Raw genomic sequence first — 115,343 nt, forward strand, 5'->3', positions numbered from 1 at the left:
CTGAGAACTCAGAAGCTTCCGATTTGGGGCAAGGATCACCGACTGGTCGCTCGCGTTCGCGAGCTCAATAAAAGTACTCCAACTCCTACTTACGAGACATTCCAGAAAGCTATAGAGCATGAGAGTCCTGAAATCGTAGCTAATTCTATGATTACGTTAATCAAGATTTGTACTTATTTGCTTAACCAGCAAATAAAGCAATTAGAGATTGCTTTTGTAAAAGAAGGAGGATTGAGAGAGCGGATGACCCGAACGAGAATTGAAGAGAGAAAGAAAAAGCCTTAATATAAATTGGGACATATGAGACTCTTGCGACGATGTCCCACCTGTCCCAAATTGTCCCAAAAAAACACCAATCCATGAACGAATCCGAAACCCGTGCAGAACTGATTGACCCAAAGCTCAAGGAAGCAGGCTGGGGAATTGTGGAAGGATCAAAAGTCTTACGTGAGTATCATATTACCGCGGGTAAGATTCAAGTCGGCGGGCGAGGAAAAAAGCAAATCGCTGATTACGTTCTAGTTTATAAAGGCACTAAACTAGCAATCATCGAAGCCAAAAGTGCTAACCAAAGTGTCGGCGAAGGTGTAATGCAAGCCAAGCAATATGCCGAGAAATTAAAGCTCGCTACTACCTACTCCACTAATGGAAATCATATCTACCAAATCTGTATGGAATCAGGTTTGGAAGGATTGGTGGATGATTTTTTAAGTCCTGATGAGTTATGGGAAAAGACTTTCCCAACAACTCAATCAGATCCAAATGAGGATTTTTCAGGAGAATGGAGAGAACAGTTTGCTGCTGTTCCTTTTGAAGATAAGTCAGGAACTTGGGAACTTCGATATTATCAGGAAATAGCAGTTGCTAGAACTTTAGAAACCATAGCCAAACAAAAGGATCGCGCTTTATTGACTCTTGCGACAGGAACGGGAAAGACTGCCATCTCTTTTCAGATTGCTTGGAAGCTATTTCAAACAAGATGGAATCTAAATGATCGAGCCAAGCATCCTGATGAAGCAAGTCGTAGACCAAGAATTTTGTTTTTGGCGGATCGGAATATTCTGGCCAATCAAGCCTTTAATTCATTTTCTGCTTTTCCTGATGATGCCCTGGTTCGCATCAAACCATCAGAAATAAAGAAAAGTGGCAAAGTGCCCACCAATGGATCTTTGTTCTTTACCATCTTCCAGACGTTTATGTCAGGAACTGATGAACACGGAAAACCAGCCCCTTATTTTGGGGAATATCCAAAAGACTACTTTGATTTAATTATCATAGACGAGTGTCATAGAGGTGGTGCAAATGATGAAAGTAATTGGCGGGCGATTCTGGAGTACTTCTCTCCTGCTGTCCAATTGGGTTTGACTGCTACACCCAAGCGAAAGGATAACGTTGATACCTACCGCTATTTCGGCGAACCGATTTATGTGTATTCGCTGAAGGAAGGAATCAATGATGGTTTCTTAACTCCTTTCAAAGTAAAACGAGTTCAGACCACACTGGATGATTATATCTATACTTCTGATGATGAAGTTCTAGAGGGAGAAATCGAAGATGGGAAAAGATATGAGGAAAAGGATTTTAACCGAACTATAGAGATAGAAGAACGAGAGCGCAAACGAGTGCAAATCTTTCTGGCAGATTGTAATCAAAAAGATAAAGCAATTGTCTTTTGTGCAAATCAGGCACATGCAGCACTAATTCGAGATCTAATCAATCAGGAAAGTAATAGCAAAGACCCTTTTTATTGTGTTCGTGTGACCGCTAACGATGGAGCGGAAGGCGAATCGCAGCTGAAAAAATTTCAGGATAACGAAAATTCTATCCCTACCATCCTGACTACTTCCCAGAAACTATCAACCGGTGTGGATGCCAGGAATGTCAGGAATATTGTTTTGTTACGGCCTGTTAATTCCATGATAGAATTTAAACAGATTGTAGGTAGGGGAACACGGGTTTTCGATGGAAAAGAATTTTTCACCATTTACGATTATGTAAATGCAAATCATCATTTCGCTGATCCAGAATGGGATGGAGAACCCGCAGAGCCAGAAGTAGTACTTGGTGATCCCCCAATGGATACGCCATGTAAAGATTGTGGGAAGTTGATATGTGTTTGTGTTAAAGAACCACCTGCGCCTTGCCTTGTCTGTGGTGAATCGCCTTGCGTTTGTGAAAAAAGGCCTAAAAAGGTTAAAGTCAGATTAGCCAGAGGAAAAGACCGGACGATCCAGCACATGATGTCTACCTCTTTTTGGAGTGCAGAGGGGAAGCCGATTTCTTCAGAGGAATTTATGGCCGAACTATTTGGAGAACTTCCTAAGCTATTTAAAGATGAAGAAGAGTTGAGAGCTATATGGGGAAATCCAGTAACAAGACGAACATTTTTGGAAAGTTTGGATGAAATGGGTTTTCCCAAAGATGACCTCCTTACACTTCAGAAGCTGGTAAATATGGAGAAGAGTGATCTTTTCGATGTTTTGGAATATGTTTTCAATGGAGACTTTATCGCTAAGTCTAGAGCCGAACGTGCTCAATTGGCCAAGCAAGCTGTAGTTCCATTATTGAATACAAACCAGCGAGAATTTATTGATTTTGTTCTTGAAAAATATGTGGAAGTTGGAATTGAAGAACTTGATGATTCCAAACTGAAATCCTTAATCGAAAACAAATACCAAAGCTTACCCGATGGACTAAGTGTATTAGGAAATGCCGGAGAGGTAAGGAAGATGTTTATCGAGTTTCAGCAGTATTTGTATAAAGATAATATGGCTTCTTAATTTTCAAAGGTAGAGATAAATCAATGAATTTGATTTGCCACTCCTGCAAATTGAATATTTTAAATAAAGTTGTTTAATGAATTTAAACTGCCAAACTGGCAGGATTTTTTTTCTGGCCTAAAAATTGAAATTTAGTTAACGCTTCAGGGTATCTTAAAACTTTTTAAGAAGGCCTGTTGGTGAAAGGTTTAAGTTAACATGTTTCCTGACAATCCCCAAGAAGGATGCCAGAGCTGACATGATTGCTGTCAGGTTGTCTGCTGATACTCCTCCGATAAGCAGGAGTAAGCAAGGTAGCAAGTTGATTATTAGCAAGATTGACTTCATACACTTTCGTTTGTTCAATTTTCCCCTTAACCCTTGCGTTAGTGAGGATTTAACACCGCGAATGTAAATTCGGGTCAGGTTGTTGGAAGCGGAAACGCTGAGTTGCGATCTGGAATGCGGCATAGAATTATGATCCGCTAAGGGATGGAGATAGGGTCCTTGAGAGGTGAAATTCCTCAGTGGATTGGGGGACGTGTTAAAATACGCGGTATCGGATTACCGATATGTCCATGGCCCAAGCTCCCATTGAAATATGCTTACGCAAATGAAAACAATTTTTACAAAGGAATTGTGGGATGCCTACGTTCAAAAAGTTGAGAAAGACTTTAAATTAAAAACTTATCCACAACTCGATCCTTATTTCAACTTTAAGAAAGACAAAGTCATTCTCTTCGACTTACTTTCTGATCCTTCTTTGAAACGGATGAAAAACCACAATTTCACACCGTTGATTAAAATCCTTCAAAAAACTCCTAGATACAAATGGCAAGAAGACAAGGAGCTTTCAGCTGGAGGTAAGTATAATTTGGAAACCAAAATCCGCCCTATATCTTTTGCTTCTCATTTTGACACTTATATTTATGGGTTTTATTCCTTTGCTCTAAATATAAAATATCAAGACTATATTCATAAAAATGGATTTCAAGAAGTTGTTCTTGCTTATAGAAGTGATTTGGAAGGGAAATGTAATATTCAATTTGCAAAAGAAGCATTTGATCAAATCAAAAAATCCTTCAAAGAAGAGGGTGAATGTTCAGTTATTGCCCTAGATATAAAGGGCTATTTTGACCACATAGATCATTCTATTTTGAAAAAAATGTGGTGTAAAATTATCGATGAAGATGATTTACCACTTGACCAATACAAAGTATATCGTTCTCTTACGAAATACAGCTATGTAAACTATGGCAGCTTTCTGAAGCATTTCAATATTAATCTTAAAAAGCTCGAAAAAGAGCAAAAAAAGAAACACAAGGGTAAGAAGAATGTTCCAAAAGGCTATCAATCTCTTTTTGATCTAATTCCAAATGACATTAATGGTTCGACATTTCATGATAAAATGGAACTTCTTCGTAAACGAAAATTAGTTGCCATAAACCGAACCAAGGACCGATCATATAGTAAAAATGGAATCCCTCAAGGGTCTGCCTTGAGTGCTTTGCTTTCAAACATTTACCTAGCGGAATTTGACAAAAACATTTTTGAAAAAGGTCAGAACGAAGGCTTTGTTTATCGAAGGTATTGTGATGACCTGCTCATAATTTGTAAACCGGAGCAAGTTAATCCATTGAAAAATTATATAATTGATTTAATCAATAATGATTATAAGTTAATTATTCAAAATCGTAAAACTGATGTAATAGATTTTATGCCATCTCAAAATGGACAAATAAGGTCATTCAGACGAGAATTTGACACCAAAAAAGAAATTTTTAATTCATTACCTAATGAGGAAATTAATTTTAAGAATTTACAATATTTAGGTTTCGAATTCAATGGTAAGAGTATTTATGTGCGACCTGGAAGCCTTTCACGCTATTTTCGAAAGATGAAGGCCCGTGTTGCAAAGTCAATCTCAATGGCATACAGTGAAAATGCAAAGTCAGATATTATTTTTAAGCAACAGATATACTCCCGATATTCTCACCTTGGTAAAAAAAACTTCTTATCCTATGTTAAGAATGCATCAAAAAGATATTACTCAAATTCGGCGGGGGAAAAAAAAGATGGAATGAACTCTCCTAGTATCAAACGTCAAGTTGCTGCACATATGAGAATTTTAAAACAAGAAATAGAAAAAACTAGTAGACAAAGAGCAAAACAGAAGGGTGTTGATATTATAAAAAAATAGAATCTCCTTAATTGGATTTGCCTACATCTTGCTATTTAAATTTTGTTAACACATGTCCTTTTTTCAGATATAAATATAATATACCGTAATAGAAGGTTTTAGACTTTAAAATGGAAAACCAGATCGAAATATATCAGGGGACTGACGGCCAGACTCAAATTGAGGTGAAGTTTGAGGGAGATACCTTTTGGTTACCCTTGCAACAAATTTCAGAATTATTTCAAAGGGACAAGTCGGTTATTTCTAGGCACATAAGAAATATTTATAAGGAAGGCGAATTGGACAGAATGTCAACTGTTGCAAAAAATGCAACAGTTCAAATGGAGGGTCAAAGAAAAGTTGAAAGGGAAGTTGAATTTTACAATCTAGATCTCATTCTGTCTGTTGGTTATAGAGTAAACTCCAAACAAGGTACCCAATTCAGAATCTGGGCAACCAAACGTTTAAAAGACTACCTTATACAAGGTTATGCAATCAATGAAAATAGACTAGCGCAGAAACAGCAGGAAGTTCAAACTCTTAAAGATGGTATTCGAATTTTAAGCAGAGCAATTCAACAAAAAGAAGAAGACCGAAACTTGGATTTTGAATGGCTGAATCACTTTGCAAAAGGATTGGAATTGCTCGATGATTATGATCATGAAAACCTGGACAAAAAGGGATTAAGCAAAAGAAAAGCAACCTACCCTGAATTATCAGAATATCAAGAGGTAATCAAATCCATGAGATCAGATTTTGAATCTGGTGTATTTGGAAAAGAAAAAGATGGAAGCTTTGAAAGTGCAATCGCACAAATCAGTAAAGGCTTCGGGGAAAAGGACTTCTATCCTACCCTGGAAGAAAAAGCAGCCACCCTACTCTATCTCATTGTCAAAAATCATGGTTTCGTAGATGGTAATAAACGGATTGCAGCAGCTTGCTTTCTTCTCTTTTTGAAGTCAAATGATCTTTTGAAAAACAGTGAAGGAATTTCAATCATTAGCAATGATGCTCTGGCCAGCTTGACCTTATTTATTGCATCCAGCAAACCGGAAGAAATGGAAACTGTGAAAAAATTGGTGATAAGTGTGTTGAATAGGAACCGAGACGAGAGGCACTGAAGCTGTAATCTGTTTTTATCCCATATCACATAGAAAAATACTAATCTAAATATTGGATAAACTTTGTGCACACACTGTATGCAAAATGCAGTGAAATTTGGCCAGTCCGATCTCTGCCAAATCCATTCTATAAGCGATTAAACTGATTTCTATAGTTCAATAAAGCCAGATAAATGAGCTATAGATCGACTTTCTATCCCTCACTGAGGGAGAATTTGTTTAAAACTATATCTAAATGCATATAAAAATCATTCAGATTAATTTTTTATACGCAAAAACATATAATTCAAATACTTTTCATACATTTATATGCAAATACATATAGAATGAATCAAATAGCCGAATTTGTAAAAACCAGACGAAAGCAATTGGGGATGACTCAAGAAGAATTTGCCGATAAAGCCGGGGTTGCGCTTACCGTAATCCGAAAAATCGAGCAGGGAAAGGAAAATTTGAGCCTTTCTAAAGTAAACCAAGTTCTAAGCATGTTTGGACACATATTAACTCCAATTCACGAAAAAGATGCGAACAGGAATAATCAAGTATAACAATGAGTTGGCTGGCACCTTGACAGAAGTAGATTCTGGTGAATATGTTTTTGAGTACGATGAATCTTATGTGCAAAAACACCCCAATCAATTCATCACGTTTCAAATGCCGGTGACCACTCGGCCCTATCGAAGCACACGCCTGTTTCCTTTTTTTGATGGCTTGATTCCCGAAGGTTGGCTATTGAATATCGCGGCAGAAAGCTGGAAAATCAATAAAAATGACCGAATGGGGCTACTTTTGGCTTGTTGCCAAAATGCCATTGGAGCAGTGAGTGTTCACCCTCTAAACCCAGAAGGAAATGAATAGATGTTTGTACTGTTATGAACCACTGAACGCAAGTCAAACAGGAGATTATCATCCCAAATGTGTTAAAGACTTCTTTGGAACTACACATGCCCCAGAGCTTCCCTACCAACTGTCAGAAATGGAAGTCTTGGCAAAACAGGCAGCTGAAAGTTCCATAACGGTTCCTGGAGTTCAACCAAAATTGTCATTAGGATGGATAAAGACCGAACTGGAGAATGGACATCAAGGAAGACTTACGATCCTAGATGCGCTGGAGGGTATGTATATTCTGAAGCCACAAAATATCCAATACCCTGAGATGCCGGAAAATGAGCATCTCTCCATGAGGTTGGCAGAATTATTTAACATTGAAGTAGTGCCTTCAACTTTGATTCGATTGGCTTCAGGCGAATTGTCCTATCTCACCAAGCGTATAGATCGCAAAGAGGATCATTCTAAAATCCACATGATTGATTTCTTGCAGATCCTGGAACTGGAAGACAAATACAAAGGGAATATGGAAACCTTGGGAAAAGCCATTGGTGAACTTTCAACCAATACTTTACTTGATAAAATGCGATTCTTCGAACTTGCTGTTTTTAACTACGTCATCGGCAATAATGACATGCACTTGAAAAATTTCTCAATGTGGCAAACTGATCAAGGTTGGGCTTTATCTCCTGCTTATGATTTACTCAATGTTAAAATCATCCTTCCGAAAGACAAGGAAGATACAGCACTATTGCTTGGAGGAAAAAAAATGAATTTCAACAAAGGATATTTCGATAGATTAGGAGTGGTTTTAAAATTGAATGAGAAACAAGTCAATGGAGTCTATAAACGACTTAAAAAATGGCTGCCAAAGGCTAACCAATTAATTGAAAAGTCTTTTCTCGGCAATGACCTTAAAACTGAATATAAAGAAAGGGTAAATTTGGGTGCCCAAAAATTTATTGAGGAATAAGGAGGGATAAATTCAGCACCATTTTTATATAAAAAAAATCTAACCAAAATTAGAATAATCCTAAAAAACCACTACCTCTAGAATTTCTTGTACCGGATTTGTACCGATTTTATATTATATAATTGTTTTTCAAACAGTTACACATTCTGTATCGGCAAGTAAGATTTCACTATTCGATTAAAACAGCTATTTAGAGCAAGGTCATTTTTCAGCCCTATAAAACACATCCATCAAGGCAGTTCGGATATTCAAGCTATACAGCTTTTGATGTTCTCTGGATGGATAAACGCGATTGGATAGGAAAATGTAAGTGATCTTTTTGACAGGGTCTGCCCAAACAAAAGTTCCTGTAAAACCGGAATGTCCAAAGCTTTCCGGACTCGCCAAAGGAGAAGGATACGCATCAATCAAAGGAAGTTCAGCATTACCAAAATAGGGTTTGTCAAAACCCAAGCCCCTTCGATTCTCGTTTTCTGGAAATTGCACTTCAGTAAATTCTCTGACAGTTTCTGCAGAAATCAATTGTTGACCATTAACATTACCAAAGTTTTGATAAAGAAGCATCAACTTAGCTAAGTCATCAGCAGTACCAAACAAACCCGCATTTCCAGAAACTCCCCCCTTTAGCGAAGCATTTTCGTCATGTACCCACCCTTTCACAAGAGTTTTCCGAAAAAGTGAGTCTACTTCGGTAGGTACGATGGCATTATCAAAATTCTTCAGAGAGGGAAGAAAGCCCAACGCCTCACATCCAAGAGGCTTATAAAAATTCTCATTCAAATACGTTTGATAATCAGTCCCAGTGAGTTGCTCAATTAAGCTTGGAAAAATCAAAAATGTTAGTCCTGAGTATAGGTATTTCTTTTCCTCGGAAACTTCAGACCTGTCGATGATCCGATTCATCTTCCTCTCAAAACGACGGTTGATATAGATGCCATCATAGACTTGTGCTTGATAGCGATTACTAGGCAACTCATGAACAAAACGCTTTTTGACCTTTCCATTTTTCTTCATCACTTCATTTAAAAACACAACATATGGAATCAATCCTGCCTGATGAGCTAAAATCTCACGAAGCGTAAGATCTTTTTTATCTTTTCGCTTTCTCCAAGGTTTCCAATAAGTACTGAATGGTTTATCTAAATCAATTTTGCCTTCGTCCACTAACTTCATCAAGGCTGGCAGCGGACCTGTAATTTTGGTTACCGAAGCCAAATCATATAAATCGTCTAGCGCCACCGCCTGAATTTCATCATAGGTATGATAGCCATAGGCTTTATGAAAAATTACCGTGTCATTCTTTGCAATCAACAATTGTGCTCCAGGGAAAGCTAGACTATCGATTCCCATTTGCATGATTGAATCTACTTTCTGTTTGATGAAATCTTCATCAAAGCCCAACTTTGACGGAGTGGATCGAACTAGCTCATGCTGAGCAAATCCGAGCTGAACAACTACTATGAATACAAAAAGTAAGGACAGTGATTTTTTCATTCTTCCGATGTAACTAATATTCAATGCTAAATAGCCTTCGCCACTCATAGCTCCAAGCCTGACCAATCTTTTTCCTTAATCGGTAAAAAAATCAAGATTAGAGAAGGAAATGAAGCTTGACAGTTGAGGAAAAATAAAAGTGTATTATAACAACATAGAGGGCTATCCTTAACACACTTAGAAGAAACAATAAATCAGAAACTCAAAACTGATCTATTGTTTTCAACGAAGTAACAATTTATTCAAAAATGCTTCCAACCTTGAGCTTTCAAAGGTACAGCTGTTCCACTTTTGGTCACCAGGAATTTTCCTTCTTCAGGTTTAGTCATATGACCGATAAAGTGGATGTCAGGATGTTTTTCAAGTTTGGCGAAATCCTTTTGATCAATTGTAAACAGCAATTCATAATCCTCTCCCCCGTTTAATACACAGGTGATGGGATCCATATTCAATTCTACAGCTGTATCAAAAGTTTGTTTATCTATCGGAAGTTTATCTTCATAGATTGTGGCTCCAACATTGGAGGCTTTGCAAATATGGAAGATTTCTGAAGCCAATCCATCGGAAATATCCATCATGGAAGTAGGCACAATACCAGCTTCTTTCAACTCATGAATGATATCCATCCTTGCATCCGGTCTCAACTGTCTCCCTGTCACCACCGGATATTTATCCAAATCTGGTTTCATGTCAGGATTAGCAAGGAACACCTGCTTTTCTCTTTCCAAAATCTGAAGTCCAACCAAAGCCGCTCCCAAATCACCGGTAGCGCAAAGAATGTCATTCACTTTTGCTCCATTTCTATAACTGACCTGTTCTTTTTTGGCTTCGCCAATTGCAGTAACAGATATCACCAACCCACTCCTGGAAGCAGTGGTATCTCCTCCAATCAAGTCTACTCCATAATGCTCGCATGCTGCACGGATTCCAGAATATAGGGCATCCACCGCCTCAACAGAGAAACGATTAGAAAGGGCGATTGAAACTGTAATCTGCTTCGGTATTGCATTCATGGCTGCCACGTCTGAAACATTGACCGCCACGGCTTTGAAACCCACATGAGGCAGAGGAGCATAGGACAAATCAAAATGAACACCTTCCAGCAAAAGGTCTGTAGTCACTACCTTCACATGATCTCCTGCCTCAATGACAGCAGCATCATCGCCAATTCCTCTCAAAGAAGATGGATTCTTTACCTCTATTTTCTCACTTAGGTGATCGATCAAACCAAACTCACCCAAATCACCTATTTCTGTTCTTTTTTCTGACATATTAATTGTACAATGTACCAAGTCCAAAGTACCCAGTACTCAAAACTTAAACTTTTTACTGTTTACTACTTACTGTTCACCGAAACCTCCTGACAGAGTTCCACCAAAACACCATTTGTGCTTCTGGGATGCAAAAATACGACTAATTTATTGTCTGCACCCAGTTTGGGAGTTTCATTCAATATTTCAAAACCTTCACCTTTTAAGCGTTCCACTTCAGCTTCGATATTTTCCACATCGAAAGCGATATGATGAACTCCAGGTTTCTTTTTCTCTAAATATTTGGCAATGGCACTATTCGGGTTGGTAGCCTGAAGCAATTCCACTTTGGTCTCACCTACTAGAAAAAAGGAAGTTTCCACTGCCTCTCCTTCTACCAATTCTGTTTTAAAATGGGCTTTACCCAAAAGCTTTGCAAATAAAGCATTGGACTCCTCTAAATCCTGCACGGCAATTCCAATATGCTCGATTTTCCTCATTTTTATTCTTTTTTCATTTTTAAAAACAAAAGTCTAGATTCTTAAATTCAGCCAAAAAGATCCGAGTTTGGCTACTTCCGACATCGGTCATCGGGCTTCCAGCCCTCAATCAAAGGGAAAATGGGTAATAGTACAATTGCTGCTATTTAGAATTTGTATATTTGCAATTGAATCATTTCAGAAGAGCTTCTGTTTGGATTCTAGTTACATTTGAAGATATAAAATTATAAAATATGATCATCGTCTCAGATAAAGCCAAAGAGCGAATTTTGGAGCTAAGACAAGAGGAAGGACGTGGCGAAAACGAAAACATCCGTGTTTCAGTAAAAGGCGGGGGATGTTCTGGTTTGATGTATGACTTGGGCTTTGATGCCGAAACCGTAGATACAGACCATGTATTTGAAGATAAAGGAATTAAAATCATCGTGGACCGGAAGAGTTTACTCTATTTGGCAGGAACGACTCTGGAGTTCTCCGATGGATTAAATGGCAAAGGCTTCCAATTTATCAACCCGAATGCTAGCAGAACCTGTGGTTGCGGAGAGAGCTTCTCCATTTAATTTAACTTTTCTATAAGAAACAATCTAAAAGGCAACCTATCCGGTTGCCTTTCTTTTTACCCAAATTCCTAAGTCAATTTAGCCTTCATTCCTTACCTTTGCCCCCACTAAAACCGAACCCAAATCATGGAAGAACAAATCAAAAAAATCCAACTCAATGATCTTCATACTGCTTTAGGAGGCAAAATGGTCCCTTTTGCAGGATACAATATGCCTGTAAGATATAGCTCTGATAAAGAAGAGCATCACTGTGTCAGACAGGGAGTTGGGGTATTTGATGTGTCCCACATGGGAGAGTTTATGGTGGAAGGCCCAGAAGCTTTGAATTTGATTCAAAAAGTCACTTCAAATGATGCTTCCAAATTGGTCAACGGCCAAGCTCAATATTCTTGTTTCCCTAATGAAACGGGAGGAATTGTGGACGATTTGATCGTTTACAAATTCGAAGACGAAAAATACATGTTGGTAGTCAATGCTTCCAATATTGATAAAGACTGGGCTTGGGTCAACAAGTTCAACACAATGGGTGCAAAACTGACCAATATTTCTGACGAGGTTTCTCTTTTTGCTGTCCAAGGACCAAAGGCGATAGAAGCTGTTCAGTCATTGACTCCCGTAAACCTTTCTGAGGTCAAATTTTACCATTTCACTGTGGGTGAATTTGCAGGTGTTCAGGATGTGATCATTTCTGGAACTGGCTATACAGGAGCAGGAGGATTTGAAATCTACGTGAAAAACGAAGATGCTGAGAAAGTTTGGAAGGCAATCTTTGAAGCTGGCAAAGACTTCGGTATCCAGCCAATCGGGCTAGGAGCTAGAGATACTCTTCGTCTGGAAATGGGATATTGCCTATATGGCAATGATATCACCGATGAGACTTCCCCTATCGAAGCAGGTTTGGGATGGATCACCAAATTCACCAAGGATTTCACCAATTCTGAAGCTTTAAAAGCTCAAAAAGAAGCAGGTGTAGAAAGAAAATTGGTTGGTTTTGTGATGCAGGAAAGAGGAATACCAAGAGGTCACTACCCTATCGTGGATGCTGATGGAAATGTAATTGGTGAAGTTACTTCAGGTACTCAGTCCCCATCTATGGAAGTAGGTATTGGCTTGGGTTATGTGAAAACAGAATTTGCGAAAGCCGGAACAGAGATTTTTATCCAAATCAGAAATAAAAACCTGAAAGCTCAGGTAGAAAAACTCCCTCTTTACAAAGGATGAGACAGATTGAAGTTTGCTTCAGCCCTGAGCTGATTCACTTACATGAATTACAAGGTAAAATCGTGGTTGTCGTGGATATCTTCCGTGCGACGACCACGATGATTACTGCCCTTGCCAATGGGATCGAAGAGATCAAAACTTTTGCTGACAAAGATTCCTGCCGACAAATGCAAAGCCAAGGCTACTTGGTTGCCGGAGAAAGGAACGGTCAAACCATTGAAGGTTTCGATTTGGGAAATTCTCCTGTGGCATTTTTGAAAAAGGATTATTCTGGAAATAAATTGGCCATGACCACCACCAACGGTACTTTGGCCATATCCAAATCCCAAGAAGCAGACGAAATCCTAGTTGGTTCATTTCCAAATATTTCCGCCACAATCAACTATATCCAGCAGCATGACAAGGATGTTTTGATTCACTGTGCAGGCTGGAAGGGGAAATTCAATCTGGAAGATTCACTCTATGCAGGAGCTTTGGTGAAATCTCTCGAATCCACTCACCTTTCCGAAGATGACGGTGCGATGGCGATGAAGTCACTTTTTGAAAAAGAGGGACATCAAATGAAGCAATTCCTTTCTCAGGCTTCTCATGCCAAAAGACTGCAAAACCATGGAATCGAGCATGACATTGATATCTGTTTGACATTGGATCTTTTTGATATTGTGGGAAAAGTTGAAGACGAAGTAGTTAGAGCTATTGCAATCTAAAAACCTGCTTAAAGTTTCATTTCAGCTTAAATAGGTCTATTTTAAAGTGACCTAAACGATCGGATCCAGACTCAATGGATCTATTGGAAATGAAAACCTTTAATTACAAAAATCGAAAACTAAGCTCTGGTCCCCACTTATTGGGGATACTCCTTATTTTTACGGGCATATTTGCAATTCTTAGTCCTACCTTCATAGAAAGTGGCAGCTCCCTTCAAAAGGTATTGGCAGTTGGAGTTGGTTCTTTTTTACTTGGTTGTATTATTATTTTCTCCTACTCAGGAACACTCCTAGATTTCAATAGAAATAAATACAAAAAATACTTTTCTCTCTGTGGCTTCAAATTTGGACAGTGGGACGACTTACTATCCATTGAAACAATCCAGCTTTCTTCCCATACTTTCGTAAGCAGTAATTTACCCAACGGAATCAGTCCAACTCTCTCCGGCAAAGTGACTGACTTTAAAGTCACACTTCTTTCCACTTCGCAAGCCCCCCTTCTCACTTTTTTTTATGAGAAAAGGAAAAAAGCTATTCAAGATGCCAAGCTTTTGGCCGAAAAATCAAAGGCTATTTTAAGTATAAAAATCCCTGATTATGAATGAAATAGTCTTAAATTAAGAGTCATTTTAATTGGCAACACCAGAATGCTCGAATCATAATTATCCTTATTTCTTATGCTGGACTTACTTTGGAGTATTTTTGATCTAGTGACCATAATTCTTTTCGTCTATTTCTTTTTGAAAATCATGAAGTTGGGCTTGTCTCAAATCAAACCCAAATGGAGATTGGTCGCAGTTCCTGTCTTGTTGGTAGGAATTATTTCCTTTCTCAGTAATCAAAAGAAAATAGAAAGTGAATCCAAAATCATCGAAGTGGAATATTCGGTTGACTATTACACTGTTCCGGTATCGCTGATCAATGATCTAAGTGTACAAGTGGTCCGTAAGAAATCCGATGGATCCATTAACCCATTCCTTTCAGATTCATTTTATATGGGCTTTGTCCTTGGGAGAGAATGGAGCCAAACAACAGTCAACGAAACTCCATCTGGAATCGAAATCGAAGGAAAGGTAAAGTATTATTTGATTGGATGGAATTTCATGAGTTTCCCACGAAGCATCCTGATCAAACCAGATTCTCCCGACAATCCAGTAAAATTGGATTGGAAGCATTCTATTTAACCCATTTTTTCTCCAATCAACCCAAAGCCAATTGATTTCCGGCTTTTTGCTGGTATTTTTCTGATTCAATAAAAACCACCAGCTTAATGAAAACCTATTTATCTCTTTTTGCTCTTCTGTTGTTTTTCTCAGCATGCAAGGAGCAGAATGAAACCGCAAAACTCCCCCGAGTTGCTATCGCAGGCTTGGCGATCGAGTCCAGTACTTTTTCCCCAGCCCGCTCTACTGCCGAGTCATTTCGCGTTCGGGTTGGAGAGGAGATTTTCAATTATTACCCATTTCTAGCCGACAGTGCGGATGATCGTGGCCGCGCAGAATGGTTTCCCACACTAAGAGGTCACGCGATTCCAGGCGGCATGGTAACACGGGAAGCCTATGACTCTTTGGTAAATGTGACATTGGAAATGCTGAAAGAAAATCTTCCCTACGATGGCTTATTTTTCGACATCCACGGGGCCATGAGTGTCGAAGGTCTCGATGATCCTGAAGGAGACTTCATCATCAAAGTCCGGGAAGTCGTAGGTTCCGAAACGTTGATTTCCACCTCTATGGATTTGCATGGAAACGTCTCTGAAAGATTGGCAGAAAACTCCGATTTGATCACTTGCTATCGCATGGCTCCTCACGAAGATGCGTTGGAGTCCAAGCAGAGAGCAGTAGAAAACATGTTGGACAGATTGGAATCTGGCAAAGGCAACCCAGCTTTCAAAGCTTGGATTCCAGTACCAATTTTGCTTCCAGGGGAAAAAACCTCTACCCGAATTGACCCAGGAAAGACACTTTACTCCAAAGTAGATCCTGAAACCAAAAAAGAAGGTGTGATTGATGCAGCCATTTGGATAGGATATGCTTGGGCGGACGAACCAAGAAACCATGCTGTAGTCATGGTCACTGGAGACGATGAGACACAGGTCAAAGAAAGTGCAGAATATTTGGCACAAAGCTTTTGGGATGTGAGAAATGAATTTGAGTTTGTGGCTCCAGTTGCCTACTTGGATGAAAGTTTGGAGATGGCTCTAAAAAGTGAAGAAAAGCCATTTGTGATTTCCGACATGGGAGACAATCCAACTGCCGGAGGAGCCGGAGATGTCACTTGGACCTTGACAGAACTACTCAAAAGACCTGAATTCAAATCTGAAAATGGTCCAGAATTGATCTATGCTTCTATTCCAGGTCCGGAATTGATAGCCAAAGCGAAGGAAGCAGGAATAGGAGCTCAAGTGGAAGCTCATGTAGGTGCGGCTGTAGATGATCGATTTGCCCCGCCTGTGTTGTTGAAAGGAAAAATCCTTGCCATCAAAGAGGGTGACAGAGACGCAAATACTGAAGTAGTCGTTCAGGTAGGTTCCATCAAAGTAATCGTGACTGATAAAAGAAAGCCTTATCACAATGAATCCGACTTTACTGAGCTTCAACTTGATCCAAGAAACTCAGATATCTTAGTGGTGAAAATCGGGTACTTGGTTCCAGAGCTTTACAATATGCGTGGCGACTGGATTATGGCTTTGACTCCGGGAGGTGTAGATCAAGATTTAGAGCGCTTAGGCTACCAGAGAATCAAAAGACCTATGTTCCCATTAGATAAAGACATGGCTGATCCGGACTTATCTGTCAGATGGATCAAAGCTTCTGATCAATAGATCAACCTGTATTTATCCAATTATAAAAATTGCTTCTTCGATCCTTTGAAGAAGCAATTTTTATTTAAAATCAATTCATTGGAAGAGAAAGGAATATTTCCCCCATCATGGCTCATTTCAGTTTTTCATTGTTCCGATGGCGATCCAGATCCCGGACATTCTTTTTTTCAAAATTCTTCTTCATAGCTTCTGTCAGGTCCACTCCTGTCTGATTGGCTAGACAGATCAAAACCCAAAGCACATCTGCCATCTCATCACCCAAATCTTTTCCCTTGTCCGATTCCTTGAAGGACTGTTCTCCATAGGTTCTAGACATGATTCGCGCCAACTCCCCTACCTCTTCCATCAGAATTGTCATATTGGTCAGTTCATTGAAATATCGAACTCCGACAGTTTGGATCCACTGATCAACCAATTTTTGAGCTTCTGAGATAGTGATTTCTTTTTTCATTTGAGCATTCGTTTAGATTTTAGCAATTTAGGGAACCTGCTTGGCGGATGTCCTACCTTTGGCAAAAAAGGCACATCGTCCCAGCTTCATTTTCATCAAAATTTCATCTTTTGAACAGCGAATTAATCACCTTTAGCCTATCTGTCTTCACCGGTTTTTTTGCGATCATGAACCCCATTGCAAATATTCCCATTTTCTCCTCCTTAGTAGAAGATGTCGATCGGCAGACCAAAAAAGAAATCAGCAAAAAAGCTACTACTGTAGCTTTTATGATCGTTTTTATCTTTGTTCTTCTCGGAAAATTCATTTTTGAATTATTCGGAATTACGATTCCTGCCTTCAAAATTACAGGCGGAATTTTGATATTCTTTGTGGGTTTTGAAATGCTTCAATCCAAAAAATCAACCGTCAAGCATATCAAAGAACCTGTGATGGAAGAAAATATCGCCATCTCTCCACTCGCTATCCCGATTTTAGCCGGACCGGGTACCATCGTCACAGCTATGAACTTTGCTGTAGGCACCTATACGCAAATTGCCATAGTCATAGCAACTTTTGGATTGATGTGTATCCTGACTCATTGGGCATTTCGCCTCAGTGACAGAGTGATCGAGCGCTTGGGTAAAAATGTGATCACCGTCACCGGAAAAATCATGGGTTTAATCATTGCCATTATCGGGACTACCATGGTCATCGAAGGAATCAAATTAGCCTTTGATCTCATCCCAAACTCCAACCAATAGCCTCCTAAAACCCATCATCATGAACCCAAAACCCTCATCTATCGAAGAATATTTCAGCTGGTTTTCGCCTGAGACCCAAGCTAAACTGAAGCAAATTCGGGCCATCCTCAAAGCTGCTCTTCCAGAAGCCAAAGAAGTGATCAGCTACCATATGCCGGCTTATAAAACTACCGAGGTTTTGGTCTATTTCGCGGCTATGAAAAATCATCTAGGTTTTTATCCTACCAACTCTGGTGTCAGTGAGTTCAAAGATGAACTGAAAAACTATCAGACTAGTAAAGGTGCTATTCAATTTCCCTATGATCAGCCATTACCTGAAAAATTGATCCGGGACATTGCGCTTTTTCGTCAAGAAGAAGCGAAAGATCGGGCTACTAAAAAACAATCAAAGAAAGCTCCTTGACCTTAGCAATCAGCCTATCCAATTCATCTTTTGAATTATAAATATGGGTCGAAATCCGTACCGCGTTCAACCCAGCTTCATAGATCCCTCTGGTTCGGAAACCCGCCCCCAGTAATTCTACCTGAACGTCCTGGTAATCCAAACTGTCCAATCGAAAGGTAAGAATTGAAATCCTGGATTCAGGCTCTTGAGGAGTGAGGATTTCCACACCCTCAATTTGCTGAAGACCCTCATAGAGATAAGTTGAGAGCTCGCGGACTCTTTGTTCTATCCGATCCTTTCCAATAGCCTCATGAAAGTCAACAGCAGCTCCCATCCCTGCTCGCTGTGGGGTACTCTGAGTGCCATAGTCGTAGCGATGTGCAGTAGGCACAAGATTCTCCAGATGTTGATAATTAGGCTCTAAAGTCCATCCATCACTGGAATGAGCCCCTATCTGAATAGCCTTCAACTCATCTATCCTGTTTTCCCTGACGTATAGAAAACCTGTTCCGGCAGGCCCCAGCATCCATTTGTGAAAGCAACCGGCATAGAAATCACATCCCAATTCATGAAGGTTCAGGTTGAAAGTACCAGCACCGTGAGCACCATCGATGGCAGTAATGATGTCCTTTGATTTAGCAAAGGCAGAAATTTCCCGAATAGGGAAAACCTGTCCAGTCGTACAAGAAATATGAGGTATGGCAATGACTTTGGTTCGATCACTGACCAAAGATTGAATCAATTTTAGATTTTCTTTTGCCGTTGGCAAAGGTTCAAAAATAACTAGTTTGATTTTGTCAAGTTCCGCACGACGAAGCCAAGGAAAGGCACTTCCAGCATGCTCATGGCTGGTGAGGATCACTTCATCTTCTGCCTGAAGATCAAGTCCCCAAGCCATGATATTGATCCCTTCGCTAGTATTGTGAGTCAGGCATAACTCCGTCTCTTGGATACCAAAAAACTCAGCAATTTTTGGCCTCACAGCATCATAATTACCATATTCTCCACTAGTGCAGGTTTCTTGATAGGATATCGCTATCGCATCAATAACCATTTGAGGACAGGGACCAAAAGTCCCATTATTCATGTAGACTCGATCTTGAGTGAGAGGGAAAAGCTTCCTGATTTCATCCCAAGATTTATCTGCCAATGAGTTAGGAACTGGAAAGACAGGAGCAGCTGAGGAATCAATCGTCGGAAGAGTCGTACCAAGCACACCGACACCTAGTTTTTGAAGAAAAGACCTTCTAGATTTCATGGTTTTCAAAAATTTAGAGACAACCAATCCCAATATATCAAAAGCACAGTTTAGGTCTTAGTTTTATCCAAATCAAATTGAAATGTGACGGCATCAGGTACATCCTGATCATAGTGACTGACATAAAGCAAAGACAGTGGACTATTTTCGCATATCTTCTGAATAGTATCCTTGAATAGACCCCGTTGTTGCTCATCCATCCCCTGAGAAGCTTCATCAAGAATTAAAAACTGCGGTTGTTTGATCAGCGCTCGTGCCAACAGTGTCCAGCGTTGCTTTTCGAGGGCTACTCTTGTGATCATTTGATCAGCCTCCCGCTCCAGTTCAAAAAGTGATATCCATTGGTTTGCAAGTTTCTCTTGTTCGGGAGAAACCTTTTTAAACAATCCCATCGTATCAAATAGCCCGGAGAGAATTACCTTTCGGCAGGTTTGATTTGATGGAAAAAACCGTGCTAGCTCAGGAGCTACAAATCCAGTAGGTCGCTTGATATCCCAAATGCTTTCGCCAGTCCCTCTTTTTCTCCCAAACAACTGGAAATTCTGAGAATAAGCTTGCGGATTTTCACCTATCAGAAGAGAAATCAACGTAGATTTTCCAGAACCATTTCTCCCCTTTAGCTGCCACCTTTCTCCTGCCTTGATCTCCCAGTTTATCTTGTCCAAAATAGCCTTTCCATCATAATGGATTGACACATTCTTCAACATCACAGGAGATTCCTGTGTTACAGAATTAGTGGGAAGCAACTGGCTCAAAAGCGTCCAATTCCATTCTTTCTTGTTCCAAGTAGTTTTTTGAGCGGCATAATTTTCTATCGAAAGCTGATTGGCCACGCCCCCAGAATCCAATGTTGCCACATGTGTGATGCCCGCAGGCACTTCATTTTCAGCACATGTCAAGAGAACTCTGACACCTGATTTGGTAATTGTTTTCAAAACATTTCCAAAATTCTCTCTGCTGGCAATATCCAAACCTGTGGTGGGATGATCCATCAAAAATAGCTTTGGCTGCCTCAAAAGCCCAGCTGCTATGGCGAGTCTCCTGGTTTCTCCGTTGGAAAGTTTCAGTAAGGATTCTTCTTCCAATGGATTCAAAGCTAGCAGCTCCATGACATTTTCTAGTGTCCAAGGGCCCTCCAGTTTGGAATTGATGGACTTGAGGTAATCTTTTACCGTGAGTGTTTCTTCGGATTCAGAAGAATTGAAGCGCTGCTGAAAGTAAAAGTTTTGCTGGTTGAATTTATTCCTAAACTCATAGCGCTGTGACACATAAGCGAGTAAATCCCGGAAGCTGTGCACTTCTTTATCGGCTGTTTTCTCCCGGATATATTCTCGGGCAAAAAATCTCGATACAGATCCTGAAGGAATGACCGTATTACCTCGCAAGGTTTCCAAAAAAGCAGTTTGAAGCCATCCTGACTCGGCTACGACTGCCCAGTTTTCTCCTTCATTCCAGATAAAATTCAAATTTTCAAAAGCATGATTTCCTTTGAATAGAACTTTTGCTTCCTGAATAGCTAATAGGTTTTTCGACATCGGGTAAAGGTAGTCTGAAATCAAGAAGCGCGGAAAACCAAATCCATCAATGGCTAAAAAAGTATCTCCGTCACCAAGTCATTTTGATTCAATTTAGTTAACTTATTCACACACAGCACATTTCAATCCTTTTTCAATTTAAACCACTTTAAGTATGATTTTATCTCTCAAAAAAATCTGTTCCGGAGACACTTTTTTGTCCCCAATCCAAATCAAAAAGGTAGGTTTCAGAATCCTCCCTTCGTTTGTAATTATCATCTTATTTCTGATTTCATCTTGCTCACAGATGGAGGAACAGCCAGACCAAGCAATAGCCCCGAAAGAACAGGCCGAAACATGGACTATCCCTCAGGCCACAGATGAGCCACAATTCATCACTGTCACAAAATCCGATCAAAAATTGGCCGAGGAAAATGCCCGAAATGGTGCCGGCTCAGCCAAAAATAGGTTCGATATTTCATTTGTGTTCTTGACACCTGTCACAGCTGAGCAGCAGCAGATATTCACAGATGCCGCAGCCAGATGGGAAAGAACAATCATCAAAGATCTACCAGAAATTCCTGGTCCTATTCCTTCTGCCTTGGGTCAATTTTTCATTGTGCCTGAAGGAGAGGTAGTGGATGACTTGATCATTGAAGTAGTACTGGCTCCGATTGATGGTCCTGGTAATATTTTGGGAGCCGCTTCTCCGGCTTATGTCAGACTTTCTGATAACCTTCCTTTATCCGGATATATGTTTTTCGATGTAGAGGATTTGGCAGTATTGGACCAATTTGATCTTTTTGAAGAAGTAATCCTCCATGAAATGGGGCATGTGCTGGGTATCGGGACCCTGTGGGATTTCGAAAGAGACCTCAACCAAGGCACTATAGAAGATCCTTATTTTGTCGGGAAATATGCGGGAATCCACTGGAATGCAGCTGGAGGATCAGGACTGTTACCGATAGAAAATATCGGCGGACCAGGTACAGCAAACTCCCATTGGAGAGAGACTGTCTTGGAGAATGAACTCATGACAGGCTTTCTCAATCTTGGTATCAATCCTCTCAGCAGAATCACAGCAGGTTCACTTAGGGATTTGGGATATGGTGTGGCGATGGTCGGTGAACCTTATTCAGTCAGTGAGCAAGTTGCTGCCAGACTCAACAGCCAAACTGGACAGGGAATAGACCTTGCAAAGGGAGAAATCCTAAACAGACCAATTGGATATGTGGAAATAGAATAAAAAGTAGAAGCACGCAATTCTTGATCGAACTGCGTGCTTTTATACCTTATTTTTTGAATCAATCACTATAGTCACTGGACCATCATTCACCAGAGAAACTTTCATATCGGCTCCAAATTCACCGGTACCTATTGGCTTCCCCAATTCATCTTCGAGACTAGAGATCATCTGCTCATAGAGCGGGATAGCCGTTTCCGGTCTAGCCGCTTTGATATAAGAAGGCCTGTTTCCTTTTTTAGTGCTGGCATGGAGTGTAAACTGAGAAATCAGCAAAATCTCGCCCTTTGCATCCAAAAGACTTTTGTTCATTACTCCTGCTTGATCGGGAAAAATCCGAAGATTGGTGATTTTTCTCGTCAGCCATTCGATATCGTCTGATCCATCTGCCTCCTCTATTCCCAAGAGGATCATCAGCCCTACTCCTATTTCAGATTTTATTTTTCCTTCGATCTTGACCGATGCTTCTGAAACGCGCTGTATGACTACTATCATTTGCTTAAATCTTGCATTTCTCCAGAAGTGACTATCTCTATACCTTTCCTTGCTGGATCTCCAGCAACGTGAACCATAGCTTTAGCCACTTGATAATCATAAATAGGACGAACGTTTTTCAAAATTTTCAGCCAAACCAAAGGCTTCATCACAATACTTGCAAGTTGCTCTCCAAGGCGAAACTCTTGTCTATTCCCCAAAAGCAGAGAAGGTCTAAACAAAGCCAGATGTTCAAACTGCAGGCCCTGAAGGTCTTCTTCAGTTTTACCTTTCACTTGATTGTAAAAAATAGAAGAGGTAGAATCTGCTCCCATCGCTGAGACATAATAGAAACCAGTTGCACCCAATTTCTTGGCCCATTGAGCAAAACCTACTACTAAATCATGATCGATTGCGAAAAAACCTTCCTTGGAACCAGCCTGCTTGATCGTCGTACCCAAGCTGGAATAGGCATGAATCAGCGCATTTCCCTTTAATCCCTCAATAAGAGAGAAATATTCGCCCCCCAAAGCTTGCGAAGCGATCATATCTTCCCAATCCCAAAATTCAAGCTGGGAAAGATCTCCTGAAAGTTGAACTAGTTTTTGGTGTTTGAGCGCCAACTGTCTCCGACCCACACTGATGACATAATCGTATCGATCAGCCTGTAATGTTTTGTCCAGCAGTTGCATGCCTACTAAACCGGATGTACCAGAGAGCAGTGCGATTTTCACAGATCAAAAGCTGTTTTAAATTTCTGAATCAATTCTTTCTCCATGGATTGATGTTTGTCCTTAGCGTACCACAAATGTGTCCCTTCCGAAAATTCTTTGGAGCTGACGCCTTTCGGATCATTTTTATACTCCAACAGTCGCTGCATCAAAAATTCCGGTCTTGGTCCCCACACAAAATACTCCTCTTGAAGATCTGGTGAAAAGGAAATCATCATCGGTATGGAACGGGCTCCATTTGTCAAGTATCGATCCATGATTTGAGGATATTCATCTCTCAAAATCAATTTGAGCTGAATTGATGGATTAAGTTCCGCTAATTTTTGAATGTACGGAACACTCTGTCCAGCATCACCACACCAAGCCTCTGTAATCACTAGCCATACTTGGGAAGGAAGACTCCTTGTCAAAGACTCCATCTCTGGAGATATCTTGATAGTCTTGCCCCAACGTGTCATCCGACGGAGAGACATCCGGGTATATTCCAAATATGATTCTGATTGATTTGGTCCGGTAGTTTTATTCTCAGCTACCAGTTGCTCTATCATCTGCAGATAGTCAGGATAGCTATGCGCTCTATCCAATATCTCTTCGTTGAGAGCAGATTTAAGTAATTCTTGCATTTTTTGGCTTTTTCGGGAAACAGCAATCAACCCATACGGGTTCGCTCCCAGTCCAAAAATTCTTCAATTTCATCTTTGACTTTGGCATAGACGGCCATAATCACAGAGAGATCGTCAGCAAAACCCAGAAAGCCCAAGAAGTCCGGAATAAAGTCTACCGGAGAAAGAAAATAGACCAATGCCAAAAGTACCAGCCCCAAAGTAGTGGTGGACATTTTGTGAGTTCCAGAGAAATGCGCTTTGACCATCCTGATGAAAACCGAAACTGGCTCAATCAGTTTCTGAATCCGTGAATTGGTCTTAAGACTGGAGAGTTTATGGATCACACCCTGAAGCAATTCCTTAATTTTGCTTTCCTGTCTGGCCATGGCTTCTACTTTCTCGCCATAGAGTTCTTTGGCTCTTTCTAAAATCTTACTGCCTTTTGACTTATCTTTTCCCATGGCCCTAGAAGTAAATTTGAATTTCTGACTTGACTTTTTTCAACGCAAAAGCAATGGCATCGTTCTTTCGCTCAAGAGACATACTGAAAATAGCTTTGGCTAGATCCATCCCAGAAGCTTCCTGATCCAAGTTTTGACGGCTGAGATTGACGATGGTCGTGACCTCCTCAACAGCCCGCTTGACCGCCTCCCATGTTTCTTCGGAGAAATATACTTGCTGGGAAAAATTATGACTAAACTCCTCTCTCACTTCCTGAAGCAAGACTGAGTGGAGTTCAGATGCCGAAAGACCTCCGGGGTTTGATCTCCTCACCAAATTATTGGGAGATATCCGCTCCAAGAGCAAACTCAACCGCTCGGCTGCCTGCAATCGAATCGGTAAAATTGTCTGGGAATTTTGTGTTTTGAGCTCTACAAGCATCTTTTCTCTTTCCTTAGAGATAAAAGAGACCACCACCAAATACATCCCATACAATACCGCCGCAGCAGGTAATACAATCTTTAATAAATCAACTAGATAATCCATAGAAACTAAATAAAGCCGAATATCCAAAATTAATTCGTCCTTGAAAACCGAAGAAGCTGTAAATTTGAAATTGAAACGAACCAATTTCCTGCCAAATTCATTCGGATTGCATGCTGATACCAATTACCATCACAGAAAAAGCAGAAACTGAGATCAAAAACATCATGACTCACAAAAATATTCCTTCAGACTACTCCCTCCGGGTCGGTGTCAAAGGAGGTGGCTGTGGGGGCATGTCTTATGCTTTAGGATTTGACAAAGCCAAAGAAGGCGATCAAGAATTTGTGTTGCAGGATATTCCGGTTTTGATCGAAAAAAGACATGTCATGTTTTTGATGGGGATGCAGATAGACTTTTTTGAAGGGGATGAAGCAAGAGGATTTACTTTTGTGAATCCTGATCTACCTAAAAGACACGATTTGTGATATTTTAGTAGCTTGTAGTAAAATCCACAGGCTATGAAAAAGTTTCTATCGCTGATCACACTCGTCTTTCTTTGTTTCGCTGCATTAGCTCAGGAAGTAAAAACGCTCAAAGAGGGTGAAAAACCAGCTAATGGGAATATCCAAGATCTAGGATGGGTCGTCGGGTACTGGGCAGGACCAGGATTAGGTGGTGAATGCGAAGAAGTATGGCTACCGGCCAAAGACGGCCAGATGATGGGAACTTTTCGATTTTGGAACGAAGGAAAGTTACTTTTTTCAGAGTTTTTTCATCTCATCCAAGACGGTGAAAGTCTTACCCTCAAACTCAAACACTTCGGAGCTGATCTTTCCGGATGGGAAGAGAAGGAAGAATGGGTCGAATTCAAACTCATAGAAATGGGCGAAAATGTACTTTATCTCGATGGATTGACGATGGAAAGAAAAGGCGATCAAATGAATGTCTGGGTGAGTATGGGTTCAAAAGATGGCCAGACAAGTATTGGTGAATTTACGTACACGAAAAAGAATTTTTAGAAGAGTCCAAATGTCCGGCACTTTTACCAAACAGATTTTGCATATCACTTTTTCTACAAGGGCCAGAGAAAATCTAATCTTGCAGGAATTTGAGGAACCGCTTTTCTCCTATATCTCAGGAATTTGCAAGCAGCAAAACTGTGTTCCAATTGCCGTTGGAGGCTATTTGAATCATGTTCACATTCTCTGTCATTTATCAAAAAATATAGCATTGGCTACTTTGATGGAGCATATAAAAACTCACTCTTCAAAGTTCATGAAGACTCTGTCTCCGAATCTGAACAATTTTTATTGGCAAAATGGCTATGGAGCATTTTCGGTCAATCCTAGGGATATTGACAAGGTGATAAGCTATATCAAGAATCAAAGGAAGCACCACCAATCCAAGACTTTTCAAGAAGAGTACCTGGCTTTTTTGAAAGCCTATCAAATTGAGTTTGATGAAAAATACCTTTGGAATTAGTCTCGCTCCTTTGGAGCTATTGGAGAATTTGAAACCTCTTTTCTAAGGATTCTAGCCCCTTCAGGGCTTTAATAGAATAACATCGAGTTTCCGGTTTTATGCGAAAGTAACTAGGCCTGAAAGGCCTCAATTCCTTAGAAACAATTCCTGGATGGTATAAAAAGCCCTGAAAGGGCGGAATTCAAAATTCCTAAAGATCCTCAAAACCTGGCTTGACCAAATCCCAAAATTCATCCAAGGCAATGATCCTGGGTTTGAGAAAAGCAATCATCTCAGGCCAATCTTTTTCATCCATGACATTGAGTCCATCGACTCTTTTCTCAATTTTAGATACAGTCTGCCCCACTTCGTTGCTATGATGCAATGTCCAGCTCCATTCTTCTTGAGTACAGGAAAAAAGAATTTTTTTCAACTGTAGAAAGTGCTCGAAAATCAACTCCTGCATCTCTACGTCAGCATGACACACCTCGATTCCGATGGAGACAAATCCCCGCTCGGCTTTCATCCGAAAATAAATATCCTTGATCCCAGTCTTATAGTTGGGCCAATTGATCCGCATTCCCTGTGCATTAGGAACAGGTTTCATATATTTTCCGAAGGAAATCCAAAACTCCTTCCGAATTCTGGAAGTTTCAGCTCTAGAATACATACTTACTTATTGGTAATCTTCTGGATATTGGATCTGGACAGCCGAAAATTTGACTAAGCCACCCAGCGCTGGACCATGCTTCTTGAGCGTCAGTCGTATCTGTTTGGTTTCGGGGTACACTTCGAGGATATCTGAAACAATCATGTGGCCCAAATGCTCCAGCAATTTCACTTTCACATCCATTCTGGATTTGATCAATTGATACAGCTTGGAATAATCTACAGTGGCGCTAAGATCATCTTCCAGCATGGCCTTTTTGAAATCTGTCTCGAGTTCTAGATCTAAGGTAAATCTATTACCCAAAACCGTTTCTTCTGGATAAGCTCCATGATAAGCGTGAAACTCAATTCCTTCAAGTGCTACTTTCCCCATCAGTCAAATTGGTCAAAAAAGGAACCAGATTGCTTTTTGGGATCTTCCTCATCCTTTATTCGAGGAGTTTCAGTGGGCACACTTTGCTCAGCCATCTTCTCCTCTTCTAGCTCCTGTTTCTTTTCAAGTTCTACGACTTCATCCTTCACCGGTTCGGCTTCACTTACTTCAGGCTCCTCATTTTGAATTGATTCCGGCTCAGTCTCTATATCCGGAGTAGAGGCATGAGCCTCCAGTTCCAGTTGCTCTTCGATGACCTCCATCTCATCCATAGGACCTTCAGTCTGATTTTCCGGAGCGAATTCACTTTCTACTTCAGCTTCGACATGAGCCGTGACGACCTCGGTCAAAGCTTCCAAATTGGCAAACGTGAATTTCTGAGAACGGCTAAGCTCTTCGATTGCTCTCTGGTGTGCTTTGGCATCGATGCGCGAAAAATGAGCATCAGAAAGATCGATTTGATTGAGGCTATCTTGAGAGATTCTTCTCAAGCTCTTGACCAAAGCTTCTCTTTGCTCCACCAGTCCCTCATAGGATCTTACCAGACCTTGCATACTTTCCCTCAGTTCAACGATGGTCTCTTTGGCTTTGGCTTCTGCAGCACCTATAATGACAGCCGCCTGGGATTCTGCTTTTTGTTTGGCTTCCTGTAGCAGCTGATTGGCATGGGCTGTGGCGTGCTCCGCGGTATGGTTGGCCTCAGAGATGATCTGGTCAGCAGCTTCATTGGCTTCTTCGATGATGCTCGCTCCTGTGTCTTCTGCCGTTTTGAGTGTCCTGAAGAGTGAATCTTCCACATCCTTCAGTCTTTTGGCTTCTGATTCCACCTGTTGCAGCTTACTTTTTAGCTCCAGATTTTCTTGGTTCAATGCCTCCACGACTTGACTGACTTCATCCAAAAATGCCGAAACATCTTTCTTTTCAAATCCTCTAAAAGCAGTCTCAAAAGACTGAGAGCGGATAGCTGCTGGTGTGATTTTCATATATGTTGGGGTTCTATGATATTCCAAATTGAAATGGTACGATCGTCGGAGACAGATATTACATCCTGATTATAGCTACTCCACACGACCTTATTAATACTTGTGCCATGACCGGCATTTCTGGCCTTATCGATGACTTTAAGAAGTTTTCGGGATTCAATATCCCAGACTTTGATGGATTTATCCATGGAACAGCTGACCAATAATTTGCCATTTTCCTTGAATGAAATATAATTGATCGCATACATATGCGCCACGATATCCTCACTCAATTCATAGCTGGCACTATCCCAAAACTTCAAATGAGCATCCCGTGATCCACTGACCAAGACTTGCTCATCAGGCGAATAGGCCAAAGCAAAAACTGAATTACTATGTCCTATTAGATTGGCAATCGGCTGAAAATCTTGATTAAGATCCAAAACTTTAATACTATGATCCGAAAGCCCAATGGCCAGATGCATTTTTTCCAAGGCAATATCCATGACGCGGATACTTTTGGATGAAAGCTTGATGTGCTTTTGAATAGACTGGCTCGGAAGGTCCACTACGATCAGCACGCCGTCTCCGGTGCCTACCAGTGCTTTGTCACCGATCACCTTGATGTCAAAAATCGCCTGATCAGTCATTTTAAGAGACCAAATCTCTTTGTTTTCCTGCAGGTCTATCACATGAATCCCTTCAAAATTATGCCCAATGAGCAACAAATTTCGCTGTGAATCCACCTCCAAGGCATACACGGAATGTGGCAGTTTCGCGATCAATTTCCCATCTTTGGGATGATCCAGATCCCACTCGACCACCATGCCATCTCCTGCTCCGGTATAAAAAAATCTGGGATCAGGTCCCTCCGTCAATGCATAAATGCAATCGTTGTGTCCGGTCAGCGTGTGTGATTTATTAACTTGGATTTTTAACATATATTGGCTGTAGCTAAGGATCGCCCTTTTGGCCTATGCAAACAAAAATAGAAAAAATTGATACTTCCTCGGCCTTGGCCATTAAGATTATTGAAGACCGGTCGGGTATAGATTTGGATTTCCTCAGTTTTCGTGAAAAACTCTCCCTTGCCAACATATCTCATGAGCAAAAAAAACAGGAATGGATCACTGCCAGACTAGCCATCAAAGAAGCACTCGACCTGATGGCAATCCCCTATCCTGGTTTTTTCAAAGATGAGCACGGCAAGTCGCACTCGATGAGTGGCGGAGGATATGTATCACTCAGCCATACGATGGGTCTCGCAGGAGCCATTTATCACCGAGATAGTCCTGTAGGTATTGATATGGATTTTGTTCGTGAAAAAATTCTCAGAATAGGCACTAGATTTTTGGATCCCAAAGAGATTGATTTTCTTCATCATGATCCTGTTCATTATACATTGGCTTGGTCTGCGAAAGAGAGTATTTTCAAGTGTCAGGGAAAAAGAGGTGTTTCATTTAGGGATAATATCCTCTTGGAGCCATTTACTCCGACAGACACGATCATTCACGGCAAAATCAGAGGCACTGACTATGCAGATCATCACTATCAAATCGAAGCTAAAATCCTGGGTGATGTCGTCCTCACCTATACTATCTGGTAATATGAAAAGATTAACCCTTCTACTTTTATTTCTTCTGCTTACCCAAGCTATTCGAGCACAAGGCTTCCAATCGATCGAGCGTATCGACGCAGTCACGGGGAAACAAATGCAGGTAGAAAGCCTCATGAGAGACAAAGCATTGATTCTGATATTTCACAGTCTCAAATGTCCCTTTGCAAAAATGTATGAAGAGCGGATCATTCAGCTTCGAAATAGCTATAGCAACAAAGGAATAAACTTTGTACTCGTAAATCCAGAGTCTGGGGATAGTCCTGATGATCAGAAGGTGCTCAGAGAATATGTCGATGCATCCGACATCAACATGAGCTATCTGATCGATTCTGATTTACAACTGGTCAAGCAACTCGGCATCACCAAAATCCCGGAAATCATCATCCTGACTCCAGGTGAAAATCAAGCGCAAATAGCCTATAAAGGGGCAATCGACAACAATCCGCAAGCAGAAGCTTCTGTATCAGAAAAAACGCTAGAGAGAGCCATCAATCAGGTCCTGCGAGGAGAAACTCCCAGTCCGGCGCAAGTCAGAGCTACAGGGTGTAATGTAAAGGCATTTTAAGAATCCAGAATCGCAATTAACTCTTTGATCTCTTGGACTTTTTCAGGTTCACCTAATTTATCAAAAGAGTGCACAAGATTTCGAAAACTTCGCAGGATTATTTGTAAATGATCCGTCGGCTCAAAGTATTTAGTCTTCGGTTCTATCTTTAAATGATTAAGATAATTAGACACATCTTTTTTATTGAAAATCAACCCCTTATTAAAAGCATTGATATAAAAGGTACTGTCTTGGGATTTGTAAGTCAGAACAAACAAATTGGGTAGATTGACTCCATAAACTGGCAAACCCAGCTTCTGAGCCACCAGCATGTAAATGGCACATAGAGTAATTGGGTTTCCCTTTTTTGTATCCAACACATTCGAAAGCATGCTGTTCCCCGGCGAATGAAAATTTTTGGTATTGGCAGAAAATCTCAATGTATTGAAAAGCACATTATTGATAATCCTAATCTGGTCTGAGGGAGGTAAGTCATTTTTGAATGCTGTCCAAACCTCAAAATAAATCTGATGCATCTCAGCGTTGAGCTTTTCAAATTCCAAATCTGGATACTGGTAGGTATTGATGATCCAGAGGCCCGTCAGCAAGTCTTTGTTTTCAGAGTTCTTCCAATCTAAAAGCCGGCTTTTCAGCAAGGCAAACTGAAGGTCGTGAACCAAGATCTCGATTTCCTTTTGAATTTCCGGGTTAAAGCTATGCTCCCATTTTTCTTCCAAAAAAGGTATAATCCCTACTCCCAAGGAGGTAATCCGGTCTCTCACATGCGTTCTCACTTCCATATCTCCATCATCTAGGAGAGAAACCAAGGCATGCAGTTCACTTTCGGTAAGTTCAGACATTCAGATGTTTTTGATTATTGAATATAACCAATTTTCAGCAACAGGAATTCAAATTGGACTACCCTCCTACTCTTCAAGCTGATACCATTTGATACCGGAAAGATTGGCTCTTCTCCCTTCCTGAGTCGGGGCATAGTTTTTTGAAAGATATTGGACGATCGTCTCTTCATTTTCACCCAAGTCCCAAAGGCCTTGAGTAGTTTGCATCCATACAATCAGTCCTTTCCAATAATCCTCCGTACCCCTGTTTTGCTTGATAAGATCTGCGGAGTGGCAGCCTGTACAATTAGCCAATACCATCTGATATCCCTCATCAGCAATCAAGCCAGAGGCTACGTGGATACTATCTACGACTTCATCAGAATCTACTTCAATGGGAGCAGTGGGCATACTATCCAATTCTTCAATTTGTTCATCAGACTGAAAATAATCCGGGTTTTCGCTCCACCACCAAATGCCCACTAGGAGTCCAATTACTGCTAGGACAATTACCAAAATCAAACTTGTGATCAATCGTAGAGATTTTTTGAAATCTTCCATCAGCTCACTTTGATTGCAATGCGGTGACAGGCATTATTCAGATATCCCTTTGGATTCCAGCCCGGAACCAACATAGGTTGGGAGATTCCATTCTGATCCGTAGCCTTTGCCCAAACTTCGTAATATCCCTTTTGAGGAAAATCAATCGTAGCCTGAAAATGCTGCCAAGCCAGACGATTGACAGGTCTGTCCAGTTTGGCTTTCTTCCAAGTCGCACCGAAATCAATAGATATCTCCAGACTAGCTACCTCCAACTCACCCGCCCAAGCATGTCCTCTTACTTCCAGTTTTCTTCCTTGATTGATCATAGCCCCAGATTTGGGATAGGTGATCAGCGATTTGACAGGCATGGATTCGATGATACACATCTGATCTTCTGCCACCTCCTCTCCTGGTGCTACAGGCTGACAGGGAACTCTGTAGGATGGTGATTCCATTTTGGATCCATCATGGACACGATCTCTCACAGAAATCCGATTGAGCCACTTGCCTGAAGCAGAGGCTGGATATCCTCCTGCTACCAATCTCAAGGGATAACCATGAGCCAAAGGAATGTCTTCATCATTCATTGCAAAAGCCAGCAAGGTCTCATCCTGCAGGGCTTTGGCAAGTGGCACTCCTCTTGAAATCGGCTCTTTGGCGGGATCACCGGACAGATGCTTGTCTGCAGCATGATAGCCTATATACACCGCATTACTATTGATCCCTACATCTTCCAGCACATCTTTGAGTCGAATTCCGGTCCATTTAGCACAGGAAACAGCACCCACTTTCCATTGATTTCCACTTGCCGGAGGATAAAACTCACTCCTACCGTTACCGCCACACTCCAAAGTCAGCTGATAAGTGTATTGTTTGAATTTTGATTTGAGCTCTTGAAGCGTATAGCTTTTGGGACTTTTTACGGCCTCTCCATCTATGGTCAGAGTCCAAGAATTAACATCAATGTTTTCAGGAATCAGACCATTGTTTCTCACAAACATCTTCGAAGACGGTGTAACCGCGTCATCCAAAAGATGCGCAGGTGCTTCCATATTCCAGGGTTTATTATTTAGTACGATCAATTCCTTATTCTTTTTGAATAAAGCGAAAGGATCTGCGTCCTGAAAAGCCAGAGGTATGTAATCTTTGGGGATGTTTTTTGAAAAAACCAGATCAATCCCAAACAGCGTACAGAGACTTGCAAGGGATGTCTTCTTGATGAACTCTCTTCGATTTTTTGGATTCAGTAGGTCTGCACTTGGGTTTTTCATGAATTGACAGAAGTGTAATTTTAAGACTTGGGAAAATGCATCCCAATGGGAAAATTAAGAAAACATTAGGTTTGAATCACTCCAACATTGAATTTTTCACTAATCGGTGCATGGTCTGCCGCTTCTATTCCCATGGAAATTACTTTTCTTGTTTCTGACGGATCTATGACTCCATCCACCCAAAGTCTGGCAGCGGCGTAATAAGGGCTCAGTTCTTCGTTGTATTTGGAGGTGATCTCCTCAAGCAAGGACTTCTCTTCTTCGGGGGTGAATTCTTTTCCAGCCTTTTTGAGAGAAGAAACCTTAATCTGAAGCAAGGTGTTGGCAGCCGATGCACCAGACATCACAGCCATTTGGGCAGTCGGCCAGGAATAGATGAGGCGGGGATCATAAGCCTTCCCACACATCGCGTAATTTCCCGCTCCGTAGGAATTGCCTAATATGAGTGTGAATTTCGGCACAACCGAATTAGCCATTGCATTGACCATTTTGGCTCCGTCCTTGATGATTCCTCCATGCTCTGCTTTGCTCCCAACCATAAAACCACTGACATCCTGTACAAATACCAACGGTATTTTGCGCTGATTGCAGTTCATGATAAACCTCGCTGCTTTGTCTGCTGAATCGGAGTAGATCACGCCCCCCATTTGCATTTCACCAGAGGAGTTTTTTACGATTTTACGTTGATTTGCTATAATTCCTACTGCCCAGCCATCAATACGCGCATGGGCGCAGACCAGTGTTTTACCATAATCGGGTTTGTATTCTTCCAGCTCTCCCCCATCTACCAAGCCTTTCAACACCTCCTTCATATCGTAGGGTTTCACTCTTTCTGCTGGGAAGATTTCGAGTAGCTTTTCTACTGAGTATTCAGGCTCCTGAGGGCTCTTCCGATCAAACCCAGCAGATTCTGATTTTCCTATTTTATCAAAAATTGATTTGATCGCATCAAGGCAAGCCTCATCCGATTCATACTTATTGTCAGTGACGCCGGAGATCTCACAGTGTGTGGTGGCACCTCCCAGCGTCTCATTATCTACCACCTCTCCTATAGCTGCTTTGACTAGATAAGAGCCTGCCAAAAAAATGGATCCGGTCTTGTCTACTATCATCGCTTCATCAGACATGATGGGCAAATAGGCCCCTCCTGCTACACAGGACCCCATGATAGCGGCTATTTGAACGATCCCCATGGATGACATTTTAGCATTGTTGCGAAATTGCCTTCCAAAATGCTCCTTATCGGGAAAGATTTCATTTTGCATTGGCAGGTATACTCCTGCACTGTCAACAAGATATATAATGGGGAGTCTGTTTTCCATCGCTACCTCCTGAGCCCTTAGGTTTTTTTTGGCAGTCATGGGAAACCAAGCTCCAGCCTTCACAGTAGCATCATTGGCTACGATCACGCACATCCTTCCACTTACATAACCTATCCCTGTGACCACTCCAGCAGATGGACAGCCTCCCTCTTCGAGATACATCCCATCAGCTGCAAAGGCTCCTATCTCTAAAAATTCTGTATCCTGATCTCGAAGGTAATCTATCCTTTCACGAGCAGTGAGTTTTCCTTTGTCGTGCTCCCGTTGGTTCCTTTTGACTCCGCCGCCAAGCTTGACCTGATCCAGTTTGTGCTGTAGTGTCTCTAGTAGCTGATGAATGCCTGATGTACTCATAGTATACCGGTGATTTGGGTTTAGAAATGATCTATTCCCAATCTACAGGAAGATATTTGGTATTCTGAATTTAGGATTGGAAAATTAGTATGATGATCGAAAAAATTGATTATTTGAGGGAATCGAAATAAAAACCATGATTTGAAATCCTACCAAAATGACAAGGATTTGAGGTGCACAACCAACAAAAGTATCTCAAGCTTTACTCTCATGAGCTCTTTAAATCTCAATCAAAAGGCAGTATGACTTAGGAAGCAAAAAAAAACTGGAGAACAGAGAATGTATATACTATTCCTCTGCTCTTCAGTCTTCTTACTGATTGAATCCTACGATTTTCTTATTGTTTAATTCTTTCCTTCTATTTCCAATTTGTAATCTCTGATAGATCTGTAGATCGCGGAGGCCATGTATTCCTGACCTTCTTTGCTCATCAAGAAGCGCTCCTCATTACTATTGGAAAGAAAGCCTAACTCTACCAATACAGAAGGCATGGATGGAGTCCAAAGCACGTAGAACGGCCCTTGCTTGACCCCTCTACTTTTTCTTCCTACTCTATCTCTAAATTGAGTTTCGATCTGATCAGCCAAACTCACAGAATTATCAAAAAATGCCTTGGACATCAGGTTAAACATGATGTACGATTCCGGGGAGGATGGATCAAAGCCTTCGTATTTTTCTTTGTAATCCTCTTCGAGCATCATCACAGAGTTTTCTCTTTTGACGATATCAAAGTTTCCTTCAAAGTGCTTCATCCCCATCACGAACGTTTCGGTGCCGTAGGCAGACCTATTGGCCGCTGAATTGGAGTGAATGGACACAAAAAGATCTGCTTTGTTATTGTTGGCGATCTGGGGACGTTCTTGAAGCGTCGGGAAGCTATCATCTTTTCTGGTGTAGATCACTTCTACATCCGGAAGATTTTCTTCGATATATTTCCCCACCAGCAGCGTCACAGCTAGGTTGATATTCTTTTCTCTGGACTTAGAACCCAGATTTCCAGGATCTTTTCCACCATGTCCTGCATCTAAAACGATTTTTTTCATCCGAAAAGCAGGCATCATCGTTTCATTGGGAATAAACCCTCCAAACACAAATGGAATTAATAAAATCAGACTTAGAAGAATTTTTTTGTTTTTGGACCGTCTCATGAGGGCAATAAAATTAACTTTACGCGAAATTTCACTCAAATTAAATAAAGCGCAAGCAGCTGTGCAGGGAATCAAGCTCCTTTTTTTAAGTATTTTCTTTCTTTTGATCTTGCCTATCCTGGCGAGTGCCCAGCGTCCTGTCAGGATGCAGGAGAGAAGGCTTTCTGTTCCAGATACTTTGCAGCTTCCACCCGAGGTCAACCTGGACAGTCTGACCACTACCGCAGACACACTTGCTATTCAGGATACGACAAATATTGTGCCTCCTAGTCAGATTACTACAGAAATCAACTACTACGCTGAGGATAGTATTGTGACAGACTTCACTACTAATAAAGTCTATCTCTACAATCAGGCGTGGTTTGAATACGGTCAGATGCGACTCGATGCGGATAGGATCATCATAGACTGGGAAAACAATGAACTTTATGCCTCTGGCGTGACAGATAGTACAGGTACGATCTCAGGCAATCCTTTTTTCAAAGATGGAGACGCAGTCTATGAAATCCGGAAGGAGATGCGCTACAATTTCAAAACCCAAAAAGCCATCATCAAGGATGTAGTGACTGAGCAGCAAGATGGAATCTTGCGGGGCGAAACTATCAAGAAAACTGATGATGGAAGCATCTATCTCGACCATGGCTACTACACTACTTGTAAATTGACAGAGCCACACTGGCATATCTCTTCCAACAAGCTTAAGTCAATCGAAGGTAAACAGGTGGTTTCTGGACCTTTTAATCTCTATTTCAATGGAATTCCTACTCCATTGGGTTTGCCATTTGGGATCATCCCTAATACGCCTGAGGAAAAAGCCTCCGGGATTATTTTCCCAAGCTATGGTCAAGAGCAAGTTCGTGGATTATTTCTGAGGGATTTCGGATACTACTTTGCAATCAACGACTTCATCCATACCCGAGTCACTGGTGATATTTATTCCAAAGGTGGCTGGGGAGCCAAGGCCCAATCAGTTTATAAAAAGAGGTACCGCTTCAGTGGGGGCTTCAATATGGACTTTCAAAAATTCAAGTCTCCGGAAACAGAACTCAATCCAGCTGATTACAATTCTTTCCGCCTCACATGGAATCATACTCCCGAAACAAGGGGAACTGGCAGATTTTCAGCATCAGTCAATGTGGGTAGTACCAGCTATTTTAATACAGTTATTAGCAATAACTTCCAGAACAATATTCAATCTGACCTTCAGTCAAGTGTCAATTATACGAAGCAATTTGCTGGAACACCATTTTCCCTATCGGCATCAGCACAGCATTCCCAGTCTATTTCCACAGGGGAAGTACAGTTGAGACTACCTAACCTCAATGTGAGTATGAACAGGCAAAAGCCTTTTCAAAACCTTTCACGAGTAGAGCTTCTTCGTAATTTCAATGTGGCTTGGACTTTTGATTTCCGAAACTCCATCACCAATAAAATCACTAGTACCACCCCGATCGACGAGGAACTTGGAGGCACTACTCAGACAGAATTAGTCCCTTTCAATCTGGAGAATTTCAACTACCTCCTTCAAAATGCGAACCTGGGAGCACAGCATAGAATTCCGATCAGTTCCAATTTCACCCTATTCAAATATTTCACCGGGACAGGTTCATTCAATGTATCAGAGACTTGGTATTTGCAGAAGCTCAACTACTTCTATAATCCTGTGTCTGAGCGAGTAGATCAGATCGTAGAGGATGGCTTCAATAGGATCACTACCTATACAAGCTCATTCAATATGACTACCAATATCTACGGCTTTTTCAATTTCAAAAAGGGAAAAATAGAGACCATTCGGCAGCATATCAACCCCTCTGTTGGCTTTAGCTATACGCCTGATTTTACAGATCCATCTTTTGGCTACTACCAAAATGTGCAGACGAATGCGGAAGGTGACACTAGATTATATAATAGACATTCAGGGTTTATTTACGGAGGTGCGCCAGCCGGCGAGTCACGGTCTATGACGATGAGTTTAAGGACGGTTTTGGAAGCCAAAGTAAAAAACTCCCAAGACAGTACTGGAGAAAATCCAACCAAGAAAATTCCTTTGTTGGAAAACCTGGATATGAGTTCCAGCTACAATTTTGCCGCTGACTCGTTTAATCTTGCTCCCATTCGAATTTCGGCACGTACGAGTTTTTTCCAGAGAAAACTCTCTGTCAATATGAGTACTACTTTGGACCCTTATGCCACGACTAGCTATACCAACTCATCAGGCGCAGTCTTGGAAAGAAGAGTTAATGAATTTGCCTGGAAAAACAATCAGGGGCTCGGTACCATCAGAAATGCTTCCCTCAACCTTAATGCCTCCATCAATCCGAGCAGCAACACACAAAATCCCAATGAAGTACGGGATGAGTTGACCAATCAATTTCTACAGCAAGGAGGTATTTTGGATGATTTTGTAGAAAGTCAAATCAATCAGATCGTGAATGATCCCAGTCAATACATCGACTGGAATATACCTTGGAACCTTTCCTTTGGGTATAATTTTGCCTACAACAAATCCACCACGGGAACCACGAATATCACTCAAGCGCTGCAACTCTCTGGGGATGTTTCTCTCTCCGAAAAGTGGAAAATCAACTTCAATACAGGAATTGACTTACAGGCAAAATCCATCACTCAGTCTATGATAGGAATAGCAAGAGATCTTCACTGCTGGCAGATGAATGTCAACTGGGTTCCTTTTGGACGATTCACATCCTACAATATCGACATCCGTGTCAAATCCAGTATCCTTCAGGATCTCAAGGTATCCAGAAGAAGAAGTTTCTTTGATCTCTAATTTGATTTACAAAAAATTATAGCCCTCGGCTGATAAAGTAATTTCTGGCATTTTCCAGATCTGCCTTAGTGTCTATAGCGATTGCTCGGTGCTCAGTAGGCACCATCCGAATAGCTATTCCTTTTTCTAATAATCTCAATTGCTCCAGCATTTCGACCTGCTCCAGCTTTCCTTTTTCCCAAAAAGGAAACACCTCCAGTATCTCTCTACGGTAACCATAGACTCCGATGTGTTTTTTGTATTCTAAATCAGTCAGCTTTTCTCGGTTGTATGGAATTGGTGATCTGGAAAAATAAAGGGCATTGGATCCTGCATCCAGTACCACTTTAACCGCATTGGGATTTTGTGCCTCTTCTTCCCGGATCAAACAATATAGAGAAGCTACTTTCACACTTTCATCTTCAAATGAAGCCGTCAAATCTTCCAGAGATTGCTTATCCTGAAATGGCTCATCGCCTTGCACATTGATGATCACATCAGCATCGACCAAAGCCAATGCTTCTGCTATCCGGTCCGAACCACTATGGTGATCCTTCTGAGACCGAAACACTCTCCCACCGATAGATTCGATCTGACTCTGGATCAGTTCGTGATCCGTCACCACCCATACCTCATCAAAAAGCCCCGTATCCACCGTGCTTTGATAAGTTCGCTGTATCACTGATTTACCGTGAAGGTCTTGAACCAACTTCTCAGGCAATCTGGTAGAAGCGAATCGGGCGGGGATTAATGCGGCTGTTTTCATGGGGGTAAAATTACCTGAATTTATAAGTTGAAAAAACTACCACCTTCAATTCTGTCCTCCTCGCCTGGATTGACATGAAAAAAGGCTAGGATTTCACAATCCCAGCCTTTTTAACATTGTACATTCAGTTCCTTACCATGGACTTGTGGTTCCTTGGTAGAGCCAAGACTTAGACCACTGGCTATCTTTTCCAAAACCACCAGAATACTCCGTCAACTCCAAACGATCCAAAGCTCCATTGATATTGGTTCCATTGTTATTGTACTCATCATTTCCATATTGGAATCTCAAAGCAACTTTTGGCTGAGGAGATTGAGGTCCGGTAGTCAGCATAGGATATCCTGTTCTCTTGTAATCAGCAAAAGCCTCTGCAGCAGATGTCCAGCTAGCCACCCACTTCTGTACCATCACCTGCTCAAGTGTATTGTCAAATGCAACACCTTCTTCTGCAATAAACGCATCGTAGTCATCCGACACCTCCCATGTTTCAAGAGATTTTTGGATTCCGGCATAGTAATGATCTTGTGCCGAACCTACATTCCATCCTTTGATAGCTGCTTCAGCAAAAATGAAGCTGACTTCAGCTGAGGAAAGCATTCTGGCTTGCAAAATATCACCTGCTGATCCTGAGCTTTGGTAGATATCAGCCAATGTAGATACGTGCTGATTGTGAGTTCCTTGCCCAGGAGAAGGGTTGCCATTGTAAGACTCAGGCACCATCAGTGATGGTGGCAGCCCCACATACATCGCATCATTTAGGCTGATCAGACTAGGGTTGTACTTTCTAGTAAATTCATCATCTGGATACATCTCTACAAAATCATCAAATGGAAGCGTGGCTACAGTCAAAGGCTCACCATTCATGTAGATGATATCATCAGTGGCGGTCTCCAGTGATTCGTCTGCTACCCATTGAACGCGTACCGGTGCAAACCAAACCGAAAGCCTGGGATCTTGACTTCCCATCAATTGGTCAATAAAAGTCTGGCAAGCCTGGTAGCGTGTAAAATCATCCGGGTTCAATCTCACGTGCTGAGTAATCCAGATGTCACTCGCTCCTCCGGTGTAGTCCAATACCGCATCTTGACCAGGAGTCATCAGGTAGTCACCAGAGGCATAGATTGCTTCCACTCCAGCTTGCGCTTCAGCAGGCATTTTGACAGAAATTCTCATGTAATAGCGTAAAAGCAGTGAGTTTGCAAAGCGCTTCCATAGGTCTACATTTCCTCCGAAAAACAAATCATTGGCAGGTACTACACCTATATTGTCTGCATTTTCAAACATCGCCACAGCAGCTTGAAGATCAGCGATGACTCCCTGATAAATTACTTCTTGACTATCATATTTTGGAAATTGATATTCAGTTTCACTCTCATTGCCTTTCAATGCATCTGAAAAAGGAGCATCTCCCCACAAATCCGTGATATTGCCAAAGGCAAAAGACTTCATAGTCAGCGCTACTCCTTGGAAAAACTCATGATCCATCTCTACAGCACGGGTGTAGAGCAGGTCATTGTTTCTTAGAATATTGTACCAACCAGCCCAGCTGACATCTTCCCAGGCATAGTTATTATGCCCTCCATACCAGCCATTTTTTTGCGTATGCTGCACTGCTCCTGCGAGGTCATTGACACCAAGATTAGCATAGCTTTGCGCAGATGCAGCTAAGATTGTAGGCATTAGCAAGTTGGGGTTTACCTCGGCCGGATCGATGCCGTAAGGATTGACATTCATGTCATCCAGCTTGTCATCACAGGCGGTCATTCCAAGCCAGCAAATCAAAGCGATCAAAAGACCTTTTGTATAGTTTGAATTGATTTTCATGATTCCTTGATTTGAAATTATAGGTTAAAATTCAATTTGAAGCCTATTGGAAAGCTCCATGGCATCACATTTTGTCGTTCTATTCCCTGACGGAATTGGGATGAAGTATTCCCTTGTGTACCGGAGTTGGCCCAGAAAGCTCTCTCAGGATCGATTCCAATATCGGCTTTGGTCCAGAGCATCAGATTCCTCGTGTAGATGGAAAAAGTTGCATTTCGAAGCTTGCCCAAAGTCGGGAATCTATAACCTACGCTGAGTTCTCTTAGCTTAATAAATGAAGCATCAAATGTCACTTGCTCATTGTAATCCCACGGATACGTATTGGTGATCGGATAGACATTCGTTCCTTCACCACCTAGATGCTCCACATACACGTCATCGCTGTAGTCATCCGGTGTATCTCCACCAGAGACTAAGATCACGCCCGGTACAAATGCCCCATCATTTCCGTTTTCATCAACTGGAAAACCACCTGTTTCGGCTGTGTGACCACCTACTCTTGGGAAATTTCCAGGACCCGGGATGATGTATTTTCCAGGATTGGATTTCAGCATGGCGATCAGTTCATCAGCAGAATACAGACCTCCAGGGATCAAATTGTCCAATTGTCGCTGGGATTTCCAGTCAGACTCTCCATAGCGATAGGTGAAAGACATGAATTCTCCGCCCTGTCTCCAGTCTAGACTTGCTCCGATCACAAATCGTTTGATATTGAATGTAGTCTGAAGCCCCATTTGGAAGTCAGGGTTGAAATTCCCGACTTTTCGTAGGCTTTCAGTGTCCGACAGCTCCTGCCATTCGCCTGCGTTGGATAGTATCGGCCACTGATAGTAAGGAGAGTTAGGATCTTCTACCTGAGCAAATCCACTGCTGTACATATTTCCAATTTCTTCCCCGACAAAAGTGATGGCACCGCCACCATTTTCAGACCATAAGGTGATCCTGTCAAGACCATCCGCCAACTCGACAACTGTAGTTCTATTTCTACTCCAGTTAAGATCTACATCCCAAGTAAAGCCCTGCTTGCTGATGACCGTACCGCCCAAAGAGAGTTCTATCCCCTTGCTTCGGATCAGACCCGCATTGATCAATCTGCCTGAGTAGCCGGAGGAAGAAGGTAGATTGACTGAGAAAATCTGATTTCTATTGTCTATCTGGTATAGCGTTCCTGTGAATCTCAAGCGGTTGTTGAACATATTCAAGTCAATCCCTCCTTCGTAGGATGTTGCCTGCTCTGGCTTCAAGCTAGGGTTTAAGAGTCCAGACGGCATACTGGCCGTATTGATATTATTATAGACTCCTGTGGAAAGATTTGGTAGCAAGTTGTATGGGTCGGTATCATTCCCCACCTGAGCATACCCAAATCTCAATTTGAACATGTCGATGGTTTCAGGCATTCCCAAGGTATAATTGGCAAGCCAGCTCAAAGAAGCCGAGGGATAGAAATATGATCTATTGTCTCTAGGAAGTGTGGATGACCAGTCATTTCTTGCAGTCAAATCAAGATACAGTTGGTCAGCATATCCAAAAGAGGCCAAACCATAAATAGAGTAGATTCCTCTTTCATAGTATGAATTGCTCATGGATCGATTGTCCGCAGGAATGTTTTGAACATTGTAAATCCCCGGGATCACCAAGCCATTATTTCTATCTCCTCCTACTCCTACATTGGTACTTCTACCAAAACGGTTCATAATGTTTCCACCCACAGAGGCATTGATATCCAATTTCCCAAGGTCTTTATTCCAAGAAGCCAAAAAGTCTGCATTGGATTCTTGAGTCGTAATATCGGAAACGTAATAGCCACCTTTAGCCATACGGCTATAGCTATAAGGGATTTTGGTTTCTAGATTTTCATCAGCCCTATCCAAGGAATAGCGAACCCGGATATTGAATGATTCTGAAAACTGATAATCCAAGGCCACATTTCCATAGATTCGGTCTCTGACGAAAGCATTTTCGATTCCATAAGCGATAAAGTAAGGATTGTCTCCAGCAGAAGTCCTGATTTGCTGGACTCCTTCCTGACCTGGCATCCAGATATCACGCATCTGTTCATAGTCTACATAGGAGGACGCGTAGATTGCTTCCAGTGGATTGGCTCTTCGATCTCCCGTACTTGGTCGATCATTGGATTTGCTATTGGTATAGTTAAGATTGGATGTGAAAGTCAACTTGTCCAGAATCTTATATGTCAATGAGGTAGAATAGCTATTTCGAAACAAATCAGAATTTGGGATCATCCCCTGATGCAGCATGTTGGAATAGGATACTCTGTAAGTAGCACGATCATTTCCACCGTCTACAGCCAAATTATTGGTGGAAGTCACTCCAGTTTGCATGAAATCTTTCATCGCATTCGGATATGCCATAAGCTCTGTGGCGATAGGATTGCCATTTTCATCCGTGGGACTATTCCATTGGATAGCTGTATTTCCAGCATTCAGTTGTGGGCCTCCCCAGTAGGCAGATCCTTCGTTGAATACACCTTCTCTGTTTCCATTTGCATATTGATAGTGAAAATCCAAGAGTCTGGTAGGTTTCTCGAAAACATTACTAGTGGAAAAGGAGACTCCCATATTTTTACCTGAACCTCCAGATTTGGTCGTGATGATCACGACCCCATTACCTGCTCTGGTACCGTATAGTGCCGCTGCACTGGGACCTTTGAGGACAGAGATGCTTTCAATATCATCCGGATTGATATCTGAAATGGCATTACCATAATCAATCTGATTCCCGTCACCATTTTGACGGATGTTATTTAGTGAGTTGGACATAGGAACACCGTCCACTACGAATAGTGGCTGATTGTCTGTAGTCAGAGATGTAGCACCACGGATCACCATACTCATGGACGAACCTGGACCACTTGTCTGATTGATCGTCACGCCTGGCATTCTTCCGGATAGAGAACTCAATACGTTCTCTTGTGATACCTGAGTCAATTCCTCTCCTTTCACATTGGAGACATCGTAGCCCAAAGACCGCTGATCTCTTTTGATCCCCAGGGCAGTCACGACCACTTCCGACATATCAGTTGCAGCCTCTTCCATAGAGATATCAATTACAGATTGATTTCCAACTGTTATTTCTTGAGCATTGTAGCCTACATAGGAAAATATCAACACAGAAGTGGGACCTGCCACTTCTAGAGAGTAAGTTCCGTCTATCTCAGTGACAGTTCCATTGGTAGTACCTTTCTCTAAAATCGTCACTCCTGGAAGCGGTAGTCCATCTACTTCAGATGTGATTTTGCCACTGATACGCTGAGCCAGAGTCGATGCTTCCAAGTCCGAGTCAGGCACGATCTCGGCCTCTGCCCTGGCCAAAGGCAGGGCCATGATACCCACTACCGCCAGCGCCTGCCAGAGTATTTTGGGTTTTACTAGTTTGGAAAAATGTTTCATAAGCTTATTGGTTAGGATATTTACTGGTTGTCTTCTTTTTTGTCTTCAGTCCCATTTGAAACAATCTGATCAAACAGTTCTCTGAATGCCTCATCCACTTCTTCAGTTTGTGAGTCTTTTTCTATTTTTTGGAGAAAATGGATAAACTCCTCCTTGGAGATATTCCCCTGAGAGAGCTTCTTTACTAATTCTCTGATAGTGGGATTTTTCATAGGCTTTCTATTCAACTAGACTACCGCGAAAGGAAAAAAATAGACTACTCAGCCCTTTGTTATCAATATGTTAAGGAAATAAGATGAAAAAATGAGTTATTCATTTTGAGAAGATATATATGAACCTCGTTTTTATTAAATTAAAAAAAATCAACTCAATAAATCCTGATATGAACCGTCTTCCAATTTTTTTTCTACTCGTATTTGGGCTGGGATTAGTTAGCTGTCAGGACGAGTCTACACCACCGGTCATGAGTGTGGAGCGCTATGTCAACCTTCTCAAAGCAGGCAAATATGACCATGCCGAATTACCAACATTTACCTCCCAGGATATTCCAGCACTTTTGTCCTATGCTGGAGAAATGCAAAAAATCACCAACTTCCCCACGAATCCAATCTCATCAGCTTGGTATCTCGAATGCAGTCTAGGCATGTACGTCCTTTGGACTGTCGAGTCCATCCGCATTCGGTCATTTGACCCACAACTTGCGCTGAACAGTTTTCCTTCACAAAATCCAACGGTCGAAGACAAATTGACTTTTGAGTACATCGAGCAGAGTCCTGAGGTTCAAGAAGAGGTCGCAGACTATTACCTCCAATGGTGGAATACCATTCGGGATCAGGAGTTTGTCACAATTCATCACATAGATCCTTTGGAAAAATCAAGCTTGCGTTGGCATTGAGAGCAAGAGTTTCTTTTTAAACTAGCCGATTGAAAATTCAAAGTACGAGAACGGACAATTCCTAAAAACATCATTCATAGCTCAATTTTTGGACTTCAAAGGCTGATTAATGAACATCATATTGTATTTGAGAAAATTTCAAAATATTATTTTGATTTGATTTGCAAACAGACTAGTTTTCAGTGTTTTATAAGCGAACTTGGAAAGAAATATCTTTCCTTTCACCCACTAGTTTCACTCAAAACTATCCCAGTTATGAAAATTGGAATTCTAGGAGAATCCTCCTTGGCCAAATCATTAGGTAAAAAATTAATCGACGCCGGAGTACAGGTGGTATTTGGAGTGCGTCCTGATTTTGATACCGAAGAAATAGAATGGAAGATGATGAACCGTGTCTATCACCGCATCTGCCCTTATGAATCGGCCATTATCCAGTCCGACTTTGTCTTGATCTGTGCAGAAAACGGTTACCTGCCGGAGATTTGGGTAGCACTGAAAAATACCGACACTGAAGACAAAATCATCATCGACTGTACAAATGCCGGCTTTGAGAAGAAACTCAGAACAAGTAATACCCAGTTGATCAAAAAAGCTGCTCCAAAGGCTTTTACTTTCAAGGCATTTAACAATTTGGGCTTGGACTATCCCAAAAATGACACCTTTGGCGTGATCAAAGAGACATACTTTTGTGGAGAAGATGTCCCCGAAAGACTCCGAGTCAAGCGCTTGATCGAATTGGCAGGATTCAATGCCATCGATGCAGGTGAAATGAGCAATGCCACCCTACTGGAAGCATTCTACCATCTACGCACTAAAATTTCTTGGAATCAAAACGAAGCCCAGAATTATCATTTCAAATTAGTTTCTATTTGAATTCAATTTGGCAACGCTGATTTCTTCTGATTTAAGGCAAAAAGCGACAGGCTTTTTGCCTTAATTTTTTTAGTTTCGAATCTGTATTTCTATTTTACTACTGCATCAGTCCTTTTTGTGACTACTTTCCAATTCGGATGAAAGAATTCAACAAGAAAATCCTCGTAATAGATATTGGAGGTTCCAATGTGAAAATATTGGCTACCGGTCAACCAGAACGAATCAAGATACCATCTGGTATCGATTTTTCTCCAGACCAAATGCTCCCCCTCATTAAAGAATATGCTGCAGACTGGGAATATGACGTGGTCACGATGGGCTTTCCAGGGGTCGTCAAAAACAATAAAATAGTCAATGAGCCTGTCAATATGGGCAATGGCTGGACTAAGTTTGATTTTCAAAAAGCTTTTAACTGCCCTATCAAGATCATCAATGATGCAGCTATGCAGGCTCTTGGAAGTTATGAAGGAAAAAAGCTGCTTTTTCTCGGTCTAGGGACAGGCTTGGGCACTTCCATGGTCATGAATAAGACTATTTTTCCGATCGAAGGAGGCCACCTACCTTATAAAAAATCAACCTTCGAAAACTACGTAGGAAAACCGTACCTATTCCGAAACGGACAAGAAAAGTGGGAGAAGCATGTGTTCAAAGCAGTCAGTGTGTTGTCAGACGCTTTCCAGCCAGACGATATCGTACTGGGTGGCGGCAATTCCAAAATTCTGACTTCAGTACCTGAAGGCTGCCGTCTAGGTACGAATCAAAATGCTTTCAAAGGAGGCTTCCGCTTGTGGGAAGAAGATTTCTGGATCTAATCAATTTCACCAATAAAAGGATATAAAAAAGCCCGATAGCTTTGATCAACTCAAGTCTATCGGGCTTTTATTTTGTATTTACTTAAGAAACTAGTCTTCTCAGGTATACACCATAGCCACTTTTCCCCAATTTTTCAGCAGCTTCCAGTAGCTTTTCTTTACCTATAAAACCACTTCGATAGGCCACCTCTTCGATACATCCGATCTTCAACCCTTGTCTTTCTTCGATGACTTCTACAAACTGGGCCGCTTGAAGCAAAGACTGGTGAGTGCCGGTATCTAGCCATGCAGTACCTCTATTAAGAATAGCTACCTGCAATTCACCCATTTTGAGATATTCATTGTTGATGTCGGTGATTTCAAGTTCTCCTCTTGGACTTGGTTTGATATTTTTGGCGATTTCGACCACTTTATTGTCATAAAAATACAAGCCCGGCACCGCAAAGTTGGACTTGGGTTTTGTTGGCTTTTCTTCGATACTGATGGCTTTTTGCTCTTCGTCAAATTCTACCACCCCGTATCTTTCAGGATCATTGACATGATAGGCAAAAACCACTCCTCCAGTCGGATCAGTATTTTCAATTAAAGTCTTATGCAACCCTGAACCATAAAAAATATTATCTCCAAGGATCAAAGCGACCTTGTCATCACCGATGAATTCCTCTCCGATAATAAATGCCTGAGCCAATCCATCCGGCGAAGGCTGCACGGCATACTCAAAGCGACATCCTACCTGGGAACCATCACCGAGCAATTTCTGAAATGCTTCTGAATCATCCGGAGTAGTAATGATCAAAATCTCCTGAATGCCTGCCATCATCAATACTGATAATGGATAGTAAATCATCGGCTTGTCATAGACTGGCATTAGCTGCTTGCTGACAGAGATGGTCAAAGGATAAAGTCGTGTACCAGAGCCTCCGGCCAAAATAATTCCTTTCATAAATTGATATAGAATAGATAGAAAACCCAAACAGAGTGGATTTCTGAAAAACAAAAACTAGATTCAGGCTTAAAGCTACGACGAGCATCCTTCAAAGAAAAATTTCTATGAAAATCCTGCTTATTTCTTTGGGTACGAGAGGTGATATAGAGCCATTCTTGGCTCAGGCTGAAATACTCTCGGCGAAAGGTCATGAAATCACCTGTCTTTTTCCAGCTCAATTTGAAAGCTTGGTCAAAAGTTTAGGCTATCAATTCAGGGCTTTCGACAAGCGGTTTTTGATGCTTCTCGAAAGTCAAAGCGGAAAAAAAGTAATGGGAGGAGGTAGCGGATGGGGACAGTTCAAAGGTTACCTCCAATTGGTGAGGGATTCTTTCTCACTACAAGGCCTGATCATCGAGCAGCAGCGATCCGCAATTCTCGAAATCAAACCAGACCGAACCATCTTTCATACCAAAGCCATGTATTGCTATCTGGCAGCCATGATGCAGCCGGATAAATTTCTCCTCCTTTCCCCTATTCCATGCATCGGTCATCCTTGCTACGATTACCCGCATATCGGATTGGCAAAATGGACTTTTTCTAAAAAATGGAACTTCAAAAGTTACTCCCTGATCAATGGCATCCGTAGAAGAATCATGAAAAGGTACTGGAAAAAATACCAAGAGGACTTCAAAAAACCAGGAGTGAAAATTCAGGATCTCAAGGCCTTCGAAACCCAGCAATTGCAAACCTTATATACAATTTCTCCCCATCTTTTTCCCAAACCCAGTACATGGCCTTCTGCAGCTCACTTAACCGGCTTTTACCAACGAAATCAGCAAAAGGATTATACAGCTGCCCCTGATTTATTGGACTGGATAAAGACGCATGCTAAACCCATTTTAGTCACTTTTGGCTCTATGAGTAATCCAAAGCCTTTGGAGCATACTCAATTGATTATAGACTGTCTAGTAAAACATAAGATTCCAGCCATCATCAATCTTTCTTGGGGAGGACTCAGCCGGATCGAGACTGCAGCCGAGTCTATTTATTTTGTAGATCAGATACCCTATGACTGGGTGCTACCACAGATGCATGGCATGATCCACCATGGAGGATCTGGTACTACACACTTAGGAGCTGTATCTGGCTGTAGTCAGTTGGTGATACCACATATTATTGATCAGTATTTTTGGAATCGTCTCGTGGCCGATCGTGGCCTGGGACCACTAGGAATCTCAATTCATCGCTTAAACGCCGCTGATTTTGAAAAGCTACTTCTCGACTTCTACGCAAATGTGGTCTATAAAAAGAACGCATTGGAAATGGCTGAGAAGATAAAATATGAAAGCAATCCCTCAGAAATAGTACAACTGATTGAGGGGTAGTTTCGGCCTGGTAGCAAAGTTCAGAACACTTCAAATTTCTATAGGTTGACATCTTAGTTGAAACCGAAAAAGAATGCAGTATTCTGAAGAAGATAGCTTCAAAAACTCTTTTCATTGAAAATGAAATATATAATCCTTTCTTAATCAATAGGATACAATTCTCCCATCATCTGTTCTGGCACTTTTTTTGGTTTGTAGAAATCACTAGTTAAAAAATATTATTTAGGCATCTTTCCTAATTTTCTTTTCGTAGACCTAGTCAGGTCAAAAGAAAATCTATCTAAAAACTGTTCTACTGCCATTTAATTTCGATACTATGAACCCACATTTTACTATTCTCAAAAAAGCAGCCGAGGTCTTTCACTCCTACGGCATCAGTCTATCTGGTGCACGTAAGAATGACAACTTTATCCAAGAACTCGACATGGATCCCATTTTTATCAACGGACTTATTTTTGAATTAGAATTTCAGCTCCAACTTTTTATACAAGAGGAAAAGCTCAAAAATGTACAAACTCCCAAAGACCTGATCGCTCTATTTTTGGAGATTCCCCAAGACAATTAAGATTTATCGTTCCTGATTATACTAAGCTGGAGTTCTCAACGTCCAATAAGTAAGATTCTATCCTCTTGTTGATGAAAAAACTCAGTTTCGTAGCATTCCTATTCTTTCTTTCTACTTCCCTCCTATTTTCACAAAACTGGCAATCCACAGACTATACCAAGCATACTTGGAAAACATTCAACCAGCTCCAAATCATCCATGAAAAACTGGATCCCAGCGATATAGATTATTCATTGCTCCATGCGGCGGTGTTTTATGTCACAAATGAATACAGGGTTCAAAATCAACTCAAACCCTTTCAATATGCCACTAAAATGGAATTGGTAGCAGCTGGACATGCTGCTGATATGGTTAAGTACAATTTTTACGGGCATCAAAGCAAAATCAGAAACAAAAGAAAGTTGCGGGACCGATTTCAGATTCAGGGACTCAATCCGGTCATGATAGGAGAAAACATCAGCTCCACGGCTGCCCTTCAATATGAATACGGCCGAAAAGTAGAAAGACCCCAGAGCCCGGGAGTATTTGTCTACCAAACTTCCAAAAGTGAAATTGTTCCCATGCACAGCTATATCTCCTATGCACGGGAAATTGTGAGACTGTGGATGGAGTCACCTGGCCATCGCGCCAATATCTTGAATCCTTCTTTTACGTATCTGGGAACTGGCTCAGCGGTGTATGGAGAAAAAAGCTTTTATAACATGCCCTATTTTATGAATGTGCAGTGTTTTGGAAGTGATTAAGGCACATATACGACATTTGCCGTATTGAATGGCGGAGAGAATTGATGGAGCTTTGACTATCATTTAAATTTCTCAACCCATGAAATCAAAATTCTTTTCACTCATCCTTTTAGTAGTTTTTGGAGCTGTCATCTTTTCGTCCTGTAGTGGTGATGGAGATGAAGATCCTATGGAAACTACCCAGTCCAATCCCGTCCCGTCACCAGGTGATGCAGATGGAGTCATGGCCGCGATCAAAGCAAAATCCAATCTACCAGAAGGCACACCTCAAGTACCGGGAATGCCTGATATCCTTTTGGATGTAGCCTCAGCCAATTTCTATTCTTCTACCAATGGAGGCTCTCTGGTCAATGTAGGCACTGTTTCCCTGAATGATTTCCAATTACAAACTGTAGGTGGTAATTCTTACATCAACAACTTTACAGACATTACCTTGGATATCAACTCAGGCCAAGCGAATGATTGGACTGTTGCAGGCTCTAATGGCTTTGATGGATTTTCTCACACTACTGCGAAAAAAATGCCTGGTGTCGTCCGCTTCGCTTCTTCAGTATCGGAGACGATCAGCGCTTCAGCGGCAGTTACCCTCTCAGTCGAGAGCGTTCCTTCCAATGTAGACAATTTGCTTTGGGTTATTTCTGACGGCAGCAATACCGTTACCAAAGAAAGTAAAACTACTTCTGTGACTTTTTCGGCATCTGAATTGGGTGATTTAAGAGCTACAGAAACCGGTATCGTACAGGTAGCAGCCTACAATAGCGAAAGCCAAACTTTTGGTGGCAAAAAAATCTACTTTATCAATGAGACGGTAGACAGCAAATTTGTGACTATTAACTAATAAAACTGACCCCATCAAAAATGCCGGGCTCGTTCAAGTCCGGCATTTTTTTTTCATAACCAAGTAATATCTAAGCTCTAAAGGTTGTCCCATTGCAATCAATAGAAATCCTAAACAGCCACTCTTTTCCATTTCCCTCTTTTGAAAAAGTAAAGTGAAACCAGGGCATGAAAAGAGTGAGCGAAAGCAATGGCGATAAAGATTCCCAACACTTCCAAACCTACTGGAAAGGCTAAAATCCAAGCTAATGGAACCTCTACAAACCAAAGAACTCCAATATTGATCCAAGCCGGAGTTTTGGTATCTCCAGCTCCATTAAATGCCTGTGTCAGTACCATCCCTATTGCAAAAAAAACATAACCCAGCGCAATCACCCAGAGCCCCTGAGACGCGATTCCCTGTACCTCATCGATATCAGTAAATACTCCTGCGAGCTGATTGGAAAATAAAATGTAAATACCAGTCACTGAAGCCATAAATATGACATTGTACCGAGTGGTCAACCATACGGCCTTTTCTGCTCTGGCAATCTCATTGGCTCCAAGATTCTGACCGACCAGCGTTGCGGCAGCTCCAGAAAGCCCCCATGCTGGCAAAATGGTGAAAATCAAGACCCGCATCGCAATCGTATATCCCGCCAAAGCAGCCGAGCCAAACTCCGCATTCATCCGAGTCAAAGCAAGCCATGATACCGAATCTATCAGAAACTGTCCCATCCCTCCTGCTGCGATATCGACGATTTTGCGAACCGTCTTCCATCGAATCTTAATATTCTGAGCCAGAATACGAAGCTTATGTTTCCCATTGAAAAGATGGTAAAGCTGATAGAGCACCCCCAAGCCTCGACCCAAAGTAGTCGCTATTGCTGCTCCATCCAGACCTAAACCATCCCAAGAGCCCAACCCAAAAATAAATATGGGATCCAACACGATATTGAAGCCATTGGCTATCCACAGAGAACGCATCGCGTGATGAGCCTGTCCAGCACCTCGGAATGCTCCGTTGATGAGGAAGAGAAGCATGATGGCGCTATTTCCCAAGAATATAATGCGCGCATAGCTCACGCCTATTTCTAGCACATCCTGTTCTGCCCCCATCAGACTCAGTACCTCTTCGGCAAAAAACCAGCCTAAAGCTCCTAGTAAAATGGAGATTGCCCCTCCTACCAATAAGAGTTGGAAGGCTACATCACCTGCTTTTTCATAGTCTTTCTCACCAAATCGCCTACTGATCAATGCCGTTGCTGCCATGCTGATCCCAAAGCCTACGGCATACACCAGCACGATCACCGACTCCGTCAATCCGACAGAAGCAATAGCACTTTCTCCAAGTTTGGCTACGAAAAAGATATCTACCACTGCAAATGCAGACTCCATCATCATCTCCAAAATCATAGGTATGGCCAGCACCAAAATGGCTGTTTTCAAGGAGAGAACAGTGAAATCCTGTTCCTTGCCTAGAATTGCATCTTTGATCAGTTGAAAATTCATGATGGGGAATTAAGAGAAATAGAAAATATGGAAGGCAAAAATAGATGAATGTTTGGTTTCTAATTCTTTGATTCTGATTAATCTAAAGAAAAAGACAGGATTTGTCACTTGGAGTGATTTTGAAGAATTTCCCTCGTACCTTTGAAGGAATTGAACTAGATCGATTCCGATTCAGTTGGATCTTTTGTAATCAAATGGACCTTGAATCCATTAATGAATGCAGCTATGAACAAAAAACCTAGAGTGGTAGTAGGACTTTCCGGTGGAGTGGATAGTTCGGTCGCCGCACATCTCCTATTAGAGCAAGGATACGAAGTCATCGGGATGTTTATGAAAAACTGGCACGATGAATCCGTCACTATTTCCAATGAATGTCCGTGGATGGAAGATTCCACAGATGCCATGCTCGTCGCCGAAAAACTCGGCATTCCCTTTCAAGCCATCGATCTCAGTGAAGAATACCGGGAGCGGATCGTAGACTACATGTTTTCGGAATATGAAGCCGGCCGCACACCCAATCCTGATATTCTTTGTAATAGAGAAATCAAATTTGATATCTTTCTAAAGGCAGCACAGAAACTGAAAGCGGATTTTGTAGCTACGGGACACTACTGTCAAAAAGGAAGTATTTCTAAGGAGGATTCTACCGTATACCAACTTTTGGCTGGAGCAGACACCAATAAAGACCAGAGCTATTTTCTCTGTCAGCTATCTCAGGAGCAGCTGGAGAAAGCCTTGTTTCCAATTGGCCATCTTCAGAAATCAGAAGTCCGTGCCATTGCCAAAAAATTAGATTTAATCACTGCAGAGAAAAAAGACTCCCAGGGCTTGTGTTTCATAGGCAAAGTGCGCCTACCTGAGTTTTTGCAGCAACAGCTGAAGCCCAAAAAAGGTCGAATTATCCAGATTCCAGAAGAGCTAAGTGTATTTGACCGGTATCAGGTTCCGGCAGGAGTATCTTTAGATGAATTGGATGATGCGACTTTGGACGGGATTGCATTTCCGATCCACTATAGCCAAAGTCAAGGCAAAACCATCGGAGAACACAATGGAGCACATTATTTCACTGTCGGTCAAAGGAAAGGCCTGCACGTGGGAGGCACAGGCAAACCCCTCTTTGTCATAGCCACAGATACCCGAGAAAATATCATCTATACCGGACTGGGCGAAGAACATCCCGGTCTCTTGCGCAATGCCCTTTTTGTCAAAAATGACCAAATCCACTGGATCAGAGAAGATCTCAAACTGGAAATAGGGCAAACAGCACGCTATGAAGCGCGTATCAGATATCGTCAGCCATTGGTCGGTGCGACACTGATACAGCGTGAAAATGGTTTGTACGTCTTGTTTGACTCTCCTCAGAAAGGCATTGCTTCTGGTCAATTTGTGGCTTGGTATCAAGGTGCAGAATGTATCGGTTCAGGGACTATCTTCTAATATTTCCCGCCGGTACATTCCGGCTTTTCTATGCAGTTGGAGATTATTTACCAAGATTCATCCCTCATCGCCATCAATAAACCTTCAGGGCTGTTGGTTCATCGGACTAAGTTGGCGGCAGAAGAAAAGACGGAGTTTGCCGTTCAGATTCTTCGGGATCAGATCGGGCAACGAGTCTATCCAGTACATCGATTGGATAGACCTACGAGTGGGGTGTTGTTGTTTGCACTGGACGAGACGCTTCTTCCTGAGCTTAAGAGGCAATTTGCTGATCGAGAAGTTTCCAAGACCTATTGGGCTATCGTGAGAGGGATCCCAAGAGATGATAACTTCCTCATTGACCAAGGTTTAAAAAACGAAAGATCAGGTAAAATTCAGGAAGCAATCACTGATTTTCGGCTGATTCAATCTTGCGAAATTCCATTTGATACCACCGGAAGGTATCCCACCAGTCGCTATTCCCTTTTAGAAGCTTGTCCTAAAACTGGCCGTACGCATCAGATCAGAAGGCATTTGGCTCATGCGAGGCATTACATCGTAGGGGACAAAAAACATGGAAACAATAAGCAAAACCACTTTTTTCAAGCTCAATATGGGCTCGATCATCTTTTGCTTCATGGTCAAAAACTGGAGATATTCCATCCAGTTCTTCAGAAGAAACTGGTTTTGGAAGCTGAGATCCCTGTACATTTCCGTACGATTTTGGATCAATTGGGAATGAATGCTTAAGAATTTGGTCAGTGGCGGATTCGATTCCCGTTATTTCGTTTAATTTGACCTGAATAATTAATACCCTATGAATAAATACCAACTGGGATTGGGCCTTTTGTTGATGATGGCCAATCCATTATTTGCCCAAAAGAAAAAAGTAGAGAAGACTTTCAAGGAAAAAGAGGCTATTGGACACTTTACCTACCTAGCCTCGGATGAACTGATGGGGCGTGATCCTATTCGACCTGAAATGGAACTCGCCTATACTTATATCGCAGACGAACTCATGAAAGCCGGAGCAAAACCCTTGGCGACTGCGGATGGCTATTATCAGAATATTCCATTTCGGATGTCTTCCCCTCCTACTCAAGGCTCTATCCAGCTAGGAAAAACCAGCTACGAGCAAGGAGTGGATCTTTTGGTATTGGATGGAAAATCCATCTCTGGCAGCTACGAGTTGGTCGATATTGGTTTTGGTACAGCAGCAGAATTGGAAGGAAAAGATCTCAAAGGTAAAATTGCAATTTCCAATGTAGGCGCACCTGATAGATTGGGACCTGCGGATTTGTTTGCTTTAGGAAGAGAAAAAACCCAAAAAGTACAGGAAATGGGAGCTATCGCTCTGATAGAAAAGTTCAACGTCCCATCAGTACCATGGCAAATGATCAGCAACTATCTCAATAGAACCACACTCGGGGTCGATCAAGGTGAAAGTTCTGAACTTCCATATATCTGGGTAAAAGATCTAGACAATACCATCAGAGCTGCGATGGCTGAGGACAATCTCTCAGAAGCAGCTTTGAAAATCGAAGGAAAAACCACCAAAACTGTGGAAGGGAAAAATGTGGTAGCCTATATCGAAGGTACCGACCCAGCGCTGAAAGACGAGTACATCATGCTTTCAGCACACTATGACCACGTGGGAGTAGGCAAACCAGATGCGGAAGGTGACTCTATCTATAATGGTGCCCGTGACAATGCTGTGGGAACCGTTGCAGTCATGAATGCCGCTAAATACTTTGCGAAAAATCCTCCCAAAAGATCCGTACTACTCGCACTTTGGACAGCCGAGGAAAAAGGACTTTTAGGGTCTGGATATTTTGCAAACAATCCATTGGTCCCACTGGATCAAATCATATTCAACCTCAACATCGATAATGGGGGCTACAATGATACTTCTGTGGTCACAGTGATTGGCTTGGGCAGAACATCCGGAGATGCTCATATCTCTGAAGCAGTAAAAGAATTTGGTTTGGAGGCGATTGCAGATCCTTCTCCTGAGCAGGGACTTTATGACAGATCTGACAATGTGAATTTTGCAAGAAAGGGCATTCCTGCCCCTACATTTTCCCTTGGTTTTCAGGCCTTTGATGATGAAATCCAAAAGTATTACCACAAGCCTGGAGATCATGTAGAGAATTTTGACTTGGACTATGCCGTCAAGTATTGGAAATCTTACATCTTAGCTGCAGAACTCATCGCCAATGATCCAAATCAGCCTATCTGGGTAGCAGGAGATAAGTATGAAGAGGCCGGCAAGAGCCTTTATGGGTTAGATTGATTTCTAAAAATTTAGATTTTAAAAAAGGTTGGAATTGCAAAATCCCAGCCTTTTCTATTTTCTAGTTCTCCACTTCCTTTTGAAGCTCTTCGATCGCCTTTTCAAGCTGTTGATCTATTCCTTGATCGATCTGCCCCGGCATATTTTTGATTTCAAATTGTGGTTTGGTTTCGTTGTTTTCCAACCATTCACCGGCTTTATTCTTGGCAGATATTGGCACAGCTCCCCATCTCACATTATTTGGCAATCCCTCCCATCCTGCAAATGAGCAGGTACCAGGTGTAGGCATTCCAACTGTCTTCCCGATATTCAGATCAGTGTAGCCACAGGCAAAACAATGCCCATCTGAATAATTGGCTTCATTAAACATCGCCAAGGTAGGTTTGGTCCATCTTGCTGTAGGCTCGTACCCAACTTCTTTGGATTCCGTAGCATAGGTCAGGAACTTCTCTCCTGTAAAAAACATAGCCAAATCAGCTACCAAATCTCCACCTCCATTGAAACGGGTATCGACAATGACAGCCTCTGTATCATGGTATTTGCCCATCATCTCCTCGTAAATGTTTCTGTAAGGACCGTCACTCATCCCAGGAATATGAACATACCCCAACTTTCCACCACTCTTTTCGGCTACTTCTTCTTGATTCTTTTTAACCCATCTCTTATAAAGCAATCTGCTCTCTTCTCCCAAACTGATCGGCTTGATAGTCAACTGCTGGACATTGGCTCCAGCTGCATCGGAGATCTCTACTAGTGTGAATTTTCCAGATTTTCTATTCAGCAATTTTGCATAGTCTACAGAGGGACTGATCTCTTCTCCGTCGATTTTTTGGATAATCATTCCCTCTTCGATGGTAAATTCAGATTTGTCCAAAGGTCCTCCCTCGATCACCTCCGTGATTTTCAATCCATTTCCACTATGCTCATAATCCCAAAATACTCCCAATGCGGCTGTTTCGTCTGCCATAGGAATAGATCTGGAAAAGCGTGCTCCAGCATGTGACACGTTGAGTTCGCCGATCATTTCTGAAAGCATCTCAGCAAATTCATAGTTGTTTCCAATGTGTGGAAGATACTTTTGGTAATCTACCTTTGCCTGCTCCCAGTCCACGCCATGCATGTCAGGTGTATAGAAAATCCCTTTTGTTCTCAACCAGACATGCTCAAATAAATGAGCCATTTCAGCCTCTGTATCCATGGTCATCTCCCCGCTGATTTTGATAGACTCACGTTTCATGGATTCAGGATTGATTTTGGATATACTTCCATCACTCAGTAGGTACAGATTCTTTTGCTCCTTGTCCCACACAAGACTTCCATAGCCAGCATTGAGCGAAATCTCCTGCTTGGTTTCTTTGGTTCTCAGATTGGTACTCCAGAGATTCATTCCCTTTTCAAAACGCGTCAGATAGAGCAGTTTTTCTCCGTCTTTTGTCAAAACAGCATCTCCCAATTGACTGGAGTGAATCGTCAATTTGGTTTTTCTATCCTCTATTCCATTCCAGTCAAACTCCAAATCCTCTACTTTCTTTTCAGTCTCTTTCTTGGAGTCATCCTTTTTATCAGATTCTTCTTTCTTCCCTGCTTTGGCGATTTCTTGTTTCAGCTTATACTCTTCTTCGGAAAGGTTAAATTCATCCCATGCTCCCTGATCAAAGAAAAGCATATAGGCATCATCCTCACTTCTACCTGAGGTAGCGTAGCTTCTGAGACCATCCCGATTGGAGAACCACAGCATCTGCTTTCCTTTGTTGACCCAGGTGGCCCCATGATCGCTATAGCCGCTCCGGGTTATATTTCGCATATCTTCTTTGCCGCTGGCATCCAAAAGCACTACCTCCTGATTGACCATGGTAGGACTATACGTAGCCAGCAGCCATTTACTATCAGGACTCCATGTATAATATTGATCCCCATCTCTCATATGAAACAACTGCTCTGGAGTCATCAAAATCACCTCTTCATTACTGTCCAGGTCTTTGACGACCAAGGTTCTTCTACCTTTGACATAAGCAAGTTTTTTCCCATCCGGAGACATTTTGGATAGATAAGCATCCTCATCGGCGGAGACTATGACTTCCTCTTTCAGCAAGGTCGAGGCAAAAAAGAATGGTTCTTCAGTCCGTACCTTGGAACTTTTGTATATCTGCCACTTTCCATCTCTTTCGGAAGAATATAAAACTGATTTGCCATCTGAAGAAAACTCAACGAAGCGCTCCTGTTCTGGCGTATCGGTCAGTCTTTTGGTAAGCGAACCATCTACTGAAGTCACAAACACTTCTCCACGGGCGATGAAGGCAATCTCCTTCCCATCCGGAGATATACTCATTTCTCTAACACCTCCATTGATAGCTATATATTGATCCGAATTGGAAATACTTTGAGTCATCAGACTCACCGACAGCTTCTTAGGACTTTCTCCTTTTCGCATCGTGTAAAGCTCTCCATCATAGCCAAAACTCATCAATCCATCATCCGAAATACTCAGAAAGCGGATCGGGAAATTGTTAAAATCCGTGAGTGCCTCACCTTGTGATGGACTCGATAGATTCATGGCAAACACATTGAAGCTTCCATTTTGCTCACTGAGGTAATAGATTTCAGATTCATCTGGAGAAAAAACCGGATTTCTATCCTCTCCATAGAATTGGGTCAGCATCTGATGCGAATTGTCAGAAGCATCATAGATCCAAATATCTCTGGCTATCCCTGATTGATGATGTTTTCTCCATTCATTTTCTCCACCCTTCTTATCATGGTAGATGATTTTGGTGCCTGATTTATTGGTTTGCACGTATTCAGCTGGCAGTGTCCATACCTGGTCTACTCGGCCACCTGTACTGGGAACTTGATAAAGCTCAGGTTGCGAACCCGTCGGATATTGTCTATGTGACGCGATGTCCATTCGAGTAGCTCCAAACAACACGGACTTACCATCTGCCGCAAAATCAAAGGGCAATTCATCATTGGAGTGAAAAGTTAGCCGACTAGCAGGACCACCACTCGCCTGCATGATAAAAACATCAAAATTACCATAGCGATCAGAGGCAAAGGCCAATTGAGTACCATCAGGACTCCAAACAGCTTTGTAATCATGTGCTTCATGAAATGTAATCTGATTGGCTTTGCCTCCTGTGCTGGCTACAGTATAAAGATCTCCCTTGTATGTGAATGCAATCGTTTTTCCATCAGGCGAAATAGCCGGATAGCGCATCCATTGGGGGGATTCTTGTGCAAAAGCCGAAAATGACAGGCTAAATAAGAGAGCCCCAAGAATTTTCGTATATCTCATAAGTTAAATTTTAATCCCATGAAAGTAAGTATTTTTCAAAAGATCAAATAGCGCAAATCAACTCCCCTCAAAATGATTTTCAAGGTCAGAGCCAATCCTTTGGGACTTTTTTTCCTTCCTTCATCAGACAAGCCTATATTTGCGGCTCGAAAATTTTATCAAAATGAATCCATTTATAGAAGAACTGCGCTGGAGAGGAATGCTCCAGGATATGACACCCGAAATAGAAGAGCACCTCAATAAAGGAATGGCTTCGGCCTATCTCGGATTTGACCCGACAGCGGATTCGCTTCATATTGGACATTTGGTAGGAGTCATGACACTACTCCATTTTCAAAGAGCCGGACACAAACCATTCGCATTAGTAGGCGGAGCTACTGGAATGATCGGTGACCCTTCTTTCAAATCTGCCGAAAGAAACCTCCTGGACAAGGCTACCTTGGATCACAATGTCGCTTCTATCCAGCAGCAACTCGCCAAATTCTTGGATTTCGGCACAGATTCTGCCAATAAAGCAGAATTGGTCAACAACTACGACTGGATGTCTCAGTTCTCATTTTTGGAATTCATCCGGGACGTAGGAAAACATATCACTGTCAACTACATGATGGCGAAAGACTCCGTCAAAAGAAGGCTAGAAGATGGCAATGGTCTTTCATTCACTGAGTTCTCCTACCAATTAATCCAAGGCTATGACTTTTTTCACCTTTGGAAAAATAAAAACTGCAGCATCCAATTAGGAGGATCGGATCAGTGGGGAAATATCGTCACCGGCACAGAACTCATCCGAAGAATGGGTGGTGGGAGCGCATATGCACTGACAGTTCCTTTGATCACCAAAGCGGACGGCACGAAGTTCGGTAAAACTGAAGGTGGTTCAGTATGGCTAGATCCAGAAAAAACCTCTCCCTACGCATTCTACCAGTTTTGGCTCAACGTCTCCGATGAGGACGCATCCAAATACATCCGCATTTTCACCACGTTGGATCAGGAAACAATCGTCCAATTGGAAACTGCACATGCCGAAGCCCCTCATCAAAGGGCGCTACAAAAAGAAATAGCGAAGCAAGTCACAATTCTTGTTCACAGTGAAGCCGACTATGAAATGGCAGTGAAAGCGTCTGAAATTCTCTTCGGGAAATCTTCCACAGAGGATTTGGCTAGTTTGGATGAGAGAACATTCCTACAAGTCTTTGACGGTGTGCCTCAGGTGAAAATCAGCAAAAATGAGTATCAGGAACTGACTTCTACCTTGGATCTTTTTGGAGATTTGACTCAAGGTGTCATCTTCTCCTCAAAAGGCGAAGCTCGTAAAATGATACAGGGAGGTGGAGTCAGTGTCAACAAAAACAAATTGACTGATCCCAATGCACCAGTGCAATTTGAACTCCTTCAAGACAAATACCTACTCGTACAAAAAGGCAAGAAAAATTACTTCATAGTGGAAGTAGCCTAAGTCGGTGATACACAACAAAAAAGGCCTTTGATCTTATTCAGAGGCCTTTTTTTTAGTTAATTATTTGTTTTTTGACCTACATTTAATTCCATTATTGACCGAGGTTTAATATCTTTGGAGAGCATTTTTGATCAAATAAAACCCAATATGGCAGGCGAGAAAAACAAAGAGAAACTGATACTGGATTCGGCTATTGCATTATTTACAAGCAAGGGATATCAGGCGACACGCATGGAAGATGTAGCCAAAGGAGCAGGAATCAGTAAAGGTCTCAGCTATTTTTATTTCAAAAACAAAGAGGATCTTTTCATGGCTTTAACCAAAAAAGCCTTTGATCAGCTTAAAGATGAATTCCGAGAAGTGTATAGAACCAAGAGCAAATCAGGATTGGACCTCTTGGCAGACTTAGTTTTAAGAATTTCGGCTTTTGCCAAAAACAACCAGATCCTATACGATTCCATTATTGGTTTCTTGGACTTGATGAAAAAGTACAATACACCGGAAGGCCGCGCGTCCATCAATCCATTAATCCTGGAAAGCGTCCATTTTCAAAAGTTGCTTGAGATCCATCACGATCCCGCCAAAATCGGGATTGCCCTGGTAAGTCAGGGAATCAAAGACGGGAGCATTCGTCCCCAACTCCAGCCAGAAATCACCTTTTATACGATCTGGAGTATGATCATCGGTTTTGAGAAAATGCGTGGACCAATCGAATACGAAGAAAGAGAGGTCAAACTGACTTCTGAAAACTGGGAGCCAGGTTTTATCAAATTGATGCAAGACATGCTCAAAGGAACCATTCAAGCCAGTAAACCCACTACTGTACAAACTAGCCTCTTCTAATGAAGCATACTTTACTTGCAGGCATAGCGCTGAGCCTTTGGTCATGCCAGGCTCAGGAGCAACCCATCGACCTTAAAATCAGCAATGTCACTGTCATAGACATCCAGAATGACCAGCTGATCCCATCACAGACGGTTTTGATCTCCCAAGATCAAATTTTAGACGTCGTGGACACTGATGAAACTAACGTCAAAGCAATACAAGAAGTAGACGGTACCGGTCTCTTCATCATGCCAGGACTTTGGGATAATCATGTGCACTTCGGTGGCGCCGAATATGTGGATGAAAATGAACAGTTGCTTCCACTCTATCTCAGTATGGGAGTCACTTCAGTGAGAGATGCCGCTGGAGATATCAGCATGGATGTACTCCAGTGGAGAGATGAAATCAAAGAGGGCGAGCGGATTGGCCCGCACATTTACACTTCCGGCCCCAAGCTGGAAGGAAAAGGGTCCATTTGGCCAGGAGATTTAGAAATAGCATCTGAGGAAGAACTGAAAGTAGCCTTGGATTCGTTGGAAAAACTACAAGTGGATTTCATCAAAATTACTGATAATGCACTCGAGCCAACGCTATTTTTAGAAGCAGTCAAGCAGGCTTCAGCACGTGGATGGAGTGTTTCTGCTCACATCCCAAGTGCTTTGGATCTGATGGACTTGGCTGAGTCAGGTCTGACTACTATCGAACACCTGGGGTATATCACCCGGATCGAAGGCGAAAACGAAGCAGAAACTATCGAAAACCTAAAGCAGCTCCGTGATTTAGGAACAGGAATAGTCCCTACCCTTTTGATCAGTGACAATATCGCTTATTGGGAACCTGGAAAATTTGAGTCAGATACTATTTTGCAATATTTGGGTCCTAAGTTGAAAGAAAGCTATACCTGGAGAATCGATCGTCTCAAAAATGATACTGAAGAGGCGAGAGAAAACCGCCAAAGAAATTTTGAGAAAGTCACTACTTTCCTCCCACTCATCCAACAGTCCGGAATGAAAATCTATGCCGGCACAGATGCAGGCTATCTCAATTCATACGACTATCCGGGCTTGGCAATACATCTTGAGCTGCAAAAAATGGTGGAGTTTGGACTCAGTCCACAAGAGGCACTGACAGCTTCCGTCATTCATGGGCCTGATTATTTTGGATTAAATGAATTTGGTGCTGTAGCCAAAGGCAAAAAGGCAGATTTGATTTTGCTTAGGGCGAATCCTCTAGAGCAAATTCAAAATACCCAACAGTTGGAAATGGTGATTTTCGAAGGAAAAGTATTTGACCGACAGCAACTCAATCAAATGCAACAGGAAATCAAAACGTGGGTGAGCAACAAAGAAAAAGCTATCAACGCAGCTAAAGAATAATAGCTGTCATAAAAAAAGGCTGTCTTTCCATGATCTAGCATCATATCGAGACAGCCTTTATTCTATATTAAGGGAACTTAATGAACGTTACCCATCAATTTTTTAATAAACGGAGAAGCCAAAAGAACCAATACTCCCGCACCAAGCGAGTACTTGGCAATCAGGAGAAATCCATCTGTATAGATAGTCAGTGTCTCAAACCCACCTACATTTTTGTCTGTACTCTCCACAGCAAGTTGTTTTCCAATGAAACCGACTACCTGAAAAGCAAAGGCGGAAGAAAGGAACCAAACTCCCATCATAAATGCCACAATTCTTTTCGGTGATAGATCTGTAATCTTGGATAAACCTACAGGAGACATGAACAACTCCCCGATCGAAAGCAAGAAATACATCAACAGCAAATATGTAAAAGGCACCATTCCGGATTCATTTGCAGTATTGCCACTGATAGCCAACACGTAAAAGCTGATTCCCGCCAGGAGCAATCCCATACCAAATTTGTAGGGAGTTCTCGGGTTCAAATTATTCTTCGACAGTCTTGTCCAAAGCATAGACACAGGAATCGCCAAAATGATGATCCACATGGAATTCAGCGAGTTGGTCTGGGAAGCTGACATGATACCATCCAAGTCCACATTTCGGGAAGCGAAAAGCGTAATCACACTACCTGAAAGCTCGTGAAAACCCCAGAAAATAGTCATGAATACAGTGATCAGCACAGCTACGAATAGCTTTTTACGTTCGTCTGCATTTGCCTGAAACATTATATATCCCAAGTAGGCCAAGATAGCTACCCCCACCAATTTGAAGATGATGTTGACGATATTTTGATCTCCGAAAAACGTTCCTTCTGTACCGAGCGCTTTATAGGATGAAAGCAAAAAGGCAATTGCCGGAACAGCCAAGACTGATAGAATCGGGATCATGACCTTATTTTTCACTCCCAAAAATGGCTGGTCAATCGAGCCATTGGCAGGTGGCAAACCACGATCTCCAAACACTCCGTTTTTGATCCCACTCCAAAAGAAGATCAAGCCAGAAAGCATCCCGATCCCAGCCAATCCAAAACCATAATGCCAGCCATAAGTCGCTGCCAACCAGCCGCAAAGAAGAGGTGCTACCCACCCTCCTATATTGATACCCATATAGAAAATGGTGAATCCGGAGTCTTTTCTGGTATCTCCATCAGGATAAAGTGTCCCTACAAATGTGGAGATATTGGGTTTGAAATAACCGTTGCCGACAATGATAAAAGAAAGGGCCAGAAAAAAGGCCATGTTGTTTTCTATTGCTAAAACAAAATGGCCTATTGACATCAGAATCCCTCCCAGGAAAATGGAATTTCTCATCCCCAGAATCTTATCGGAAATCCTCCCTCCTACGACTGTGGAGGCATACACTAGTGAGCCATAAGAAGCATATACCGCAGCCGTGGCATAGTCCCGATCCACCAATGCTTCAAAGATGACATCCACCATATATAAGGTGAGCAATGCCCGCATGCCATAGAAGCTGAAGCGCTCCCACAATTCGGCAAAGAACAAATAAAATAATCCCTTAGGATGTCCAAACAGCGTAGGTTCTTCCTTCAGAGCTGGGTTGACTGTATTTTCCAATTAATCTCAGTTTTAGGTAAATAAATTTCACAATGATAAAATAAAATGACAGGTTCTTCAAAAAGCAACCTCTCAAAAAGCCTTTTTTATTCTACATCAAATAAAGAAATCCTACCCAAAAGACTAAGCTATAACACTTCTATTTTTTCCTACCAAATAATTATTTGTTTTTTCTTCGTAATCGATTGAATGGCTAAATTTTAAACATTTTTCGTTTTCTATTGGAAGCTTTTATCTACTTTTGGGAAGACAATTTTCAGTTTGTAAACCCAAATAATTATGCAGGATCTTGTAATGGATACGCAGACCTCTCCACTGAATTTTCTAGAGCGAAAACCCAGTGGAGAAATTCACTTCAACCTATCGCCAGCCGAACTGATCGAGCATGCACTGGCAAAAAAAGAAGGTGTTCTCACGGCAACAGGAGCATTGATGGCTGACACCGGGAAATTTACCGGGCGCTCACCAAAAGATCGCTTTATCGTCAAAGATGATCAAACTGCGGACTCAGTCTGGTGGGGAGATATCAATATCCCGATGGAAGCCGATAAGTTTGATCAGCTACTGGAGAAAATGACCTACTACCTCTCTGACAAAGACCTCTATGTAAGAGACGCTTATGCAGGTGCAGATCCAGAGCATCGCCTAAATATCAGGGTGATCAATACGCAAGCATGGCACAATCTCTTCTGTCATAACATGTTCCTGAGGCCCACATCGGAAGAGTTGCTGGACTTCAACCATGATTTTACAATCATTTGCGCCCCGGAATTCCAAGCTGATCCGGAGGTAGACGGGACTCGAGATACCAACTTTGCCATTCTCAATCTTAGCAAACGCATGATCCTCATCGGAGGCACGGGCTATGCGGGAGAAATGAAAAAAGGGATTTTCTCTGTTTTGAACTATCTCCTACCCTTAGAAAAAAAGATCCTCTCCATGCATTGTTCAGCAAATGTGGGAGCCACAGGTGATACTGCTGTATTTTTTGGGCTATCAGGGACCGGTAAGACTACCCTATCCACTGATCCACAAAGACAACTTATCGGGGATGATGAGCATGGCTGGACGGAAAAAGGTGTTTTCAACTTTGAGGGGGGCTGCTACGCCAAGGTGATAGACCTGAAAAAAGAGAAAGAACCGGAAATCTGGGATGCAATACGGTTTGGAGCCATCGTAGAAAATACAAGATTTCACCCCGGAACGCGTGAAATCAACTATGAAGACAAATCTGTCACTGAAAATACCCGTACAGCTTATCCGATTCACTTCATCCCCAATGCACTCAACCCTTCCAAAGCCGGAATTCCGAAAAACATCTTTTTCCTGACTGCAGATGCATTTGGAGTGATTCCTCCTATTTCCAAATTGAATAAAAGTCAGGCGATGTACCACTTTATTTCGGGATACACTGCCAAGGTAGCAGGTACCGAAATGGGCATTACTGAGCCTAAATTGACTTTTTCAGCCTGCTTTGGAGCAGCTTTTCTTCCACTACACCCCACTGCCTATGCAGATCTATTTGGTGAAAAAATGGAAAAATATGACACCAATGTTTGGCTGATCAATACCGGATGGACAGGAGGAACATATGGAGTTGGCTCTAGAATGAAACTCTCCTACACGAGAGCCATGATTCATGCTGCTCTGGAGGGAAAATTGGAAGAAAGCGAGTTTGAAACTCATCAGATTTTCGGTGTGCAAGTTCCCAAATCCTGTCCTGAAATTCCGGCGCAGATTCTTAATCCAAGATCCACTTGGGAAAATCCCGATGCTTACGATCATCAAGCACAGGAATTGGCGAAGGCTTTTATTGACAATTTCAAAAAATACGAATCCTATGCTTCACCAGAAATCATGGCAGGAGCACCCACAGTATAACATATATAAACCCAAATAGCCGCAGGAGGCTGTCGCAAGAGACAGCCTCCTTTTATTTTAGTATAAGAACATTCATGTCTTCAAAATAGAATCAGGCTCTATTCATTCAATTGGACATGTTTTTGTTGATAAAATTGCAGCCTGATAAGATTCGAGGACAATAATCTTCTAGGAAAACCTATTTTTGCAAACACAAGTCAACAAACTCAAATTAATAGCGCATGAAAACTGCTGAAATCATCACAGAGAAGGGAACCATGAAAGTGGAGTTTTTTGAAAAAGATGCCCCTAAAACTGTTGAAAATTTTATAGACCTCTCCAAAAAGGGATTTTACGATGGACTTACTTTCCACCGAGTGATCCCCAACTTTGTGATTCAGGGAGGCTGTCCCAATGGCACCGGTACGGGAGGCCCTGGATACAAAATCGATTGTGAATTGACTGGAGAAAACCAATATCATGACCGAGGAGTACTTTCAATGGCACATGCAGGTAGAAATACCGGAGGATCTCAGTTTTTCATCTGCCACAGCAGAGACAATACTGCTCACTTGGACAGAAATCACACCTGCTTTGGAAAAGTAGTAGAAGGCCTAGACGTCATCGACGCTATCCGTGCTGGTGACAAAATTGAAAAGATCACTATCGAAGAGGCCTAATTCAACCCCACTTCTGATTGACATGTCCCCGAGAGTTGTATTTCTCTCGGGGACATTTTTTTTGTACTTGGAATAGTTCTTGTGAATTGGCCACTTCCCTATTCATTCCAATTATGAAAAAATTCTACTTTCTGTTCATATTACTCCCACTTTTCCCCAATCTGGGGAAAGGACAGCATTATGGTAATTCGCTAGGATTACGGCTTGGCAATAATGATTTGGGAAGAACTGTCGGCGTGACTTTCCAGCAAAAAATTACCAAAAGAGGAACCTTGGAAGGAATTTTCCAATCAGATTTTTCCACTAATACCACCGCACATTTGCTCTATGAATTTCACAGGCCACTTATATCCAAGCGCCTCAATTATTATTACGGCGCAGGTGTTTCATTTGGGAATGAAGAAAGTTTTGTCAAAGACGATAGTCGAAAGGAAATCATCCATACCTACGGCAACTCTACAATGGGTGCTGATATGATTTTGGGGTTGGAACTGACTCTACTTCGTACTGTGATCGCTTTTGACTATAAGCCTAATTTCAACATTGCAGGGAGAGAAGAGTTTTTCAGAGGGCAGGCTGGCGTCTCAGTTCGAATGGTTCTTCAGACTCATAAAGAACTGAAAAAGAAGCAGAGACAACGCAGGAGAACCCAAAGACAACAAGATCAGGTCCCATTTGATGAAAAGCTAAAAAACCTCTTTCAGAAAGACTGATTATTTCTTCAAAGAATCCCGATACATTTTTTCATGAAGTTTGGATCGTTTGACTACCTGCCGGTACCATTTCAAGCGCAATTTCTGCTTGTCCTCCTCGGATAGATAGTAGTTGTGAGGCAATCTTTCTTTAGCCTTTCTGACCAAATCATATAAAAATATAGAAGCAGATACGGAAATATTAAAGCTTTCTGTAAATCCCAACATGGGAATATAAACTGTTCCATCTGCTTGATTTTGAACCTCTTCACTCACTCCTTCATGCTCATTGCCAAAGACAAGCGCTGTCTTCTTAGATGGGTCCAAATCATGAATGGAAAGTGCCCCAGGACTGGGACTCGTAGCCAAAACCCGATACCCTTCGGACTTAAGACTACCAAAACAGTCTTTCACAGCAGATCCCTGTGGGGAATAATACTTATAGATATCGACCCACTCTGAAGCTCCCCTGGTCACATAGGGATTGACTTTGTATTGATTGGTCTTCTCGATCACATGGATATCCTGCAGGCCAAAACAATCACACGTTCTCAATACAGCACTGGCATTGTGAGGCTTATAGATATCCTCAAGAACGACGGTAAAGTGTCGTGTACGCTCCTCGAGCACCCTGTCCATGACAGACTTTTTATGATCAGTGATATACTGTCCCAAATAGTCCAATAAACCTTGATCTACAGGGCCGTCCTCGTGTTCCATTAGTATAGATTCGGGACTCTCAAAAGAGTCCCAATTGCTCTTCATCATCTTCTTTCTTGGGCGAAAGGTCGATGGTACTACCTACCTCCAGATCATCCTCATCAGCAGTCGTCCCATCCTCCTTTTCTTTGATTGGTGGTTTGACGGGTTCGATCAGACTTACCTCTTTGACTTCATAGGTACTGAGTTTGTTGCCCATGGCTTTCCAGCCCTTCACGTCAATCAGCATGTCAAGATCGTACTCAATAGTTTCTTCGACTTTCCCTTTCAAAATCTTTGCCACTACTTGAGGTTGCTTTTCAGATGAAATGACCTTCAAATAAGAAGACCGGTGATCTGTGATGAAATTAAATTTCTTATTCAGAGTCGTGGTCTCCACCATAAATCGCTTGACATAGTAGGTTTTGCTACCACCGTCAAAGTAAATAGCCGATAGTACCTTTTCAGGAACAAACTTCTCAATCAATAAAACCTCAGAAGGCTCATATCGATTAGTCAGCTCAAAACTGTTGAGCTCATACTCTCCAGACTTATAGCAAACCAAAATCCTGTCATCCCCCAAGAAATTCCCGATCAATTCACCTCTTTGGTCGGTGTTCAGTCGTCCGATAATTGGGTCATAATAGATATCCAATCCTCCTAGAGTAGAAACCCCTTCCATCTTGAGTTGAATCTTACGAATCGGATATCGTGTCAAAATATTTCCACCGGCTCCTCGACCTTTGATATCGATGCTGGCAAATTCAAAATCAAATACCTTCACTCTGGCTTTGGCACCTTGTGTCAAGTAGGCCGTGACGATCTCAGCTTCTCCATTGGGATTGGCAGTCAGGTAGATGGTCTTAGAACCTTTTGTTCCCTTCGTCAAATCATACTCCTTGTCGCGTGTGACTCCCCCTGGTTGGAATCGCTTGACCATGGCTCTCCCTGAAGATCCATCTAAATATATCATATTGAAAGTCAGTCTATCATCTGTCTTTCTATAAATTCCAACATGAAGTATATCTTTCCCCATGAAGTTCTTGTCTTGGATCTTGGAGACCATCATTTTGCCATCTCTTCGAATCACTATGATATCGTCCAGATCAGAGCAGTCACAGACAAACTCTTCCTTCTTCAAGCCAGACCCTACAAAACCATCCTTTCTGTTGACATATAGTTTGGCATTGCTTGCCGCTACGACAGAAGCTTGGATCGTGTCAAAAGCCCTGATTTCAGTTTTCCTTTCCCTTCCTTTACCGTATTTATCCAGTAAATTTTGATAGTATTTGATCGCAAAATCTGTCAGATGCTTCAAGTTATAATTGACCTCCTTGAGCTCTTCCTGAAGCTTTCGCATCAATTCGTCTGCTTTGAAAGCATCAAACTTCGAAATTCTCTTTATTCTGATCTCTGTCAGTCTAACCAAATCTTCTTGGACTATCTCTCGATAAAAATCCGGCTTATATGGATCCAGACCTTTATCAATCGCTTCCAATACTCCATCCCAGGTCGTGCACTCCTCGATATCCCGATAGATCCGGTTTTCAATGAAAATCTTCTCGAGTGAGGAGAATAATAATTTCTCCATCAACTCTGCCTTGCGAATCTCAAGCTCTCTCTTAAGAAGAGCCTTTGTCTGCTTGGTATTGTATTCTAAGATTTGATTGACCGATAGGAAAACCGGCTTGTCATTGATGATGACGCAGGCATTGGGGGATATGGATACCTCGCAATCTGTAAAGGCATAAAGTGCATCAATGGTCACATCGGGCGATGTGCCAGAAGCCAAATGCACCTGTATCTCTACATCTTTGGCGGTATTGTCGACCACCTTTTTGATCTTGATTTTCCCCTTATCATTAGCTTTGAGGATGGAATCTATCAAAGAATCAGTCGTCGTCCCGAAAGGTATCTCTTTGATCAAAAGAGTTTTAGAATCCTCTTCTTCAATTTTTGCTCTAACTTTGACTTTTCCTCCTCTGACGCCCTCATTGTATTCGCTGAAGTCCGCCAAACCACCAGTAAGAAAGTCCGGCAGTACATTGGTTTTATTCCCTTTGAGAATCTCAATCGAACCTTCGATCAATTCCCGAAAGTTGTGTGGCAAAATCTTGGTAGAAAGCCCAACTGCGATTCCTTCTACCCCCTGAGCAAGGAGAAGTGGGAATTTAACAGGAAGAGTGACGGGCTCTCTTTTTCTACCATCATAGGAAAGTTGCCAATCGGTGGTCTGTGGATTGAAGACCACTTCCAAGGCAAATTTGGAAAGTCTTGCCTCAATATATCGCGCTGCCGCTGCACTGTCCCCTGTACGAATATCACCCCAGTTGCCTTGGGTCTCGATCAAGAGGTCTTTTTGTCCCAGATTGACGATCGCATCACCAATAGACGCATCACCATGCGGGTGATACTGCATGGACTGACCGATGATATTGGCGACTTTATTAAAGCGCCCATCATCCATCTCCTTCATTGCATGAAGGATTCGGCGCTGTACTGGTTTCAATCCATCTTCGATCGCAGGCACTGCCCGCTCCAAAATCACATAAGAAGCATAATCCAAAAACCAATCTTTGTACATTCCCGTGACCGGCACGGAATTGTGTAAGCTTTCGTCAGATCCTTCTGGCTTATTATTTTCTTCGCTCATTTATTCAAATCCACTTAATTTCTAAGGGAATATTTCCCTGGGCATTTTTTTAATAACTCACTTAGATGAGATTTCTTAACTTTTTGATTAGTAGCTCTGATCCTGCAAAATCAGAAAATTGCTTTAAAAGTATAATCAGGCAGCTTCTTCCTCAGTCTCTTCGTTTTTCTTCGGATCTTCCAAAGCTAAATCCTTTTCTACTTTCAGATTGTCAATGATGAAATTCTGGCGATCTGGAGTGTTTTTACCCATATAGAATTTCAGCAAATCGGAAATCTTTGTCTCCTTATTGAGAATGATCGGCTCTAAGCGGATATCATCCCCAATGAAATTCCCAAACTCCTCGGGTGAAATCTCTCCCAAGCCTTTGAATCGGGTAATTTCAGGCTTGTTTCCAAGCTTATGAATTGCTCGTTGCCGCTCTTCATCAGAATAACAGTAGATTGTTTCTTTCTTATTTCTGACTCGGAAGAGCGGAGTTTCCAAAATAAAAAGGTGACCGTTTTTAACCAAGTCGGGGAAAAACTGTAGGAAATATGTCATGATCAACAAGCGGATGTGCATGCCATCCACGTCAGCATCCGTAGCAATTACAATTTTCCTATATCGCAGCCCTTCTATTCCATCTTCAATATTGAGTGCGTGCTGGAGTAGGTTGAACTCCTCGTTTTCATACACCACTTTTTTGGTCATCCCGAAGCAGTTCAGTGGCTTTCCTCTCAGTGAAAAAACTGCCTGAGTCTGCACATCCCGAGATTTGGTAATAGATCCAGAAGCAGAATCCCCTTCTGTAATGAAGAGCATGGTGTTATTTTTCTGATCCTCTTTGGCTTTGGGATCATCGTAATGTACCCGACAGTCTCTCAGCTTCTTATTGTGGAGATTGGCTTTTTTGGCTCGCTCATTCGCCAGCTTTTTGATACCGGAGATCTCTTTGCGCTCTCTTTCCGATTGCAAAATTCGCTTGAGTAGCGCATCGGCAACGGCCGGATGCTTGTGGAGATAGTTATCCAGTTCAGTCTTGATGAAATCATTGACAAAAGTCCTCAAGGTAGGACCATCCGGGCCAACAGAATGGGATCCTAATTTAGTTTTGGTCTGAGACTCAAAGACAGGCTCCTGCACCCGAACAGCAATAGAAGCGACAATACTCTGACGAATATCAGATGCATCGTAATCTTTCTTGAAAAACTCCCGTACGGTCTTCACAATTGCTTCCCTGAAAGCAGCCAAGTGAGTACCGCCTTGAGTCGTATACTGGCCATTGACAAAGGAATAATACTCTTCTCCATATTGATTGGAGTGCGTAATCGCCACTTCGATATCATTCCCTTTCAGATGAATGATCGGATAGCGAATACTTTCCTCTTCCACTTTATTAGAAAGCAAATCGTAGAGTCCCTTGTCAGAGAAATATTTCTTTCCGTTATAGTTGATTGTCAGTCCGGCATTTAGATAAGCATAGTTCCAGATCTGATTTTCAAGGTATTCAGGGATAAAGTGATAATTCTTAAAAATGCTGGCATCTGGTGTGAATATGACTTTGGTACCATTTCGGTCAGAAGACTTTTCGATCGCACGATCTTCTTTCAGCACACCTTTTTCAAATTCTGCAATTTTGGTTTCTCCGTCCCGGTAAGCCTGCACTTTGAAATAGTCAGAAAGCGCATTGACAGCTTTGGTACCGACTCCATTCAAGCCCACAGATTTCTGAAAAGCTCCAGAGTCGTATTTACCTCCGGTATTGATTTTAGAAACACAGTCAATGACTTTGCCCAATGGAATCCCACGTCCATAATCTCGCACCTCTACGCGATGCTCGGATATTTTCACGTCTATCGTCCGGCCATAGCCCATCATATGTTCATCGATGGAGTTGTCTAGCACCTCTTTGACCAAAACATAAATCCCATCGTCCTGGGCACTTCCATCTCCGAGTTTACCGATATACATCCCTGGCCTCAAGCGAATATGCTCTCTCCAGTCCAGGGACTTGATACTATCTTCTGTATATTTTACGTTTTCTGCCATAATTCAAATTCTTAGGATCCCTTTTGCATTTGCTTTGCCTTCCCTGCAAAGAGCACAAAGAGGGCAATAATCCAAATAACCAAGAGAGCCGGTATCAGGTAAAAAAAGAAACTAAACTGATCCGAACCGATTTCCTCCTGATTATTGATCGAGTGTATATAAAATACCACGATAGCCAAACTTACATTGAGTATCCCTCCAAAGGAATAAAACCAAGTCAATAGATAATCACGGTACTTGTCTCCTATTGGAAATAGACGGTGCATATTTTTGCTGGCTTTGGTCTCGAGCATTTTCGGCGGCAATACTGAGAATGCATTCAGCAGCAAAAAACCGATGATCATTCCATAGAAAAAGGTGTTTTTATCCATTCTTGACCCTTCGGCGCCATTTTCTCCCAGACTATACAGGACCTGATCTGACATAGCTGCATAGAAATACAAAAGGAATAGAAGAAAGAAAATGATACTGACGAAGTAAAAGAACTTCCCGAAACGATAATTCATAGGAAATGGGTAATTAGATGTGCTAATATAAAGGATTTGATCCAACTGGAGAGGATAGAACCCCTCGGCAGAGCTGACAATTTTTGTCCCAAAAACAAAAAACTATGAGACTTAGCATTTTAGCAAGATCCGCTTTAGAGGATTCTGGGACTGGAAATGATAAATCTTAAAATATTCCAACCCAAAAGTCAAAGCTGTTACCTTTGCGCTGCGAAAATATAACTATCATGAGAATTCTACCTCTTTTCCTTTTCATCTGCATGCTGGCCTCCTGCTCCTCCAAACTTGACACCGGAGCCATCAATATCGATAATTGGAAAAGTGATCGCTATGGCTGCAAAGGCCTGAGACTTCAGGATCAGGAAGAGTTCGAAAAAATCAAAAACACATTTTTGGGAGCTGACAATCAGGCTTTGATCAAAACCTTTGGCAGGCCTGACCGCGTCGAACTTGTCGATAAAAGCCAGAGTTTCTTTTTCTATTTTCTGGAGCCTAGTGGGGATTGCGAAGGTATAAAACCAGAAAAAGAACCCCTAAGAGTTCTTTTTCGAATGAATGCGATTTCTAAAGTATCGGAAGTGACTGTCACAACCCTGAACCCATAAAACATAAAGCAGCTGCTCCGAGAGTACCTGCATTGTTTTCCAAGGTGGCTTTGCGCAATACCAAATCCTTATTGTAATAGGAAGTCAGATACTGTCTGATCGTACGCTCCATCTCTGGAAGCATAAACTCCAATCCAGCAGAAATACCGCCGCCGAAATATACCTCTGTTACATCCAGAATACGGATCGTGGAGACGATAGCCTCACCTAGCATGATGCCGACTTCTTTGAATACCATCAAAGAAACTTCATTGCCTTCTTTAGCAGTATCCACGAGCAGGTGAGTTCCTAGTTCGGCTCCGATCAGTCTACCTGCCTTGTTAGGATAAGCAGCGATCATACGCTCCAAAATATCCAAAATCCCCCGGCGCCCTATCAAAGTCTCCAATCGTGCACTTCCTTTGGAAAGCATATGCCCCATCTCCATGGCATTGCCACGAGAACCTTTGAAGACCTCTCCATCAAGAACCAAAGCACTACCGATGCCTGTACCCATGGTGATAAAAAGGAAATTATCTGCAGGATCGTCTTTTCCAAAATAAAACTCCCCAATGGCAGCTGCAGCAGCGTCATTTTCTAGAAAAAACTCTTTGTCCGGATAGGCTTTTTCTAGGCCTTCCTTCAAGTTAAAGTTATTCAAGCTTGGGATCGCTGGGATCTCCAATGGAGTTGTTCTGTCCTTACTGATCAGCCCAGGAAGACCGATTCCGACCTTTTCCACTTCTGGATATTTGACAAAATACTTTGCCAATCCATCGATAAAAGCGGGCCCAAAGCCTTCTTGATGATCTCTAAAAGGGGTAGTATCTTCTTTCTGAAAATCAAGGATTTCACCTCCCTTGTCTACCAACCCGATCTTTAAATGCGTTCCTCCTACGTCCACTCCTAAAAAGTGCGTCACTGCATTATCCATATTGTTATTTATAGGTTTGAGTCCCAAAAAAGCCAAAAAATTGCATTACTTCCTATAATCTTTTCCAATCTGCCGGAAAATTTTGAGGACGGCAGGACAAACCAAGGTATTTTTCAAAGTCAGCCCCAAAATCCCATGCATGTTCTTTCTGTTGGTATGGGGATACTCCCTGCAAGCTTTTGGGCGATGCTCATAGACAAGACACTTATTGTCCTCTCCCAGAAAAGGGCATGGAGATGAATTCAATACAAAATCACCATCCTCATCCCGATGAAGGTAGGTATCGATAAAGTCACTGCTCTTCTGCCGAAAAACTTTGGCAAGCCGGTCAATATCTGTCTGGATGAAAATCGGACTGGTCGTTTTACAGCAATTTCCACAATCCAAGCAGTCCAATTCCTCAAAAACCTCTTCATGCAGCTCCAAAAACTGATCGTCCAATGCTTTGGATTTAGCCTTACGAAGCCGGTCTTTCAACTTCTTGTTTGCCGAATATTCCGACTTGCTCTCTTTATAAAACAACTCCAAATCCATCCCAGATGAAATGTTAATAAAATAAACTACTGTATTTCAAATATTTACAGAATTTCGTATATTATCTAGACTTAAACCCGAAATCCTATGAAAATCCATCCATCAGAGCTCTACTTCTACCACAATGCAGCTCAACCGATCGACAAGCAGACCCGTGCCTATGCGCACTCGATTGCCAGGTTCATCAATGAAATCGATGTGGTCTCTCACAAAATCACCGCAACTCAATGGAACCAAATCCTGATACTCTTAGGCCTGAGAGCCAAAGACCTCCTCAATCGGGCTCATCCGGACTATCAGCGACTCATTGCGGGTAAAAATTGGGATCACGAAAGCTGGCTCAATATTCTGGTCAAATATCCCTACCTGATCAAATCACCCATTGCATTGTTCCGAAGGAAAGCCATTCTCTGTCGAACACCCAGTGATATCCTCAAGCTAAACTAGGCCAAGGCTATCCCATCTTCGAGAATCTGGATTTCTCTGGCTTTATAGAGCTGTCCGATACATTGTTTGAAGTGCTTTTTACTCATAGAAAGCACTTTTTTTATTTCTTCAGGATCAGATTTGTCATGAAGGGGCAAAAAGCTTTTTTCTTTGAGCAGACTTAAGATCTTTTCTGCGCCTTCCTCATACTTCACCCGGCCAGTTGGTAATACTTGCAAATCCAATTTGCCATCCTCTCTGCGCTTTTTGACGAAAAGCTTTCTTCTCTCTCCAATTTTCAGATCTTCAAAAACTTCATTGGCATAGATCAAGCCTTCAAACTCATCATCCACCAAGACTTTGAATCCTAAATCTGTCTTTTCGAAAATCAAGCCGTCCACTTCTTCACCTGGTTGAATATCCTCAGGAGCTGGGCCTATAAAATCCCGATGCTTGCTGCTTCCAATCAGGCGATTAGAGCGATAATCCATACAAAGACGGACAAGATAGCGCTTGCCAGCCTCCATGTTTTTACCCATTTCGGAGTTGGGTACAAGCAAATCCTTCGGGAGTCCCCAATCCAAGAATGCTCCAAATGAAGTAACTTCTTTGACATCTAAGACTGCCCATTCATCCAAAATCAACCGAGGCATTTCTGTCACAGCCACCGGTCTGTCTTCACTATCTGTGTATACAAAAACTTGAATGTAATCGTCTTCTCTCTCATCTCCTGTGAGGTAGGACTTCGGGAGCAACACTTCCTCTCCGGATTCTAATTCCAGATATGCACCGAAATCGGTGAAGCGATTGATTGGTAGCCGACTGATTTGTCCGAGTTCTTTCATGCTTCAAAGGTAGACATTAATCCAGATTGACTTGGAAATTTTCTGACAATCCCCGCAGGATTAAAAAGGAATTATTGGAATTCATAGAAGCCAAAGCTAGTTTTGGAAGACAGGCCAAGCCTAAATCCCCCTAAACCCAAATAATTCGTTTAAACACCAACTCTTATGAAAAACATCGCAGTCATCGGTTCCGGCACTATGGGTAATGGAATCGCTCACGTCTTTGCGCAAAAAGGATATCAGGTTTCTCTGATCGATCTCAAGCAGGAATACCTGGATAGAGCGATCGATCAGATCGCAAAAAATATGGATCGCCAGATCAGCAAAGGAAAAATGTCTGAAGATGAAAAAATGGCTGCCTTGGATCGGGTTTTCACTTTTACTGATTTAGAAAAAGGACTGACAGCTGTAGATCTTGTGGTAGAAGCTGCCACTGAAAACCTTGAAATCAAGTTGGATCTTTTTCGAAAAATGGATCAATTGGCTCCAAAATCTGCGATTTTAGCGTCCAATACTTCCTCGATATCCATCACCAAAATAGCAGCTGTCACAGATCGTCCAGCCCAAGTCATTGGGATGCATTTTATGAATCCGGTGCCGATCATGAAATTGGTCGAAGTGATCCGGGGCTATGCTACCTCTGATGAAGTAACTTCTGAAATAATGGATCTGTCCAGAAAACTGGACAAAACACCTGTAGAAGTCAACGACTATCCAGGATTTGTAGCCAATCGAATCTTGATGCCGATGATCAATGAAGCTATTTATACGCTTTATGAAGGTGTCGCAGGAGTGGAAGAGATCGACACTGTCATGAAACTGGGAATGGCACATCCCATGGGGCCATTGCACTTGGCAGATTTTATAGGTCTGGATGTATGTCTTTCTATCTTGAAAGTTCTTCACCTAGGATTTGGCAACCCTAAATATGCCCCTTGCCCACTTTTGGTCAACATGGTCGAAGCTGGCTACAAAGGAGTCAAAACTGGAGAAGGATTTTATCAGTACAGTGCGGGAAGCAAGGAGCTAGTCGTAGCGCCTAGATTCAATAAATAAGAGATCAAGATGCATATAGCTGTATCAGGTAATATCGGTAGCGGTAAGACTACCCTGACCGAAAAGCTCGCCAAACATTATGGCTGGAAGGCTGAATTCGAATCTGTAGACAATAATCCCTATTTACCAGATTTTTATGAAGACATGAAGCGATGGGCCTTTCATCTGCAGGTTTATTTCCTCAATTCCCGCTTCAATCAGGTCAAAAAAATTCAGGAGAGTAAAATATCGACCATTCAGGATAGAACGATCTATGAGGATGCCTACATTTTCGCAGCCAATCTCTACAAAAGCCAACTTCTGAGTGAGCGAGACTATTATAACTACCGAAGCCTATTCGATAGCATGATTCCCCATATCAAAGCTCCGGATCTCCTGATCTATCTGAAGGCAGATATTCCGAAGCTTGTCGGCCAAATAGAAAAAAGAGGAAGATCTTATGAGACTGCTATGCGGATCGACTATTTGAAAAATCTAAATTCTCACTACGAAGATTGGATTTCGGGCTACAAAGACGGCAAATTATTGATCATCGATGTCAATGAATTAGACTTTGTAGAAAATCCCGAAGACTTTTCCTTCATTGTGGAAAAAGTTCATCGGGAAATATTCGGCTTGTTTTCATAATTGGAGAAAAGCCATTTTGTCTAAAAATTCAAGTCAAGAAACATAAGTCAGACAATCTGTAATTCCAGCATGAAACGGGGGATTTAAAGTTCATTTGATGGTCCACCAGTAAACAATTGCAAAGTGCCAATATTTACTTGTTCAGCGGAATCGTCACCACAAATGATTCATCTCCAAGTTTGCCTGCGAGTCCCAAAACTTTGATCTCACCATCTTCATAGTAGACAAAAGGTCGCTCCAATCTATCCGGCAGAAGCAGGCTTCCGTCCTTCTGGCGTATTTCCTTTGGCATCAGGCGGTAGTTTTCAGCTTTATCCCAATTGATCCCATCTTCAGAACTCATCATACCGATGAAGCCATGCGCATGGAATACAGCATAGTAATAATCTAGCTCCTGATCATACCAGAGTGACATGTCTTCTGTATCTAGGTCATCGATGACCGCTTTAGGCAAAATAGAAAAAGGTCCATCAGGATGATCCCCGATTGCCATGGCCTGATTACGGATAAATCGCGTTTCATTGGGTTTATCTCCTTTGACGATCAGATAATATCTCCCATCTCTCCCCTGCGTGATCGCAGGATTGACAGTCAAGGTAGTGATAGGTCCTGCAGGCTCTATCAGCGTTTCATCCTGACGCAACCATGGTCCATTGAGGCTTTTTGACTTGGCTACACCAGTCCGCTGATTTGGTCTCAAAATCTTCCAATTCGGGTGAGAATACCCCGTTTGGGCGATTTCCATCAAATCTTCTTCTGTATATTCCTGATTGACTCCCAGATTGGTAGAGATGTAATAGAGATAATAATAATCTCCGAATTTTTTAATTTTTGGATTATGTGCGGTGATCGCATCCCAATTTCCTTTTCCTCTGCCCTGCAAAGCTGTCTCTACATATGTCCAGGGTCCTGCTGGAGAGTCGGATACCGCATGGGCTACTTCAGAGTAGACCAGCCAGCCTGTGAACTTGGTCGCCTTGGGCCAGCGACTGTAAAACAGATGATACTTACCATCTTCTGATTTGATGATGGATCCACCCCAATTATAATAATCGGGAGTTCTAAAAATATTTCTTTCGTCTATCTCACTGATACGATCTGAAATATTCAGTTTATCCTGACCGTAACAGGTGCCCAAAAAAACAATCCAACACAGGACGAAAAAGGAAAATCTCATAGAATTCGAAACTAAATGAATTCGAAAACTAAGCCATTTTTCTCATAAACCAATTTAAAAGCATCTCACGCTGCTCATCGGTAGGATTGACCAGTAGCTGATCCAATCGCTTCAAACTCCCACCTGTCATCAAGGTTTCGTAGGGTGAAAGCCGGACCAGTTTGTATCCGTGAATTCTGGTCTGTAGATCTATCTGCATATCATTATAGGCTTGTAGTTTCCAGCCTGTTGCTCCATTCTCAGAGAAATCTCCCGGAGCGGATGATTTGCCAAACCACTGCTGGGCCACGGGTGGTCCGTTCCATATTCTATGCTGCATTCCAGCCTTGAGACATTCTTTTTCAAACGTTCTACAAAGACGTCTTTGGCTATCTACAAATGAAAAACTAAACTCATGATAAAGATCTGACCTAAAGGTGGATAACCTATATCTATTAAAATGAAGATCAAAGTCAAATAGAAACAAAAACCGATTGATTTTCCAATCAAATTTCAATTTTTCAAGAAGGGGAATAGATCCATTTCCGCCCAAGTCGTCAAAGGCTTCTTCAAGCCAGTTTCTTCCTTTTTGATCCAAAAAATTAGGGTTGACGTCAAGCTCATAATCTACTTCCAGATCCAGTTCACTTTCATTGATGATGTTCAGGAGATTTTCCTGCAAAATTTTCCGCATAACTTAGGGGAATCTATTCTATGTTTATTTCTGTGTCTCTTCCTCCGTGGAAATTCGCTCTTTGAGATTTCCTTTGGAGCCCGGGAAAGTCGTACGCTGCGAGATATCATACCCGATATAGAGCATGATCAGCATGAAAATCAGGAAGATGATCAGAAATATTTTCTTATTTCTCTGCATAATCTTGGTGCTATTGAAATGCGAAATTAAGCTCTATCCTTAATTCTTCCACCTTTCAAGTAATCTTTGAATTCAGAAATCATGCATTTAAAAAAATGTTTCTATTTTTAGAAAAAGAACCAAACAATATTTTTAATCCGCATCCTTTTTCAGTCCATTACCATGTATAACTATATCAGCGAGCAGTCTATTTACCAATATTTTGGCGAAGATGATCCGGAAATGATTAAGGAAATGGTCCAAATCATCCTGGAAACAAACGTCAAAGATCTCCAAAACCTCGAAGATCTATACAGTCAATCTGATTTTTTGACCATTAAAAAAAGATGCCATAAGGCCAAACCTAGCATGAGCTATATTGGTGCTATCAGAACGAAGAAAATCCTGGAGGAAATCGAAGCTGATCTGGAAAATTCTCATCCGAAAAGTCAGGAACTTCAAAATCACCTGCAGGCCATCGAGCTGGAGCTCAATGAGTTTCTGAAAACTATAGATTAACATCATCCTTTACATGAAGCGTAAATTTCTCACCCTTGCAGCCATGACCTGGCTGTCGATTTCTGGTTTTTCCCAAAGCCAACTCAGTGTAGAATCCATCATGAAAGATCCCAAATGGATGGGCTACTTTCCCTCTCGAGCCTCTTGGAGCGAGGATAGCCAGCGGATCTTTTTCCGATACAATCCCGAAGGAAATCCTGCAGACTCGACTTATTCGATAAGTCTCTCAGATCCCAAAAACTTCCAAAAAGTAAGTTGGAAAGAAGAATACAAGCTGGAAAGAAATCAAGCGGACTTCAATCTTGACCAATCCAAGAGAGTTTATTTGGGACCAAATGATAAAATTCTATTGGAAACTCTCAAAAGCGGAGAGATCAAAGAAGTATTAAATTGGTATACAAGAATCAGCAATCCCACTTTTCTAGCGGATGAAAACCTGATTTCCTTTGTCTCAGATCAAAATATCTATGTACTGAATCTCACATCAGGCAAAGTCGATCGAGTCACTCATATCTCCTCTGGAAATGCTCCCAAATCATCCAAAGATGATGAATTCAAGGATAAACCAAAGGGTTTTGTAGAAAGTGAAAACTTGGATCTGCTTCAAGTTGTACGAGAAAGAGAAGAAGCTTCTGAACTGCGCAAAGCCTATCGTGAAGCGACTAGAACAGAAGAGGAAAAAGAATTCACTTACTATACAGAGGGAAAAACTCCAAGCAATCTCCAACTTTCACCGGACGGTAAGTTTGCCACTTTCACCTACTATAAATCAGGCACCAATAAAAACACCAAAGTTCCCGATTATGTAGCAGCATCTGGTTATACGGAGGAATTGAACGCCAGACCTAAAGTAGGGACGGAACCGAGCAGCTCTGAAATCGGAATTTACAGTCTCCAGCAGGATACAGTATATTTCATCCAGACATCTAGCTTGCCTGGAATACAGGACCTCCCGGATTATACTGCAGACTACCCCGATAAAGAGTGGAAAAAAGAAGATCGTGAATTGGCTTTGTTTGGGCCTGTATTTTCTCCAGACGGAAGTAAAGCTATCATCCAAGCAAGGTCCTTTGACAACAAAGATCGCTGGATTGCCTTAGTAGATTTAGAAACCGGAGAGTTGAGAAATCTCGATCGACAGCGCGATGAAGCTTGGATCGGTGGTCCAGGTATTGGTTGGACTTTCTCTGGTGGCACCTTGGGCTGGTTGCCAGACAATCAGCACATCTATTTCCAATCTGAAGAAAGCGGCTATTCCCATCTTTATCTGCTGGATACAGATTCAGGAAATAAAAAAGCTTTGACATCTGGAAATTTTGAAGTGTTTGACCCTTTCATGTCTAAGGACAAAAAATCCTGGTATCTCACCACCTCAGAAGTGGATCCGGGCGAGCGCCATTTCTACAAAATGCCGCTAATGGGTGGCAAAATGGAGAAATTGACGTCAATGACGGGTAATAATGAAGTTTCTCTTTCACCAGATGAGAAAAAACTAGCCATTATTTATTCCTACAGCAATCAACCTGCTGAATTATACCTTCAAGACAATAAGGTCGGGGCTACAGCTCAACAATTGACTTCCGGTCAGAGTGATGAATTTCAAGCATATGATTGGAGAGATCCAGAAATCATTCGTTTTGAAGCTCAAGATGGTGCGATGGTGCCAGCCAGAATCTACCAACCAGATCCATCCAAGAAAAATGGAGCTGCTGTCATCTTTGTTCATGGCGCAGGATATCTACAGAATGTCCACAAATGGTGGAGTAGCTACTTTAGAGAGTACATGTTTCATAATCTTCTGGCGGACTTAGGCTACACGGTATTGGATATCGACTACCGAGCCTCGGCAGGCTATGGGAGAGATTGGCGTACGGGAATCTATCGACACATGGGTGGAAAGGACCTATCAGATCAAGTGGATGGCGCTGGACATCTCGTGAAGGAATATGGAATCGATGCTGATCGTATTGGGATTTACGGAGGAAGCTATGGAGGTTTTATCACTTTGATGGCGCTATTCAATGCACCAAATGTATTCCATTCTGGAGCAGCTCTACGATCCGTCACCGACTGGGCGCACTACAATCACGGCTACACAGCCAACATTCTCAATACTCCAGAGGAGGATCCTATTGCCTATAGACGCTCCTCTCCTATCTATTTTGCAGAAGGACTAAAAGGTAATCTATTGATGGCTCATGGTATGGTAGATGTCAATGTACATTTTCAGGATGTTGTCAGGCTTTCTCAGCGTTTCATTGAGCTAGGAAAGGACAATTGGGAAATGGCCATCTATCCAGTGGAAGACCATGGTTTTGTCGAGCCTAGCAGCTGGACAGACGAGTATAAACGAATCCTCAAACTATTCAATAGTACATTGATCAATGAGTAATCGAAACTTTTCTACAAAGCTATTGCTGGGCTCAGCAATAGCTTTTTTATTGTATTCCTGTCAGCCAAAGCCAGCTACCCAGTCCACTCAAAAAGGGCTGATAGCTGAGCAGGCGATGGTAGTCTCAGCACGCAAGGAAGCTTCCGATATTGGGATAGCTATCCTTCAGAAAGGAGGAAATGCTTTTGATGCCATGATGGCTACAGAGATGGCCTTGGCAGTAACCTACCCATTTGCAGGCAATCTGGGAGGAGGAGGTTTTGCGGTATTTCGCCTGAACGATGGAAGCTTAGGTTCCATCGATTACCGCGAAAAAGCGCCACTCGCAGCAGATCGGGACATGTATCTAGACGAAAATGGAGACATAATACCTGGCATGAGCACGCAAGGAGCAATGGCCTCTGGAGTTCCCGGCACAATCGCAGGAATCTTTGCAGCTCAAGAAAAATACGGCAAACTAAGTCCTGCCGAAGTATTGGCTCCCGTCATCGAGCTCGCAGAAAGAGGATTTGTAGTCACTGAAAATCAAGCTGGTCGGTTTGCCAGATTGAGAGAAACATTCCAAGAAGTCAACGGGCCGGGTACTTACTTTGCGCAAGAGATTAAAGCAGGTCAGACACTTACTAACCCAGCTCTGGCTGCAACTTTGAAACGAATAGCTCAACATGGTCGAGATGAATTTTACAAGGGAGAAACAGCTCAAATCATCGTGGATCATTTCGAAAAAATAGGTGGAATCATCTCCTTAGAAGACATGAACAGCTATGAAGCCGCTTGGAGAGAACCTATCGTTTTCAACTACAAAGATCTGAAAATCATCTCCATGGCTCCCCCGAGCTCTGGAGGCATCACTATAGGACAGATTTTTGAAATGATAAGTCCCTATGATTTAAAAGGATACGGACATCACTCTCCAGAATATGTTCAAGTATTGGTCGAAGCCGAACGAAGAGCCTATGCTGACAGAAACTACTTCCTCGGAGATCCAGACTTTGTGGATATCCCTGTCGGTGAGCTACTTGACGAAGACTATTTAAGAAATAGAATGGCCAGTTTTTCTATGGAGAAAGCGACCAAGTCTGAAGAAATCGCAGAAGGAGAAATTGCTTTTGCAGAAAACATGGAGACGACTCATTATTCTATCGTCGACCAAGAGGGCAATGCCATCTCAGTGACCACTACTTTGAATGGGGCCTATGGGTCCAAAGTTTACATCGATGAATTGGGCTTTTTCATGAATAATGAAATGGATGATTTCAGCTCCAAGGCTGGAGAACCCAATATGTTTGGATTGATCGGGGCCGAAGCCAATAGTATCGCGCCAGGTAAACGTATGCTAAGTTCTATGACTCCTACTCTTGTAGAAAAAGAAGGAAAACTATGGATGGTGGTAGGTACCCCAGGAGGATCGACGATCATTACCTCAGTCGTACAGACTATCTTGAATGTTTACGAATTCGAAATGAGTATGCAAGAAGCTGTCGAAGCTCCTAGATTTCATCATCAATGGCTACCAGATTTGGTGAGCTTTGAGCCCAATTCCTTTGACAGCACTTTGATCTCCATCCTAAAGGCGAAAGGCTATCAAATCCTCGAAAACAACAATCCAATAATTGGAAAAGTAGATGCAATCCTAGTGCTCCCCGATGGTAAACTAGAAGGAGGAGCTGATCCACGCGGAGATGATGCTGCATCAGGGTTTTAAATAGAAAAGGCCTTCTGTGAATAACAGAAGGCCTTTTTTAATCCCGGATTTACTACACTTTTTTAGTATAGATATTTCCAAATCTATCCTTGGCCTCTACTACCAGGTTTTCGGTAGAGTTTGGTTGGAAGAAAAACATGTGATCTGTAAGTTGAGGCTCCACCCATGTTCTTCTTGCCGGAAGCTGTGGACCAGTGTGTAGCTCCATACTCCACGGATCCTTTGCCATTAGTTTCATAGGTTGAGCGACTTTCATTCCATTTTCAAACCAAGACAATTCCCACTCTGGATCATAGTTCCAGCAATTGATAGAATGAAAATCCGGGAAATCCGGATGATATCCTTTGTCATAAACTCTCAATTGCTCACTGATATCCAGTCCAGTTCCTTTGTATTTCCACCTCAATTCAGATCCTCTGGCCTCATAGATTGCATAGCCATTCGGTGTGCCATCGTAGCAAATCGGTCCTGACCACCAGGCTCCACATACCGTCCCATGACAGTGTTCGTAGACGTGACCAGAGATCATATTGTCATTGAAGTGTGTATGGCCTGACATGATATGAGCCTGATAGCCTTCCAGCATTCGATATAGATGCTCTCGATTGCTGACTGTCCCACCAAGTGTATCCCGATCAGGATAGCGTGTGACAGCCCCCGTGTATGTAGGAATATGAAGAGAAACTACTACGGTTTTTCCTTTTTCCACCTGTGCCAAATCCTGCTCCAGCCAGGCCAGTTGCTCTTCAGGAATGTAGCCGATATACTTCTGCCCAGAGTCCCTTCCCAAGTAAAAAACATCATCCAATACCACATAATGAACTTCACCTCTATTCCAGGAGTAGTAGGTAGGACCGAAATGCCCCTTGAAAGTCGAGGTAGTCTGTCCGTCTGAACGTACCTGAAAATCCAGATCATGATTTCCGATAACTTGAAAAAAAGGAATCCCAGTAGCTGCAATACCTTGATTGTATTCTTTGAAAAGCTCAAGTCTGTCGAAGACCAGATCACCGCACCCTATGCCGAAAAGGTTCGGATCATTTAAGGAGCGTATAGTCTCCTGCACATCTGGAATCGCTACCGAGAGCAGCTGATCCGCCTCGTATTCATTTTGGATTTGAGTGTCTGACAAAAGCAAAAATTGATGCTTTTCATCCGAATGAGGTGCTTTTTCCAAATCGAAAAGAAAAGATTGGCTGCTGGAGCCTCCCTCTATTTTTTGAAAAAAAAGTGCGGAACCATTTTCTTGTTTTTTGATTACATGGCCCGATGGAATGGAAACAAAGACAAAATCTCTGTCATTTCCGGAGGTGAAACTAAACTCACCATTCTTGTCTGTCTGCACGACTACTCTCCCATCCGAAACCGCAACACCGGCTAGTCCTTTTCCTCCAGACCTCACTTTTCCTTTGATCTGGATGGGAATGAAAAACTGTGGATTTTGAAACTCAGACGCCTGCGTGAGCTCATTTCCAAGGGCTGATGCTCCCACCCCCATCCATCCCAGAGAAGTCAATCCCAGGCCTTTGATAAAATCTCTTCTATTAAACATTGCTTCAAGGTTGATAGTAAAAACTAAGCGCAAATTGCAGGAATCCTACGCTAGAAAATCCCCAAAAACATAACTTATCAATTTCTTAACATCTGAGAAACCCCGCAATTCTGTCTCGATTTTATTGCAGTTTTAGAGAAATTTAGCAAACTTAAGCTGTTGATTTTGTACTCTTTACGAAGTCCTCGAATTCTCAATTTCGGTTTTTTATAGTTTTTTCAATCAAATAAATACATGGTAACCCACTACATCATCACGAATCGGGAGGTCACTTCCAGAAGGTCTAAAAATTACATTTCTGTCAATAATCAAGAGTATATGAGAAAGGATGGAGATGAAGAAGCAAGGCATAACCTCCGCTACGGAACAATCTCTTTTGACCCAGCCAAAGCTAAAAAACTGAAGGATTTTTCTATTCAGATTCTGCCTGAAGTACCGGAAGAAACTCTCGAAAAATACGCAGAAGACAAGGATGTCAACAAGGCAAAATTCCCATCTACCCAAGTTTTTGATGAACTCTACCAGTCTGGTCTCAAAGCTGGTAAAAAAACGGACGGTGAACTCAAGTCTGAGGATATTTTGGTTTTTGTGCATGGCTTCAAATCAGACTTGGAAACTGCCATGCAGACTATGGCAGAACTCCATCGCTGCTATGTCGAGCCTGAAAACTCACCCATCAAACACCTCGTGCTCTTCACTTGGCCTGCCAAAAAGAAACTGCTCAAGTACCGATCGGATGCTTACGATGCCATGCAGTCGGGCTTTGCCCTGGCCAGGTCTATGGCTTCCCTTCGTGAATTTTTCAAAAAGAAATTCGTAGAAGAGAAAAAACCCATGTGTAATCAAAAAATTCATCTTCTATGTCACAGCATGGGAAATCGTGTACTGGAAAACATGATCAAGGGAATCGGTGATATCGGTATGGAAATAAGCACCACCTTCAGTGAAATCATTCTGGCTGGAGCAGATATCGATTACTATGCTTTGGAAAAAAACAATCCTCTCTACAAGCTGATTGATTTCGGAGAGCGAGTTCACGTCTACTATCATAATAAGGACCAGGCGCTGGGAATCTCGGAACTGACCAAAAATGCGTTCAATAGGCTGGGCCGCTGGGGAGCCAAAAATTCGGTGGGATTGGCTGATGACATTTACCAATGTGATGTGACAGAAATAGACGATGATAAAGGACTGCTGCATGAGGTCGTTCACCATTGGTACTATACCAATTCTAAAACGGTAGTAGAAGATATCATTACTGTTTTGATGGGAGGATATTCCAAATTCAACACCTAAGCCATGGCAGATCGGTACTTTTCAGATTTGCACTGCCACAATCACATGCGGGCGCATTTTCAGATGCAGGTGCACAAAGACAAATTCACAGCTGAAAATAAATATAGTCCTTGGACGGTGATCATGTCCAATGAGAGAAACCTCCAAAAGGGAACCATGGGGGCAAGTTACAGCCAGATCGATCTGGTCAAGTGCTGGAAATCCAACCTCAGGCTTACGTTCAATTCTCTCTACCCTCTCGAAAAACAATTTGTAAAAGGAAGCAATATCCTAAAAGGAAAAAATAAACTGCTTAGAATCCTGACCACAGCTATTTTGGGAAAAGATGGCATCAGAAGAGATCTCCTCCAGTCCAACTATATGCGCATCCCGGATGCTCTAGTGGATTACTTCCAATCGGAAGGCTATGACTATTGGGAATCTCTGCAGCGCGAGAAGGAATTTGTATGCATGGATTCTGGCAAAGTGATTTCCCAAAACAAAATCCATGTACCCAATGGACTCTTGAGAAATGAACGGCTGGCAGAGCGAAGAGCCAAGCAAGATCCAGAGACATATTTTGTGCAACAGGCAAGTTACTTGATTCCAAAAAATAGAGCAGAATTAAAAAAATCCCTTCAAAACAAAGATGAGATCACCATGATCCTCACAATAGAAGGAGCTCATGCTTTGGGCACGGATACCGTCAAATCCATAACCACTATTTCCAAGAGAGTTCAAAGCATCAAAAATGACTGGGATGAGCCTATTTTCTTTATCACATTTGCCCATCATTTTTACAACTTTCTTTGCGGTCATGCTCATTCGATTCCAGCAGTAGGCGATGCGCTAATGGATCAATCTAACGGGATCAATGAAACGTTCAATTCGGATGGGATGCGGATTTTACGGGAGCTCCTCGGTATCAATAGGTACTACAAAGTTGACTCAAATCTTGGCTATAGAATTCTGATCGATGTCAAGCACATGAGTGCCAAATCCAGAAAAGAGTATTATAAAGTCGTCGATAAGTGCCGGGAAAATGGTGATACTATACCGGTAATCGCTTCCCACTGTGGCTATTCCGGTCTGAGCACCCTACAAGATCACATCGACAATCAGGACAAAGAGTTTGATAAAAAATACAACAACAAGGGTCCTTTCAATCCATGGAACATTAACATGTGCGATGAAGACATTGAAATGATCGTGAAGACAAAAGGTCTTTTCGGAATTTCTTTTGACCAGCGGATATTGGGGCTGAAAAAAGAAGATGATGACAAGCGAAATGGTGTGTCACTCGTATGGGACAATATTGAAGGAATACTGCTTAGTGCCACAACCAACCCCAACTTGCAAGGTGAAGATCCGCTCCAGATCTGGAACTGCATTACGATAGGAACTGATTTCGAAGGATTAATCGATCCGGTCGACCCTTACCCCACCGCAATGGAATTTGAGCAGTTTGCCAACAACCTAGTTTTCGTCATGGACCAGGCCCGTAAAGATTCCAAAAACAAGCACCTTCAACATTTGAAGTCCAGAGAAGATGTAGTCCAAGCAGTGGACCGTTTTTGCTACCTCAATGCGGAAGAGTTTGTTTTAAAACATTACCCTAAGAAATAGATAAGAAACCTGAAACCCTCTCCTACTCTTCCTCTCCAAATATCTCCTTCACTACCCAGCCTTTGCCCCAATTTTCTTTTTCCTCCTCTGACCAGAGTTCAGGAAAGAAAATTACTTTTTGGAAGCGCGGAGGAAGGTATTTCTGCCAGTTGGTACCACCTGTCGCTGCGATATCCACAGGGTCTCGATGCAGGTATCTCACAGCCGATTTGTAATGAGCCAGTGGCCAGAAGACATTCGCTTTCAGATCAAATTTCCGCATCAATTCTGTCAGCTCATCCGTAGGATTTTCCATCTCCATGTACTTCTGCCAGATATTCTTTCTTCGGTAGTCATCAATCAGCTCCTTCAATTGCTTACCGTACTTCGCCTCGAAATTCTTCAGAGTCAGCGTTTTTTCTCCTGTAGCCAGCTCTATCGCTCCCTGCTGCCAGTACAAATGCTCAAAAATATCATCTGCGGGTGAATGATAGTCAAATTCATCTCTTCGAGTCAAGGTCACCAGATGATGTGCATCGGTAGACATCAATTCTATTTCCCTGTATTGAGCACTTTGGAAACCAGAGGAAGGTAACAAAGACATTCTAAACTTGAGGAATTGATCCTTATCCATCCCTTTCCACATCACAGCATAGGACCCCACCAATTGATCAAAATACATATTGATCCGCTCAAGATGCTTGCAAAAATCCGATTCAGTCAGACATTTTTCCTCAGCTATCTGCTCGATCTCATTGATGATCAACTTGAAGTACAATTCCGTAATCTGATGATACATGATAAAAATCTTCTCATCTTTTTGATTCGTCTTCGGCTGCTGAAGTGACAGAAGCACATCCAGATTGATATAATCCCAGTAGGTCAAATAGTCTGCATAGAGAAGCCCTTCCAGATACGAAAGCATGTCCTGCCCCGAGGCCTTGTATTTTTCTTCAAGTAGTTTGATCTTATCTAGAATCTGGGAATTGAACTGGTACTCAGCCATCGGTAAATTGAGGGAAAAATGATAGTTTTATAGCTGCTGATTCCTTAGTTTGGAAAAGTCGCGCTATTGAATTGCCCGACAAAAATCACTGATTCATTTTAATAAACCAAAATACCATGGCAGGAGTTGAAATCCACAAATCTCAAAAGCAGGATAATTTCGAAGGAGTTGATTTTTTGGAAATTGATGATTTGCTGACAGAGGAGCAAAAACTCATTCGGTCCTCTGTTCGTGATTTTGTCAAAAAAGAAATCTCGCCCTATATCGAAGATTGGTCTCAAAAAGCTCATTTTCCAACGGAAATCGTCAAGAAATTTGGCGATGTAGGCGCATTTGGACCTCAAATTCCAGCAGAATACGGAGGAGGAGGATTGGATTACATTTCATACGGACTCATCATGCAAGAGATCGAAAGGGGCGATTCTGGTATGCGATCTACCGCTTCTGTTCAGGGTTCCTTGGTGATGTATCCGATCTATAAGTTTGGCTCTGAAGAGCAAAAGAAAAAATACCTCCCTAAACTTGGCTCTGGCGAAATGCTCGGTTGCTTTGGGTTGACTGAACCGGATCACGGCTCCAATCCCAGCGGGATGGTAACCAATTTCAAAGACATGGGAGACCATTACCTTCTCAATGGTGCCAAGATGTGGATTTCCAATTCACCCCAAGCGGATATTGCGGTCGTCTGGGCAAAAAATGAAGAAGGCAGAATCCACGGCTTGATCGTCGAGAGAGGCATGGAAGGTTTCTCTACTCCAGAAACTCATAATAAATGGTCGCTACGGGCCTCCTGCACCGGTGAATTGGTTTTTGACAACGTGAAAGTACCCAAGGAAAATCTACTACCTGGCAAATCAGGATTGGGAGCTCCCTTGATGTGCTTGGACTCAGCAAGATTTGGAATTGCCTGGGGTGCCATCGGTGCAGCAATGGACTGCTACGAATCAGCCAGAAAATATGCCGCAGAGCGAATCCAGTTTGACAAGCCCATTGCCAGCTTTCAATTGGTGCAGAAAAAACTATCCGAGATGCTTACAGAAATCACCAAAGCTCAGCTTTTGGCGTGGAAAGTCGGCAAAATGATGAATGAAGGGAAAGCGAAAACTGTCCACATATCTATGGCCAAGAGAAACAACGTCGATATGGCTCTGACGATTGCCAGAGAAGCGAGACAAATCCATGGTGGTATGGGAATCACAGGGGAATACCCTATCATGCGGCACATGATGAATCTGGAATCGGTGATTACGTATGAGGGAACTCATGATATTCACCTGCTGATCTTAGGAAATGAAATCACTGGAATCCCGGCATTCAAATAGTCTTTTCCCTACAGGTTTACCCTGATTCGTTTAAAGAATATCGTGGATAATTTTTAAAATCAGATAGAGTTCTAAAAATTAGAGGCCCCTGAAACTGGATTTCAGGGGCTTTATTATTTCACATGATTTTATTTCAATAGCAAAAAACTTCGATTTCAATCCAGTTTGATAAACCTCCCCAAGAAAATCTTTTGGGCTTGACTATCTATCCAAACAGTGTAAGTACCATTCGCTAACGTGGATACATCCAGCCTGATTTGCTGATCAGATTGGTAAAGCAAGATGGCTGATGCGCTCACATCTCTCCCATTGAGATCAAAAATTCTCCAAGAATTCTCTGCAAAGGCCAAATCACCTTGAGGCTCCAAAATGAGTTCAGCCTGGCTAGGATTTGGGTAAATGATCAAAGCTTCTGCTTCAATCTGTTGTCCGCCCGGTAAGCCTGAAATCGTCAAGTCGACTGGATTCAATTCTGTAGCACATCCGGCAGAATTTGTGACAATCACAGAAAAAGAACCCATCTGATGGACTTCTAATTCACGCTCAGTAGCTTCAGTCAGAATTTCTCCATTTCTATACCACTGATACGTAAAATCTCCTTCGGGAGCCCTTAATCTATTTCCGTCAACATGAATTTCCCCGGAAGGTGAAACCACTTTTTTGACTTCCAAGTCATTGCTTTCCCATATGCATCCATCTTGATATCGTATTACTGCATGGTAAATTCCCGCCTCTTCAATTGTCAGAGAATTCCCTGTCTGATTTGGGATTTCCACTCCATTCTTTCTCCATCGGACTACTTCAAAAGCAGCATCAGAGTTTAGTGACAATTCACTTGCTTCCCCCTCACAGAAAAAATCTTCACCTGTCAAAATCACTGGAGAACTCACCTCTTTGGTCAAAAATAAGAACGCGGACATTTCGGTGACATTTCCAGAAAAATCCTCCGCTCTAATTCCGATTTTTATTTCCTCTTTAAAGTCCTCACAGCCGATCTTTGTTTTGTTGATGGTCAAAGACTTAATCCCGCAATTGTCGGTGACATTCTCAACAAACATTTCTGGATTTAAAGTGATCTCACCTTTCGATGGATCAAAAGTCAAGGTTTGATTTTTAGGACTGATTTGTGGCTTTTGGGTATCCAAAACCAGCACTTTCACAGACTCTTCCCAGACTTTCCCTTCCTTACTTTCTATGCGGATTTCCACCCAATTATCCCCTCTTTTTTCACAATTAAATGTCAAATCAGAAGTAGTGATTTCTAGCTCTTCAGATGGAGGCCAGGAAGTAAACAAATCCTCAATGGCTAGAAGTGCCTGTCCATCGTCATTCAATACCAGCTCGATCTTTTCCACTGTGGGAGGAAAAGGAACCTCTGACAAAGCCAATTGCAGCCGCTCAGACTCAACGATACACCCAGAACTCAGCCTCAATTGTGCATAATAAACCCCAGCTTTTTCTACTTCGATTGCTTTGCCCTTGATGCCTTCTAGAAGACTCCCATTTCGGTACCATGCCAGTACTTCAAAATCAAGTTCTTCACCAAGAATGAGTTCAGAGGTTCCCCCTTCATAAAGCGGCTTATTGGCTTGTAGGCTGACTTTTTTGGACTCAATTATAGTTAGCTTTAACTCAATATTTTTCGAGACCTCATTTCCAGCAAAATCTTTTACAGTCAAAACAACTTCCGGCAGAGAACTCAAATCTTCGCAAGTAAAAAGTGTTCTACTTAAACTTACACTCTGTATGCCGCAGTTATCTGATATAGAGTTTATAAACATTTCAGGTTCGATGTTCAAGCTACCCTGGACTATATCAAATTCTAATTCTGTAGTCTTGATATCAACAATCGGAAAAATTGAATCTTTAACTTCAACCAGCAAATCCTGCTTCCAACTAGTCCCATTTGTGTCTGAGATTGTCACCAAAACTTCATTTTCTCCCAACTGCTCACAAGTAAATAATGGTCCCATTGAATATTCAGCATTCCAATTTTCAGCTGGGTCATTTTCTAGGAAGTCTTTTAGAGTAGCTTGAATTTTCCCTTCCTCATTCAAGTACAAAGCTATTTGATCTCTAAAAATGGGTTTTTCCTGAAAATCCTGAAAAGTAACCTGAAATACTCCGAAGGATTCATCGGTATGAACAGGCTCATGTGGCATATTTCCCTTAGGAGCCAAAGAAACTTGGTGATTCATGGGGAAATCTATAAGTTGATTTTTCAATTCCCCATTTACTTTATATTCCGCATCAAATGGATTTTGGAAATCCTGAATTTGGAATACTGTACCTTCTGAAATACCAAAAGATGAAAAATCAACTTTGACTGATGAGGATTTGCTTGGGTTTGCGATGGTAACATAAAACCTCTTACCATCATATTTATTCTGCCTAATCCAAACTTTAGGTTCTGTCGGAATTGTGAATTTCAAGTGGCTATTCTTGTCATAGCCTGAATTTGCTTTCCATTCATCAAATGAAAAACCGGAAAATGTCGAAATATTTTCAATGTTCTGAAAGTAAAAGTTCTCATCCCAATTTGCCTCTTCTATCAAAGCTGGATCTGTCAAAAAATGGATGAAGTTACCATGAAGATTATAAAATATATTTTTAGTGAATTCAAACCTGTTAAGAGGTTGAATTTCTACCATATTTCTCCCACCGTACAAAAAGTTTTCGGTGAATTCAAAATTGTCATTAGGCTGAAATGTCCTACCTAAACTCACATTACTAACTTGAGTTTCATTCAATCTTCCTCCTTGTAAGTCAGAATAAAAAATATTTCCAGACACGCTCATGGCATAGCTAAAATTGTTAGCAGAGCCTATTGTAAAATTATGAGGTGGTCGAAATAAAAAAGGATTAAAATTGGCGATTACCCCAGTATTAAACGAAGTGTTATCGAGACTTATAATCCCTCCATTTTGTGGGTTTGTAGTGTAAATATTAATGCCTTGAGAAGCATTTTGAAATATCACATTATTCTGTAAAATTTTAGGCCTATCTGCATCGTCGTGCTGTATATACATACCGTGTCCAGTGCCACGTAAGGCTGCTTGTGTCCCATTGTTGAAAATTATACATCCATAGACTTCCAAATCCAAAGAAGGTCTCCATAGTTGAAGTCCCCCTCCAGCAACATCATAAATCCAACAATTGATAAGTTTAACTGAATTCCCATTTACGGTAATTCCATTTTCATAAGGTACAGCTTCTCCCAAATCCTCCCTTTTATGGACCGTTGACGAAGTAATATGAATCCCTATCAACCACACATAGTCACCATTTATAGTGATAGCAGTTCCGTCAGTTCGATTAAAACTTGGGTCAATCCATGCCTCTCCTTCATTCAATGGTAAAATGTAAATAGGACGATCAGGGGATCCACTAATCTGCACCTCAAAATTCCCCTTATAATGTCCATCCAGTAAGAATAAACTATCGCCAGGAACCAGAGGGGATTGACTGGATAATGCTTTTGTTAGGCTGAGAGGATTCTGCTGATCCAAACCAGAATTTGAGTCTAGGCCGTTGGGCGAAGCGAATCTTACTCCAGCCAAACTTACATTCCCAATTATTCCAAATAAGAAAATACAAGCGTATGTAAAAATTTTGTTAGGAGCATTCATTAGAAAGCAAATTGCTTCAATAAATATACTTTCAACAACTATTCAATCCTACTCTTGAGTACTAACAACTGAACAGGATTCAAAGGATCATTGCTGAACACATAAATATTGCGCTGATCAATCCCTTGCCGCCCTTTTGGATCAAAAATAATCTGCAGTTCTACAGACTCTCCAGGACTAAGTTCATCCTTCGGCATTGTCATAGTCAGGCAGTCACAGTTGCCCTGAATCTTCCTGATTTCAAGTTTTGTCTGGCCTTTATTCGTCAAAGTAACCGATTCATTTTGAACTGAATTTTTGGAAATGGTCTTTAGATCCAGCTCTTTGGGTGATATCGTCAGATTGGGCACCACTCCTAAATCTTCCTTGGAAAAAGCAGGATAAAACTCAAATACATTAGCCAAAACATCCATCTGTACAATCAGTGAATCTGTCAAAGACACCGAAACAGGATCTTCGAAAAAGCCCAAATCATCTTTCATTTCACCAGAATAAATCACTTGAATCAACCCTCTGGAGTCTTGAGTGACACTATCCTCCAGCAGCGCAAATTGAAGGTGTTCTGGCCCAAAATACTTCAGGCTATCCTTGAAAATAGTCTCATCAGAAAAATTGAAAAACTCAACATTCTTTATCTTGGGTTCATTGGTAAACACCTCCCCCATATTTACTTTCTCTTGTCTAAAACCCACTCCTCTTTGCTGAAAAGGATACTCGATCATAGGATCTTGGGGAAAAGGAATGGCATTGCCTTCCAAAAACAAGGTATCCTGAGTTCCCATCAAATTTCCTTTGACCACGATCATTCTTGAAAATGGCCCTGCCCCTGTACTCGGGTTGAAGGAAATTTGAAGAGTCCCTTCTTCTCCGACACGCAAGGTATCTTCTGAATAAGCCACTGTGGTACAGCCACAGTCCGTCCACACACGCTCGATCCAAAAAAGAGAATCCTGAGTGTGAGTAAATTTGAATTCAGCAAGCTGATTCCCATCCTCTTCTAGCAAAGTCCCTAAGTCAATTTTGTTAACTTCCCAGATCAGTTTGGGAGTGACAGGCTCCTGAGAGAGACAGACTTGCGTACAAAGCAATAGAAAAAAGAAAGAAAAGGAAGCGATTCGAATTGGGTTCATGCCTGCAAATAACGTATAAATCCAAACGAATTATAGGCTGATTTACTTATTTTGCGCCAAAATTAGACCAATGGCACGAGTACTGACAGGCATTCAAAGTAGCGGAAGACCTCACATGGGCAATATCCTGGGAGCCATTATCCCGGCGATCCAGTTGGCCAAAGACAATCAAGAGGAATCTTTCATTTTCATCGCAGATTTTCACTCTTTGACCAGTTCCAAAGATGCAGAACTGAGAAAAGAAAATACCCTAGCGGTAGCTGCTGCATGGCTTGCATTTGGACTAGATATTGAGAAAACTGTCTTTTTTAGACAATCCAGAAGACCGGAAGTAGCTGAGCTAAATTGGTATCTCAACTGCTTCACTCCATTTCCTATGCTGGCAAATGCACATAGTTTCAAGGATAAATCTGAAAAACTAGCGGATGTCAATGCCGGCCTTTTCACTTATCCAGTACTGATGGCATCTGATATTTTGCTGTATTCTGCAGATTTGGTTCCCGTGGGCAAAGATCAAATGCAGCATCTGGAAATGACCCGGGATATCGCATCTACTTTCAACAGAATCATGGAAGAGGATATTTTGACGATTCCAGAAGCTAGAATATCGGAGTCCGTTAAGACTATTCCAGGCACAGACGGGCAAAAAATGTCCAAGTCTTACAATAACTACATTGACATCTTCCTACCAGAAAAACAACTCAAAAAGAACGTCAATACCATAGTCACCGACAGTACTCCACTGGAGGAACCCAAAGATCCAGATACCTGTAATGTCTTCAAATTATACAGCCTTTTGGCAAGTGAAGAGCAGATTCAGGGCATGAGAGCCAAATACCTTGGTGGAAATTACGGCTACGGACATGCCAAAAAGGAGTTTATGGAATTGATTCTGGAAAAATTTTCTGAAGAGCGTAAAGCATTCGACTATTACATGTCTCATCCCGAAGAAATCGAGAAAAAACTAGCTGAAGGAGAAGAGAAAGCCAAATCCATCGCTGAGCAAATGCTTCAGAGAGTCAGGGAAAAACTTGGATTTAGATAATAAAAAAGCCCGAATTTGATCAAATTCGGGCTTTTTTATGCTTACAGTATTTATCTGCTTCTCCAGACATCTTTGAGCTGACGACCATTGATCAGCATCACGATTCGGGCAGGATTTGGGATCAAAACAAGTCTCACATCCTGTCTATCAAATTGATCTGACTCGATCGGAACTCCCTCTTGACCACCTACTTCATAGCTAATCACTCCATTGGCATCTGGTAGCATCGGCTTGTATTTATTGGCGATATAGGCTGTGGGAAGCAAAATATCTGTATCTGATTTCAAGACAGAATAGATTTTCTCCAATTCCTTCTCGATCACATCTTCATAATCTTCATTGAAATCATCCTCCAAATCATGAATGGCTTCCTCTAAATCATCATAGGTTTCATCACTATAATCCATAGCGGCCAGTTGATTTCTCTTTTCTACAATTTCGGTTAGCTCCTTATCCAGCTTGTCCCAATTCATTGTTTTCTTTTTTTTGGTTTGTATTTAAGGATACAAAGATCGTTAATCCCTTTTTTTATCCAGAATGATTTGGAATAAAATCAATCCAAATTTTGAACTTTTAAGGTGGAGAAGGTCAGGTATTGATATAAATCAAGCTTCAAAGCCGCTTATACACAGGAAAAAGTAGTTAAAATATTCCTTCCTTATTTTTTCACAAAAAGCTTCTTTTTCTTGCTTTCTGAAGTATCGCCTAGCTTTATTTTTCCATATATTGATTGGCCAATCAAATCACCACTCGCATGGATTTATATTCACTTTTTTCACTAGAAAATAAAGTCGCACTGATCACAGGCGCATCCAAAGGAATCGGTTTTGCCTGTGCTGAGATTTTTGCAGCAGCCGGTGCCAAAGTGGTGATTGCATCGCGCAAACAGGATTCTCTAGACGAAAGGGCAAATTATCTCAAATCAAAAGGCTACGAAGCCACTGGGATAGCCTGCAATGTTGGGAATATGGATGAGCTCCCGGAACTAGTAGAGAAGACAGTCGAAAAATACGGGCAGATAGACATCTTGGTCAACAACGCAGCATCCAGTCCTGTATTCGGACCCGTTCATGAGACAAGTTTAGAAGCCTTTGACAAGATCATGGAAGTCAATGTCAAAGCTCCTTTTGAGTTAAGTAGGCTGTGTTTTCCGCATTTGAGAAAATCCTCTGATGCATCTGTCATCAATATCAGCAGCATTGGGGCATTTTCGCCAGATCCTGGACTAGGAATCTATTCGGTCAGTAAAGCAGCCCTAAATTCACTGACAAAGGTGTATGCAAAAGAATGGAGTGAAGCCAAAATCCGGGTCAATGCCATCAGCCCAGGCTTGATACAGACTAAGTTTTCGGAACCGCTCTGGTCTAATGAGAAAATCATGGACTTTGTGATCAAGCAACTCTCTATTAAGAGACTCGGCACCCCCGAAGAAATCGGTGCTTTGGCATTGTTTCTAGCTTCTCCAGCCTCTTCATACACCACCGGAGCTGTATTTACCTCGGATGGAGGCTATACGATTTAGGACTTGAATCTGATTTTGAGATATTTGATCTTCTCCCCTTTTTCGGAAAACATCTTTTCGTATCTCGTCTGAATTCCAAAGTGATCGTCCTTCCATTCACTTTGGTAGAAATCATGCGTAAAACCGATCACCTCAATATCACTTCTGGACTGAACCAGCTCCAAGGAGTAATCAAATAATCCCGTATTATCAGTCTTGAAGTGGATGATTCCCTCCTTTTTCACAAGAGATTTGTACATATCCAAAAACTTGGGAGACGTCAATCTCCTCTTTTCATCTCCATCCCTTGGAAAAGGATCCGGAAAAGTAATCCAAAGTTCTGAGATTTCTTCAGGTGCAATAAATTGATCCAACTGTTGAATTTGGGTTCGAAGAAAGGCCACATTTTCGATTCCTTCAGCAGTAGCCGTTGAGCTTCCCTTCCAAATCCGACTTCCTTTGATATCTACTCCGATAAAATTCTGATCTGGAAATACCCGGGCAAGACCTACGGTGAACTCTCCTCTACCACAGGCAAGCTCGACCACGAGAGGTTTGTCATTGTGAAACTGGCTGGAGTTCCAATTCCCTTTGATTGATTCAAAAATGGGTTTTCCAGCCTGCACTACATTGGGGTTGAGTTCGTTTTCTTTAAAGCGAACCAGTTTTTTTCTACTCATGATTACAAATCCTCGATTTCTGCGACCACAAAAGTACTGCCTCCGATAAAAATCAGGTCATCTACTGCAGCTTTTTTTCTGGCAAAATCAATGGCTTCATTCACATCAGGAATACAAACCCCCGACAATCCCTGCAATCGGGCTTTTGCAAGCAGATCTTCAGCTTTCATAGCCCTAGGAATCAATGCTTGACAGAATACGTAGGAGGCATCTTTAGGTAGTAGCTCGAGCACTTGAGTAATATCCTTATCCTGAACCATCCCGAGTACCATCCACAGCTGCTTGCACTGATAGGTTTCCAATTGGTTTAGAATTTCACGGATTCCAGCTTCATTATGACCTGTGTCACAGATCACGAGAGGCTCTGTAGAAAGCACTTGCCATCTTCCTTTCAGCCCAGTAGATGAACTCACCTGGGAAAGTCCTTTTAATATAGCTTCATGAGAGATCGTCCATCCTGCTTGAATCAGCTGATGAAGTGTCTCCAAGATACCGGGTAGATTGAAGCGTTGGTAATTTCCCAGAAGATCAAACTCTATCTGGAAACTTAGGTCAGCAGTCGTAGCTTCAAAATATGCCTTTCCTGCCTCTTCCTTTACTTTGGAGACGGCCCATTTTTGATCAGCGAATACTATAGGAGCTGATTTAGCTTCAGCTACTTTTGAAAAAACTGGATAAGTTTCTTCCTGTGTCTGGCTGATGACCACCGGTACTTTTTCTTTGATAATACCTGCCTTTTCACCAGCTATTGCACCCAATGTATCTCCCAAAAACTGAACGTGATCCCATCCAATATTGGTAATCAGAGAAAACTCTGGAGTGAGCACATTGGTACTGTCTAGTCTTCCTCCCATCCCCACTTCCACCACAGCAATATCAACTTCTTGCTGCGCAAAATACCAAAAAGCCATTCCAACAGTCATCTCAAAAAAACTGGGTCTGAGACTTTCCAATATCCCTTTGTTTTCTTCCACAAACTGCACCACTGATTCCTGGGGAATTTCAGCTCCATCGATTCTAATTCTTTCTGTAAAAGATTTGAGATGTGGAGAAGTGTACAGTCCGGTCTTATATCCCGCTGCCTGCAATACTGAAGCGATGGAATGAGAAGAACTCCCTTTTCCATTTGTTCCAGCGATATGAACAGACTTAAAGCTATTTTGAGGATTACCAAGATGTGCACAAAGTGCGATCGTATTGCTCAAATCCTTTTTGAATGCACTGGCTCCTACCCTTTGAAACATAGGAAGAGCCTCATACAGGTAGTCCAGAGTCTCCTGATAGGTCATGAATTAGTCAACCTTGATGATAAAAGTGATTTTTCCATTGGAGAAATCCGCAACGGCTCCTCCCTGCTTTTTGAAGGATATCTGATTGACAACTTGACGGTAATAAGCTAGTACATCATTAGAAACATTATATTCCAAAGGAACTGCTTGTACTACACGACCAGAGTCATCCACAGTGATTTTAAAAACTATACGACCATTGCGGGTAGAAACGCGGTCATTGATATTCGGTCTGGATGCAAAATCCCAACCAGCCAAGTCCAAGCTATATCCCGAACCAGAATTGGTACCCTGTCCGGATCCTTTCCCCATCAATGCTTTTCCTTCTATTGTTCCTTTGGGATCACCTGCATCTCCTTTTTCAGTAGAAGATCCTTGAGCACCTCCAGATGAAGCCACAGTTCCTTTTCCTTTGGTACCACCAGCTCCCATCAATGCTTTCTCATTAATCTTAGGCTGCTCAGGTGCTTTTTGGACGGTTTCCTCAGCTTTGGACTCCGCCGGTGTAGTCACAGACTTGGCAGGTTCGCTTTTGGTTGGTTCTGGCTTTTTAATATTTTCTGTAGCCTTTTCTTCTCCTTTGATTGGAGAAGGCTTGGTAGTCACAGCCTTGTTGACAGCTGGTTGAGGGTTCGTTTTAGGCTTGGCTGTTTCTGTTTTTGGGCTTGGCTTTGGAGTGGCATTTTCCACTACTTTTGGAGCCACTTCTCCAGGAGCGGCAGCTTCTACCACAGGAGTTGGAGACTCCGATGGAGGTGTCGGAGAGCTTACTTCACCCGATCCTGTCGGACTAAATCCCAAATTCAATTCCAACCCAAATGTAGGTAATGGTGGAATGGGCTGCTTCCAAACGACAATAAAATAGAAGGCGATCAATAAAAGTACATTGACCAATAGGGTGATCACACCGGATTTTTTCCGATTCTGATTTTCTACTTTATCTGCATCCCAAAATTCCATATCAAAACGGTTTTGTTGCGATGGAAACATTCGCTTCCAATCCGGCAGCAATGCCTCCGATTTCTACCAAATATTCTACAGGAACATCTTTATCAATATGCAAAACCACCTGTCCTTTCTTATCCTGAAGCAAAGAAGTCAATTCTGCTTTGATCTGCTCCCGTGATACTACCTTATCATTAACGGCATAGCGTAGGTCTTTGGTTACCGATACGGTCACTTCTTGCATGGCTATGTCGGATGTTTCGCTCGAAGGCAAGTTGACCGGCAATCCAGAAGGAGTGATAAATGAGGAAGTCAACATAAAGAAAATCAACAACAGAAAGATAATATCTGTCATAGATGACATACTGAATGCCGCTTCTACTTTATTTTTTGACTGAAGTCCCATGTTATTTCTCTTGAAGCAATTCGATAAACTCTATGGAAGAATACTCCATGCTATGAATCAATTTGGAAACCTGAGTCACCAAGTAATTGTAACAAAGGTAAGCCAAGATACCAACGACAAGACCGGCAGCTGTGGTGATCATCGCTTCATAAATCCCTTCGGAAAGCAATTTGGGAGATACCATCCCTTCTTCTTGAGCAATTGCTATAAATGCCTGAATCATCCCTGCTACAGTTCCCAAAAACCCAATCATCGGAGCCGCACCAGAGACGGTCGCCAGCAAATTCAAGTTCTTTTCGAGTTTATAGATCTCGATTTTCCCTACATTTTCGATAGATACCTCTATGTTTTTAAGTGGAGAACCGATCCGCTCGATGCCTTTGGCTATCATATTGGCAACTGGAGTCTTATCTCCAGCGCAAAGAATTTTCGCTTTTTCGATCTGGCCACTGGTCACCAGCACTTTCACCTGATCCAGCAAATTGGAAGAGGTAGTCGAAGCTTTTTTGAGGGTCAATAGCCTCTCAATGAATATGTATATCGCCAAAATAAAAAGCAGATATAAAGGAATCATCATGTATCCTCCTTTGATCAGGAGGTCCAAAAGGCCGATGTTTTGCGCAGCTGCGTCCATACCTAGACTGTCTGCTGCAGATAAAGAATCTGTGGAGAGGGTTTGAAGAAGAATCATATTAATATTTCAAAATCCATAAAGCTTCGGTATAGTCAGCTTTGATTTGCTCTAGTTTAGCATTCGCTTTGGTAAAAGAAGAAAACTTCCCAATGGCCAAACGATAATGAGGTACTTCCTCGTATGGAAGAATGAGGTAAACTTGCTCATTCTTCTGCTGAAACTGAACTGATTCTTTGATCGCCAAACTCTCATTAGGAAGACTGCCCACTACAATAAAATACTGGGGTCTAGCTTCTTTGGCTTCGATTCGAATCAAGGCTGACGGGTCACTATGATCAATAGTTGTACCAGTTTCGGTACTTTCATCAATTGATGGAGTGATCGCTTTTGAATTTGAAATAGAGTCTTGATTTTCAGCAGGTTGAATTTCTTCAGTTGCTGTATTTTTTATTTCTTCTTTAGGCTTCTCTGGAGAATTAGTCGATGAAGTAGAGCTTGCAACTGGAGGTGAAGATCTTACCTCACCATTGTACTCCTTCATCAACTGCCACACAATCGTAGCCACCAAAAAAAGTGCAATGATAGCGGCATAGGCTATCCAAGAATTTGACTTCTTCTTTGGCGAATTTGTTGGCTTAGGTATTTCTACTTTTTCAGCTGTTGAATTGGAAACAACAGACTCTTTGGCTAAGGATTGTGCTTCCTGAGTAGCTGGCTCTTTTTCTGATTGTGAATCAGGTTCTTGTTCCGAAACCACTTCTTCGTTGAGTTTGGAAGAATGGATTTTTTGTTTGGCGGCCAAGGTCAACTTTTCCTTGGTCTCTGCTCTCAGTTCCGAAGCAGATCTTGGCTGATCAGGTGTAGGCTCAGGTTTTGGCTCCAAACTTTCTCCAGCACCTTTCAATTCAACCAAAGTTTTGATCTCCACATAAGGGAGACCAAAGTCCTTTGGATCAGTCCATGAATTTTGTTCAGATTTTTTCTCCGCCATTTTCAAAAAAAGATAGCTACGAAACTACGTGATTTGGATAGAAAGGCAAAAGAAAATCAGAATTTCAGCCAGGCCCCTCCTATCAATTGAACTCCACGCACCGGATAATTATTCCATCGCATGTTTTTCCCATTTAGGAGATTGTTTCCTTCTACAAAAATCCCGATCCGATCGGTAATTCCATAATCAGCTTTCAGTTGCAAATCAGCAATGGTTTTTAGATTGACAGCAGTAGGTGGTACATAGTAACTGTCACTTGCTTCGGAGTTCAACTGGCGACCTTTCAGCCCCCCCATCACCATCACATTCGCCTGTACAATCAGACCTTCAAGTGGAGTCAGTTGATTATTCACTGCCAAGGCCCAGGTAGGTCTGTGCCAAGCCTCTTCTTGCTGATTGAGCTCATATTGATAGAGATCAAGCCTCGACCCTAAAGTATACAGGTCCGAAACCTTGAATCCTAGCTCTGCATTGATGTTGAAGACACTGACTTTGTCATCATAGACCAAATCAAATCTAGCTGAGTCAGCGGGAGAATTGATAAAGAAGTGATATTGATTGTAGCGACTGATATCCACACCACCTCTGTAATGAAATGTCCCTTGAAACTGACCTTCGATCCCGCCTGCGATTTTGTAATTGTTGACAGTATTTAGCAATTGTTGGTTGGGTCCAAGGAATGGGTTTTCCATCACAAAACTGTAATACGTATTACGCTGGACATCTCCGCTAAACTCTCCGAAAAAACCAAACTCTTCAGCAAACTGATAGCTGGCTTTCAGAACAGGGAAAATTCTAAAGTCGCTTGATTTCCCTGCTACTTCATCATTTTCAGACACAATATTTAAGCCTGCGCTAAACTGAAAAGCGTCATAACCATAGCTTACTTCTGGTCGGATCGCCAAGTAGGTTCTATTCAACTCATAATTTTCTCCCACTGGATTGGTGAAAAAGTAACTCAATCCCACTTTGCCCACCCAGTCTTCCAAAGGTCTGAATTTGCCAAGGGCATTCACCCCAAACTCGCTTTCTTTGACGGCATAACTATCCTGAAAATTGCGATAATTGATTTTAGCTTCGTAAGAAACAGGACCGGTCTTTTCGATATCTCTTATCCCCCCTTCTACCTTGATGGTATTCAAGACATTGCCTTGTATTCCAGCCCAATCTATCAGTGGGTCATTAGCCACGGAAGTATCTACCCCATAGAAGGAATAAGAATCTTGCGCCCATCTCAAACCACCAAATACTTCCACCTGATCCAAATAATAACTAGCTGTACCACCCAAATTTGTATGCGATTCTTTTGATTCTTCATCCAAAACTGGCCCTTTACCAAAGCTTTGATGCTGTAGATCGATGGCATAGTTCCAGTCGATCACTTCTGTAGCCATAAACCTGGCTTCGACTAAAGGACTTGCAAAATTTCCATATCCGGCCTTTAAATAACCAGGATATAAATCCATTCTATCCGGACGGTAATTTTTCAAAACAGGCTCAGTTTCCAGCTGCACAGGTGGTAGATTCAATTCATGAAAATTAACCGTGTAGACAAAATCACTCATCCCTTTGGGCTGAGGCAAGACCGGAAGTTTTTCATAAATCCTCGGCTGTACCGGAAGAGTCAAAACTCTATCCTTGCGGATCACAAATTCCTGGTCAGTCACTTCCCCTCTTGATTGAGTCTGTGCCTGGACACTCGCTCCAAAACCCCAAGTAAGGGCTGCACAAACTAGAATGCTTCTCTTTTTCATGGTTTAGTTAAGGTTTTGAAGTTTGGATTGAGCCGTAGCTTTGATTTCATCATTCGTGGCATTTTCCACGACAGACTCCAAGGTAGCTTTGGCCTGGAAAGTTTCACCGAGTTGGAGGTAGTTGTCAGCAATCAATAAGAACATCTTTCCGTACCAGTAGCCAAAATCTGCAAATGGTCCTGATAGCTCAAAAATGGTTTCATTGGATTGTTCGAGTTGTCCTTTGGCTGTGTATGATTCTGCTAGCAAATAAAGTCCTTCTGCACCTTGTATAGTTTTGTAAGCATCTACCAAAATGGCCAAACTGACCTCCGCAGCATCTCTTTGATTCAAAGCCAACTGAGATTTGGCTTTGTAAAGCAGTGCCTTTGGCTTACTATCAGGTAAGATTCCATCCAGTTTTTCCAGTGATTCCGCAGTGCGAATGACCTCATTGTGTTTTTGAGTCTGGAAGTATGCCTCGATGAGTCCTTGCAATGCTTCTGCTTCCTCGACCTTGCTTCTTGCATTTTGAGCAGAGGTTTCCAAATACGGAATCGCCTGAGCATAATTACCTTTTTCCAGCTCTATGCTACCGATTTTCTGCATCGCTCTCAGTCGCTGAGGTGAAGCTGGTTCACGCTCAAGTGCACGAAACGAAACCAATGCCTGATCCTTATTTCCCAATTGGAAATAGGAATCTCCGAGGAAATACAAGGCATCTGCTTTTTGTCCAGACTGTGGATAATTTCTCAGATAACTTTCAAATGCCTGACTGGATTGTGTGAAATTCTTTTCGAAATAAAGACTCTTGGCAGCTTCAAACTCCAAGGCTTGGACTGAACCACCTGAAGGATTGGAATTCTTGTAGTTTTCTAAATAACCAGAAAACTCACCTGATCTTCCCTGCAAAGCAAGAGTCTCTTGGAGTCCTTTCAATGCTGTCTCAGAGGAAGAAGAGTTAGGATGCTGATCCAAGATCGCCCGGTAATCCTTTACTGTTTGATCGTAGTTTTGCAAGGAGAAATTGGCGACAGCTCTCCCTTCCAAGGCATAGGGAACAAATGGGCTATTCGGTTTTCTATTGATCAGTTCCGTAAAACTTGCTGAGGCTTCATTGTACCGCGTTTCTTCCATGAAAATCTGGCCTCGCTGATACATGGCATCTTCCAAGTACAGTGAATTGGGATAATTCAAAATCAAACGATCGAGGTTAGCCAATGCGGCATTGTTGTTTGATTGGAAGTTTTGGACAACCGCCAAGCGGAAATAAGCATAGTCAATACCTGCATTTCTATCCGAGATACCCTGTTGAAATACCTGCTCTGCTTCTCCAAATCTTTTTTGGACATAATAAGTATCTCCTAGCCGCAGGATCGCATCGTCGTAATTTTCCCGGTCATTCCGGGTTCTCATCCTGTCGGAATAAGTTTTGAATTGCTGCTCAGCCTGAGGATATTTTTGATCATTGAAATAGGCATAGCCTAGTCCATACAAACTCTTATTGATATATGCACTTGAAGTAGTCCGGCCCATTTCCAAGGCCGTTTGGTAGCTTTTAGCAGCCGTATTGAGATCACCAGAGGCTGAGTAAATCTCTCCCTTCCAAAAATGCGATTCCAATACCATATCCTTATTGACTGGATAGGCAAGGGATTTGTCCAAATATGCCAAAGCAGCAGGGAAACGCTGATCTCTGAAATAAACCATGGCTTGATAGAAAGCGACTTTTTGATAAGCTTCCCGGATTCTCGCAGATTTATTGGAGATTTTGTCCATCTGCTCGATGGCTCTCAAATAATCTGACGTATTGATGAGGGCTTCTGACAGAAGCGTCTCCGCTTCTGATCTATATTTCCCACTTGGATACTTTTCTATGTACTCATCCAGACCTGAAATACCGGCCTGAAAACTCCCCTTTTGCAGGTTAGACTTGGCATAGTTGAATATAGCCTCTTCCTGAATAGCTGGATTGATTGTCGAATTGGCAGCAGCTTTGAAAGAAGTGCTTGCAAACTGAAAATTATCGAGTTTCAAATAAGCATGCCCCAGGTAGTAACTACTAGCTTGCCCCAGCTCATCTTCCGAACTGGCTGATACTTTAAGGTAATCTGTAGCTCTTTGATAATTGCCCAACTCAAACTGTGCTATACCTCCCTTGTACACTTGCTCACGGGTCAATTCTCCCTTTCTCGCATTTACAAAGGCATCATAGTTTTCTGCAGCTTTTGCAAATTGTTTTTTAGCAAAATAGGCCTCAGCAAGATATAAATGGATCATTTCCTTGCGATCCAGAGATTGACCACTGGTTAATTTGGGTTCAGCATAGGCAATCAACTCTTCATAACTCCCCTGCTGATAATACATCGCAGCCAATAAGTATGGGACTTTCCCTGCGTAAAATTGGGATTGGGCAGCTATCTGCAAGTCCGCAATAGCTTTCTGGGTATTTCCATTTTTCAGAGCGATATAGCCCGAATAATAATAAGCGTCATAGCTGATCGGCTGTCCTAAACGCTTTGCCTCATCAAAATACGGAGCAGCACTGGCATAGTCATCGAGCTGAAAATAAGCATAGCCTTGCTTGAAGAGAACATCTGCTTTGGTCCCCACATCCAACTTCTCAGTATCTACCAGTTGATATCCTTCCAGCGCTTCTTTGTAATTTCTCTTATAAAAAAAATGATCACCCATATAAAGACCAGCAGTGGCTACAGTTGGGTGATTTCCATTTTCAAGTATGTAGGATTTCATCAATCCAGGACCATCAGGGCTTTCCAATTGCAAGGCTGACATAGCTGCGTGCAATTGTCCCGAGCGACTTTGCTCTGCACTGAGTGGAAGATTTTGGATCTGCTGATTTTCCAGCAGCGCAGCTGAAAATAGCTGCTTATCGAAAAGTTCAAATTGCTCATCTAATAATCTCTGAGGGCTAGTTTGATAGAGCGTGGACTGTGCGTCCACTTCTAAGCATAGCCCGAGACTTGCAAGAAGCACCAGGTGGTATTTCATAAATTGGCTTAGGGTTCAGTGCAAAATTCGATACACAAGTTCGCGGAGGTTTTCCGATTCGCTCAAACTTCCGGAGTCTACTCCTTTGAAACGAAGGTCTGCCTCTTTGATGTATCGGAACACCTCAATTACCTTGCCCAATTTATAGTTTCTTGCCGCAGCGATGTATTCCTTTGCCACAAATGGAGGCACTCCTATGACCCCAGCTACCTGACTATCCGAATAGACCCGAGCCTGATGAATCAAAGCTATTCGGGTGAAATACGTATAAATCAATGAAAACAAAGGGATTACCGGATGAGCCTTTGGGTTTTGTGAAAAATAGTGAATGATTTTATTGGCTTTGCCCACATCTCTAAAACCAATGGCCTTTAAAAACTCAAAATTATTGTAATCCTTATTGATTCCGATGTATTTGGCGATATGTTCTGTGGTCACCTTGGTTTCCCCCTGAAAATTCAGAAGCATCTTGCCTACTTCATTGGTTAGTACTTCCAGATTATTACCAATCGAATCAGCCAACAATTGACAAGCTTTGGGCTCAATGGCATGACCCATATCTTTGAAATACTCATCGATCCAAGCGTTCAACTTATAATCGGAAACTTTATCCGAGCGCACATACACCGCCCGCTTATCGAGTTCCTTGTATAGAGCCGATCTACCATCCAGTTTCTTATGCTTATGCACCAAAACCAATATGGTACTTGGAAGAGGATTTTGCAGGTAAGAAATCAGAAGCTTTTGTGGATCTTCCTTCCCTAAGTCAGGCAAACTTTGCAGTTCCTTGACTATCACCACTTGACGATCAGCCATCATCGGAAACTTCCTGGCATTATTGAGTATCTGCCCCATATTGGAATCCTTGCCATAGAGCACGAGTTGATTGAAACTACGCTCATGCTCTGCAATGGCATTTTTCTCAATAAAATCAGTAATCAAATCCACATAAAATGGCTCTTCCCCATCCAAAAAATAGATCGGGGCAAATTTTCCGGCTTTTAGTTCTTTGAGTACAGTGGTGGGATTCTGAGGCATGCTTGGTGATTATTCTGACTTTAAAGATAACAGCCAAGACGAATTGCCCACAAAATGATTGATAAGTTTATTTGCCTAAACTTTTCGAGCCTTACTTTTGTATTTGTATCAAAGAATTGGAAATGAGTTTCGAAAAAGGAATAAATCTATACAAAGAGGGGAAGTTTGAAGAAGCCCTGGAAATCTTTGATCAATTGATTGGTCAGGCACCTGAAAAATCAGAGTATTTTCTCTTTAGAGGCAGAATACGATCCCGCTTAGGACAAACAGAACTGGCGCTCGAAGATTTTGATCAAATAGTGGCGCTGGAGCCCTACAATACTGATTTCATCTCAGATAGAGCCGTAGTACTACATCTACTCAAAAGAAACGAAGAGGCTTTGGAAGCTTTTGACAAAGCAGCCAATCTCGACCCTTCCAATCCCTACCGCTATTCCAGCAGAGCTTTTTTCAAAGACCGTACTGGCGATCTCAAAGGAGCAATAGCAGACTATGAAAAAGCAATTGAGCTGGATCCTGAAGATGCCGTTTCCTACAATAATAAAGGACTGGTGGAAGAAAAACTCGGCTATCAGCAGCAATCCAAAAAGAGTTTTTCAAAAGCAGATGAACTGACAGGCTACCAAGCTCCTCCGCAAGCTGCAAGCTCTGAAGAAAAATCAACCTCCTCCAAACAAAAACAAGCAATACAACCGGTGGAGAAAAAGGAAGAAAAAATGAGTTTCTCCCATTTTGTCGGAGTGATGAAATCCCTTTTGACCGAGAAAAAAGCACGGGGGGAATTTCTGGACTTTATCAAAAAGACATTTAGCTGAACTGAATCAATTCTGATCAAATGTTTCATTTTGGAGTGGTTTTACTTTCCAAACATTCCTTAAAAGTCTTTTTTTAACCAAGCGCCCCTCTTAAATTCAGGCTTAGTTTTTCGACCTATGCAAATCATCATCATCGCAGCACTTGCCAAGAATCGAGTAATCGGCAAAGAAAATGACCTAGTCTGGAGACTTCCGGATGATTTCAAGCGATTCAAGACCATCACTTCTGGCCATTATATTTTGATGGGCAGAAAGACTTTTGAATCCTTGGGCAAACCGCTGCCCAATCGCACTCATCTGATCATCACCAGAGACGCAGACTATCCAGTGCCAGAGGGACATCACCGTTTTGCTTCCATTGAAGAAGCTGTGATTTTTTGTCAAAAACTAGAAGCTGATAAACTCTATGTCATCGGAGGTGGTGAGATCTACAAGCAAAGTCTTCCGATCGTAGATCAGATGCAGCTAACAGAAGTCGATGCTAGTCCTGATGGAGACACTTATTTCCCAGAATATGACAAAAAAGAGTGGAAGGAGACTTTTAGGGAATTTCATCCGGCTGACGATAGACACAGCTACTCTTTCTCCTTTGTAGACTATCAAAAAATCAAGGAAACTCCTCAATGAAGCTAATCAAAGCAGAAATCATAGCCATAGGAGACGAACTCCTCTATGGTCAGATCGTAGATACCAACAGTCATTGGATCTCCCAGCAACTTGACCTCAAAGGTGTCAAGGTAATCCGAAAAACTACCGTAGGCGACAACCGAGAGGATATTTTAAAAGCCTTTGCAGAAGCTGAAAGCAGAGCCGATCTCGTCCTTATTACAGGTGGTTTGGGTCCTACGCAAGATGACCTGACTAAACCTTTATTGGCAGAATATTTTAACTGTCCGGTAGTAGAAGTACCTGAAGCAGTGGCCGCCATCACTGAGTTTTTCAGAAAAAGAGGCCGGGACATGACACCACTCAACACGCTACAAGGTCATCTTCCAGCTTGCTGTGACTACGTGCCCAATCCTAATGGAACGGCTCCAGGGATGTGGTTTGATCAGAATGACACTTATTGGATGTCCATGCCGGGAGTACCCCATGAGATGAAAACTCTGATGAGTGACTTTGTACTTCCAAAACTATCTGAAGTTTTTGAGTTGCCTGTGATTTTCCACAGAGTAGTCAAAACAGTGGGAATCGGAGAAAGCTGGCTCGCTGACTTGATCTCTGATTGGGAAAATGCATTACCAAACCACATCAAACTGGCCTACCTACCTTCTCTGGGACAAGTCAAACTGCGATTGACTGCTTTTGGTCAGGACCTGACATTACTAAAAAAAGATGTGGAAGATCAGATCAATCTCGTGCTTCCCAGATTGGAAAAATATGTCTTTGGCTATGATGCAGAGACCTTGGAGACTGCAATAGGCAAGCTTTTGAACAAAAGCGGGAAAACATTAGCTTTGGCAGAGAGCTGTTCGGGAGGTTACATTTCTCACCTCTTGACTAGCGTTGCTGGCAGTAGTGCCTATTTTCAAGGTGCGATGGTTCCGTACCACAATCAGTTCAAGAATGAGCTATTGCACGTGAGTAAGGAAACTCTACAAACGCGAGGAGCAGTGAGCGAAGAAACCGTCAGTCAAATGGCTCAAAATGTCCGCAAAGTCTTTAGTGCGGATTTTGGTTTAGCGTCGAGTGGTATCGCAGGTCCAAGTGGTGGTACAGATGAAAAACCAGTGGGAACAGTCTGGATAGCATGTGCCGGAGAGGGTTTTTGCGAGACCAAAAAATTGCAATTGACACAAGATCGATTGTTGAATATTCAATTGACGGGCGTTGCTGTTTTAAATTTGCTAAGACAACAGCTATCTAAATGAAACAAATAAAATTTTATCAACCGGTATTGTTTGATATCTCGATAGAATTTAATTTTAAAACTGAAATATTTACATAATTAAATATCGAAGACAGTATGGCAAGTGTAGAAATGCTGATGCCCAAAATGGGAGAAAGTATCATAGAAGGGACGATTCTCAGCTGGTTGAAAAAAGAAGGTGAGACTATCGAGCAAGATGAGTCCGTCTTGGAAGTAGCTACTGATAAGGTAGATACGGAAGTTCCCGCTACACATGCAGGAGTCTTGAAAAAAATCCTAGTCAATGAAGGAGAAGTGGTAGCCGTAGGGGCTCCGATTGCAGTTATTGAGACATCAGAAGAAGAATCTGTGCCTAGTGCTGGCAAAACAGATGAAAAAGCTGATGCAAAAACAGAATTGATTGAATCTGCTCCGGAAAATACTGCCACGATCCTCGAGGAACCAAACCAAAGTATTTCCCCAAGTGACTCCAGATTTTATTCTCCTTTGGTCAAAAGTATTGCCAAAGAAGAAGGAATCAGTGGAGACGAACTTGCCAAAATTCCTGGAACAGGGAAAGAGGGAAGAGTAACCAAGCAGGATATGCTTGCATACCTCGATAAGAGAAACACTGTAAGTCAAGCTTCTTCTCCGTCAATAGCAGAACCGAAAGTTCAGGTGAGTATATCTGCATCGGACGAAATCATCGAGATGGATCGCATGCGCAAGATGATTGCCCAGCGGATGGTCGATTCGAAGAGAATATCGGCTCACGTCACATCTTTCGTAGAAGCCGACATGACGAATATCGTGCTTTGGAGAGAGAAAAATAAAAGCGCTTACCGGGCCAAATACGGAGAGTCTATTACTTATACTCCGTTCTTTATCGAGGCAGTCGCTAGAGCAATCCGCGACTTCCCTATGATCAATATTTCTGTAGATGGAGATAAAATCATCAAGAAAAAAGACATCAATGTAGGCATGGCAGTGGCTTTGCCATCTGGAAATCTGATAGTACCAGTCATACGAAATGCAGATCAGCTCAATCTCGTAGGGATCTCTAAAAAAGTAAACGATCTAGCAGTAAGAGCAAGAAACAACAAATTGGGCCCTGATGATCTTGCAGGGGGCACTTATACCGTATCCAATGTCGGCTCATTTGGAAATGTAATGGGCACACCGATCATACCCCAGCCTCAAGTAGCTATCATGGCAGTAGGTGCGATCGTCAAAAAACCTGCGGTCATTGAAACTCCTACAGGAGATGTTATAGGCATTAGGCATAAAATGTTTTTGTCTCACTCTTACGATCACCGAGTCGTGGACGGTTCTTTAGGGGGGATGTTTGTACGAAAAGTCGCAGATTATCTGGAAAGTTTTGATATCCATTCCACATTCTGAAAATAAACAAAGCCTCGATTTAAATCGAGGCTTTGTTTTGTCACCTAGTCAGACTTATTTTTTCTCATATCTTCTTATATACCAGCTTACTTATGCAAAAAACATAAAGCTTAACTTCTATTTCTGATCTTCTGAGAGAAGAATTCCAAGCGCTCAGCCAATACCGCCAAACGGATAGGTTTGGTAAGGTAGTCATCCATTCCTGCATCGATTGCTTCCATGTAGTCGTCATCAAAAACATTAGCAGAAAGACCGATAATAACTAAATCCTTTGTACCGTCGATTTTTCTGATTTCTTGAGAAGCTTCC

General features: G+C 42.0%; 107 protein-coding genes (2 of these 107 running past the window's edge). 54 read left to right on the forward strand and 53 right to left on the reverse strand.

Annotated features, from left to right (window positions below; genetic code table 11):
- The 7 genes from G460_RS0103840 to G460_RS0103870 form a co-directional block, all read left to right on the forward strand.
- A protein-coding gene (locus tag G460_RS0103840) for a four helix bundle suffix domain-containing protein (protein WP_026954122.1) crosses the window boundary here: on the forward strand, nt 1–285 show its end. It extends 294 nt beyond the left edge of the window; the window shows 285 of its 579 coding nt (coding positions 295–579); the start codon falls outside the window, past its left edge; its stop codon occupies nt 283–285.
- A 74-nt stretch (nt 286–359) separates the two neighbouring features.
- Nucleotides 360–2,780, forward strand: a complete 2,421-nt coding sequence (gene hsdR, locus G460_RS0103845) for an EcoAI/FtnUII family type I restriction enzme subunit R (protein WP_026954123.1) — start codon at nt 360–362, stop codon at nt 2,778–2,780.
- A 592-nt stretch (nt 2,781–3,372) separates the two neighbouring features.
- A complete protein-coding gene (locus tag G460_RS0103850) occupies nt 3,373–4,959 on the forward strand; it encodes a reverse transcriptase domain-containing protein (RefSeq protein WP_169817494.1) in 1,587 nt (528 codons plus the stop codon).
- 110 nt (nt 4,960–5,069) lie between these two features.
- Nucleotides 5,070–6,059, forward strand: coding sequence for a virulence RhuM family protein/type II toxin-antitoxin system death-on-curing family toxin (locus tag G460_RS0103855; protein WP_026954125.1), 990 nt, complete (start codon nt 5,070–5,072; stop codon nt 6,057–6,059).
- Nucleotides 6,060–6,385: 326 nt separating this feature from the next.
- Complete coding sequence (locus G460_RS0103860) at nt 6,386–6,607, forward strand: helix-turn-helix transcriptional regulator (protein ID WP_026954126.1); 222 nt, start codon at nt 6,386–6,388, stop codon at nt 6,605–6,607.
- Entirely contained in the window at nt 6,582–6,917 is a 336-nt protein-coding gene (locus G460_RS0103865; RefSeq protein WP_026954127.1) for a HipA N-terminal domain-containing protein, read from the forward strand. The genes G460_RS0103860 and G460_RS0103865 overlap by 26 nt, the downstream gene beginning before the upstream one ends.
- Nucleotides 6,910–7,860, forward strand: coding sequence for a HipA domain-containing protein (locus G460_RS0103870; protein WP_245578697.1), 951 nt, complete (start codon nt 6,910–6,912; stop codon nt 7,858–7,860). Before G460_RS0103865 ends, G460_RS0103870 begins: the two co-directional genes overlap by 8 nt.
- A 201-nt stretch (nt 7,861–8,061) precedes the next feature.
- On the opposite strand, the gene G460_RS21375 is transcribed toward G460_RS0103870, so the two are convergent.
- The 3 genes from G460_RS21375 to mce all read right to left on the reverse strand — a co-directional run bounded on the left by G460_RS21375 (nt 8,062) and on the right by mce (nt 11,104).
- Nucleotides 8,062–9,354 (reverse strand): serine hydrolase domain-containing protein, encoded by a 1,293-nt coding sequence (locus G460_RS21375; protein WP_035463941.1) that lies wholly within the window; start codon nt 9,352–9,354, stop codon nt 8,062–8,064.
- 242 nt (nt 9,355–9,596) lie between these two features.
- Entirely contained in the window at nt 9,597–10,625 is a 1,029-nt protein-coding gene (gene thiL / locus G460_RS0103880; protein WP_026954129.1) for a thiamine-phosphate kinase, read from the reverse strand.
- A 65-nt stretch (nt 10,626–10,690) separates the two neighbouring features.
- The gene (gene mce / locus G460_RS0103885) at nt 10,691–11,104 is read right to left on the reverse strand and encodes a methylmalonyl-CoA epimerase (protein ID WP_026954130.1); all 414 of its coding nucleotides are present in this window, start codon (nt 11,102–11,104) and stop codon (nt 10,691–10,693) included.
- Between the two features lie 233 nt (nt 11,105–11,337).
- Between mce and G460_RS0103890 the strand changes: the two genes are divergently transcribed.
- The 6 genes from G460_RS0103890 (at nt 11,338) to G460_RS0103915 (ending at nt 16,416) form a co-directional block, all read left to right on the forward strand.
- Nucleotides 11,338–11,664, forward strand: coding sequence for a HesB/IscA family protein (locus G460_RS0103890; RefSeq protein WP_026954131.1), 327 nt, complete (start codon nt 11,338–11,340; stop codon nt 11,662–11,664).
- 126 nt (nt 11,665–11,790) lie between these two features.
- Nucleotides 11,791–12,885, forward strand: a complete 1,095-nt coding sequence (gcvT, locus tag G460_RS0103895) for a glycine cleavage system aminomethyltransferase GcvT (RefSeq protein ID WP_026954132.1) — start codon at nt 11,791–11,793, stop codon at nt 12,883–12,885.
- On the forward strand, nt 12,882–13,592 hold the full coding sequence (locus G460_RS0103900) for a 2-phosphosulfolactate phosphatase (RefSeq protein ID WP_026954133.1): 711 nt from the start codon (nt 12,882–12,884) through the stop codon (nt 13,590–13,592). The genes gcvT and G460_RS0103900 overlap by 4 nt, the downstream gene beginning before the upstream one ends.
- Nucleotides 13,593–13,681: 89 nt before the next feature.
- Nucleotides 13,682–14,197, forward strand: a complete 516-nt coding sequence (locus G460_RS0103905; RefSeq protein ID WP_157366855.1) for a hypothetical protein — start codon at nt 13,682–13,684, stop codon at nt 14,195–14,197.
- A gap of 72 nt (nt 14,198–14,269) precedes the next feature.
- Entirely contained in the window at nt 14,270–14,776 is a 507-nt protein-coding gene (locus tag G460_RS0103910) for a hypothetical protein (RefSeq protein ID WP_026954135.1), read from the forward strand.
- 86 nt (nt 14,777–14,862) lie between these two features.
- A complete protein-coding gene (locus tag G460_RS0103915) occupies nt 14,863–16,416 on the forward strand; it encodes a M81 family metallopeptidase (RefSeq protein ID WP_026954136.1) in 1,554 nt (517 codons plus the stop codon).
- Nucleotides 16,417–16,528: 112 nt separating this feature from the next.
- On the opposite strand, the gene G460_RS0103920 is transcribed toward G460_RS0103915, so the two are convergent.
- Nucleotides 16,529–16,867 carry a nucleotide pyrophosphohydrolase gene (locus G460_RS0103920; protein ID WP_211226731.1) on the reverse strand — a complete coding sequence of 113 codons (339 nt, stop codon included), beginning with the start codon at nt 16,865–16,867 and terminating at the stop codon, nt 16,529–16,531.
- 110 nt (nt 16,868–16,977) lie between these two features.
- Between G460_RS0103920 and G460_RS0103925 the strand changes: the two genes are divergently transcribed.
- Complete coding sequence (locus G460_RS0103925) at nt 16,978–17,610, forward strand: MarC family protein (protein ID WP_026954138.1); 633 nt, start codon at nt 16,978–16,980, stop codon at nt 17,608–17,610.
- Nucleotides 17,611–17,629: 19 nt separating this feature from the next.
- Nucleotides 17,630–18,013, forward strand: a complete 384-nt coding sequence (locus G460_RS0103930; protein WP_026954139.1) for an iron chaperone — start codon at nt 17,630–17,632, stop codon at nt 18,011–18,013.
- Here G460_RS0103930 and G460_RS0103935 read toward each other — a convergent pair.
- The gene (locus tag G460_RS0103935; RefSeq protein WP_157366856.1) at nt 17,985–19,253 is read right to left on the reverse strand and encodes an aminotransferase class V-fold PLP-dependent enzyme; all 1,269 of its coding nucleotides are present in this window, start codon (nt 19,251–19,253) and stop codon (nt 17,985–17,987) included. The two genes, G460_RS0103930 and G460_RS0103935, sit on opposite strands and share 29 nt — an antisense overlap.
- A 50-nt stretch (nt 19,254–19,303) precedes the next feature.
- Nucleotides 19,304–20,788: an ATP-binding cassette domain-containing protein gene (locus G460_RS0103940; protein WP_026954141.1), complete on the reverse strand. Its 1,485-nt coding sequence runs from the start codon at nt 20,786–20,788 to the stop codon at nt 19,304–19,306.
- Between the two features lie 154 nt (nt 20,789–20,942).
- Between G460_RS0103940 and G460_RS22540 the strand changes: the two genes are divergently transcribed.
- Nucleotides 20,943–22,013: a leishmanolysin-related zinc metalloendopeptidase gene (locus G460_RS22540; RefSeq protein WP_051315901.1), complete on the forward strand. Its 1,071-nt coding sequence runs from the start codon at nt 20,943–20,945 to the stop codon at nt 22,011–22,013.
- Nucleotides 22,014–22,052: 39 nt separating this feature from the next.
- Here G460_RS22540 and dtd read toward each other — a convergent pair whose 3' ends face one another.
- The 5 genes from dtd to G460_RS0103970 are packed head-to-tail and all read right to left on the reverse strand — an operon-like array spanning nt 22,053 to nt 24,807.
- The gene (gene dtd, locus G460_RS0103950; RefSeq protein WP_026954142.1) at nt 22,053–22,505 is read right to left on the reverse strand and encodes a D-aminoacyl-tRNA deacylase; all 453 of its coding nucleotides are present in this window, start codon (nt 22,503–22,505) and stop codon (nt 22,053–22,055) included.
- Nucleotides 22,502–23,218 carry a Rossmann-fold NAD(P)-binding domain-containing protein gene (locus G460_RS0103955; RefSeq protein ID WP_026954143.1) on the reverse strand — a complete coding sequence of 239 codons (717 nt, stop codon included), beginning with the start codon at nt 23,216–23,218 and terminating at the stop codon, nt 22,502–22,504. The genes dtd and G460_RS0103955 overlap by 4 nt, the downstream gene beginning before the upstream one ends.
- Nucleotides 23,215–23,838, reverse strand: a complete 624-nt coding sequence (locus G460_RS0103960; RefSeq protein WP_026954144.1) for a thioredoxin family protein — start codon at nt 23,836–23,838, stop codon at nt 23,215–23,217. Before G460_RS0103960 ends, G460_RS0103955 begins: the two co-directional genes overlap by 4 nt.
- A 26-nt stretch (nt 23,839–23,864) precedes the next feature.
- The gene (locus G460_RS0103965) at nt 23,865–24,281 is read right to left on the reverse strand and encodes a YkvA family protein (protein ID WP_035463829.1); all 417 of its coding nucleotides are present in this window, start codon (nt 24,279–24,281) and stop codon (nt 23,865–23,867) included.
- Nucleotides 24,282–24,285: 4 nt separating this feature from the next.
- Nucleotides 24,286–24,807 (reverse strand): DUF7935 family protein, encoded by a 522-nt coding sequence (locus G460_RS0103970; RefSeq protein WP_026954146.1) that lies wholly within the window; start codon nt 24,805–24,807, stop codon nt 24,286–24,288.
- Between the two features lie 110 nt (nt 24,808–24,917).
- On the opposite strand from G460_RS0103970, the gene G460_RS0103975 reads away from it, so the two are divergent.
- From G460_RS0103975 to G460_RS0103985, 3 genes are read left to right on the forward strand one after another with little or no spacing between them, the layout of a single operon-like run.
- Nucleotides 24,918–25,232, forward strand: coding sequence for a HesB/IscA family protein (locus G460_RS0103975; protein WP_026954147.1), 315 nt, complete (start codon nt 24,918–24,920; stop codon nt 25,230–25,232).
- Between the two features lie 33 nt (nt 25,233–25,265).
- A complete protein-coding gene (locus G460_RS0103980) occupies nt 25,266–25,766 on the forward strand; it encodes a DUF6265 family protein (protein ID WP_026954148.1) in 501 nt (166 codons plus the stop codon).
- Between the two features lie 10 nt (nt 25,767–25,776).
- The gene (locus tag G460_RS0103985; RefSeq protein ID WP_026954149.1) at nt 25,777–26,229 is read left to right on the forward strand and encodes a transposase; all 453 of its coding nucleotides are present in this window, start codon (nt 25,777–25,779) and stop codon (nt 26,227–26,229) included.
- Between the two features lie 190 nt (nt 26,230–26,419).
- Here the strand turns inward: G460_RS0103985 and G460_RS0103990 are convergent, their stop codons facing one another.
- Genes G460_RS0103990 through G460_RS0104005 form a run of 4 tightly spaced genes read right to left on the reverse strand, consistent with a single transcriptional unit; the run spans nt 26,420 to nt 29,153 of the window.
- Entirely contained in the window at nt 26,420–26,878 is a 459-nt protein-coding gene (locus G460_RS0103990; RefSeq protein ID WP_026954150.1) for a DUF4268 domain-containing protein, read from the reverse strand.
- Between the two features lie 6 nt (nt 26,879–26,884).
- Nucleotides 26,885–27,250 carry a dihydroneopterin aldolase gene (gene folB / locus G460_RS0103995; RefSeq protein ID WP_026954151.1) on the reverse strand — a complete coding sequence of 122 codons (366 nt, stop codon included), beginning with the start codon at nt 27,248–27,250 and terminating at the stop codon, nt 26,885–26,887.
- Nucleotides 27,250–28,233, reverse strand: coding sequence for a DivIVA domain-containing protein (locus G460_RS22545; protein ID WP_051315902.1), 984 nt, complete (start codon nt 28,231–28,233; stop codon nt 27,250–27,252). The genes folB and G460_RS22545 overlap by 1 nt, the downstream gene beginning before the upstream one ends.
- Nucleotides 28,230–29,153, reverse strand: a complete 924-nt coding sequence (locus G460_RS0104005; RefSeq protein WP_026954152.1) for a WD40 repeat domain-containing protein — start codon at nt 29,151–29,153, stop codon at nt 28,230–28,232. The genes G460_RS22545 and G460_RS0104005 overlap by 4 nt, the downstream gene beginning before the upstream one ends.
- 35 nt (nt 29,154–29,188) lie before the next feature.
- On the opposite strand from G460_RS0104005, the gene G460_RS0104010 reads away from it, so the two are divergent.
- A complete protein-coding gene (locus tag G460_RS0104010; protein ID WP_026954153.1) occupies nt 29,189–29,818 on the forward strand; it encodes a 4'-phosphopantetheinyl transferase family protein in 630 nt (209 codons plus the stop codon).
- A gap of 1 nt (nt 29,819) precedes the next feature.
- Complete coding sequence (locus tag G460_RS0104015) at nt 29,820–30,395, forward strand: redoxin domain-containing protein (RefSeq protein ID WP_026954154.1); 576 nt, start codon at nt 29,820–29,822, stop codon at nt 30,393–30,395.
- Here G460_RS0104015 and G460_RS0104020 read toward each other — a convergent pair.
- The 5 genes from G460_RS0104020 to G460_RS0104040 form a co-directional block, all read right to left on the reverse strand.
- A complete protein-coding gene (locus G460_RS0104020) occupies nt 30,392–31,234 on the reverse strand; it encodes a transglutaminase-like domain-containing protein (RefSeq protein WP_026954155.1) in 843 nt (280 codons plus the stop codon). The genes G460_RS0104015 and G460_RS0104020 overlap by 4 nt on opposite strands.
- A gap of 66 nt (nt 31,235–31,300) precedes the next feature.
- Nucleotides 31,301–31,774, reverse strand: a complete 474-nt coding sequence (locus tag G460_RS0104025) for a hypothetical protein (RefSeq protein ID WP_035463834.1) — start codon at nt 31,772–31,774, stop codon at nt 31,301–31,303.
- Nucleotides 31,774–33,027, reverse strand: coding sequence for a sulfite oxidase (locus G460_RS0104030; RefSeq protein WP_035463835.1), 1,254 nt, complete (start codon nt 33,025–33,027; stop codon nt 31,774–31,776). The genes G460_RS0104025 and G460_RS0104030 overlap by 1 nt, the downstream gene beginning before the upstream one ends.
- A gap of 65 nt (nt 33,028–33,092) precedes the next feature.
- Complete coding sequence (locus G460_RS0104035; RefSeq protein ID WP_026954158.1) at nt 33,093–34,703, reverse strand: acyl-CoA carboxylase subunit beta; 1,611 nt, start codon at nt 34,701–34,703, stop codon at nt 33,093–33,095.
- Nucleotides 34,704–35,047: 344 nt separating this feature from the next.
- Nucleotides 35,048–35,851, reverse strand: coding sequence for an N-acetylmuramoyl-L-alanine amidase family protein (locus G460_RS0104040; protein WP_026954159.1), 804 nt, complete (start codon nt 35,849–35,851; stop codon nt 35,048–35,050).
- Nucleotides 35,852–35,912: 61 nt separating this feature from the next.
- On the opposite strand from G460_RS0104040, the gene G460_RS0104045 reads away from it, so the two are divergent.
- Nucleotides 35,913–38,639: a putative LPS assembly protein LptD gene (locus G460_RS0104045; protein WP_026954160.1), complete on the forward strand. Its 2,727-nt coding sequence runs from the start codon at nt 35,913–35,915 to the stop codon at nt 38,637–38,639.
- 16 nt (nt 38,640–38,655) lie between these two features.
- Here the strand turns inward: G460_RS0104045 and kdsB are convergent, their stop codons facing one another.
- The 4 genes from kdsB to G460_RS0104065 all read right to left on the reverse strand — a co-directional run bounded on the left by kdsB (nt 38,656) and on the right by G460_RS0104065 (nt 44,830).
- Nucleotides 38,656–39,384 (reverse strand): 3-deoxy-manno-octulosonate cytidylyltransferase, encoded by a 729-nt coding sequence (gene kdsB / locus G460_RS0104050; RefSeq protein WP_026954161.1) that lies wholly within the window; start codon nt 39,382–39,384, stop codon nt 38,656–38,658.
- A 132-nt stretch (nt 39,385–39,516) separates the two neighbouring features.
- A complete protein-coding gene (locus G460_RS0104055; RefSeq protein ID WP_026954162.1) occupies nt 39,517–41,208 on the reverse strand; it encodes a SusD/RagB family nutrient-binding outer membrane lipoprotein in 1,692 nt (563 codons plus the stop codon).
- A 17-nt stretch (nt 41,209–41,225) separates the two neighbouring features.
- Entirely contained in the window at nt 41,226–44,618 is a 3,393-nt protein-coding gene (locus G460_RS0104060; protein WP_026954163.1) for a SusC/RagA family TonB-linked outer membrane protein, read from the reverse strand.
- Nucleotides 44,619–44,638: 20 nt separating this feature from the next.
- Complete coding sequence (locus G460_RS0104065) at nt 44,639–44,830, reverse strand: hypothetical protein (RefSeq protein ID WP_026954164.1); 192 nt, start codon at nt 44,828–44,830, stop codon at nt 44,639–44,641.
- A gap of 170 nt (nt 44,831–45,000) precedes the next feature.
- Between G460_RS0104065 and G460_RS22550 the strand changes: the two genes are divergently transcribed.
- From G460_RS22550 to G460_RS0104080, 3 genes are all read left to right on the forward strand, one after another.
- The gene (locus G460_RS22550) at nt 45,001–45,513 is read left to right on the forward strand and encodes a DUF4943 family protein (protein ID WP_169817495.1); all 513 of its coding nucleotides are present in this window, start codon (nt 45,001–45,003) and stop codon (nt 45,511–45,513) included.
- Nucleotides 45,514–45,768: 255 nt separating this feature from the next.
- On the forward strand, nt 45,769–46,386 hold the full coding sequence (locus tag G460_RS0104075) for an NADPH-dependent F420 reductase (protein ID WP_026954165.1): 618 nt from the start codon (nt 45,769–45,771) through the stop codon (nt 46,384–46,386).
- Nucleotides 46,387–46,523: 137 nt separating this feature from the next.
- Nucleotides 46,524–47,198 carry an ROK family protein gene (locus tag G460_RS0104080; protein ID WP_026954166.1) on the forward strand — a complete coding sequence of 225 codons (675 nt, stop codon included), beginning with the start codon at nt 46,524–46,526 and terminating at the stop codon, nt 47,196–47,198.
- Nucleotides 47,199–47,280: 82 nt separating this feature from the next.
- Here G460_RS0104080 and rfbA read toward each other — a convergent pair whose 3' ends face one another.
- The gene (gene rfbA / locus G460_RS0104085) at nt 47,281–48,141 is read right to left on the reverse strand and encodes a glucose-1-phosphate thymidylyltransferase RfbA (protein WP_026954167.1); all 861 of its coding nucleotides are present in this window, start codon (nt 48,139–48,141) and stop codon (nt 47,281–47,283) included.
- 107 nt (nt 48,142–48,248) lie between these two features.
- Between rfbA and G460_RS0104090 the strand changes: the two genes are divergently transcribed.
- From G460_RS0104090 to G460_RS0104105, 4 genes are all read left to right on the forward strand, one after another.
- Nucleotides 48,249–49,511: a glycosyltransferase gene (locus G460_RS0104090; protein ID WP_026954168.1), complete on the forward strand. Its 1,263-nt coding sequence runs from the start codon at nt 48,249–48,251 to the stop codon at nt 49,509–49,511.
- 316 nt (nt 49,512–49,827) lie between these two features.
- Entirely contained in the window at nt 49,828–50,076 is a 249-nt protein-coding gene (locus G460_RS0104095) for a hypothetical protein (protein ID WP_026954169.1), read from the forward strand.
- Between the two features lie 71 nt (nt 50,077–50,147).
- Nucleotides 50,148–50,819, forward strand: a complete 672-nt coding sequence (locus G460_RS21395; protein WP_051315905.1) for a CAP domain-containing protein — start codon at nt 50,148–50,150, stop codon at nt 50,817–50,819.
- A 79-nt stretch (nt 50,820–50,898) separates the two neighbouring features.
- Nucleotides 50,899–51,657 (forward strand): hypothetical protein, encoded by a 759-nt coding sequence (locus G460_RS0104105; RefSeq protein WP_026954170.1) that lies wholly within the window; start codon nt 50,899–50,901, stop codon nt 51,655–51,657.
- A gap of 110 nt (nt 51,658–51,767) precedes the next feature.
- Here the strand turns inward: G460_RS0104105 and G460_RS0104110 are convergent, their stop codons facing one another.
- Nucleotides 51,768–53,147, reverse strand: a complete 1,380-nt coding sequence (locus G460_RS0104110) for an MATE family efflux transporter (protein WP_026954171.1) — start codon at nt 53,145–53,147, stop codon at nt 51,768–51,770.
- Nucleotides 53,148–53,372: 225 nt separating this feature from the next.
- Between G460_RS0104110 and mnmA the strand changes: the two genes are divergently transcribed.
- From mnmA to G460_RS0104125, 3 genes are all read left to right on the forward strand, one after another.
- Nucleotides 53,373–54,584, forward strand: coding sequence for a tRNA 2-thiouridine(34) synthase MnmA (gene mnmA / locus G460_RS0104115; RefSeq protein ID WP_026954172.1), 1,212 nt, complete (start codon nt 53,373–53,375; stop codon nt 54,582–54,584).
- Between the two features lie 30 nt (nt 54,585–54,614).
- Nucleotides 54,615–55,313, forward strand: coding sequence for a pseudouridine synthase (locus tag G460_RS0104120; protein WP_026954173.1), 699 nt, complete (start codon nt 54,615–54,617; stop codon nt 55,311–55,313).
- A gap of 67 nt (nt 55,314–55,380) precedes the next feature.
- Complete coding sequence (locus G460_RS0104125) at nt 55,381–56,856, forward strand: M28 family peptidase (protein ID WP_026954174.1); 1,476 nt, start codon at nt 55,381–55,383, stop codon at nt 56,854–56,856.
- Between the two features lie 61 nt (nt 56,857–56,917).
- On the opposite strand, the gene G460_RS0104130 is transcribed toward G460_RS0104125, so the two are convergent.
- Nucleotides 56,918–60,148 carry a S41 family peptidase gene (locus G460_RS0104130; RefSeq protein ID WP_026954175.1) on the reverse strand — a complete coding sequence of 1,077 codons (3,231 nt, stop codon included), beginning with the start codon at nt 60,146–60,148 and terminating at the stop codon, nt 56,918–56,920.
- Between the two features lie 163 nt (nt 60,149–60,311).
- On the opposite strand from G460_RS0104130, the gene tyrS reads away from it, so the two are divergent.
- From tyrS to G460_RS0104150, 3 genes are all read left to right on the forward strand, one after another.
- The gene (gene tyrS, locus G460_RS0104140; protein WP_026954176.1) at nt 60,312–61,604 is read left to right on the forward strand and encodes a tyrosine--tRNA ligase; all 1,293 of its coding nucleotides are present in this window, start codon (nt 60,312–60,314) and stop codon (nt 61,602–61,604) included.
- Between the two features lie 147 nt (nt 61,605–61,751).
- Complete coding sequence (locus G460_RS0104145; RefSeq protein ID WP_026954177.1) at nt 61,752–62,447, forward strand: TetR/AcrR family transcriptional regulator; 696 nt, start codon at nt 61,752–61,754, stop codon at nt 62,445–62,447.
- Nucleotides 62,447–63,805: an amidohydrolase family protein gene (locus tag G460_RS0104150; protein ID WP_026954178.1), complete on the forward strand. Its 1,359-nt coding sequence runs from the start codon at nt 62,447–62,449 to the stop codon at nt 63,803–63,805. Before G460_RS0104145 ends, G460_RS0104150 begins: the two co-directional genes overlap by 1 nt.
- 77 nt (nt 63,806–63,882) lie before the next feature.
- On the opposite strand, the gene G460_RS0104155 is transcribed toward G460_RS0104150, so the two are convergent.
- Nucleotides 63,883–65,424: a peptide MFS transporter gene (locus tag G460_RS0104155; RefSeq protein WP_026954179.1), complete on the reverse strand. Its 1,542-nt coding sequence runs from the start codon at nt 65,422–65,424 to the stop codon at nt 63,883–63,885.
- Nucleotides 65,425–65,703: 279 nt separating this feature from the next.
- On the opposite strand from G460_RS0104155, the gene pckA reads away from it, so the two are divergent.
- The 3 genes from pckA to G460_RS0104170 all read left to right on the forward strand — a co-directional run bounded on the left by pckA (nt 65,704) and on the right by G460_RS0104170 (nt 68,677).
- Entirely contained in the window at nt 65,704–67,305 is a 1,602-nt protein-coding gene (gene pckA, locus G460_RS0104160; RefSeq protein WP_026954180.1) for a phosphoenolpyruvate carboxykinase (ATP), read from the forward strand.
- A gap of 221 nt (nt 67,306–67,526) precedes the next feature.
- Nucleotides 67,527–67,964: a peptidylprolyl isomerase gene (locus tag G460_RS0104165; protein WP_026954181.1), complete on the forward strand. Its 438-nt coding sequence runs from the start codon at nt 67,527–67,529 to the stop codon at nt 67,962–67,964.
- 113 nt (nt 67,965–68,077) lie between these two features.
- The gene (locus G460_RS0104170; RefSeq protein ID WP_084421144.1) at nt 68,078–68,677 is read left to right on the forward strand and encodes a hypothetical protein; all 600 of its coding nucleotides are present in this window, start codon (nt 68,078–68,080) and stop codon (nt 68,675–68,677) included.
- On the opposite strand, the gene G460_RS0104175 is transcribed toward G460_RS0104170, so the two are convergent.
- The 4 genes from G460_RS0104175 to G460_RS0104190 form a co-directional block, all read right to left on the reverse strand.
- Nucleotides 68,678–69,376 carry a TrmH family RNA methyltransferase gene (locus G460_RS0104175; RefSeq protein ID WP_026954183.1) on the reverse strand — a complete coding sequence of 233 codons (699 nt, stop codon included), beginning with the start codon at nt 69,374–69,376 and terminating at the stop codon, nt 68,678–68,680.
- A gap of 19 nt (nt 69,377–69,395) precedes the next feature.
- Entirely contained in the window at nt 69,396–72,008 is a 2,613-nt protein-coding gene (locus tag G460_RS0104180) for a DNA gyrase/topoisomerase IV subunit A (protein ID WP_026954184.1), read from the reverse strand.
- Nucleotides 72,009–72,143: 135 nt separating this feature from the next.
- Nucleotides 72,144–74,039, reverse strand: a complete 1,896-nt coding sequence (locus G460_RS0104185) for a DNA topoisomerase IV subunit B (protein WP_026954185.1) — start codon at nt 74,037–74,039, stop codon at nt 72,144–72,146.
- An 11-nt stretch (nt 74,040–74,050) separates the two neighbouring features.
- A complete protein-coding gene (locus G460_RS0104190) occupies nt 74,051–74,545 on the reverse strand; it encodes a hypothetical protein (RefSeq protein ID WP_026954186.1) in 495 nt (164 codons plus the stop codon).
- A gap of 227 nt (nt 74,546–74,772) precedes the next feature.
- On the opposite strand from G460_RS0104190, the gene G460_RS0104195 reads away from it, so the two are divergent.
- Nucleotides 74,773–75,150, forward strand: coding sequence for a hypothetical protein (locus G460_RS0104195; RefSeq protein ID WP_026954187.1), 378 nt, complete (start codon nt 74,773–74,775; stop codon nt 75,148–75,150).
- On the opposite strand, the gene G460_RS0104200 is transcribed toward G460_RS0104195, so the two are convergent.
- Both G460_RS0104200 and G460_RS0104205 read right to left on the reverse strand, forming a co-directional pair.
- On the reverse strand, nt 75,131–76,063 hold the full coding sequence (locus tag G460_RS0104200; RefSeq protein ID WP_026954188.1) for an ROK family protein: 933 nt from the start codon (nt 76,061–76,063) through the stop codon (nt 75,131–75,133). The genes G460_RS0104195 and G460_RS0104200 overlap by 20 nt on opposite strands.
- A gap of 45 nt (nt 76,064–76,108) precedes the next feature.
- Nucleotides 76,109–76,597 (reverse strand): YkgJ family cysteine cluster protein, encoded by a 489-nt coding sequence (locus tag G460_RS0104205; RefSeq protein WP_026954189.1) that lies wholly within the window; start codon nt 76,595–76,597, stop codon nt 76,109–76,111.
- Nucleotides 76,598–76,684: 87 nt separating this feature from the next.
- On the opposite strand from G460_RS0104205, the gene G460_RS0104210 reads away from it, so the two are divergent.
- Nucleotides 76,685–77,044, forward strand: coding sequence for an arsenate reductase family protein (locus G460_RS0104210; protein WP_026954190.1), 360 nt, complete (start codon nt 76,685–76,687; stop codon nt 77,042–77,044).
- On the opposite strand, the gene G460_RS0104215 is transcribed toward G460_RS0104210, so the two are convergent.
- Nucleotides 77,041–77,868 carry a CvfB family protein gene (locus G460_RS0104215; RefSeq protein ID WP_026954191.1) on the reverse strand — a complete coding sequence of 276 codons (828 nt, stop codon included), beginning with the start codon at nt 77,866–77,868 and terminating at the stop codon, nt 77,041–77,043. The genes G460_RS0104210 and G460_RS0104215 overlap by 4 nt on opposite strands.
- 165 nt (nt 77,869–78,033) lie before the next feature.
- Here G460_RS0104215 and G460_RS0104220 point away from each other — a divergent pair, with 165 nt between their 5' ends.
- The gene (locus tag G460_RS0104220) at nt 78,034–78,924 is read left to right on the forward strand and encodes a 3-hydroxyacyl-CoA dehydrogenase family protein (RefSeq protein WP_026954192.1); all 891 of its coding nucleotides are present in this window, start codon (nt 78,034–78,036) and stop codon (nt 78,922–78,924) included.
- A 9-nt stretch (nt 78,925–78,933) separates the two neighbouring features.
- A complete protein-coding gene (locus tag G460_RS0104225; protein WP_026954193.1) occupies nt 78,934–79,551 on the forward strand; it encodes a deoxynucleoside kinase in 618 nt (205 codons plus the stop codon).
- Between the two features lie 133 nt (nt 79,552–79,684).
- Here the strand turns inward: G460_RS0104225 and G460_RS0104230 are convergent, their stop codons facing one another.
- Genes G460_RS0104230 through G460_RS23305 form a run of 3 tightly spaced genes read right to left on the reverse strand, consistent with a single transcriptional unit; the run spans nt 79,685 to nt 81,581 of the window.
- The gene (locus G460_RS0104230) at nt 79,685–80,728 is read right to left on the reverse strand and encodes a glycoside hydrolase family protein (RefSeq protein WP_035463837.1); all 1,044 of its coding nucleotides are present in this window, start codon (nt 80,726–80,728) and stop codon (nt 79,685–79,687) included.
- Nucleotides 80,729–80,756: 28 nt separating this feature from the next.
- Complete coding sequence (locus tag G460_RS0104235) at nt 80,757–81,401, reverse strand: DUF7255 family protein (RefSeq protein ID WP_026954195.1); 645 nt, start codon at nt 81,399–81,401, stop codon at nt 80,757–80,759.
- A gap of 24 nt (nt 81,402–81,425) precedes the next feature.
- A complete protein-coding gene (locus G460_RS23305; RefSeq protein WP_169817496.1) occupies nt 81,426–81,581 on the reverse strand; it encodes a hypothetical protein in 156 nt (51 codons plus the stop codon).
- Nucleotides 81,582–81,743: 162 nt separating this feature from the next.
- Between G460_RS23305 and G460_RS0104245 the strand changes: the two genes are divergently transcribed.
- Genes G460_RS0104245 through ggt form a run of 3 tightly spaced genes read left to right on the forward strand, consistent with a single transcriptional unit; the run spans nt 81,744 to nt 86,176 of the window.
- Nucleotides 81,744–82,079, forward strand: coding sequence for an Hpt domain-containing protein (locus G460_RS0104245; protein WP_026954196.1), 336 nt, complete (start codon nt 81,744–81,746; stop codon nt 82,077–82,079).
- 13 nt (nt 82,080–82,092) lie between these two features.
- On the forward strand, nt 82,093–84,471 hold the full coding sequence (locus G460_RS0104250; RefSeq protein WP_026954197.1) for a S9 family peptidase: 2,379 nt from the start codon (nt 82,093–82,095) through the stop codon (nt 84,469–84,471).
- Nucleotides 84,464–86,176: a gamma-glutamyltransferase gene (gene ggt, locus G460_RS0104255; protein WP_026954198.1), complete on the forward strand. Its 1,713-nt coding sequence runs from the start codon at nt 84,464–84,466 to the stop codon at nt 86,174–86,176. The genes G460_RS0104250 and ggt overlap by 8 nt, the downstream gene beginning before the upstream one ends.
- 52 nt (nt 86,177–86,228) lie before the next feature.
- Here ggt and G460_RS0104260 read toward each other — a convergent pair whose 3' ends face one another.
- The gene (locus G460_RS0104260) at nt 86,229–87,728 is read right to left on the reverse strand and encodes a calcineurin-like phosphoesterase C-terminal domain-containing protein (RefSeq protein WP_026954199.1); all 1,500 of its coding nucleotides are present in this window, start codon (nt 87,726–87,728) and stop codon (nt 86,229–86,231) included.
- A gap of 234 nt (nt 87,729–87,962) precedes the next feature.
- Between G460_RS0104260 and G460_RS0104265 the strand changes: the two genes are divergently transcribed.
- Both G460_RS0104265 and G460_RS0104270 read left to right on the forward strand, forming a co-directional pair.
- Entirely contained in the window at nt 87,963–89,024 is a 1,062-nt protein-coding gene (locus G460_RS0104265; RefSeq protein ID WP_026954200.1) for an alpha/beta hydrolase, read from the forward strand.
- A 3-nt stretch (nt 89,025–89,027) separates the two neighbouring features.
- Nucleotides 89,028–90,629: an amidohydrolase family protein gene (locus tag G460_RS0104270; RefSeq protein ID WP_026954201.1), complete on the forward strand. Its 1,602-nt coding sequence runs from the start codon at nt 89,028–89,030 to the stop codon at nt 90,627–90,629.
- Between the two features lie 22 nt (nt 90,630–90,651).
- Here G460_RS0104270 and G460_RS0104275 read toward each other — a convergent pair whose 3' ends face one another.
- Entirely contained in the window at nt 90,652–91,614 is a 963-nt protein-coding gene (locus tag G460_RS0104275) for a tryptophan 2,3-dioxygenase family protein (RefSeq protein ID WP_026954202.1), read from the reverse strand.
- Nucleotides 91,615–91,730: 116 nt separating this feature from the next.
- Between G460_RS0104275 and G460_RS0104280 the strand changes: the two genes are divergently transcribed.
- Nucleotides 91,731–92,936 (forward strand): acyl-CoA dehydrogenase family protein, encoded by a 1,206-nt coding sequence (locus G460_RS0104280; protein ID WP_026954203.1) that lies wholly within the window; start codon nt 91,731–91,733, stop codon nt 92,934–92,936.
- 155 nt (nt 92,937–93,091) lie between these two features.
- On the opposite strand, the gene G460_RS0104285 is transcribed toward G460_RS0104280, so the two are convergent.
- Both G460_RS0104285 and G460_RS21400 read right to left on the reverse strand, forming a co-directional pair.
- A complete protein-coding gene (locus G460_RS0104285; RefSeq protein WP_026954204.1) occupies nt 93,092–96,565 on the reverse strand; it encodes a T9SS type A sorting domain-containing protein in 3,474 nt (1,157 codons plus the stop codon).
- A 38-nt stretch (nt 96,566–96,603) separates the two neighbouring features.
- Complete coding sequence (locus G460_RS21400; protein ID WP_051315906.1) at nt 96,604–97,695, reverse strand: DUF1573 domain-containing protein; 1,092 nt, start codon at nt 97,693–97,695, stop codon at nt 96,604–96,606.
- A gap of 70 nt (nt 97,696–97,765) precedes the next feature.
- Here G460_RS21400 and trpS point away from each other — a divergent pair, with 70 nt between their 5' ends.
- A complete protein-coding gene (gene trpS / locus G460_RS0104295) occupies nt 97,766–98,740 on the forward strand; it encodes a tryptophan--tRNA ligase (protein ID WP_026954205.1) in 975 nt (324 codons plus the stop codon).
- Nucleotides 98,741–98,790: 50 nt separating this feature from the next.
- On the opposite strand, the gene G460_RS0104300 is transcribed toward trpS, so the two are convergent.
- Complete coding sequence (locus G460_RS0104300) at nt 98,791–99,213, reverse strand: hypothetical protein (protein WP_026954206.1); 423 nt, start codon at nt 99,211–99,213, stop codon at nt 98,791–98,793.
- Nucleotides 99,214–99,494: 281 nt separating this feature from the next.
- Here G460_RS0104300 and G460_RS0104305 point away from each other — a divergent pair, with 281 nt between their 5' ends.
- Nucleotides 99,495–100,262 carry an SDR family NAD(P)-dependent oxidoreductase gene (locus G460_RS0104305; RefSeq protein ID WP_026954207.1) on the forward strand — a complete coding sequence of 256 codons (768 nt, stop codon included), beginning with the start codon at nt 99,495–99,497 and terminating at the stop codon, nt 100,260–100,262.
- On the opposite strand, the gene trmB is transcribed toward G460_RS0104305, so the two are convergent.
- From trmB to holA, 9 genes are read right to left on the reverse strand one after another with little or no spacing between them, the layout of a single operon-like run.
- Entirely contained in the window at nt 100,259–100,921 is a 663-nt protein-coding gene (trmB, locus tag G460_RS0104310) for a tRNA (guanosine(46)-N7)-methyltransferase TrmB (RefSeq protein ID WP_026954208.1), read from the reverse strand. The two genes, G460_RS0104305 and trmB, sit on opposite strands and share 4 nt — an antisense overlap.
- 2 nt (nt 100,922–100,923) lie before the next feature.
- A complete protein-coding gene (locus G460_RS0104315; RefSeq protein ID WP_026954209.1) occupies nt 100,924–102,210 on the reverse strand; it encodes a bifunctional folylpolyglutamate synthase/dihydrofolate synthase in 1,287 nt (428 codons plus the stop codon).
- Nucleotides 102,211–102,213: 3 nt separating this feature from the next.
- Nucleotides 102,214–103,170, reverse strand: a complete 957-nt coding sequence (locus G460_RS0104320; protein WP_026954210.1) for a hypothetical protein — start codon at nt 103,168–103,170, stop codon at nt 102,214–102,216.
- 1 nt (nt 103,171) lies between these two features.
- Nucleotides 103,172–103,561 carry an ExbD/TolR family protein gene (locus G460_RS0104325; protein ID WP_026954211.1) on the reverse strand — a complete coding sequence of 130 codons (390 nt, stop codon included), beginning with the start codon at nt 103,559–103,561 and terminating at the stop codon, nt 103,172–103,174.
- 1 nt (nt 103,562) lies between these two features.
- Nucleotides 103,563–104,252: a MotA/TolQ/ExbB proton channel family protein gene (locus G460_RS0104330; RefSeq protein WP_026954212.1), complete on the reverse strand. Its 690-nt coding sequence runs from the start codon at nt 104,250–104,252 to the stop codon at nt 103,563–103,565.
- Between the two features lies 1 nt (nt 104,253).
- Nucleotides 104,254–105,186, reverse strand: a complete 933-nt coding sequence (locus G460_RS0104335) for an SPOR domain-containing protein (RefSeq protein WP_026954213.1) — start codon at nt 105,184–105,186, stop codon at nt 104,254–104,256.
- Nucleotides 105,187–105,242: 56 nt separating this feature from the next.
- A complete protein-coding gene (locus G460_RS0104340; RefSeq protein ID WP_026954214.1) occupies nt 105,243–106,940 on the reverse strand; it encodes a TonB-dependent receptor in 1,698 nt (565 codons plus the stop codon).
- A gap of 3 nt (nt 106,941–106,943) precedes the next feature.
- Nucleotides 106,944–109,931, reverse strand: coding sequence for a tetratricopeptide repeat protein (locus tag G460_RS0104345; protein ID WP_026954215.1), 2,988 nt, complete (start codon nt 109,929–109,931; stop codon nt 106,944–106,946).
- Nucleotides 109,932–109,946: 15 nt separating this feature from the next.
- Entirely contained in the window at nt 109,947–110,969 is a 1,023-nt protein-coding gene (gene holA / locus G460_RS0104350; protein WP_026954216.1) for a DNA polymerase III subunit delta, read from the reverse strand.
- 122 nt (nt 110,970–111,091) lie between these two features.
- On the opposite strand from holA, the gene G460_RS0104355 reads away from it, so the two are divergent.
- The 4 genes from G460_RS0104355 to G460_RS0104370 all read left to right on the forward strand — a co-directional run bounded on the left by G460_RS0104355 (nt 111,092) and on the right by G460_RS0104370 (nt 115,034).
- Entirely contained in the window at nt 111,092–111,784 is a 693-nt protein-coding gene (locus tag G460_RS0104355; RefSeq protein WP_035463840.1) for a tetratricopeptide repeat protein, read from the forward strand.
- Between the two features lie 117 nt (nt 111,785–111,901).
- Nucleotides 111,902–112,411, forward strand: coding sequence for a dihydrofolate reductase (locus G460_RS0104360; RefSeq protein WP_026954218.1), 510 nt, complete (start codon nt 111,902–111,904; stop codon nt 112,409–112,411).
- Nucleotides 112,408–113,655, forward strand: coding sequence for a competence/damage-inducible protein A (locus G460_RS0104365; RefSeq protein WP_026954219.1), 1,248 nt, complete (start codon nt 112,408–112,410; stop codon nt 113,653–113,655). Before G460_RS0104360 ends, G460_RS0104365 begins: the two co-directional genes overlap by 4 nt.
- Nucleotides 113,656–113,750: 95 nt before the next feature.
- A complete protein-coding gene (locus G460_RS0104370; RefSeq protein ID WP_026954220.1) occupies nt 113,751–115,034 on the forward strand; it encodes a dihydrolipoamide acetyltransferase family protein in 1,284 nt (427 codons plus the stop codon).
- A gap of 110 nt (nt 115,035–115,144) precedes the next feature.
- On the opposite strand, the gene G460_RS22555 is transcribed toward G460_RS0104370, so the two are convergent.
- On the reverse strand, nt 115,145–115,343 hold the final stretch of the coding sequence (locus tag G460_RS22555) for a PAS domain-containing hybrid sensor histidine kinase/response regulator (RefSeq protein WP_051315907.1). The gene runs 2,639 nt beyond the window's last position; the window shows 199 of its 2,838 coding nt (coding positions 2,640–2,838); the start codon falls outside the window, past its right edge; its stop codon occupies nt 115,145–115,147.

It is taken from the genome of Algoriphagus vanfongensis DSM 17529 (genome assembly GCF_000429465.1).
GTDB classification, from domain to species: Bacteria; Bacteroidota; Bacteroidia; order Cytophagales; family Cyclobacteriaceae; genus Algoriphagus; species Algoriphagus vanfongensis.

Coding starts and splice junctions, on each gene's coding strand:
- folB (WP_026954151.1), bottom strand. CDS start 27,250: ATGGGGAAAGTAGCACTTGAAGGAATTGAGTTTCACGCTTATCATGGA.
- G460_RS22545 (WP_051315902.1), bottom strand. CDS start 28,233: ATGAAAATCACACCAGCAGCTATCCGCTCTCAGTCTTTTGAGACTGCT.
- G460_RS0104120 (WP_026954173.1), top strand. CDS start 54,615: ATGCAGTTGGAGATTATTTACCAAGATTCATCCCTCATCGCCATCAAT.
- G460_RS0104130 (WP_026954175.1), bottom strand. CDS start 60,148: ATGAGATATACGAAAATTCTTGGGGCTCTCTTATTTAGCCTGTCATTT.
- G460_RS0104145 (WP_026954177.1), top strand. CDS start 61,752: ATGGCAGGCGAGAAAAACAAAGAGAAACTGATACTGGATTCGGCTATT.
- G460_RS0104105 (WP_026954170.1), top strand. CDS start 50,899: ATGAAATCAAAATTCTTTTCACTCATCCTTTTAGTAGTTTTTGGAGCT.
- G460_RS0104285 (WP_026954204.1), bottom strand. CDS start 96,565: ATGAATGCTCCTAACAAAATTTTTACATACGCTTGTATTTTCTTATTT.
- G460_RS0103900 (WP_026954133.1), top strand. CDS start 12,882: ATGAGACAGATTGAAGTTTGCTTCAGCCCTGAGCTGATTCACTTACAT.
- G460_RS0103870 (WP_245578697.1), top strand. CDS start 6,910: ATGAATAGATGTTTGTACTGTTATGAACCACTGAACGCAAGTCAAACA.
- G460_RS0104170 (WP_084421144.1), top strand. CDS start 68,078: ATGAAAAAATTCTACTTTCTGTTCATATTACTCCCACTTTTCCCCAAT.
- G460_RS0104245 (WP_026954196.1), top strand. CDS start 81,744: ATGTATAACTATATCAGCGAGCAGTCTATTTACCAATATTTTGGCGAA.
- G460_RS0104345 (WP_026954215.1), bottom strand. CDS start 109,931: ATGAAATACCACCTGGTGCTTCTTGCAAGTCTCGGGCTATGCTTAGAA.
- G460_RS0104025 (WP_035463834.1), bottom strand. CDS start 31,774: ATGGAAGATTTCAAAAAATCTCTACGATTGATCACAAGTTTGATTTTG.
- trmB (WP_026954208.1), bottom strand. CDS start 100,921: ATGAGTAGAAAAAAACTGGTTCGCTTTAAAGAAAACGAACTCAACCCC.
- G460_RS0104125 (WP_026954174.1), top strand. CDS start 55,381: ATGAATAAATACCAACTGGGATTGGGCCTTTTGTTGATGATGGCCAAT.
- G460_RS0104180 (WP_026954184.1), bottom strand. CDS start 72,008: ATGAGCGAAGAAAATAATAAGCCAGAAGGATCTGACGAAAGCTTACAC.
- G460_RS0104320 (WP_026954210.1), bottom strand. CDS start 103,170: ATGGAATTTTGGGATGCAGATAAAGTAGAAAATCAGAATCGGAAAAAA.
- G460_RS0104200 (WP_026954188.1), bottom strand. CDS start 76,063: ATGGATAATGCAGTGACGCACTTTTTAGGAGTGGACGTAGGAGGAACG.
- dtd (WP_026954142.1), bottom strand. CDS start 22,505: ATGATAGTAGTCATACAGCGCGTTTCAGAAGCATCGGTCAAGATCGAA.
- G460_RS0104185 (WP_026954185.1), bottom strand. CDS start 74,039: ATGGCAGAAAACGTAAAATATACAGAAGATAGTATCAAGTCCCTGGAC.
- G460_RS0104110 (WP_026954171.1), bottom strand. CDS start 53,147: ATGAATTTTCAACTGATCAAAGATGCAATTCTAGGCAAGGAACAGGAT.
- G460_RS0104030 (WP_035463835.1), bottom strand. CDS start 33,027: ATGAAAAACCCAAGTGCAGACCTACTGAATCCAAAAAATCGAAGAGAG.
- holA (WP_026954216.1), bottom strand. CDS start 110,969: ATGCCTCAGAATCCCACCACTGTACTCAAAGAACTAAAAGCCGGAAAA.
- hsdR (WP_026954123.1), top strand. CDS start 360: ATGAACGAATCCGAAACCCGTGCAGAACTGATTGACCCAAAGCTCAAG.
- thiL (WP_026954129.1), bottom strand. CDS start 10,625: ATGTCAGAAAAAAGAACAGAAATAGGTGATTTGGGTGAGTTTGGTTTG.
- G460_RS0104210 (WP_026954190.1), top strand. CDS start 76,685: ATGAAAATCCATCCATCAGAGCTCTACTTCTACCACAATGCAGCTCAA.
- G460_RS0103865 (WP_026954127.1), top strand. CDS start 6,582: ATGCGAACAGGAATAATCAAGTATAACAATGAGTTGGCTGGCACCTTG.
- G460_RS0103855 (WP_026954125.1), top strand. CDS start 5,070: ATGGAAAACCAGATCGAAATATATCAGGGGACTGACGGCCAGACTCAA.
- G460_RS0103890 (WP_026954131.1), top strand. CDS start 11,338: ATGATCATCGTCTCAGATAAAGCCAAAGAGCGAATTTTGGAGCTAAGA.
- G460_RS0104165 (WP_026954181.1), top strand. CDS start 67,527: ATGAAAACTGCTGAAATCATCACAGAGAAGGGAACCATGAAAGTGGAG.
- G460_RS0104265 (WP_026954200.1), top strand. CDS start 87,963: ATGGTAACCCACTACATCATCACGAATCGGGAGGTCACTTCCAGAAGG.
- G460_RS0104090 (WP_026954168.1), top strand. CDS start 48,249: ATGAAAATCCTGCTTATTTCTTTGGGTACGAGAGGTGATATAGAGCCA.
- G460_RS0104355 (WP_035463840.1), top strand. CDS start 111,092: ATGAGTTTCGAAAAAGGAATAAATCTATACAAAGAGGGGAAGTTTGAA.
- G460_RS0104055 (WP_026954162.1), bottom strand. CDS start 41,208: ATGAAAATCAATTCAAACTATACAAAAGGTCTTTTGATCGCTTTGATT.
- G460_RS0104215 (WP_026954191.1), bottom strand. CDS start 77,868: ATGAAAGAACTCGGACAAATCAGTCGGCTACCAATCAATCGCTTCACC.
- G460_RS0104365 (WP_026954219.1), top strand. CDS start 112,408: ATGAAGCTAATCAAAGCAGAAATCATAGCCATAGGAGACGAACTCCTC.
- G460_RS0103990 (WP_026954150.1), bottom strand. CDS start 26,878: ATGTATTCTAGAGCTGAAACTTCCAGAATTCGGAAGGAGTTTTGGATT.
- G460_RS0104195 (WP_026954187.1), top strand. CDS start 74,773: ATGAGAATTCTACCTCTTTTCCTTTTCATCTGCATGCTGGCCTCCTGC.
- G460_RS0104260 (WP_026954199.1), bottom strand. CDS start 87,728: ATGTTTAATAGAAGAGATTTTATCAAAGGCCTGGGATTGACTTCTCTG.
- G460_RS23305 (WP_169817496.1), bottom strand. CDS start 81,581: ATGCAGAGAAATAAGAAAATATTTCTGATCATCTTCCTGATTTTCATG.
- G460_RS0104040 (WP_026954159.1), bottom strand. CDS start 35,851: ATGAGACGGTCCAAAAACAAAAAAATTCTTCTAAGTCTGATTTTATTA.
- G460_RS21395 (WP_051315905.1), top strand. CDS start 50,148: ATGAAAAAACTCAGTTTCGTAGCATTCCTATTCTTTCTTTCTACTTCC.
- G460_RS0104340 (WP_026954214.1), bottom strand. CDS start 106,940: ATGAAAAAGAGAAGCATTCTAGTTTGTGCAGCCCTTACTTGGGGTTTT.
- G460_RS0104300 (WP_026954206.1), bottom strand. CDS start 99,213: ATGAATTGGGACAAGCTGGATAAGGAGCTAACCGAAATTGTAGAAAAG.
- G460_RS0104330 (WP_026954212.1), bottom strand. CDS start 104,252: ATGATTCTTCTTCAAACCCTCTCCACAGATTCTTTATCTGCAGCAGAC.
- G460_RS0103905 (WP_157366855.1), top strand. CDS start 13,682: ATGAAAACCTTTAATTACAAAAATCGAAAACTAAGCTCTGGTCCCCAC.
- G460_RS0104205 (WP_026954189.1), bottom strand. CDS start 76,597: ATGGATTTGGAGTTGTTTTATAAAGAGAGCAAGTCGGAATATTCGGCA.
- G460_RS0104235 (WP_026954195.1), bottom strand. CDS start 81,401: ATGCGGAAAATTTTGCAGGAAAATCTCCTGAACATCATCAATGAAAGT.
- G460_RS0104220 (WP_026954192.1), top strand. CDS start 78,034: ATGAAAAACATCGCAGTCATCGGTTCCGGCACTATGGGTAATGGAATC.
- G460_RS0103985 (WP_026954149.1), top strand. CDS start 25,777: ATGTCCGGCACTTTTACCAAACAGATTTTGCATATCACTTTTTCTACA.
- G460_RS21375 (WP_035463941.1), bottom strand. CDS start 9,354: ATGAAAAAATCACTGTCCTTACTTTTTGTATTCATAGTAGTTGTTCAG.
- G460_RS0104015 (WP_026954154.1), top strand. CDS start 29,820: ATGAAAAGATTAACCCTTCTACTTTTATTTCTTCTGCTTACCCAAGCT.
- G460_RS22550 (WP_169817495.1), top strand. CDS start 45,001: ATGAACCGTCTTCCAATTTTTTTTCTACTCGTATTTGGGCTGGGATTA.
- G460_RS0104230 (WP_035463837.1), bottom strand. CDS start 80,728: ATGAGATTTTCCTTTTTCGTCCTGTGTTGGATTGTTTTTTTGGGCACC.
- G460_RS0103980 (WP_026954148.1), top strand. CDS start 25,266: ATGAAAAAGTTTCTATCGCTGATCACACTCGTCTTTCTTTGTTTCGCT.
- G460_RS0104010 (WP_026954153.1), top strand. CDS start 29,189: ATGCAAACAAAAATAGAAAAAATTGATACTTCCTCGGCCTTGGCCATT.
- G460_RS0104060 (WP_026954163.1), bottom strand. CDS start 44,618: ATGAAACATTTTTCCAAACTAGTAAAACCCAAAATACTCTGGCAGGCG.
- G460_RS0104315 (WP_026954209.1), bottom strand. CDS start 102,210: ATGACCTATCAGGAGACTCTGGACTACCTGTATGAGGCTCTTCCTATG.
- G460_RS0104005 (WP_026954152.1), bottom strand. CDS start 29,153: ATGTTAAAAATCCAAGTTAATAAATCACACACGCTGACCGGACACAAC.
- G460_RS0103860 (WP_026954126.1), top strand. CDS start 6,386: ATGAATCAAATAGCCGAATTTGTAAAAACCAGACGAAAGCAATTGGGG.
- G460_RS0104335 (WP_026954213.1), bottom strand. CDS start 105,186: ATGGCGGAGAAAAAATCTGAACAAAATTCATGGACTGATCCAAAGGAC.
- G460_RS0103910 (WP_026954135.1), top strand. CDS start 14,270: ATGCTGGACTTACTTTGGAGTATTTTTGATCTAGTGACCATAATTCTT.
- pckA (WP_026954180.1), top strand. CDS start 65,704: ATGCAGGATCTTGTAATGGATACGCAGACCTCTCCACTGAATTTTCTA.
- G460_RS0103920 (WP_211226731.1), bottom strand. CDS start 16,867: ATGAAAAAAGAAATCACTATCTCAGAAGCTCAAAAATTGGTTGATCAG.
- G460_RS0103960 (WP_026954144.1), bottom strand. CDS start 23,838: ATGCAAGAATTACTTAAATCTGCTCTCAACGAAGAGATATTGGATAGA.
- G460_RS0104225 (WP_026954193.1), top strand. CDS start 78,934: ATGCATATAGCTGTATCAGGTAATATCGGTAGCGGTAAGACTACCCTG.
- G460_RS0104305 (WP_026954207.1), top strand. CDS start 99,495: ATGGATTTATATTCACTTTTTTCACTAGAAAATAAAGTCGCACTGATC.
- G460_RS0104075 (WP_026954165.1), top strand. CDS start 45,769: ATGAAAATTGGAATTCTAGGAGAATCCTCCTTGGCCAAATCATTAGGT.
- G460_RS0104020 (WP_026954155.1), bottom strand. CDS start 31,234: ATGTCTGAACTTACCGAAAGTGAACTGCATGCCTTGGTTTCTCTCCTA.
- G460_RS0104270 (WP_026954201.1), top strand. CDS start 89,028: ATGGCAGATCGGTACTTTTCAGATTTGCACTGCCACAATCACATGCGG.
- G460_RS0104360 (WP_026954218.1), top strand. CDS start 111,902: ATGCAAATCATCATCATCGCAGCACTTGCCAAGAATCGAGTAATCGGC.
- G460_RS0103930 (WP_026954139.1), top strand. CDS start 17,630: ATGAACCCAAAACCCTCATCTATCGAAGAATATTTCAGCTGGTTTTCG.
- G460_RS21400 (WP_051315906.1), bottom strand. CDS start 97,695: ATGAACCCAATTCGAATCGCTTCCTTTTCTTTCTTTTTTCTATTGCTT.
- trpS (WP_026954205.1), top strand. CDS start 97,766: ATGGCACGAGTACTGACAGGCATTCAAAGTAGCGGAAGACCTCACATG.
- gcvT (WP_026954132.1), top strand. CDS start 11,791: ATGGAAGAACAAATCAAAAAAATCCAACTCAATGATCTTCATACTGCT.
- rfbA (WP_026954167.1), bottom strand. CDS start 48,141: ATGAAAGGAATTATTTTGGCCGGAGGCTCTGGTACACGACTTTATCCT.
- G460_RS0104175 (WP_026954183.1), bottom strand. CDS start 69,376: ATGGAACACGAGGACGGCCCTGTAGATCAAGGTTTATTGGACTATTTG.
- tyrS (WP_026954176.1), top strand. CDS start 60,312: ATGAATCCATTTATAGAAGAACTGCGCTGGAGAGGAATGCTCCAGGAT.
- G460_RS0103975 (WP_026954147.1), top strand. CDS start 24,918: ATGCTGATACCAATTACCATCACAGAAAAAGCAGAAACTGAGATCAAA.
- mce (WP_026954130.1), bottom strand. CDS start 11,104: ATGAGGAAAATCGAGCATATTGGAATTGCCGTGCAGGATTTAGAGGAG.
- G460_RS0103940 (WP_026954141.1), bottom strand. CDS start 20,788: ATGTCGAAAAACCTATTAGCTATTCAGGAAGCAAAAGTTCTATTCAAA.
- G460_RS0104065 (WP_026954164.1), bottom strand. CDS start 44,830: ATGAAAAATCCCACTATCAGAGAATTAGTAAAGAAGCTCTCTCAGGGG.
- G460_RS0103965 (WP_035463829.1), bottom strand. CDS start 24,281: ATGGGAAAAGATAAGTCAAAAGGCAGTAAGATTTTAGAAAGAGCCAAA.
- mnmA (WP_026954172.1), top strand. CDS start 53,373: ATGAACAAAAAACCTAGAGTGGTAGTAGGACTTTCCGGTGGAGTGGAT.
- G460_RS0104370 (WP_026954220.1), top strand. CDS start 113,751: ATGGCAAGTGTAGAAATGCTGATGCCCAAAATGGGAGAAAGTATCATA.
- G460_RS0104095 (WP_026954169.1), top strand. CDS start 49,828: ATGAACCCACATTTTACTATTCTCAAAAAAGCAGCCGAGGTCTTTCAC.
- G460_RS0104325 (WP_026954211.1), bottom strand. CDS start 103,561: ATGGGACTTCAGTCAAAAAATAAAGTAGAAGCGGCATTCAGTATGTCA.
- kdsB (WP_026954161.1), bottom strand. CDS start 39,384: ATGAAAACAGCCGCATTAATCCCCGCCCGATTCGCTTCTACCAGATTG.
- G460_RS0103850 (WP_169817494.1), top strand. CDS start 3,373: ATGAAAACAATTTTTACAAAGGAATTGTGGGATGCCTACGTTCAAAAA.
- G460_RS0104080 (WP_026954166.1), top strand. CDS start 46,524: ATGAAAGAATTCAACAAGAAAATCCTCGTAATAGATATTGGAGGTTCC.
- G460_RS0103970 (WP_026954146.1), bottom strand. CDS start 24,807: ATGGATTATCTAGTTGATTTATTAAAGATTGTATTACCTGCTGCGGCG.
- ggt (WP_026954198.1), top strand. CDS start 84,464: ATGAGTAATCGAAACTTTTCTACAAAGCTATTGCTGGGCTCAGCAATA.
- G460_RS0104190 (WP_026954186.1), bottom strand. CDS start 74,545: ATGAATTATCGTTTCGGGAAGTTCTTTTACTTCGTCAGTATCATTTTC.
- G460_RS22540 (WP_051315901.1), top strand. CDS start 20,943: ATGATTTTATCTCTCAAAAAAATCTGTTCCGGAGACACTTTTTTGTCC.
- G460_RS0104250 (WP_026954197.1), top strand. CDS start 82,093: ATGAAGCGTAAATTTCTCACCCTTGCAGCCATGACCTGGCTGTCGATT.
- G460_RS0103915 (WP_026954136.1), top strand. CDS start 14,863: ATGAAAACCTATTTATCTCTTTTTGCTCTTCTGTTGTTTTTCTCAGCA.
- G460_RS0104035 (WP_026954158.1), bottom strand. CDS start 34,703: ATGAGTACATCAGGCATTCATCAGCTACTAGAGACACTACAGCACAAA.
- G460_RS0104275 (WP_026954202.1), bottom strand. CDS start 91,614: ATGGCTGAGTACCAGTTCAATTCCCAGATTCTAGATAAGATCAAACTA.
- G460_RS0103935 (WP_157366856.1), bottom strand. CDS start 19,253: ATGAAATCTAGAAGGTCTTTTCTTCAAAAACTAGGTGTCGGTGTGCTT.
- G460_RS0104280 (WP_026954203.1), top strand. CDS start 91,731: ATGGCAGGAGTTGAAATCCACAAATCTCAAAAGCAGGATAATTTCGAA.
- G460_RS0104150 (WP_026954178.1), top strand. CDS start 62,447: ATGAAGCATACTTTACTTGCAGGCATAGCGCTGAGCCTTTGGTCATGC.